Source organism: Acidimicrobiales bacterium, from assembly GCA_035294085.1.
GTDB lineage: Bacteria > Actinomycetota > Acidimicrobiia > Acidimicrobiales > Bog-793 > DATGLP01.
Window position 1 is genome coordinate 1 of the sequence record DATGLP010000014.1, and the last position, 115343, is coordinate 115343.

Annotated in this window: 109 protein-coding genes, 1 tRNA gene, 1 pseudogene and 1 riboswitch; of the genes and pseudogenes, 39 read left to right on the plus strand and 72 right to left on the minus strand. The window is 75.0% G+C overall.

All coding sequences use genetic code 11. From position 1 onward, the window contains the following. Positions 1-600, plus strand: a 600-nt coding sequence (locus VKV23_04905; protein ID HLI15377.1) for an LLM class flavin-dependent oxidoreductase, incomplete at its 5' end; no start/stop codon positions are given. Positions 601-637: 37 nt separating this feature from the next. On the opposite strand, the gene VKV23_04910 is transcribed toward VKV23_04905, so the two are convergent. After that, positions 638-1327 carry a glycoside hydrolase family 16 protein gene (locus VKV23_04910; protein HLI15378.1) on the minus strand — a complete coding sequence of 230 codons (690 nt, stop codon included), beginning with the start codon at positions 1325-1327 and terminating at the stop codon, positions 638-640. Positions 1328-1711: 384 nt separating this feature from the next. Here VKV23_04910 and VKV23_04915 point away from each other — a divergent pair, with 384 nt between their 5' ends. Continuing rightward, positions 1712-2305 carry an NUDIX domain-containing protein gene (locus VKV23_04915; protein HLI15379.1) on the plus strand — a complete coding sequence of 198 codons (594 nt, stop codon included), beginning with the start codon at positions 1712-1714 and terminating at the stop codon, positions 2303-2305. An 18-nt stretch (positions 2306-2323) separates the two neighbouring features. Here the strand turns inward: VKV23_04915 and VKV23_04920 are convergent, their stop codons facing one another. Continuing rightward, positions 2324-2923, minus strand: coding sequence for a maleylpyruvate isomerase family mycothiol-dependent enzyme (locus tag VKV23_04920; GenBank protein HLI15380.1), 600 nt, complete (start codon positions 2921-2923; stop codon positions 2324-2326). A gap of 114 nt (positions 2924-3037) precedes the next feature. Here VKV23_04920 and VKV23_04925 point away from each other — a divergent pair, with 114 nt between their 5' ends. From VKV23_04925 to VKV23_04940, 4 genes are all read left to right on the plus strand, one after another. Then, on the plus strand, positions 3038-4228 hold the full coding sequence (locus VKV23_04925; GenBank protein ID HLI15381.1) for a L,D-transpeptidase family protein: 1191 nt from the start codon (positions 3038-3040) through the stop codon (positions 4226-4228). A 132-nt stretch (positions 4229-4360) separates the two neighbouring features. Beyond that, entirely contained in the window at positions 4361-4807 is a 447-nt protein-coding gene (locus tag VKV23_04930) for an SRPBCC domain-containing protein (protein HLI15382.1), read from the plus strand. 3 nt (positions 4808-4810) lie between these two features. Further along, the gene (locus VKV23_04935) at positions 4811-5281 is read left to right on the plus strand and encodes an SRPBCC domain-containing protein (protein ID HLI15383.1); all 471 of its coding nucleotides are present in this window, start codon (positions 4811-4813) and stop codon (positions 5279-5281) included. A gap of 1 nt (position 5282) precedes the next feature. Next, positions 5283-5621 (plus strand): metalloregulator ArsR/SmtB family transcription factor, encoded by a 339-nt coding sequence (locus tag VKV23_04940; GenBank protein HLI15384.1) that lies wholly within the window; start codon positions 5283-5285, stop codon positions 5619-5621. An 83-nt stretch (positions 5622-5704) separates the two neighbouring features. On the opposite strand, the gene VKV23_04945 is transcribed toward VKV23_04940, so the two are convergent. After that, entirely contained in the window at positions 5705-7906 is a 2202-nt protein-coding gene (locus tag VKV23_04945; protein ID HLI15385.1) for an LUD domain-containing protein, read from the minus strand. Continuing rightward, a complete protein-coding gene (locus VKV23_04950) occupies positions 7903-8646 on the minus strand; it encodes a (Fe-S)-binding protein (protein HLI15386.1) in 744 nt (247 codons plus the stop codon). Before VKV23_04950 ends, VKV23_04945 begins: the two co-directional genes overlap by 4 nt. A gap of 268 nt (positions 8647-8914) precedes the next feature. After that, a riboswitch (glycine riboswitch) is annotated at positions 8915-8999 on the plus strand. 197 nt (positions 9000-9196) lie between these two features. On the opposite strand from VKV23_04950, the gene gcvP reads away from it, so the two are divergent. Together gcvP and gcvT are read left to right on the plus strand one after the other, a co-directional pair. Continuing rightward, on the plus strand, positions 9197-12007 hold the full coding sequence (gcvP, locus tag VKV23_04955) for an aminomethyl-transferring glycine dehydrogenase (protein ID HLI15387.1): 2811 nt from the start codon (positions 9197-9199) through the stop codon (positions 12005-12007). A 4-nt stretch (positions 12008-12011) separates the two neighbouring features. Then, complete coding sequence (gene gcvT, locus VKV23_04960) at positions 12012-13100, plus strand: glycine cleavage system aminomethyltransferase GcvT (GenBank protein ID HLI15388.1); 1089 nt, start codon at positions 12012-12014, stop codon at positions 13098-13100. 206 nt (positions 13101-13306) lie between these two features. Here gcvT and VKV23_04965 read toward each other — a convergent pair whose 3' ends face one another. Together VKV23_04965 and VKV23_04970 are read right to left on the minus strand one after the other, a co-directional pair. Then, positions 13307-14701, minus strand: a complete 1395-nt coding sequence (locus VKV23_04965) for a trypsin-like peptidase domain-containing protein (GenBank protein ID HLI15389.1) — start codon at positions 14699-14701, stop codon at positions 13307-13309. Positions 14702-14900: 199 nt separating this feature from the next. Further along, positions 14901-17135, minus strand: a complete 2235-nt coding sequence (locus VKV23_04970; protein HLI15390.1) for a kelch repeat-containing protein — start codon at positions 17133-17135, stop codon at positions 14901-14903. 195 nt (positions 17136-17330) lie between these two features. Here VKV23_04970 and VKV23_04975 point away from each other — a divergent pair, with 195 nt between their 5' ends. Further along, complete coding sequence (locus tag VKV23_04975) at positions 17331-18056, plus strand: Type 1 glutamine amidotransferase-like domain-containing protein (protein ID HLI15391.1); 726 nt, start codon at positions 17331-17333, stop codon at positions 18054-18056. Between the two features lie 527 nt (positions 18057-18583). Here VKV23_04975 and VKV23_04980 read toward each other — a convergent pair. Then, positions 18584-19546 (minus strand): acyl-CoA desaturase, encoded by a 963-nt coding sequence (locus VKV23_04980; protein HLI15392.1) that lies wholly within the window; start codon positions 19544-19546, stop codon positions 18584-18586. Between the two features lie 47 nt (positions 19547-19593). On the opposite strand from VKV23_04980, the gene VKV23_04985 reads away from it, so the two are divergent. Beyond that, complete coding sequence (locus VKV23_04985) at positions 19594-20064, plus strand: GNAT family N-acetyltransferase (GenBank protein HLI15393.1); 471 nt, start codon at positions 19594-19596, stop codon at positions 20062-20064. Positions 20065-20067: 3 nt separating this feature from the next. On the opposite strand, the gene VKV23_04990 is transcribed toward VKV23_04985, so the two are convergent. From VKV23_04990 to VKV23_05010, 5 genes are read right to left on the minus strand one after another with little or no spacing between them, the layout of a single operon-like run. Further along, positions 20068-20343 (minus strand): hypothetical protein, encoded by a 276-nt coding sequence (locus VKV23_04990; GenBank protein ID HLI15394.1) that lies wholly within the window; start codon positions 20341-20343, stop codon positions 20068-20070. A gap of 15 nt (positions 20344-20358) precedes the next feature. Then, positions 20359-20868, minus strand: a complete 510-nt coding sequence (locus tag VKV23_04995; protein ID HLI15395.1) for a hypothetical protein — start codon at positions 20866-20868, stop codon at positions 20359-20361. Positions 20869-20899: 31 nt separating this feature from the next. Next, positions 20900-22588, minus strand: a complete 1689-nt coding sequence (gene cimA / locus VKV23_05000; GenBank protein ID HLI15396.1) for a citramalate synthase — start codon at positions 22586-22588, stop codon at positions 20900-20902. A 7-nt stretch (positions 22589-22595) separates the two neighbouring features. Beyond that, positions 22596-23522 (minus strand): branched-chain amino acid transaminase, encoded by a 927-nt coding sequence (locus VKV23_05005; GenBank protein HLI15397.1) that lies wholly within the window; start codon positions 23520-23522, stop codon positions 22596-22598. After that, on the minus strand, positions 23522-24544 hold the full coding sequence (locus VKV23_05010; protein HLI15398.1) for a 3-isopropylmalate dehydrogenase: 1023 nt from the start codon (positions 24542-24544) through the stop codon (positions 23522-23524). The genes VKV23_05005 and VKV23_05010 overlap by 1 nt, the downstream gene beginning before the upstream one ends. Positions 24545-24761: 217 nt before the next feature. Between VKV23_05010 and VKV23_05015 the strand changes: the two genes are divergently transcribed. The 4 genes from VKV23_05015 to leuD are packed head-to-tail and all read left to right on the plus strand — an operon-like array spanning position 24762 to position 27830. After that, on the plus strand, positions 24762-25259 hold the full coding sequence (locus VKV23_05015; GenBank protein ID HLI15399.1) for a DUF1707 domain-containing protein: 498 nt from the start codon (positions 24762-24764) through the stop codon (positions 25257-25259). A gap of 42 nt (positions 25260-25301) precedes the next feature. Then, on the plus strand, positions 25302-25766 hold the full coding sequence (greA, locus tag VKV23_05020; protein ID HLI15400.1) for a transcription elongation factor GreA: 465 nt from the start codon (positions 25302-25304) through the stop codon (positions 25764-25766). A 30-nt stretch (positions 25767-25796) separates the two neighbouring features. Continuing rightward, positions 25797-27209 carry a 3-isopropylmalate dehydratase large subunit gene (gene leuC, locus VKV23_05025; protein HLI15401.1) on the plus strand — a complete coding sequence of 471 codons (1413 nt, stop codon included), beginning with the start codon at positions 25797-25799 and terminating at the stop codon, positions 27207-27209. A gap of 21 nt (positions 27210-27230) precedes the next feature. Beyond that, positions 27231-27830 carry a 3-isopropylmalate dehydratase small subunit gene (leuD, locus tag VKV23_05030; protein ID HLI15402.1) on the plus strand — a complete coding sequence of 200 codons (600 nt, stop codon included), beginning with the start codon at positions 27231-27233 and terminating at the stop codon, positions 27828-27830. A 13-nt stretch (positions 27831-27843) separates the two neighbouring features. Here leuD and leuA read toward each other — a convergent pair whose 3' ends face one another. Next, on the minus strand, positions 27844-29544 hold the full coding sequence (gene leuA / locus VKV23_05035; GenBank protein HLI15403.1) for a 2-isopropylmalate synthase: 1701 nt from the start codon (positions 29542-29544) through the stop codon (positions 27844-27846). Between the two features lie 233 nt (positions 29545-29777). On the opposite strand from leuA, the gene VKV23_05040 reads away from it, so the two are divergent. Continuing rightward, a complete protein-coding gene (locus VKV23_05040) occupies positions 29778-30035 on the plus strand; it encodes a hypothetical protein (protein HLI15404.1) in 258 nt (85 codons plus the stop codon). On the opposite strand, the gene serA is transcribed toward VKV23_05040, so the two are convergent. Then, on the minus strand, positions 30032-31594 hold the full coding sequence (gene serA, locus VKV23_05045; GenBank protein ID HLI15405.1) for a phosphoglycerate dehydrogenase: 1563 nt from the start codon (positions 31592-31594) through the stop codon (positions 30032-30034). The two genes, VKV23_05040 and serA, sit on opposite strands and share 4 nt — an antisense overlap. A 27-nt stretch (positions 31595-31621) precedes the next feature. Beyond that, positions 31622-32866, minus strand: a complete 1245-nt coding sequence (locus VKV23_05050) for a pyridoxal phosphate-dependent aminotransferase (GenBank protein HLI15406.1) — start codon at positions 32864-32866, stop codon at positions 31622-31624. Between the two features lie 64 nt (positions 32867-32930). On the opposite strand from VKV23_05050, the gene serC reads away from it, so the two are divergent. From serC to VKV23_05085, 7 genes are all read left to right on the plus strand, one after another. Beyond that, positions 32931-34058, plus strand: a complete 1128-nt coding sequence (gene serC, locus VKV23_05055; GenBank protein ID HLI15407.1) for a phosphoserine transaminase — start codon at positions 32931-32933, stop codon at positions 34056-34058. Positions 34059-34149: 91 nt separating this feature from the next. Beyond that, complete coding sequence (locus tag VKV23_05060; protein HLI15408.1) at positions 34150-34530, plus strand: BlaI/MecI/CopY family transcriptional regulator; 381 nt, start codon at positions 34150-34152, stop codon at positions 34528-34530. Then, the gene (locus tag VKV23_05065; protein ID HLI15409.1) at positions 34527-35588 is read left to right on the plus strand and encodes a M48 family metalloprotease; all 1062 of its coding nucleotides are present in this window, start codon (positions 34527-34529) and stop codon (positions 35586-35588) included. Before VKV23_05060 ends, VKV23_05065 begins: the two co-directional genes overlap by 4 nt. Before the next feature lie 84 nt (positions 35589-35672). Further along, positions 35673-35969 carry a hypothetical protein gene (locus tag VKV23_05070; GenBank protein ID HLI15410.1) on the plus strand — a complete coding sequence of 99 codons (297 nt, stop codon included), beginning with the start codon at positions 35673-35675 and terminating at the stop codon, positions 35967-35969. Beyond that, on the plus strand, positions 35966-36658 hold the full coding sequence (locus VKV23_05075) for a hypothetical protein (GenBank protein HLI15411.1): 693 nt from the start codon (positions 35966-35968) through the stop codon (positions 36656-36658). Before VKV23_05070 ends, VKV23_05075 begins: the two co-directional genes overlap by 4 nt. A gap of 100 nt (positions 36659-36758) precedes the next feature. After that, entirely contained in the window at positions 36759-37394 is a 636-nt protein-coding gene (locus tag VKV23_05080) for a redoxin domain-containing protein (GenBank protein HLI15412.1), read from the plus strand. Between the two features lie 424 nt (positions 37395-37818). Continuing rightward, positions 37819-38037: a hypothetical protein gene (locus tag VKV23_05085; GenBank protein ID HLI15413.1), complete on the plus strand. Its 219-nt coding sequence runs from the start codon at positions 37819-37821 to the stop codon at positions 38035-38037. 43 nt (positions 38038-38080) lie between these two features. On the opposite strand, the gene VKV23_05090 is transcribed toward VKV23_05085, so the two are convergent. The 14 genes and pseudogenes from VKV23_05090 to VKV23_05155 all read right to left on the minus strand — a co-directional run bounded on the left by VKV23_05090 (position 38081) and on the right by VKV23_05155 (position 52387). After that, complete coding sequence (locus VKV23_05090; GenBank protein HLI15414.1) at positions 38081-38452, minus strand: metalloregulator ArsR/SmtB family transcription factor; 372 nt, start codon at positions 38450-38452, stop codon at positions 38081-38083. Further along, positions 38449-39834: a mercury(II) reductase gene (merA, locus tag VKV23_05095; GenBank protein ID HLI15415.1), complete on the minus strand. Its 1386-nt coding sequence runs from the start codon at positions 39832-39834 to the stop codon at positions 38449-38451. The genes VKV23_05090 and merA overlap by 4 nt, the downstream gene beginning before the upstream one ends. Positions 39835-40264: 430 nt before the next feature. Further along, positions 40265-41095 carry a heavy metal-binding domain-containing protein gene (locus VKV23_05100; protein ID HLI15416.1) on the minus strand — a complete coding sequence of 277 codons (831 nt, stop codon included), beginning with the start codon at positions 41093-41095 and terminating at the stop codon, positions 40265-40267. Further along, a complete protein-coding gene (locus VKV23_05105; GenBank protein ID HLI15417.1) occupies positions 41092-41934 on the minus strand; it encodes a hypothetical protein in 843 nt (280 codons plus the stop codon). Before VKV23_05105 ends, VKV23_05100 begins: the two co-directional genes overlap by 4 nt. After that, the gene (locus tag VKV23_05110; GenBank protein ID HLI15418.1) at positions 41931-42740 is read right to left on the minus strand and encodes a heavy metal-binding domain-containing protein; all 810 of its coding nucleotides are present in this window, start codon (positions 42738-42740) and stop codon (positions 41931-41933) included. Before VKV23_05110 ends, VKV23_05105 begins: the two co-directional genes overlap by 4 nt. Continuing rightward, positions 42740-43138, minus strand: a complete 399-nt coding sequence (locus VKV23_05115; GenBank protein ID HLI15419.1) for a hypothetical protein — start codon at positions 43136-43138, stop codon at positions 42740-42742. The genes VKV23_05110 and VKV23_05115 overlap by 1 nt, the downstream gene beginning before the upstream one ends. A gap of 40 nt (positions 43139-43178) precedes the next feature. Beyond that, positions 43179-44204 carry a ketol-acid reductoisomerase gene (gene ilvC / locus VKV23_05120; GenBank protein ID HLI15420.1) on the minus strand — a complete coding sequence of 342 codons (1026 nt, stop codon included), beginning with the start codon at positions 44202-44204 and terminating at the stop codon, positions 43179-43181. Between the two features lie 33 nt (positions 44205-44237). After that, complete coding sequence (gene ilvN / locus VKV23_05125; GenBank protein ID HLI15421.1) at positions 44238-44765, minus strand: acetolactate synthase small subunit; 528 nt, start codon at positions 44763-44765, stop codon at positions 44238-44240. Between the two features lie 23 nt (positions 44766-44788). Beyond that, positions 44789-46498: pseudogene (locus tag VKV23_05130) on the minus strand (acetolactate synthase large subunit). A gap of 191 nt (positions 46499-46689) precedes the next feature. Beyond that, complete coding sequence (gene ilvD, locus VKV23_05135) at positions 46690-48390, minus strand: dihydroxy-acid dehydratase (GenBank protein ID HLI15422.1); 1701 nt, start codon at positions 48388-48390, stop codon at positions 46690-46692. 10 nt (positions 48391-48400) lie between these two features. Next, the gene (gatB, locus tag VKV23_05140) at positions 48401-49858 is read right to left on the minus strand and encodes an Asp-tRNA(Asn)/Glu-tRNA(Gln) amidotransferase subunit GatB (GenBank protein HLI15423.1); all 1458 of its coding nucleotides are present in this window, start codon (positions 49856-49858) and stop codon (positions 48401-48403) included. Beyond that, positions 49855-51318, minus strand: coding sequence for an Asp-tRNA(Asn)/Glu-tRNA(Gln) amidotransferase subunit GatA (gene gatA / locus VKV23_05145; GenBank protein HLI15424.1), 1464 nt, complete (start codon positions 51316-51318; stop codon positions 49855-49857). The genes gatB and gatA overlap by 4 nt, the downstream gene beginning before the upstream one ends. Continuing rightward, complete coding sequence (gene gatC / locus VKV23_05150; GenBank protein ID HLI15425.1) at positions 51315-51635, minus strand: Asp-tRNA(Asn)/Glu-tRNA(Gln) amidotransferase subunit GatC; 321 nt, start codon at positions 51633-51635, stop codon at positions 51315-51317. The genes gatA and gatC overlap by 4 nt, the downstream gene beginning before the upstream one ends. Further along, positions 51632-52387 carry an alpha/beta fold hydrolase gene (locus tag VKV23_05155; GenBank protein ID HLI15426.1) on the minus strand — a complete coding sequence of 252 codons (756 nt, stop codon included), beginning with the start codon at positions 52385-52387 and terminating at the stop codon, positions 51632-51634. The genes gatC and VKV23_05155 overlap by 4 nt, the downstream gene beginning before the upstream one ends. Positions 52388-52444: 57 nt before the next feature. Here VKV23_05155 and VKV23_05160 point away from each other — a divergent pair, with 57 nt between their 5' ends. Next, complete coding sequence (locus tag VKV23_05160; protein ID HLI15427.1) at positions 52445-52852, plus strand: SCP2 sterol-binding domain-containing protein; 408 nt, start codon at positions 52445-52447, stop codon at positions 52850-52852. A 16-nt stretch (positions 52853-52868) separates the two neighbouring features. On the opposite strand, the gene VKV23_05165 is transcribed toward VKV23_05160, so the two are convergent. The 7 genes from VKV23_05165 to VKV23_05195 form a co-directional block, all read right to left on the minus strand. Then, positions 52869-53744 (minus strand): SDR family oxidoreductase, encoded by an 876-nt coding sequence (locus tag VKV23_05165; GenBank protein ID HLI15428.1) that lies wholly within the window; start codon positions 53742-53744, stop codon positions 52869-52871. 459 nt (positions 53745-54203) lie between these two features. Then, positions 54204-56063, minus strand: coding sequence for a PASTA domain-containing protein (locus VKV23_05170; GenBank protein ID HLI15429.1), 1860 nt, complete (start codon positions 56061-56063; stop codon positions 54204-54206). Between the two features lie 58 nt (positions 56064-56121). Continuing rightward, a complete protein-coding gene (gene ligA / locus VKV23_05175) occupies positions 56122-58266 on the minus strand; it encodes an NAD-dependent DNA ligase LigA (GenBank protein ID HLI15430.1) in 2145 nt (714 codons plus the stop codon). Further along, the gene (gene mnmA, locus VKV23_05180; GenBank protein ID HLI15431.1) at positions 58263-59294 is read right to left on the minus strand and encodes a tRNA 2-thiouridine(34) synthase MnmA; all 1032 of its coding nucleotides are present in this window, start codon (positions 59292-59294) and stop codon (positions 58263-58265) included. The genes ligA and mnmA overlap by 4 nt, the downstream gene beginning before the upstream one ends. Before the next feature lie 4 nt (positions 59295-59298). Further along, complete coding sequence (locus tag VKV23_05185) at positions 59299-60456, minus strand: aminotransferase class V-fold PLP-dependent enzyme (GenBank protein ID HLI15432.1); 1158 nt, start codon at positions 60454-60456, stop codon at positions 59299-59301. Positions 60457-60460: 4 nt separating this feature from the next. Beyond that, a complete protein-coding gene (locus VKV23_05190; GenBank protein HLI15433.1) occupies positions 60461-61639 on the minus strand; it encodes a hypothetical protein in 1179 nt (392 codons plus the stop codon). Positions 61640-61682: 43 nt separating this feature from the next. After that, positions 61683-62147, minus strand: a complete 465-nt coding sequence (locus VKV23_05195; GenBank protein ID HLI15434.1) for a DUF2269 family protein — start codon at positions 62145-62147, stop codon at positions 61683-61685. A 62-nt stretch (positions 62148-62209) separates the two neighbouring features. On the opposite strand from VKV23_05195, the gene VKV23_05200 reads away from it, so the two are divergent. Continuing rightward, complete coding sequence (locus VKV23_05200) at positions 62210-63235, plus strand: DUF4921 family protein (protein ID HLI15435.1); 1026 nt, start codon at positions 62210-62212, stop codon at positions 63233-63235. On the opposite strand, the gene VKV23_05205 is transcribed toward VKV23_05200, so the two are convergent. From VKV23_05205 to murA, 3 genes are all read right to left on the minus strand, one after another. Then, on the minus strand, positions 63208-64533 hold the full coding sequence (locus tag VKV23_05205; GenBank protein ID HLI15436.1) for a hypothetical protein: 1326 nt from the start codon (positions 64531-64533) through the stop codon (positions 63208-63210). The two genes, VKV23_05200 and VKV23_05205, sit on opposite strands and share 28 nt — an antisense overlap. After that, positions 64533-66245: a maltose alpha-D-glucosyltransferase gene (gene treS, locus VKV23_05210; protein ID HLI15437.1), complete on the minus strand. Its 1713-nt coding sequence runs from the start codon at positions 66243-66245 to the stop codon at positions 64533-64535. The genes VKV23_05205 and treS overlap by 1 nt, the downstream gene beginning before the upstream one ends. Positions 66246-66308: 63 nt before the next feature. Next, positions 66309-67568 (minus strand): UDP-N-acetylglucosamine 1-carboxyvinyltransferase, encoded by a 1260-nt coding sequence (gene murA, locus VKV23_05215; GenBank protein ID HLI15438.1) that lies wholly within the window; start codon positions 67566-67568, stop codon positions 66309-66311. An 82-nt stretch (positions 67569-67650) separates the two neighbouring features. On the opposite strand from murA, the gene glpX reads away from it, so the two are divergent. Continuing rightward, entirely contained in the window at positions 67651-68649 is a 999-nt protein-coding gene (gene glpX, locus VKV23_05220) for a class II fructose-bisphosphatase (GenBank protein HLI15439.1), read from the plus strand. A gap of 53 nt (positions 68650-68702) precedes the next feature. Here glpX and VKV23_05225 read toward each other — a convergent pair whose 3' ends face one another. Both VKV23_05225 and VKV23_05230 read right to left on the minus strand, forming a co-directional pair. Next, on the minus strand, positions 68703-69065 hold the full coding sequence (locus VKV23_05225) for a nucleotidyltransferase domain-containing protein (GenBank protein ID HLI15440.1): 363 nt from the start codon (positions 69063-69065) through the stop codon (positions 68703-68705). A gap of 565 nt (positions 69066-69630) precedes the next feature. Further along, positions 69631-70293, minus strand: a complete 663-nt coding sequence (locus tag VKV23_05230; protein HLI15441.1) for a TetR family transcriptional regulator — start codon at positions 70291-70293, stop codon at positions 69631-69633. A 120-nt stretch (positions 70294-70413) separates the two neighbouring features. On the opposite strand from VKV23_05230, the gene VKV23_05235 reads away from it, so the two are divergent. Further along, the gene (locus VKV23_05235) at positions 70414-70935 is read left to right on the plus strand and encodes a cupin domain-containing protein (GenBank protein ID HLI15442.1); all 522 of its coding nucleotides are present in this window, start codon (positions 70414-70416) and stop codon (positions 70933-70935) included. Between the two features lie 27 nt (positions 70936-70962). Here the strand turns inward: VKV23_05235 and VKV23_05240 are convergent, their stop codons facing one another. Genes VKV23_05240 through rpiB form a run of 15 tightly spaced genes read right to left on the minus strand, consistent with a single transcriptional unit; the run spans position 70963 to position 83132 of the window. Next, complete coding sequence (locus VKV23_05240) at positions 70963-71943, minus strand: 2'-5' RNA ligase family protein (GenBank protein HLI15443.1); 981 nt, start codon at positions 71941-71943, stop codon at positions 70963-70965. 2 nt (positions 71944-71945) lie between these two features. Next, positions 71946-72428 (minus strand): ATP synthase F1 subunit epsilon, encoded by a 483-nt coding sequence (atpC, locus tag VKV23_05245; protein ID HLI15444.1) that lies wholly within the window; start codon positions 72426-72428, stop codon positions 71946-71948. Between the two features lie 3 nt (positions 72429-72431). Next, entirely contained in the window at positions 72432-73877 is a 1446-nt protein-coding gene (gene atpD, locus VKV23_05250; protein ID HLI15445.1) for a F0F1 ATP synthase subunit beta, read from the minus strand. Between the two features lie 5 nt (positions 73878-73882). After that, positions 73883-74809: an ATP synthase F1 subunit gamma gene (gene atpG / locus VKV23_05255; GenBank protein ID HLI15446.1), complete on the minus strand. Its 927-nt coding sequence runs from the start codon at positions 74807-74809 to the stop codon at positions 73883-73885. Further along, entirely contained in the window at positions 74810-76351 is a 1542-nt protein-coding gene (atpA, locus tag VKV23_05260) for a F0F1 ATP synthase subunit alpha (protein HLI15447.1), read from the minus strand. It abuts the gene before it with no gap. A 33-nt stretch (positions 76352-76384) separates the two neighbouring features. After that, a complete protein-coding gene (gene atpH / locus VKV23_05265) occupies positions 76385-77284 on the minus strand; it encodes an ATP synthase F1 subunit delta (GenBank protein ID HLI15448.1) in 900 nt (299 codons plus the stop codon). Then, positions 77281-77781 carry a F0F1 ATP synthase subunit B gene (gene atpF, locus VKV23_05270; protein ID HLI15449.1) on the minus strand — a complete coding sequence of 167 codons (501 nt, stop codon included), beginning with the start codon at positions 77779-77781 and terminating at the stop codon, positions 77281-77283. The genes atpH and atpF overlap by 4 nt, the downstream gene beginning before the upstream one ends. Positions 77782-77783: 2 nt before the next feature. Continuing rightward, positions 77784-78293, minus strand: a complete 510-nt coding sequence (locus VKV23_05275; GenBank protein HLI15450.1) for a hypothetical protein — start codon at positions 78291-78293, stop codon at positions 77784-77786. 7 nt (positions 78294-78300) lie between these two features. Beyond that, entirely contained in the window at positions 78301-78564 is a 264-nt protein-coding gene (locus VKV23_05280; GenBank protein HLI15451.1) for a F0F1 ATP synthase subunit C, read from the minus strand. A 47-nt stretch (positions 78565-78611) separates the two neighbouring features. Continuing rightward, entirely contained in the window at positions 78612-79343 is a 732-nt protein-coding gene (atpB, locus tag VKV23_05285) for a F0F1 ATP synthase subunit A (protein ID HLI15452.1), read from the minus strand. After that, positions 79340-79765, minus strand: coding sequence for a hypothetical protein (locus VKV23_05290; GenBank protein HLI15453.1), 426 nt, complete (start codon positions 79763-79765; stop codon positions 79340-79342). The genes atpB and VKV23_05290 overlap by 4 nt, the downstream gene beginning before the upstream one ends. A gap of 49 nt (positions 79766-79814) precedes the next feature. Beyond that, positions 79815-80018 carry a hypothetical protein gene (locus tag VKV23_05295; protein ID HLI15454.1) on the minus strand — a complete coding sequence of 68 codons (204 nt, stop codon included), beginning with the start codon at positions 80016-80018 and terminating at the stop codon, positions 79815-79817. 8 nt (positions 80019-80026) lie between these two features. Then, positions 80027-81454 (minus strand): MraY family glycosyltransferase, encoded by a 1428-nt coding sequence (locus VKV23_05300; GenBank protein HLI15455.1) that lies wholly within the window; start codon positions 81452-81454, stop codon positions 80027-80029. Then, positions 81403-82692, minus strand: a complete 1290-nt coding sequence (gene glyA / locus VKV23_05305) for a serine hydroxymethyltransferase (protein HLI15456.1) — start codon at positions 82690-82692, stop codon at positions 81403-81405. Before glyA ends, VKV23_05300 begins: the two co-directional genes overlap by 52 nt. Beyond that, positions 82689-83132 (minus strand): ribose 5-phosphate isomerase B, encoded by a 444-nt coding sequence (gene rpiB, locus VKV23_05310; GenBank protein HLI15457.1) that lies wholly within the window; start codon positions 83130-83132, stop codon positions 82689-82691. The genes glyA and rpiB overlap by 4 nt, the downstream gene beginning before the upstream one ends. Positions 83133-83350: 218 nt before the next feature. Here rpiB and VKV23_05315 point away from each other — a divergent pair, with 218 nt between their 5' ends. After that, positions 83351-84265, plus strand: a complete 915-nt coding sequence (locus VKV23_05315) for an ABC transporter ATP-binding protein (protein ID HLI15458.1) — start codon at positions 83351-83353, stop codon at positions 84263-84265. Continuing rightward, complete coding sequence (locus VKV23_05320) at positions 84262-85044, plus strand: ABC transporter permease (protein HLI15459.1); 783 nt, start codon at positions 84262-84264, stop codon at positions 85042-85044. Before VKV23_05315 ends, VKV23_05320 begins: the two co-directional genes overlap by 4 nt. Before the next feature lie 105 nt (positions 85045-85149). Here VKV23_05320 and VKV23_05325 read toward each other — a convergent pair whose 3' ends face one another. Further along, complete coding sequence (locus VKV23_05325) at positions 85150-85713, minus strand: sigma-70 family RNA polymerase sigma factor (protein HLI15460.1); 564 nt, start codon at positions 85711-85713, stop codon at positions 85150-85152. Between the two features lie 107 nt (positions 85714-85820). On the opposite strand from VKV23_05325, the gene VKV23_05330 reads away from it, so the two are divergent. The 4 genes from VKV23_05330 (at position 85821) to VKV23_05345 (ending at position 89881) form a co-directional block, all read left to right on the plus strand. Beyond that, positions 85821-86600, plus strand: a complete 780-nt coding sequence (locus VKV23_05330; protein HLI15461.1) for a zf-HC2 domain-containing protein — start codon at positions 85821-85823, stop codon at positions 86598-86600. Then, on the plus strand, positions 86597-87526 hold the full coding sequence (locus VKV23_05335) for a cytochrome c biogenesis protein CcdA (GenBank protein HLI15462.1): 930 nt from the start codon (positions 86597-86599) through the stop codon (positions 87524-87526). The genes VKV23_05330 and VKV23_05335 overlap by 4 nt, the downstream gene beginning before the upstream one ends. Next, positions 87504-88751 carry a redoxin domain-containing protein gene (locus tag VKV23_05340; GenBank protein HLI15463.1) on the plus strand — a complete coding sequence of 416 codons (1248 nt, stop codon included), beginning with the start codon at positions 87504-87506 and terminating at the stop codon, positions 88749-88751. The genes VKV23_05335 and VKV23_05340 overlap by 23 nt, the downstream gene beginning before the upstream one ends. 125 nt (positions 88752-88876) lie before the next feature. Beyond that, positions 88877-89881, plus strand: a complete 1005-nt coding sequence (locus VKV23_05345) for a cytochrome c oxidase assembly protein (protein HLI15464.1) — start codon at positions 88877-88879, stop codon at positions 89879-89881. A 103-nt stretch (positions 89882-89984) separates the two neighbouring features. On the opposite strand, the gene VKV23_05350 is transcribed toward VKV23_05345, so the two are convergent. The 9 genes from VKV23_05350 to VKV23_05390 form a co-directional block, all read right to left on the minus strand. Further along, positions 89985-90581, minus strand: coding sequence for an L-threonylcarbamoyladenylate synthase (locus VKV23_05350; GenBank protein ID HLI15465.1), 597 nt, complete (start codon positions 90579-90581; stop codon positions 89985-89987). Then, positions 90578-91417: a peptide chain release factor N(5)-glutamine methyltransferase gene (gene prmC, locus VKV23_05355; GenBank protein HLI15466.1), complete on the minus strand. Its 840-nt coding sequence runs from the start codon at positions 91415-91417 to the stop codon at positions 90578-90580. The genes VKV23_05350 and prmC overlap by 4 nt, the downstream gene beginning before the upstream one ends. Further along, positions 91414-92493, minus strand: coding sequence for a peptide chain release factor 1 (prfA, locus tag VKV23_05360; GenBank protein ID HLI15467.1), 1080 nt, complete (start codon positions 92491-92493; stop codon positions 91414-91416). The genes prmC and prfA overlap by 4 nt, the downstream gene beginning before the upstream one ends. 43 nt (positions 92494-92536) lie before the next feature. After that, on the minus strand, positions 92537-92752 hold the full coding sequence (gene rpmE, locus VKV23_05365) for a 50S ribosomal protein L31 (protein ID HLI15468.1): 216 nt from the start codon (positions 92750-92752) through the stop codon (positions 92537-92539). Between the two features lie 38 nt (positions 92753-92790). Further along, on the minus strand, positions 92791-94500 hold the full coding sequence (rho, locus tag VKV23_05370; protein HLI15469.1) for a transcription termination factor Rho: 1710 nt from the start codon (positions 94498-94500) through the stop codon (positions 92791-92793). Positions 94501-94837: 337 nt separating this feature from the next. Further along, on the minus strand, positions 94838-95911 hold the full coding sequence (gene thrC / locus VKV23_05375) for a threonine synthase (protein HLI15470.1): 1074 nt from the start codon (positions 95909-95911) through the stop codon (positions 94838-94840). Further along, positions 95908-97236, minus strand: coding sequence for a homoserine dehydrogenase (locus VKV23_05380; protein HLI15471.1), 1329 nt, complete (start codon positions 97234-97236; stop codon positions 95908-95910). Before VKV23_05380 ends, thrC begins: the two co-directional genes overlap by 4 nt. A 23-nt stretch (positions 97237-97259) precedes the next feature. Next, positions 97260-98582 carry a diaminopimelate decarboxylase gene (gene lysA / locus VKV23_05385; protein ID HLI15472.1) on the minus strand — a complete coding sequence of 441 codons (1323 nt, stop codon included), beginning with the start codon at positions 98580-98582 and terminating at the stop codon, positions 97260-97262. A 1-nt stretch (position 98583) separates the two neighbouring features. Next, complete coding sequence (locus tag VKV23_05390; GenBank protein HLI15473.1) at positions 98584-100197, minus strand: arginine--tRNA ligase; 1614 nt, start codon at positions 100195-100197, stop codon at positions 98584-98586. A gap of 65 nt (positions 100198-100262) precedes the next feature. On the opposite strand from VKV23_05390, the gene VKV23_05395 reads away from it, so the two are divergent. Further along, positions 100263-100334: transfer RNA gene (locus VKV23_05395), tRNA-Arg, on the plus strand. Between the two features lie 299 nt (positions 100335-100633). On the opposite strand, the gene katG is transcribed toward VKV23_05395, so the two are convergent. The 3 genes from katG to VKV23_05410 form a co-directional block, all read right to left on the minus strand. Beyond that, positions 100634-102835, minus strand: coding sequence for a catalase/peroxidase HPI (gene katG, locus VKV23_05400; GenBank protein ID HLI15474.1), 2202 nt, complete (start codon positions 102833-102835; stop codon positions 100634-100636). A gap of 373 nt (positions 102836-103208) precedes the next feature. Continuing rightward, positions 103209-104555, minus strand: a complete 1347-nt coding sequence (locus VKV23_05405) for a hypothetical protein (protein HLI15475.1) — start codon at positions 104553-104555, stop codon at positions 103209-103211. Further along, on the minus strand, positions 104536-105714 hold the full coding sequence (locus VKV23_05410) for a hypothetical protein (protein ID HLI15476.1): 1179 nt from the start codon (positions 105712-105714) through the stop codon (positions 104536-104538). Before VKV23_05410 ends, VKV23_05405 begins: the two co-directional genes overlap by 20 nt. A 581-nt stretch (positions 105715-106295) precedes the next feature. Between VKV23_05410 and kdpF the strand changes: the two genes are divergently transcribed. From kdpF to VKV23_05440, 6 genes are read left to right on the plus strand one after another with little or no spacing between them, the layout of a single operon-like run. After that, positions 106296-106385 carry a K(+)-transporting ATPase subunit F gene (gene kdpF / locus VKV23_05415; protein ID HLI15477.1) on the plus strand — a complete coding sequence of 30 codons (90 nt, stop codon included), beginning with the start codon at positions 106296-106298 and terminating at the stop codon, positions 106383-106385. Beyond that, complete coding sequence (gene kdpA, locus VKV23_05420) at positions 106385-108076, plus strand: potassium-transporting ATPase subunit KdpA (protein ID HLI15478.1); 1692 nt, start codon at positions 106385-106387, stop codon at positions 108074-108076. The genes kdpF and kdpA overlap by 1 nt, the downstream gene beginning before the upstream one ends. Continuing rightward, on the plus strand, positions 108076-110124 hold the full coding sequence (gene kdpB / locus VKV23_05425) for a potassium-transporting ATPase subunit KdpB (protein ID HLI15479.1): 2049 nt from the start codon (positions 108076-108078) through the stop codon (positions 110122-110124). The genes kdpA and kdpB overlap by 1 nt, the downstream gene beginning before the upstream one ends. After that, a complete protein-coding gene (locus VKV23_05430; GenBank protein HLI15480.1) occupies positions 110124-110678 on the plus strand; it encodes a potassium-transporting ATPase subunit C in 555 nt (184 codons plus the stop codon). The genes kdpB and VKV23_05430 overlap by 1 nt, the downstream gene beginning before the upstream one ends. After that, complete coding sequence (locus VKV23_05435) at positions 110675-111007, plus strand: OB-fold nucleic acid binding domain-containing protein (protein ID HLI15481.1); 333 nt, start codon at positions 110675-110677, stop codon at positions 111005-111007. The genes VKV23_05430 and VKV23_05435 overlap by 4 nt, the downstream gene beginning before the upstream one ends. Positions 111008-111017: 10 nt before the next feature. Continuing rightward, positions 111018-112265, plus strand: coding sequence for a universal stress protein (locus tag VKV23_05440; protein ID HLI15482.1), 1248 nt, complete (start codon positions 111018-111020; stop codon positions 112263-112265). Here VKV23_05440 and VKV23_05445 read toward each other — a convergent pair. The 3 genes from VKV23_05445 to VKV23_05455 form a co-directional block, all read right to left on the minus strand. Next, positions 112244-112915: a response regulator transcription factor gene (locus tag VKV23_05445; GenBank protein ID HLI15483.1), complete on the minus strand. Its 672-nt coding sequence runs from the start codon at positions 112913-112915 to the stop codon at positions 112244-112246. The genes VKV23_05440 and VKV23_05445 overlap by 22 nt on opposite strands. Further along, entirely contained in the window at positions 112915-114378 is a 1464-nt protein-coding gene (locus VKV23_05450; protein ID HLI15484.1) for an ATP-binding protein, read from the minus strand. The genes VKV23_05445 and VKV23_05450 overlap by 1 nt, the downstream gene beginning before the upstream one ends. Positions 114379-114441: 63 nt before the next feature. Beyond that, positions 114442-115251, minus strand: a complete 810-nt coding sequence (locus VKV23_05455; protein ID HLI15485.1) for an ATP-binding cassette domain-containing protein — start codon at positions 115249-115251, stop codon at positions 114442-114444. Positions 115252-115343: the final 92 nt, after the last annotated feature.

Consider the following 115343-nt stretch of genomic DNA (forward strand, 5'->3'; position numbering starts at 1 on the left):
GTCCTCGTCGCGGCGCGCGGCCCGAGGATGCTCGAGCTCGCCGGCGAGCTCGCCGACATCGTCCACATCGCCGCCCCCTTCCTCGGCGAGCGCTACATCGACGGCTGCATCGAGCGCATCGCGACCGGCGCCGCTCGCGCCCGACGCCGGCTCGACGACCTCGAGATCGACCTCAGCCTCTCGGCCGCCGTGCTCGAGGACGGCGAGGAGGCCCGCCGGCTCGCCAAGGTCGTCACCGCCTACGGCATCATCTGGATGGCCGGCGTCGAGCGCTACGCCCGCCAGCGGCCGAGCTGGACCGTGCCCGACGAGCTCGCCGTGCCCGGCGAGCTCGTCGAGCGCCTCGCGACGAGCTGGGACATGTGGAGCGGCGACCCGCTGCCCGACGAGTGCGCGGCGCTGATGGACGACGCCGTCCTCGCCCTCTTCGGGGTGGCCGGCACCCCCGCAGAGTGCGCGCCGAGGCTGCGGGCGCTGCTCGCGCGCCACCCCGAGGTCACCGGGCTGCGCCTGAAGCTGCCGCCGCTGAGCGGGCCGACGAGCGCCCCCGGCTACGGCGCGCTCGTCGAGGGCGTCGCCGCCGCACTGGCGGACGCCTGAGGCCGACCCGCCGGCGTCGACGGGCGCGCCGGGGCACTCAGCCGGCGCAGGCCGGCATGGCGCACTCGACGCTGCCGACGCCCGGGTGCTGGAAGACCTCGATCGAGCGCACCTCGAACGACGCCGGGTAGCTCGGGCTCGAAGGCACGGTCCCGGCCTGCACGGCCAGGTCGGCGAGGAGGTACATCGTGACGGGGAGGCTGGCGCGCACCTGGAAGGTCCTGCGCCCGTCGACGAACCAGGTGACCGAGTGCGGTTCCCAGTCGACGGCGAAGCGGTGGAAGCGCGTCCCGAGCGAGGCGACCCGCACCACCTGCTGGTCGATGCGGTCGTCGGCGCCGAGATGCAGCGTCTGGATGATCGACCCCGGAGCGGAGCCGTAGAACTCCATGATGTCGATCTCGGGAGGCCACGTGCCATCGGCGGGCAGCATCCACAGCGCCGGCCAGGCGCCCGGGACGACGGGCACCTTCGCCGTGACGACGACGAGCCCGTAGCGGAAGTCGAAGCCGCGCCGAGACTGGACCATGCCCGAGGTGAACGGCCGGCCGTGGACCCGCTGCGCCCGGGCGGTCAGCGCGAGCGCCGAGGAGCGCACCGTGACGTTCGCCGCCTGGTACCACTCGACCTCGCCGCTCGTCGCGATCGTGCACGACCACGGGTAGCAGGTCCGCCAGCCGGCGCCGAGCTGGCGGCCGCTCGCGAAGCGCACGTCGAGGACGCGCACCCACGGCCCTCGAGGCAGTCCGGCGGGGACCGTCACCGGCGGCGGCCGCGAGCTGGTCGAGCGCGCCGCGCCGCAGGCCCCGAGGGCGAGCGCGCCGAGCGCGAGCAGGCTCGCCGCCGCGGCACGGCCGGGCGGCGAGCGGCGGCGCGCCGTGCCGGCGCGGCGCGCGGGCTTCCTCCCTGACCCCGTTGCCGCTCCCTCCCGGGATCGAGCCGCGCCGTCTGCACGCGCTCCCGCTCGATGCTAGAGCTCGAAGCTCGGGAGCACGCAGTGCTCACCGCCAGGTGGCTCGGAGACCAGCCTCCCACCGGAGGCCGTTCCGCTCCCATCAGGAGCCCAGCGCGTGGGCGAGGCGTCGGGGAGCGGCTGGCGCGAGGATGGGCGGTGGCCGCAGACGCCCTCCTCGTGGTCCTGGCGAGCGTGCGCCCCAGCGGGCCGGGCGAGGCCCGCGCCCTCGCCCGACTCGAAGCCCTGGCGCGAGGCGGCGACCCGTGGGCCCGCTCTCGCCCACTGCACGCGACCGCCTCGGCCCTCGTCGTCGACGAGCGAGGTGGGCGCGTCCTCCTCCGCTACCACGAGCGCCTCGGCCAGCTCGCGCAGGTGGGCGGGCACGCCGAGGCAGGCGAGGACGACCCCTACGCCGTCGCGAGGCGGGAGGCACTCGAGGAGACGGGCCTCGCGGACCTCGTCGCCTGGCCGGAGCCGGGCGCGCCCCGGCCGGTCCAGGTCCAGGTGGTGCCTGCGAGGGCGCACGCCGACGAGCGAGCGCACGAGCACGCGGACGTGCGCTACCTGCTCGCCACGGCTCTCCCCGACACGAGCCGCCCCGAGCGTCCCGGCGCGGCGCTCGTGTGGCTCCCGTTCGACCGGGCGGCCGCCGCGGTCTCGGACCCGGGGCTGCGCCGGCTGGTGCGCCTCGCTGCACGCCTCGCCGCCTCGCGCCGCGAGGCGCGAGCGGAGCGGCCGGCCCGCGCCTGAACGCTCGGCGGCGGCCGGTCAGGCGAGAACGACGACCGGCGCGGCGGACCTCCCCGTCAGGGCCCTGCACAGCTCGACGCCGCGCCCCTGCGCGCACGCGGCGTCGACCAGGAGGTGGAGCACCTCCCCGAGCGCGCCCGAGGGCGGGGTGGCGCGCGAGCCGATGGCCGCAGCGAGATCGAGGCCGTGGACGACGAGCTCGACCGTGCGCGTCGGGAGGTAGTCGTCGAGGCGCATGCCACCCGCGCGCGTCCCGACGAGCGCGTCGTCGTCGGCGCCCGCGACCGCGCTCGCGGCCGCCGCGGCGACCGCCCGGAGCTGCGCCACGGGGTCGTCGCCGAGCGCGACGGCCGCCTCGCGGCCGCGAGCCGCGATCGCCGCCCGGTCGGCACCGGAGGCGGCCACCAGGTAGCCCGCAGCGGTGAGCTCGGCGCGCTCGGCGGGCTGCCCGAGGTACTCGGTCACCGTCGACAGCGCCCTGCTCGCGTGGCCGAGCAGGTCCCGAACGCTCCACTCCCCGAGGGCGGGCAGCGACCACTGGTCGCTCGCCACCTCGGCGGCCACCTCGAGGAGGTAGGCCGAGGCTTCGACGAACCGCTCCCGGGAACCAGCTGTCACGATCGGTCCTCCCACGAGCCGCCCGAGCGCCGGGCGGGGCCGCAACGGCGGGCCCGAGGGCGCGGCCTCGGTCGGGACTGGCGTTCTTAGACTGCATCTTGCTGAGGAGGTCGCGTGGCACGCCAGTGGGTGAGGAGCGCCGCCCGGCTCGGGCTCGCGGCAGCGCTCGGCGCGGTGGTCGCCGGGGTCGCCGTCTACGCGGCGACCGACGTCCATGCCGGCCCGCCGCCAGGGCTCAGGCGCCGGCCGAGCGCCACGGCGCGGGACGGGGAGACGAGCTCGACGACCTCGGGCTCGACGGCGGCCAGCCCGCCGCTTCGCGTCCTTGGTGTCGCACCACCCGACGGCGCGACGGGCGTCGCCGGCAGCACTCCCATCGAGATCGACCTGTCGGCGGCACCGGCGCGGGACAGCGCGCTGCCGACCATCTCGCCGCACGTGCCCGGCCGCTGGGACGTGAGCGGGACGACGCTCCGCTTCGTGCCGAGCGAGCCGTTCCTCCCGCTCACCGACGTCACGGTCACGGTCCCCGCCGGACCGCAGGGCCTGACCGGCGCCGACGGGGCCAGCCTCGCCGAGGCGGTCGTGACGCACTTCACCGTGCGCAACGGCTCGGTGCTGCGGCTCCAGGAGCTCCTCTCCCTGCTCGACTACTCGCCGCTCGCCTTCACGTCGGCAGCACCCGAGCCCGCCGCGTCCGACGAGCCAGCCCAGCGAGCGGCCCTCTTCGACCCGCCGCGCGGCCGCTTCGCGTGGCGCAACGCCGGCTGGCCGGTCCAGCTCCTGCGGCTGTGGCGCCCCGGGGCGGACAACGTGATGACCCGCGGGCTCGTCATGTCGTTCCAGGCCGACCACGGGCTCACGCCCAACGGCCAGCTGACGGAGGCGCTGTGGGCGAGCCTGCTCGGCGCCCTCGCCTCCGGTGACGTGAACACCGGGGGCTACAACTACGCCCTCGCGAACCAGCAGCCCCCCGAGACGCTCACCATCTGGCACGACGGCACCATCGTGCTGCGCAGCGCTGCCAACACGGGCATCCCCCAGTCCCCGACCGCGGACGGGACCTTCCCCGTCTACTCCCGGCTGCGCAGCCAGGTCATGACCGGGACCAACCCCGACGGCTCGCACTACGCCGATCCGGTGCAGTACGTCGCGTACTTCAACGGCGGCGACGCCGTGCACTACCTCCCGCGAGCCGAGTACGGAATCCCCCAGAGCCTCGGGTGCATCGAGCTCCCGCTCCAGGCCGCTGCCCAGGCCTGGCCCTACCTCGCGTACGGCACGCTCGTCACGGTCATCAACTGAGCGCGGCGCCGGCGCCCGCAGGGAGGCGAGCGGATCGAAGAAGTGCAACCATAGGTTGCGCGTTACCTCCCCGAACCGCTACCATCGGTTGCAGGTACGCCGCCCGGACGGTCGGCGGGAGAGGGGGACGCCATGCACGCCATCCGCCACCACGTGGGGGTGAACGCCCCGATCGGCGAGGTCTACGCGGCGTTCGCCAGCCGTGCCGGCCTGGCCGGCTGGTGGACGCGAGACGTCCGGGGCGAGGAGCACCCGGGCGGACGGCTCGCCTTCGGCTTCGGGGGCCCCGAGCCCGCCGCCGTCATGGAGGTCGCCGAGCTCGACCCGCCGTCGCTCGTGCGCTGGCGCTGCGTCGAGGGGCCAGACGAGTGGCGGGGCACCTCGCTCAGCTTCGAGCTGACGAACGACGGTGCCGAGACGGCGGTGCTGTTCACCCACGACGGCTGGCGCGACGCGGGGGTGTTCCTGCACCACTGCAGCACGAAGTGGGCGTACTTCCTCCTCGGCCTCAAGTCGGGCTTCGAGGGGGGCGCGGCGACCCCCTGGCCGGACGACGCGCCCGTGAGCCGCTGGGGCTGAGCGGTGGCCGCCGACTCGGGCGCGCTCGCGATCGAGCACGAGGTGGTGATCGAGGCGCCGATCGAGGTGGTGTGGCGCCTGGTCACCCGAGCCGACGGGCTCGAGCGGTGGCTGGCCGACAGAGTCGAGCTCGACGCCCGGCCCCAAGGGCGCGGCCGGTTCGTGTTCCTCGGCGACGACGAGGTCGCGAGGGTCGTCCCGGTCGTCGTGGAGGCAGTCGAGGCGCCGCGGCGCTTCGCCTTCCGGTGGAGCCGCCCCGAGGACGGCGAACCCCAACCGGGCAGCTCGCTCTCCGTCGAGCTCACCCTCGTCGCCGAGGGCCCGGAGCGGACGCGCGTGCGCGTCGTCGAGCACGGCCTCGAGTCGCTCGGCTGGTCGAGGGCGGACAAGGACCGCTACGTCGACGAGCACCGCAGCGGCTGGTCACGCCTGCTCGACCGCCTCGCCGGGCTGGCGCGCCGGCCCGGGGCGTGACGTGGCGCCGGACGACGACCTCTGGGCGGCCGTCGCCGACCCGTCGCGCCGGCGCGTCCTCGACCTCCTCGTGCGCGACGGCGAGGCGACGGCCAGTTCGCTCGCGGCCCGGCTGCCGCTCTCGCGCCAGGCGGTGAGCAAGCACCTCGGCGTCCTCGAGGCCGCCGGACTCCTCGAGCGCCGCCGCCACGGTCGCGAGGTCCGCTACCGCGTCGTCCCCGCGCAGCTCGACGCCGCGACGCGCGCGCTCGCCGAGCTCGCGACCGACTGGAGCGAGCGGCTCGCCGCCTTGAAGCGGCTCGCGGAAGCCCAGGGCGCCGCGGACGCGAACGCCTCGTGAGCCGCGACGGCGCCCCTCCCCCGGACGCCGCGCCCGAGCAGCCGCCTCCGCCAGCACCGCGCGCGCCGAGCGCCGGCGCGCGCCTACGACGACGCGCGGGAGCCCTCGCCGCCGACGGCCCCCGGCCGCGGCGCCTCCACGACGACGACGTCGAGCAGGCGCGGGCCGTGCACCCCCTCGACCCGTGCGAGCTCGATGTCGCTCGTCGCCGACGGACCGCTGATCCAGGTCTGGTGCGCGCCCGGCGAGCACCGGGCGATGGCGTCGGGCACCGAGGCGACGACGCTCGACGCCGCCACGACCACGACGTGCTGGTCGGGCAGCAGGCTGAGCGCACGCCGGCCCTGGGCGGGTCCGCCGTCGAGGACGATCGTCCCCGTCTCCGCGATCGCGACGGCGCAACCGGTGAGCGCCGCGTCGACGCTCGCCAGCGCCTTGGCCTCGAGCGGCGGCTCGTCGACCTCGATCGCGACGCCGCGACCCTCGAGACCGGCGAGCCAGCCGGCCGGTGCGTCGGGCGGCACGACGACGCTCGTCGAGGAACGGCGCGAGATCGCGGCGGCGATCGCCCCGGGCAGGCCGGCCTCGTCGGTGCGCACGACGGTGGCGCCGTAGTCCTCGAGCCGGGCGACGAAGAGGTCCACGGTGCCCGGCGCGACCCCCTGCCCGGCGCGCCGGTAGCGGCGTTCGGGCGCCTCGGGCGCGAAGGGCGTCGTCGCGAGGGCCTCGCGCACCGAGGCGAGCACCGCCGCGCGCCCCGCCAGCGCTCGCGACGCCGCCGCGTGGACGGCGGGGCGCTGGCGGCGGCGCGCGCGCCGGGGCGCGCCGACCGGGTGGGGACCGACGTCGTCCGGACGCGTCGCGCGCCAGGAGGCGCGGAAGGGCTGCGGCGCGACGAGCGGCGCGTCGCGGGCATCGGTCCAGGCACGCAGCGGCCCCGGGAGCCGGCGCAGGAGGCCGGCGCGCCGGAGCATCCGGCTGGCGCGCCCGGCGAGCGCCTCGGCAGCCTCGAGACGGCGCGCGTCCTCGAGGACGAAGCCGAGGGCTCGCATCGCGCCCGCCTCGAGCGCCGAACGAGCGCCCGACTCGACGACCTCGGCGCGCAGGCGGACGAGGAGGCGGGGGATGTCGATCCGCACCGGGCAGACCTCGAGGCACGCACCGCACAGCGTCGAGGCGAAGGGGAGCGAGGCGGCGACCCGGTCGGTGGCGACGTGCTCGAGCTGGGGCGTGAGCACGGCGCCGATGGGACCAGGGTAGACCGAGCCGTAGGCGTGGCCGCCGACCCGCTCGTACACGGGGCAGACGTTCAGGCAGGCCGCGCAGCGGATGCAGCGCAGGACCTGCCGGCCGAGGCGGTCGGCGAGCGCGCGCGAGCGCCCGTTGTCGAGGAGGACGAGGTGGAACGCCCGGGGACCGTCGCCCGGGACGACCCCTCGCCAGACCGAGGTGTAGGGGTTCATGCGCTCGCCGGTGGCCGACCGGGCGAGCAGCTGGAGGAAGACCTCGAGGTCCGAGAAACGGGGGACGACCTTGTCGATGCCCACCACCGAGATGAGCGTCTCCGGCAGGGTGAGGCACATCCGCCCGTTGCCCTCGGACTCGACGACGACGAGCGAGCCCGACTCGGCGACGGCGAAGTTCGCTCCCGAGATCGCCACCCTCGCCGTCAGGAAGCGCTCCCGCAGGTGCGCCCGGGCGGCCGCCGCGAGCTCTGCCGGGCGGTCGGACAGGTCGGGGGGCGCGGGCACGCCGTGCCGGCCCATCTCGGCGAGGAAGGTGGCGCGGATCTCGGCACGGTTGCGGTGGATGGCGGGCACCACGATGTGGCTCGGGAGGTCGCCCGCGAGCTGCACGATGAGCTCGGCCAGGTCGGTCTCGTGGACCTCGATGCCTGCCGCCTCGAGCGCCGCGTTCGTGCCGATCTCGGCCGTCGTCATCGACTTCACCTTGACGACGCTGCGCTCGCCGGTCGCCTCGACGAGGGAGACGATCGCCCGGTTCGCCTCGTCGGCGTCTCGAGCGAAGGTGACGGTCCCGCCGGCGGCGACGACCTGCGCCTCGAGCTGCTCCAGGAGCTCGGGCAGGCGCGCCTGCGCCTCGTCCTTGATCGCCGCGGCGGCGTCGCGCAGCGCCTCGAAGTCCTCGAGCTCGCCCACCGCGGCGTCGCGGCGGGCGCGGATCGTCGCGGTGGCCCGCCCGAGGTTGCGCCGCAGCTGCGCGTCTCGCAGCGCCCGACGGGCGCCGTCGGGGAAGGCGGGCGCTGCCTCGAAGGAGGCGCTCACCGGCCGGCCCTCGTGCCGTCGCTGGCGAGGATCTCGGCGAGGTGCATCGTGCGCACCCCCGTCGCGAGCCGGGAGGCGACCCCGCCCAGGTGCATGAGGCAGGAGTTGTCCGCTGCGCAGACGACCTCGGCGCGCGTCTCGAGGATGCGGGCGAGCTTGTCCGCGCCCATCGCGACCGAGGTGTCGGGGTTCTTCACGGCGAAGGTGCCCCCGAAGCCGCAGCACTGGTCGCCCTCGGCGAGGTCGACGAGCTCGAGGCCGCGCACCGCCCGCAGCAGGCGCAGCGGCCGGTCGCCGAGGCGCAGCACCCGCAGGGAGTGGCAGGTGGCGTGGTAGGTGACGCGATGGGGGAAGCTGGCGCCGACGTCGACGACCCCGAGCACGTCGACGAGGAGCTCGCTCAGCTCGTGAACCCGGGGCGCGAGCGCCCGCGCGTCGCTCGCCAGGCGCGTGTCGCCCGCGTCCTCGGCGAGGTCGGCGTAGGCGTCGACGACGGTGCCGGCGCAGGAGGCCGAGGGAGCGACGACGGCGTCGAAGGGGGCGAAGGTCGCGACGAAGCGGCGGGCGAGGGCGAGCGCCTCGCGCCGGTAGCCGGAGTTGAGGTGCATCTGCCCGCAGCAGGTCTGGTCGAGCGGGAACACGACGCGCTGGCCGAGGCGCTCGAGGAGGCGCACGACGGCTCGGCCCGTCTCGGGGAACAGGGCGTCGTTGAGGCAGGTCACGAAGAGGGCGATCTCCACGTCGCGCCGGCCCGCCGCTCAGCAGGGACGCGCCACGGCGCGCTCGGCCCGAGCACCCTCGCGGCGCCACTCCCCGGCGCTCGCCGGCGCGCCCGCACGGGAGGCTTCCATCGCAGCGCTCCTTCGCGTCACCTCGACCGCCTCGCCGGCGGCGCCCGGACCGAGGTCCGAGGCCGGCGTCGGCGCGCCGAGCCTACCCCTCGCGCCCGGGCCGCCGACGGCGCGCCGGCGCTATGCTCGGCTCGCCTTGACAAGCGAGACCGCCGATCGAGCCCGGGCGGGAGAGTCCTCCAGCAGGCACCGAAGGAGCAATCCTCCCCGAATCTCTCAGGTCCCCCGACCGTCCGGGCGAGGCGACTCTGGAAAGCGGGCGCCGGGCGCCCCACCGAAGGTGCAAGCCGCGAGGCTCGCGGCGAAGCTCTCAGGTCCGATGACAGAGCGGGGAGAGACCACGTGAGGAGCCGGACGCGTCCGGCCTTGGAACGAGGAGTCTCCCCTGCCGCCTTCCACGACGAGTCACCGGTCCCCGCTGCCTTTCTCGCGCCGCCACATCGGCCCCTCGCCGGCCGAGCAGTCGAAGATGCTCGCCGCGCTCGGCTTCGGCTCGCTCGACGAGCTCGCCGCGGCCGCCGTCCCCCCGGCGATCCGTAGCGCGCGCCCGCTCGAGCTGCCGGCGCCCCTCGGCGAGCGCGAGGCCCTCGAGCGGCTGCGCGACCTCGCGACGCGCAACACCGTGCGCCGTTCGATGATCGGCCTCGGCTACCACGACACGGTGACGCCCGAGGTCATCCGCCGGGACGTCCTGGAGGGTCCGGGGTGGTTCAGCGCGTACACCCCCTACCAGCCCGAGATCAGCCAGGGGCGCCTCGAGGCGCTCCTCAACTTCCAGACGACGGTGGCCGACCTGAGCGGGCTGCCGGTCTCGAACGCGTCGCTGCTCGACGAGGCGAGCGCGGCAGCCGAGGCGATGCTCCTCATCCGCCGCGCGACGCGAGGCGCGTCGCGCCGCTTCCTCGTGGACGCCGACGCGCTGCCCCAGACGATCGCCGTCCTCGAGACGCGCGCCGCGCCGCTCGGGATCGAGCTCGAGGTCGTCGAGCCCTCGGCCCCCCTGCCAGCCGGAGAGTTCTTCGGACTCCTCCTGCAGTACCCCGGAGCGTCGGGGGCGCTGCGCGACCTCGCGCCGGTCGTGGCCGCCGCGCACGAGCGGGGTGCCCTCGTCGCCGTCGCGGCGGACCTGCTGGCGCTCACGCTGTGCCGCCCGCCCGGCGAGCTCGGTGCCGACGTGGCCCTCGGCAGCGCCCAGCGCTTCGGCGTCCCGATGGGCTACGGCGGACCGCACGCCGCCTACCTCGCGGTGCGCACCGGCCTCGAGCGCCAGCTGCCCGGGCGGCTCGTCGGCGTGAGCGTCGACGCCGCCGGCCGGCCCGCCCTGCGCCTCGCGCTGCAGGCCCGGGAGCAGCACATCCGGCGCGAGCGGGCGACGTCCAACATCTGCACCGCCCAGGTCCTGCTCGCCGTCGTCGCCGGCATGTACGCCGTCTACCACGGCCCCGAGGGCCTCGAGGCGATCGCGGCGCGTGTCCACGGGCTCGCCCGGCGCCTCGCCGAGGGGCTGCGCGCTGGCGGGATCCGCGTCGTCCACGAGGCGTTCTTCGACACCGTGCTGGCCGCCGTCCCCGGACGCGCTCGCGAGGTGGTGGCGCGCGCCCGCGAGCGGGGGATCCTGCTGCGCCTCGTCGACGACGACCACGTCGCCGTCGCCTGCGACGAGACGACGAGCGAGGCCGACCTCAAGGCGGTGTGGGAGGCCTTCGGCGTCCCGCCGGCGCCCGCGACGGACGGCGAGGGGGTGGACGCGATCCCCGCGACCCTCCGGCGCACGAGCGCGTTCCTCACCCACCCCGTCTTCCACGCCTACCGCTCCGAGACCGAGCTCCTGCGCTACCTCCGCCGCCTCGCCGATCGCGACTACGCCCTCGACCGGGGCATGATCCCGCTCGGCTCGTGCACGATGAAGCTGAACGCGGCCGCCGAGCTGGCGCCCGTGTCCTGGCGCGAGTTCGCCGACCTCCACCCGCTGTGCCCCCCCGAGGACGCAGCCGGCTACCGGCTGCTCGGCGCGCAGCTCGAGGCGGCCCTCGCCGAGATCACCGGCTACGACGCCGTCTCACTCCAGCCGAACGCCGGCAGCCAGGGAGAGCTCGCCGGCCTGCTCGCGATCCGTGCCTACCTCCGCTCGCGCGGCGAGGAGCGCCGCGACGTCTGCCTCGTCCCCGAGAGCGCCCACGGGACGAACGCGGCGAGCGCCGTGCTGGCGGGGATGCGCGTCGTCGCCGTCGCCTGCTCGGCCAACGGCGACGTCGACGTCGACGACCTCGAGGGCAAGGTCGCCGCCCACGCCGGCGAGCTCGCCGCGGTGATGCTCACCTACCCCTCGACGCACGGCGTCTTCGAGGAGGGGGTCTCCCGCATCTGCGAGCTCGTCCACGAGGCGGGCGGTCAGGTCTACATCGACGGCGCCAACCTGAACGCGCTCATCGGCCTCGTCCGGCCGGGCGAGATCGGCGGCGACGTGTCGCACCTCAACCTGCACAAGACCTTCTGCATCCCCCACGGCGGGGGTGGGCCCGGCGTCGGGCCGGTCGCGGCGCGCCGCCACCTCGCGCCCTTCCTGCCCACGCACCCGGCACATCCCGACCCCGGACGGCGCGAAGGGGTCGGGCCGGTCGCGGCCGCCCCCTACGGCTCGGCCGGGATCCTGCCGATCGCGTGGACGTACCTCGCCATGATGGGTGCCGACGGCCTCGCCGAGGCGACGAAGGTGGCCCTCCTCGCCGCCAACTACGTCGCGCGCCGCCTCGCCCCCTACTTCCCCGTCCTGTACACCGGGCGCGGCGGGCTCGTCGCCCACGAGTGCATCCTCGACCTGCGCCCGGCGACGAGGGCGAGCGGCGTGACCGCCGAGGACGTCGCCAAGCGCCTCATCGACTACGGCTTCCACGCCCCGACGCTCTCGTTCCCCGTCGCCGGCACCCTCATGGTCGAGCCGACCGAGAGCGAGAGCCTCGCCGAGCTCGACCGCTTCTGCGAGGCGATGATCGCCATCCGCGCCGAGATCGACCGCGTCGCGGCCGGCGAGTGGCCGAGGGAGGACAACCCCCTGCGCAACGCCCCCCACCCCGTCGAGGCGCTCGCCGCCAGCGACTGGACGCACCCCTACTCGCGCGAGGAGGCCGTCTTCCCCCTGCCGTCGCTCCGCACGAGGTCGTACTTCCCGCCCACCCGCCGCATCGACGCCGCCTACGGCGACCGCCACCTCGTGTGCGCCTGCCCGCCGGTCGCCGACCTCGCCGGCTAGGGCGATGGAGCGATCGAGCCCGCTCGAGGCCCTCCACGCCGAGCTCGGGGCGACCTTCACGCAGTTCGCGGGCTGGCGGATGCCGCTGCGCTACGGCAGCGAGACGGCCGAGCACCTCGCGGTGCGCGAGCGCGCCGGGCTGTTCGACCTCAGCCACATGGGCGAGCTGGCGGTGAGCGGCCCGGCGGCCGGCGCAGCGCTCGACCGGGCGCTCGTCTCGCGCCTGTCGGACCTGCGCGTCGGTCGGGCGCGCTACACGATGGCCTGCGACGAGCGCGGCGGGGTGATCGACGACCTCGTCGCGTACCGCACGGGCGAGGAGGCCTACCTCCTCGTCGTGAACGCCGCCAACACCTCGGCGGCGCTCGACGCCGTCGCCGCCCAGGTCCGCGGCCTCGACGCGCAGGTCGCCGACGTCTCCGGGCGCTTCGCGCTCGTCGCCATCCAGGGGCCGAGCGCGAGCGAGCTCCTCGCTCCGCGCTGCGATGCGGACCTCGGCGCCCTCCCCTCCTACGCCGCCACACAGGCGCTCGTCGCCGGGCACCCCGGCCTCGTGGCGCGCACCGGCTACACCGGCGAGGACGGCTTCGAGCTCTTCGTCGCGCCCGAGGACGCCCGGGCCGTCTTCGAGGCGCTGCTCGAGGCGGGCGCCCTGCCTGCCGGGCTCGCCGCCCGGGACACGCTGCGGCTCGAGGCGGGCATGCCGCTGTACGGCCACGAGCTCGACCGCGACCACACGCCCTTCGAGGCCGGTCTCGGCCGCGTCGTGCGCCTCGACAAGCCGGGGGACTTCGCCGGTCGTGCCGCCCTCGAGGTGGCCGCCGCCCGTCCGCCCGCCCGCCGGCTCGCCGGCCTCGCCTCCCTCGGCCGACGCGTCCTGCGCCAGGGCTGCCCGGTGGTCGAGCTCGCGCAGGGGCGGTCGGTCGGCACCGTGACGAGCGGCGCCTACTCGCCCACGCTGCGCCGGCCCATCGCGATGGCCTACGTCGAGGCGGATGCCCTCGACGCGGGTCTCCAGCTCGGGGTCGCGCTGCGCTCGGGCGTCGAGGCGGTCGAGGTCGTCCCCCTCCCCTTCTACCGCCGAGCACGCTAGGGCCCGACGCGCGAGCGGGGCGGTCCGGCGGCCGCTCCCCTCGCGACCGGCCGGTCGGGCGTCGCGAACCCGCCTGCTCGTCCCACGGCCGCGAGCCGCCGGCGTCGAGGTGGCGAGGAGGCGGCTCGCTCGTCGCCGACCTCGCCGCCGCCGACCTCACCGACCGCCCGGTCCGCCCCCTCGGCGGACCGAGCGGTCGGCACGCCTCAGCGCGGGATCCCCGCGAGGACGACCGACACCGTGTGGCTCGTGCCGCCGGTGTCGACGTAGCTCACCTGGATCGTCTGGCCCGGCCGGTGCGCCTCGACCTGGCGGACGAGTGCGTTCCAGGTGGGCGTCTGGTGGCCGTCGATGGCCGTGATGACGTCCCCCTCGCTCAGGCCGGCGCGCTCGGCGGGACCGCCTTGGATCACCGGGCCGATGGTGACCCCCGAGACGCTCGGCTGGGTCCCCGTGCCGGTCCCGCCGAAGCCGAAGCCGAAGCCGAAGCCGAAGCCGCCGTAGCTCGGCTGCTCGGTGATGCCGAGGAAGGGGGACTCCCCGATGATCACGCCGTTGCCGGCCTGCCCGCGCTCGATCTGGTGGACGTCGGCGGCGGCCTGGTTGATCGGGATCGCGAAGCCGATCGAGGCGCCGGTCCCGTCCGCCGACGCGGCCGCGGTGTCCATCCCGATGACCTGGCCGCGCAGGTTGACGAGGGGACCACCGGAGTCACCCGGCGAGATCGGCGCCGAGGTCTGGATCAGGTTGTGCAGCGTCTCGGGGTTGCCGCCCCCGGCGTCGCTCGCGCTGATCGTCCGACCGACGGCGGAGACGATCCCGCTCACGACCGACGGCGAGCCGCCGAGCCCGAGGGCGTTGCCGATGGCGACCACGGGGTCGCCGACCGCGACGGTCGAGGAGTCCCCGAGCGACACGGTCGGCAGGCCCGAGGCCCCCTCGAGCTGCAGGAGGGCGATGTCGTGCACCGGGTCCACGCCGAGGACGCGCGCCGCGTAGGTGCGCGACCCGCCGACGCTCACCCGGATGCTCGTCGCGTCCTCGACGACGTGGTTGTTCGTCAGCACCTCGCCGCTCGGCGTGAGGATCATCCCGGTCCCCTCGGCCGGCGACGGCGGCGAGCCGACCTCGGTCGCGATCGTCGTCGAGATGTCGACCACGGCCGGCTTGACGAGGGCGGCCACCCGGGCGACCGAGCCGGGCGCGCTGAGCGGCGCCGTCGGCGTCGACGGGAGCGACGACCTCGCCGGCGCGAGCGAGGCCGAGCCGCCGAAGGCGGCGCCGAGGCCGGCGCCGAGGCCGCCGGCCACGAGGGTGGCGGCGGCGACGGCCGCGGCGACGAGGGCCCGCCTGCGGCGCGGCGGCACCGGCGGTGCGCCGGACGCGGGCGACCATGCGCCGGGGGGAGGCGGCGGCTGGTCGCCCGCGAACAGCGCGGCGCCCTCGGGCAGGAAGCCGTAGGGGGGGGCGGCCTCCTGCCCGGTCGGCGCGGCCTGGACCTCCGTCGTCGGCTCGTCGAGCGGCGCCGCCTCGGCCGCGGTGGCCGGAGCCTCGGCCGGCTCGCTCGCCTCGGGGGGCACCTCGTCGTGGCTCTCGTTCATCGCACGTCCTCCGTCGTCGGGACCGCACGCCCGTCGTGTCGCCGTGCGGTCCTCCTCCTCCGCACCAGCATTCCGGGGCGATCTCCGACCGAGCTTTGGCTTCGCTGAGAACTTCCTGTGGGAAGTGCGCAGCCGCCGCTGCTCGCCACGGTAGCGGTGCCGGCCGGCGAACCCGCCGTCCGCCGGCCGGCAGCTGCCGCTAGGGCGTCGACGACAGCCCGACGACGGGCGCCGGGAGGGCAACGTGCACGGGAGACCCGAAGAAGCGGGCGTCGCCGAAGTTGAAGACGTTGCCCCGCGAGCTCACGAGCCAGTAGCCGAGGCCGTCGACGGTCGGCTCGAAGCCGACGACCGGGGCGGGCAGGCGGACCCTCGCCTTCGAGCCGTAGAAGGCGGCGTCGCCGAAGTTGAAGACGTTGCCGCGCGAGCTCACGAGCCAGTAGCCGCGGCCGTCGGGCGTCGAGCCCATCGCGACGATCGGGCGCACCCGCGGGTTCACCGACACGGTGCTCGTCGCCGCAAGGGCGCTCCCGAAGGCGTAGACGGTCCCGGAGCGGGTCACGAGCCAGTAGCCCTTGCCGTCCGGCGTCGGGGCGAAGGCGGCGACGGGCTCGCTGAGGTGGTCGTGGACCGCGGAGCCGTAGAAGGCGGCGTCGCCGAAGTTCCAGACGTTGCCGCCCGCGCTCACCAGCCAGTAGCCCTTGGCGTCAGGGGTCGGGGCGAAGGCCACGACCGGGTGCGGCAGGCGGCGCAGGCCCGCGACCGAGCCGTAGAAGGCGGCGTCGCCGAAGTTGAAGACGTTGCCGCGCGAGCTCACGAGCCAGTAGCCGTGGCCGTCAGGGGTCGTCGCCACCGCCACGATCGGACGGATCCCGACGTTGACCGTGAGGTTCGAGGTCGCCGAGGCGTCCCCGTAGGCGAAGACCGTCCCCGATCTCGTGGCGATCAGGTAGCCGTTCGCCGGCGAGAAGACGACGTCGATCACGAGCCGGGCGCTCGCGGCGGGACCCACGCCGTTCGAGGCGAACACGGTGATCGGGTACGAGCCGACCGTCCCGCTCGCCGGCGCACCGCTGATCGTGGCGCCGCCCGCGCCCGTGGCGCTGAAGCGCAGCCCTGCCGGGAGCAGCCCGACCTCCGAGAGCACCGGCGTGGGCTGCCCGGTCGCCGAGAGCGAGACCGTCGAGGACACGCCGACGAGGAAGGTGGCGCTCGGCTTCACCGCGAGCTGCGGCGCGACGCCGCCGTCGTAGAGCTCCGCGCTCGCCGTCGGCCCGCCGCTCGAGGCACCGCCGGCGACGAGGACGAAGCCGTCGGCGAACGCCGCGATCCCCGCGCCGGACCGCGCGGTCGCCATCGAGCCGGTCGGCGAGAAGGTGCCGGTCGACGGGTCGTAGAGCTCGGCGGTCGCGAGCGGGGTGCCGAGGGTCGTCTCGCCGCCGGCGACGAGGACGTCGCCGTCGGGCAAGAGCGCGGCCGAGGCCGAGGCGCGCGCCGTGCCGAGCGAGCCGGTCGCCGAGAAGCTCCCCGTCGAGGGGTCGTAGAGCTCCGCAGAGGCGAGCGCGGCGCCGAGGGCGCTCGCCCCGCCGGCGACGAGGACGTCGCCGTCGGGCAGCGGGCTCGCCACCGCGTCGGTCCTCGCGGTCGCCATCGAGCCGGTCGGCGAGAACGTGCCGGTCGACGGGTCGTAGAGCTCGGCGGTCGCGAGCGCGCCGGTCGTAGCGCCCGATCCGCCGGCGACGAGGACGTCGCCGTTCCCGAGCACCGTGGCGGTCGCCGAGGCCCGCGCGCTCGCCATCGAGCCGGTCGGGCTGAAGGTGTTCGTCGCCGGGTCGTACAGCTCGGTTGACGCCGTCGGCGCGCCGGCGAGCGTCGTGTCGCCGCCGGCGACGAGGACGTCGCCGTTCGGCAGGAGCGTGGCCGTCGCGTCGTAGCGAGGCGTGGCGAGCGAGCCCGCCGGCGAGAACGTGCCGGTCGAGGGATCGTAGAGCTCGGCCGTCCCCGTCACGCTCTGCGTCGTGCCGCTCGTCGTGATGCCGCCGCAGATGAGGACCTTCCCACTCGGCAGGAGGGTGGCCGTCGCGTCGTAGCGGGGCGTCGCGAGCGAGCCCGTCGGCGAGAACGTGCCGGTCGTCTCGCTGTAGACCTCGGCGGCGGCGAGCGCCTGGCCGGAGGCGCTCTCGCCGCCCGCCACGAGCACCGACCCGTTGTCGAGGAGCGTCGTCGTCGCGCCGGTCAGCGCCGTCGGCAGCGACCCCGTCGTCGAGAAGGTCCCGAGCGTGGCCGCCGCGGCTGGCGCCTCGGCGAGCAGCCCGGCCGATCCCGCGAGGAGCCCCACGAGCGAGCACGCGGCGAGGGCGCGCGCCCACGGGGGGCGCCGGCGCGGGCCGAGCCCGCGCGGCTCCGGCGAACGTCGTCCACTTCGCTCAGGCATGCGCACCACCACCTCGTCGCTATCACACTTCGCTAACGGACGGCACGGCATCTCCTAACAATTTGCAAGGCCGTGCCATTAGCACCCTACGGGGCGGCTGCCGGCGATGCAACGCGCCCCGGGTGCCCGCACCGCCCGCCCAGGCGCCGCCGAGCGCCCCGCCTGCCCGGCGGGTGTGCCGGTAGGGTGGCGGCCGTGGCGGGGCCGATCGCGCTCGTCGGCAGCGGCGAGTTCCTCGAGGCGATGCGCGCCGTCGACGAGCAGCTGCTCGCCGGCCGGCGCCGCGTCGTCGCCGTCCTCGCGACGGCGGCAGCCGAGGAGGGGCCGGCGCGCGTCGCCTACTGGTTCGACCTCGCTCGCGCCCACTACGCCGAGCTCGAGGCCGAGGTGCTCGCGCTCCCCGTGCTCGAGCGGGCCGACGCCGAGCGCGCCGATCTCGCGTCGCTCCTGCACGGTGCCGGCCTCGTCTACCTCTCCGGCGGCAACCCCGGCTACCTCGCCGCGACGCTGCGCTCGAGCGCGTGCTGGGAGGCGATCTGCGCTGCCCACCGCGCTGGGGCGGCGCTCGCCGGCTGCTCGGCCGGGGCCATGGCGCTCGGTGCCGTCGCGCCCGACGTGCGCCGGGCCAGCCGCGTCGAGCCCGGGCTCGGGCTGCTCCCGACGCTCGCGGTCGTGCCCCACTTCGACCACCCGTCCGGCTTCGCCGAGCGCCTCCTCGGGCGCGTCCGGGCGGCGAGCGGGCCCGAGGTGCACGTCGTCGGCATCGAGGAGGAGACCGCCCTCGTCGGCGGCCCGCACCGCTTCGCCGTCGCCGGGCGCGGCGCGGCGTGGGTGATCGGGCCCGGCGCTGCTCGCCGCCGCTACGGACGAGGCGAGCTCCTCGAGATCGGCGGCCGCCTCGAGGAGGGTGCGCTGGCCTGAGCGCCGCGACCGGGGAGCGGCCCGCCGGCGTCGAGCCGCGCGCCTCGCGCGACCTGGGCCGGGACCACGGCCCGGTCGTGGAGCGCCCCACGAACCCCGATCCCGCCCCGCCCCCGACCCTGGCGCACGCCCGCACACGGCGGGATCGCCGGCGAGGCCGAACCCGAGGCCCTCGCGAGGAGCCGCTCGCAGGACGGGCCGAGATCCCCCCGAGCGACGGCCTGCGGGCTGCGACGACGACCGCGCGCCGCGCGGCGGGATCGTCGAGCGTCGGTCCGTGCCGCGCGGTGGCGTCGACGCGCCACGACGCAGTGCCGCTGCGACGCCGCAACCGCCGCCTCCCCGGGACCGTCAGGCCCCGGGGAGGCGAGCCAGCGACCCGCCTGTCGCCACCCAGCCGGGGCACCGGGGGAAGGCGCCGGCTCCCTCGACTCGCCGCGACCCGGCCGTCGCGCTCGCCCGGCCGGGCCGCGCCCGGCGAGCACGGGCCGGCGCCGTGCGGCCGGTCCCCCTCCCTCGGCGCCGGCTCAGGCGCGTGCGACCCGGGCGCGCTGCGCGGCGGTCGGGAGGGAGACGGCCGAGGCGAGGCGCAGGCGGGCGAGGAGCGCGATGACGAGGTAGGAGACATCGAGCTGGTACGGCTCGAGGCCGTGGCGCGCCGAGCGGGGGAACGCGTGGTGGTTGTTGTGCCACCCCTCGCCGAAGGTGAGGAGGGCGACGAGGAGGTTGTTGCGGCTGCGGTCGCCGACGTCGTAGGCACGCCGGCCGAAGGTGTGGCACACGGAGTTCACGGCGAAGGTGGCGTGCTCGAAGGCGAAGATGCGCACGAGCCCCGCCCACACGAGCGCCTCGACGCCCCGGGCGACGCTCCCGGTGGCCGCGAGGCCGATGAGGAAGGGGGCGCCGACCGAGAGCGCCACCCACAGGAGGTAGCAGCGGTCGACGACGCGAAGGGCGCGGTCCTCGAACAGGTCGCGCCCGTACTCGAGCCCGCGCTCCATCCCCTTCGTCGAGAAGAGCCAGCCGACGTGGGCGTGCGCCAGCCCGCGCACCGCCGCGAGCACCCCCTCGCCCTGCGGCCGCGGCGAGTGGGGGTCGCCCGGCTCGTCGGAGCGGGCGTGGTGCTTGCGGTGGTCCGTCGCCCACTGCGTGAGCGGCCCCTGCAGCGTCATCGCGCCGAGCACGGCGAGCGCGACGCGCACCGGCTGGACCGCCCGGAACGAGCGGTGGGTGAACAGGCGGTGGTAGCCGACGGTGATGCCGAGGCCCGTGGCCACGTAGAACGCGAGGAAGAGGGCGAGGTCGAGCGGGCGGAAGGCGACGCCCCAGGCGAGCCCGGCGGCCGACACGACGCCGAGCGGCGGGACCACGACGGCGACGAGGGTGACGGCCTGGCTCACCCGGGACGTGCGCGAACGCACCGTGGCGATCGGGGCCGCGAGCGCCGCTGCCGCCTCGCCGGGCCGGGTCTCGGCGGCGCACTCGATCACGGGGCCATCCTCGCACGCCTCGCAGGGACCCGGCCTATCCTGCGCCCGTGCGCCTGGAGATCGAGCCGGTCGCCCCCGCGACGGTGCGCGCGCTGCGCCGGGACCTGCTGTACCCGGACGCGCCGGGCGACGGGATCGACTACCCGGGGGACGGCGCGCCCGGGAGCGTCGCGCTCGCCGCCTTCGAGGGGGAGGCCCGCCGCCTCGTGGGCACGGCCACCGTCCTCGTCGAGGCGCCACCCCGCCCCCTCGGCGGCCGCGTCTCGCCGGCGTGGCGGCTGCGCGGGGTCGCGACCGTCCCCGACCGACGCAACGAGGGCATCGGCACCCGCCTCGTGGTCGCGGCGCTCGAGCACGTCGCGGCCGCGGGCGGCGGCCTCGTGTGGTGCAACGCGCGCCTCGCCGCGCGCGCCGTCTACGAGCGCCTCGGCTTCAGCGCCGACGGGGAGGCGTTCGAGCTGCCCGGGGTCGGCCCGCACCTCGTCATGTGGCGGTCGGTCGCGCCGCTCGGCGGCTGAGCCTCAGGTCGAGGCGCCGGGGCCCTCGGGGGTGAGCGGCTCGTACTCCGCCTCGTACTGGCGGAGCTGCTCGACCAGGTCGCCCGCCCGGCGCTCGTCGCCCGGGGCGGCCCGCCCGACCCGGCTGGCGTAGGCGATCCGCCCGAGCTCGTTCAGCAGCCCCTCGGCGCGCCGGCGCGCGGCGAGGGCGTCGAGCTTGGCCTGGCCCGCCTTGCCGGCCTCCTGCGCCTTCTCGGCGAGCTGGGTCGCCTGCGCCTTCACCTTGTCCATCAAGCCCATGCGGCACCTCCCGTGCTAGGCCCCGAGGAGCTCGCGCCACGCAGCAAGCTTCGCGCGTGCCGTCTCGGGGGTGAGCGCCAGGCTCTCCTCGGGCACGCTCGCGGCGAGCTCGCGGCGTCGCCCGTAGTCGTGGGCGACGCCGGCGAAGGCCGCCCGCCGGTGCTCGACGAGGTCGCTCGGCGCGTCCGAGAGGAAGCCGAAGAGCTCCGCGGCGAGCTCGAGGTCGGCGAGGACCGGCGCTCTCCCGGCGCGCGCCGCGCGCCGCATCGCGATGGCGACGATCCCGGCGACCACGTCCTCCCGGTGCTCGCCCGGCTCGAGCACGAGGCGGTCCTCGAGCCGCCGGGCGAGGCGAAGCGCGTAGCCCTGGTCGGGGCCGGGGACGCCGCCGCCCCGGCGCCAGGGGGGCCTGGCCGGGAGCACCTCGGCCGGCCGGTGGAAGGTCCACGGCCGCGGCGGCGCGAGCCGGGTCGTCGGGCGGACCTCGTCCTCGACGAGGATCGGGGCGAACTTCGGCTGGGTCATCGGCGGCCTCGTGTGCTCGGCGCGCCCGAGGCTAGCCGACCGCCTCGCCGACGCGCCGCCCGCGCTCGCTCGCCCGCAGCAGGCCGAAGACGAAGGCGTCGACGAGCGCCTGGAAGGACGACTCGATGACGTTCTCGGACACGCCGATGGTCGACCAGGTCCCCTCCGCGTCCGCCGTGTCGATGAGGACGCGCGTCGTCGCGGCGGTCCCCTTGCCGGTGTCGAGGACGCGCACCCGGTAGTCGGTGAGGTGCAGCGCCCCGAGCGCGGGGAAGTGCGCCCCGAGCGCCTGGCGCAGCGCCGCGTCGAGGGCGTTCACCGGGCCGTTGCCCTCGGCCGTGGCGACGACGCGCTCGTCGCCGACGTGGACCTTGACGGTCGCCTCGGTCGTGAGCTCGCCCGGGCTCGACCACGGGTGGACGAGGCGCTCGCCGCCTGGCTCCTCGTCGGGCGCCGCCCGCCAGTCCGAGATCACCCGGAACGACTCGATCGTGAAGAAGCGCCCGGGCGGCTCCCCGCCCGCCGCCGCGCGCATCAGCAGCTCGAGGGAGCCGTCGGCGACCTCGAAGTGGTAGCCGGCGTGCTCGAGCCGCTTCAAGGTGTCGAGGACGCGCGCGAGCGCGTCGTCGCCGAGGCGGATCCCGAGCTCGGCGGCCTTGAGGGCGAGCGTCGAGCGACCGGCGAGCTCGCTCACCACCACGCGCCGGCCGTTGCCGACGATCGCCGGGTCGACGTGCTCGTAGGCGTCCGAGCGGCGCACGATGGCGCTCGTGTGCAGCCCGGCCTTGTGGGCGAAGGCCGCCGTGCCGACGTAGGGGCGCTGGGGGTCGAGCGGGAGGTTGACCACCTCGGCGACGTGACGAGCGACGGGCGTGACGAGCTCGAGGCGCTCGCGCGGGATCGTCTCGACGCCCATCTTCACGGTGAGGTTCGGGATGGTGGCGCACAGGTCCGCGTTGCCGGCGCGCTCGCCGTAGCCGTTGATGCAGCCCTGCACCTGGGTGGCGCCCTGGCGCACCGCGGCGAGGCTGTTCGCCACGGCGCAGCCGGCGTCGTTGTGGAAGTGGACCCCGAGCGTGGCGGACGTCTCCCGGCGCACGGCCGCGACGATGGCCTCGACGTCGTGCGGGAGCGTGCCGCCGTTCGTGTCGCACAGCACGAGCGCCTCGGCGCCCGCGGACTCGGCGGCGGCGAGCACCCGCAGCGCGAAGTCGCGGTCGCGGCGGAAGCCGTCGAAGAAGTGCTCCGCGTCGAGGAAGACCCGCAGCCCGCTCGCCACGAGGAAGGCGACCGAGTCGGCCACCATCGCTACGCCCTCCTCGAGGCTCGTGCGCAGCGCCTCGCGCACGTGCAGGTCGGAGGACTTCGCCACGATGCAGACCACCTCGGTGCCGGCCGCCACGAGCTGGCGCAGCGTGGCGTCCTCGCCGGCGCGCACCCCGGCGCGGCGCGTCGAGCCGAAGGCGACGAGGGTCGCCCGCTCGAGGCGCAGCTCGCTCGGCACGCGCCGGAAGAACTCCTCGTCCTTCGGGTTCGCGCCCGGCCAGCCGCCCTCGATGTAGGCGACGCCGAGGTGGTCGAGCTGGCGGGCGACGCGCAGCTTGTCCTCGACGCTGAGCGACATGCCCTCCTGCTGGGAGCCGTCGCGAAGCGTCGTGTCGTAGACGTCGACCGACGCCGGCAGCGTCGGCAGGTCGAAGGCGGCGTGACCGCCCGGCACCGCAGCCCTAGCCGACACGCTCGAGCCAGTCCTTGTACTCGTCGACCTCGCCGCGCACCGTCGCGAAGAAGCGCTCCTGCAGGAGGCGCGTCAGCGGCCCGGGCGCCCCCGCGCCAAGGCGCCGGTCGTCGACCGAGGCGATCGGGCACAGCTCGGCTGCCGTCCCGGTGAGGAACGCCTCGTCCGCGAGGTACAGGTCGGCGCGCCGCAGCAGCGCCTCGCGCACCTCGATGCCGAGGTCGCGGGCGATCGTCGTCACCGTCGCCGCGGTGATGCCCTCGAGGGCGGCGACCGCCGCGGCCGGCGGGGTGAGGAGGACGCCGTCTCGCACGAGGAAGAGGTTCTCGCCGGTCCCCTCGGCGAGGTAGCCGTCGGTGGTGAGCAGCACCGCCTCGTCGTAGCCGGCGCGCAGCGCCTCGACCTTCGCCAGGGAGGAGTTGATGTACATCCCCGTCGCCTTCGCCGCCGTCGGCAGGGCGCGCGGGTCGTGGCGAGCCCACGAGCTCACCTTGAGGCGGATGCCGTGGGCGATCCCCTCCTCGCCGAGGTAGGCGCCCCACGGCCACACCGCGACGGCGGCGTGCACCTCGCACGGCAGGGGGTTGAGCCCCATCTCGCCGTAGCCGAGGTAGACGATCGGGCGGATGTAGCAGCTCGCGAGGCCGCTGGCGAGAACCGTCTCGCGCACCGCCGCGCACAGCTCCTCCTCGCTGAAGGGGAGCTCGATGGCGAGCAGGTGCGCGGAGCGCGCGAGGCGGGCGACGTGGTCGCGAAGTCGGAAGATCGCGGGGCCGGCGGCCGTCTCGTAGGCGCGGATCCCCTCGAACACCGCCGTGCCGTAGTGGAGGCTGTGGGTGAGCACGTGCACCTTCGCCTCCTCCCAGGCGACGAGCTCGCCGTCCATCCAGATCTTCGGGGTCGGGGTGATCGGCATCACAACCTCCCTGCGACGGCGTCGCCGATCTCGCTCGTCGTCCTCGCCGGCGCGGCGGCGAGGGAGCCCTGGGTCTCGAGCACGGCGCGCTCGATGCGCCGGGCCGCCTCCGCCTCGCCGAGGTGCTCGAGCATCATCGCGGCCGAGCGGATGGCGGCGAGGGGGTTCGCGAGGTTCTTCCCGGCGATGTCGTGGGCCGCGCCGTGCACCGGCTCGAAGATCGACGGCCCGGTACGCGCCGGGTTGAGGTTCGCCGACGCGGCGAGGCCGATGCCCCCCGTGACCGCCGCGGCGAGGTCCGTGAGGATGTCCCCGAAGAGGTTGTCGGTGACGACGACGTCGTAGCGGCTCGCGTCCTCCACGAGGTAGATGCAGGCCGCGTCGACGTGCTGGTAGGAGGTGCGGACGGACGGGTGCTCCCGGCCCACGTCCTCGAAGGTCCGCTGCCACAGGTCGCCCGCGAAGGTGAGGACGTTCGTCTTGTGCACGAGCGTGAGCGAGGTCCGCGGCCGGCGGGCGGCGAGCTCGTAGGCGAAGCGGACGCAGCGCTCGACGCCGAAGCGCGTGTTCACCGAGCCCTGGGTGGCCACCTCCTCCGGCGTCCCCCGGCGCAGCTGCCCGCCCTCGCCGACGTAGGGGCCCTCGGTGTTCTCCCGCACCACGACGAAGTCGGCCTCCGGCGCGAGCGAGCCCGGCACGCCGTTGAACGGGCGGAGGTTGACGTAGCAGTCGAGGGCGAAGCGCAGCGCGAGGAGCAGGCCGCGCTCGAGCACCCCGGAGGGCACCGCGCTCGAGCCGATCGGCGGCCCGATGGCGCCGAGCAGGATGGCGTCCGCGCCCCGCAGCTCCTCGAGCACCGACGCCGGCAGCACGTCGCCGGTGCGCACGTAGCGGTCGGCACCGAGGTCGTACTCGGTGGTGTCGAGCTTCACCCCGGCGGCGGCGACGACCTTCAGCGCCTCGGCGAGGACCTCGGGACCGATCCCGTCCCCGCCGATCACCGCCACCTTGTAGCTCGCCACCTCGCACCTTCCTCTCGTCGCCCGTCCGCCGCCCGCGCACGGCGGCGGCCGGAGCGGCTCCCTCGGGAAACAAAAAGACCGCCCACTTCGTGGACGGCCGACGACGCGCACCCGACGGGGCGCGTCTTCAGGGAATGGCTACGGTCGCTGCGGCGGGCATCTGCCCGTAAGTCTTGCCAGCAGCGCCGCCCCCGTCAACTCTGGCCGCGAGGCGACCTTGTCCGCCGGGCGCAGCGGCACCATGATGGGCACGGTGCCCGGCTCCACCAAGCGACGCGACCTGCGAGCCTCCGACGCCGACCGGGACGCGGCCGTCGACGAGCTGCGCCGGCACGCGAGCGTCGGCCGCCTCACGATCGACGAGCTCGACGAGCGCATCGGACGCGCGCTGCGGTCGAAGACCCTCGGCGAGCTCGAGGACCTGCTCGCCGACCTGCCCGTCGAGCCACCCGAGCCGGTCGTCCCGAGGCCCCAGCCCCTCTGGACGCGGCCCGCCGTGCGCGCCGCGGCGCTGCGCCTCGGGGCCCTCGACCTCTTCTGCGTCCTGGCCTGGGCGCTGAGCGGGCACCCCGTCCAGTTCTGGCCGGCGTGGGTCATCCTCTTCAGCGTCTGGCGTCTCGGGCGCACGAGCCGGAACGAGGCGCGCCGCGAGGAGGCCGAGCGACGCCGGGCGCTCGCCACCGCCCCGCCGCGGCGGCGCATCGGCCCACCCTAGGGCCGTCCCGCGGGCGCGCCCCCAGCCGCTACCCTCAGACAGGTGAGCGAGATCCACCTGAGCGCCGAGACCTACGCCCGCCTCGCCGCCGAGCTCGAGGAGCTGACGACGCGCGGGCGCGTCGAGATCGCCCGCCAGATCGAGGCGGCGCGGGCGCTCGGCGACCTGTCGGAGAACGGCGACTACCACGCCGCCAAGGACGCCCAGGGCCGGATGGAGGCCCGCATCCGCCAGCTCCAGGCGACGCTCGAGCGCGCCGTCATCGTCGAGCCCGGCGCGAGCGGCGGCGAGGTCGTGGCCGGCGCCGTCGTCTCGCTGCGCTACGAGGGCGAGGAGGAGCCCGAGCGCTACCTCGTCGGCTCCATCGAGGAGCGCCGCGACGACGTCGCGGTCATCTCCACCGGCTCGCCCCTCGGACAGGCCCTCCTCGGCCGGCGCGCCGGGGAGTCGGTCGAGTTCCAGGCGCCGACCGGCACGCAGCGGGTCGAGATCGTGTCGGTCGACTGAGCCGGCGCGGGGACGAGGACGGAGGCCGAGGTGGCGACGGGTCGCACGCTGGCGGACAAGGTCTGGGACGCGCACGTCGTGCGTGCCGGCGAGGGACCCGCGGAGCCGGACCTGCTCTACATCGACCTCCACCTCGTGCACGAGGTGACCTCGCCGCAGGCCTTCGAGGGGCTGCGCCTGGCCGGCCGCCGCGTCAGGCGGCCCGAGCTCACCGTGGCGACCGCCGACCACAACGTGCCCACCACCGAGCTCGACGAGCCGGTCGCCGATCCGGTGTCGCGTCGCCAGCTCGAGGCGCTCCGGGCCAACTGCGACGAGTTCGGCGTCACGCTCTTCCCGAGAGGGCACGCCAACCAGGGGATCGTGCACGTCATCGGTCCCGAGCTCGGGCTCACGCTCCCGGGAACGACGATCGTGTGCGGCGACAGCCACACCTCGACGCACGGCGCCTTCGGCGCCCTCGCCTTCGGCATCGGGACCTCCGAGGTCGAGCACGTGCTCGCCACCCAGACGCTGCCCCAGCTGCGGCCGAGGACGATGGCGGTCGAGGTGGTCGGCGAGCTGCCCGCGCAGGTCACGGCGAAGGACCTGGCGCTCGCCGTCGTGGGGCGCCTCGGCACCGGCGGCGGCATCGGGCACGTCATCGAGTACCGCGGACCCGCGGTCGCGGCGCTCTCGATGGAGGGGCGGATGACGCTGTGCAACATGTCCATCGAGGGCGGCGCGCGCGCCGGCATGGTCGCCCCCGACGACACCACCTTCGCCTACCTCGAGGGACGTCCGTACGCGCCGCGGGGCGCGGAGCTCGAGCGCGCCGTCGAGGCCTGGCGGGCGCTGCGCACCGACGAGGACGCGCGCTTCGACACGCTCGTGCGCGTCGAGGTCGGCGGGCTGCGTCCGCAGGTCACCTGGGGGACGAACCCGGCGCAGGTGGTGGCGATCGACGGGGCCGTGCCGAGCCCCGACGACTTCGAGGAGCCGGCGGAGCGGGAGAGCGCCGAGCGCGCTCTGCGCTACATGGGCCTCGAGCCCGGCACGCGGATCGCCGAGATCCCCGTCGACACGGTGTTCATCGGGTCGTGCACGAACTCGCGCCTCGAGGACCTCCGCCTCGCGGCGAGCGTGCTCGAGGGCCGCAGGGTCCACGAGCGGGTCCGCGCCCTCGTGGTGCCCGGGTCGCGGCGGGTGCGCGAGCAGGCCGAGGCCGAGGGGCTCGACCGGGTCTTCCGCGCCGCGGGGCTCGAGTGGCGCCAGCCCGGCTGCTCGATGTGCCTCGGCATGAACCCCGACCGGCTCTCGCCCGGCGAGCGCTGCGCGTCGACCTCGAACCGCAACTTCGAGGGCCGCCAGGGGCGGGGCGGGCGGACCCACCTCGTCTCCCCGGCGGTCGCCGCGGCGACGGCGGTGGCGGGGCACTTCGCCACACCCGACGAGCTCGACTGAGGGCGCGAGGAGGCCTCGACGATGGAGCCCGTGCGCATCGTGAGCGGGAGGGCGGCACCCCTCGACCGCGCCGACGTCGACACCGACCAGATCATCCCGAGCGAGTGGCTGAAGCGGATCGAGCGGACCGGCTTCGGCGCCGGGCTGTTCGCGCAGTGGCGCGACGAGCCGGGCTTCGTCCTCAACCGCCCCGAGTACCAGGGCGCGAGGATCCTCGTCGCGGGGCCGAACTTCGGCACCGGCTCGTCGCGCGAGCACGCCGTGTGGGCCCTCGTCGACTACGGCTTCCGGGCGGTCGTCAGCCCGCGCATCGCGGACATCCTGCGGAACAACGCCACCCGCTCGGGGCTCGTGCCCGCCGAGGTGAGCGCCGAGGCGGGACGGGCGATCCTCGACGCCGTCGAGCGGGACCCCAGCCTCGAGGTGACCGTCGACGTGGACCGGCGCGTCGTCGAGATCGCCGCCCTCGGCTTCTCGGCGCCCTTCCGCCTCGACGACGTGGCGCGCCGGCGCCTGCTCGAGGGGCTCGACGACATCGGCGCCACCCTCGAGCACGGCGGGGAGATCGACGCCTACGAGGCGCGCCGGGAACGCTGGCGCCTCCCGAGCCTGGCGAGCTGAGCGACCCGAGCGCTCAGCGCCGCGGGCCTGCCGCGGCCAGGCGTCGACGAGCGTTGACGGCGGAGACGACCGCCTGCACGCTCGCCGTGGAGATGCTCGCGTCGATGCCGACGCCCCAGCGCGTCCGGCCCGCGCCGTCGACCGTCTCGACGTAGGCGACCGCCTGGGCGGACGCCCCGGCGGCGATGGCGTGCTCGTGGTAGTCGACGACGTCGAGGTCGATGCCGAGGGCGTCTCGCAGCCCCTGCACGAAGGCGGAGATCGGCCCGTTGCCCTCGCCGGTCAAGGTGACGAGCTCGCCCGAGACCGAGAGCTCGGCCGTCACCTTGTCGCGATCGCCGCTCGAGCTCGCCTCGAGCGACACGAGCCGGACGTCCCCGGGCTCGAGGTACTCGGCCGAGAACACCTCCCACATCTCCGCCGGGGTGATCTCGGTGCCGGTGTCCTCGGTGACGTGCTGGATCGCCTGGGAGAACTCGATCTGCAGACGACGGGGCAGCACCATGTGGTGCTCGGTCTCCATGATGTAGGCGACGCCGCCCTTGCCCGACTGGGAGTTGACCCGGATCACCGCCTCGTAGCTGCGCCCGACGTGGTGCGGGTCGATCGGCAGGTAGGGGACCTCCCAGTACTCGTAGTCCTCCCCGATCGCGGCCATGCCCTTCTTGATGGCGTCCTGGTGCGAGCCGGAGAAGGCCGTGTAGACGAGGTCGCCGACGTAGGGGTGGCGGTGGTGGACCGGCAGGCGGTTGCAGTACTCGACGACGCGCCGGAGCGCGTCGATGTCGCTCAGGTCGAGGCGGGGGTCGACCCCCTGCGAGAAGCAGTTGAGGGCGAGGGTGACGAGGTCGACGTTGCCCGTGCGCTCGCCGTTGCCGAACAGGCATCCCTCGACCCGCTCGGCCCCGGCGAGGAGGGCGAGCTCGGCGGCGGCCACCGCGCACCCCCGGTCGTTGTGCGGGTGCACGCTGAGCACGAGCGAGTCGCGCCGGGCGATGTTGCGGTCGAAGTACTCGATGAGGTCCGCGTAGACGTTCGGCGTGGACATCTCGACGGTCGCCGGCAGGTTCACGATGATCGGCCGCTCCGGGGTCGGCTCGATGACGTCCATCACCGCCGAGCAGACCTCGAGCGCATAGTCGATCTCCGTACCGGTGAAGGACTCCGGGCTGTACTCGTAGCGCAGGTCGGTGCCGGGCAGCCTCGACTCGAGGGCGCGGCACAGCCGCGCCGCGTTCGTCGCGATCGCCGTGATGCCGGCGCGATCGAGCCCGAAGACGACGCGCCGCTGGAGGGTCGAGGTGGAGTTGTAGAAGTGGACGATGGCTCGGCGTGCCCCGCGCAGCGCCTCGTAGGTGCGCTCGATGAGCTCCGGGCGGCACTGCACGAGGACCTGGATCGTCACGTCGTCGGGGACGAGGTCCTCCTCGATGAGCTGGCGCACGAAGTCGTAGTCGGGCTGGGAGGCCGACGGGAAGCCGACCTCGATCTCCTTGAAGCCCGTCCGCACGAGCGCGTCGAAGAGCTTGCGCTTGCGCACCGGGTCCATCGGGTCGATGAGCGCCTGGTTCCCGTCGCGAAGGTCGACGGCGCACCACGTCGGCGCCGCGGTGATGGCGCGCGAGGGCCACCGCCGGTCCGGCAGGTCGATCGCCGGGTACGGGCGGTAGCGGTCGAAGGGCATCGGCTTCGGCTGCACGTTCGGGGGTGGCATGTCGGGTCCTTCGCTCAGGTTCACTCGGGGAACAAAAAACCTCCTGGCCATCTGGCGCAGGAGGCGTCGGCGAGCGCGGGCGAGCGCTCGCCGCTAGGTAAGGAGGAGCTCGCTCGAGATCGTTGCCAGTGCTCGCACGAAGCCAAGTCTCGCGGAGGCGCCGCGGCCCGTCAAGGCGACCAGGTGCCGATCCTCGCTAGTCTCGGCGCCAGCCGAGGGGAGGAGGCGACGCGATGGCAGGCACACGGCGCACGGCGTGGCGCGTCGGCGTCGCCGCCGGGCTCGGCGCGGGGCTCGTCCTCGCCGGCGTGCGCCTCGCGGGCGGCGTCGCCCGCCGGCGCCGGCACCGGCGCGAGCGCGCCTTCGCCCGGGCGGCCCGAGACCTGTGGCCCGCACTCCCCGGGCGTGCCGCCTCCCCGCTGCGCGTCGCCGCCGAGCGGGTCGACGCCGGGGCGCGAGGCGACCAGGCCGGGGAGGTGCAGGAGACCTAGGCCCCGAAGACCTGGTAGACGGCGTGGATCCCGGCCGCCGAGCGGAGCCTCGAGAGGGTGGCCGCCTCGAGCGGCCGCTCCACCGCGAGGACCATGAGCGCCGTGCCCGTCCCGAGCGTCTGGCCGACGGCCATGTCCGAGATGCTCACGCCGGCGTCGCCGATCGCCGTGCCGACCACGCCGATCATCCCCGGCCGGTCGTCGTTGCGGACGACGAGCATGTACGGCGCCGGCCGCACGTCGACGGGGTGGTCCTCGACGAGGATGATCCGCTCGTCGCTGCCGACGAGCGATCCCGCGACCGAGTGCTCCCGCGAGCGCACCGTGATCGCGCTCACCCGGTCGGCGGAGGCGGCCGTCTGCACCTCCCGCACGGTGAGGCCGCGCTCGTCCGCCAGCCGGGGGGCGTTCACGTAGGACACCGGCTCGTCGCTGCCCGCCGCGAAGACGCCCTTCAGCGCCGCGAGCGTGAGGATCTTCACGTCCTCCCCTGCGAGCGCCCCCCGGTACTCGACCTCGAGCTCGTCGGGGAGCCCCTCGCACAGGCAGGCGAGGAAGCGCCCGAGGCGCTCGGCGAGGCCGAGGAAGGGGCGGACGGCCTCGGAGGCGCCGGACGCCGCGACGTTGACCGCGTAGGGGGCGAAGTCGCCGGCGAGCGCCAGCAGCACCTGCTCGGCGATCTGCTCGCCCGCCCGGTCCTGCGCCTCCCCGGTGCTCGCGCCGAGGTGGGGCGTGACGACCACCTGGTCGAGCGCGAAGAGGGGCGACGAGGTGGTCGGCTCGGTGGCGAAGACGTCGATCGCCGCCCCGGCGACCTGCCCGGCGGCGACGGCCTCGGCGAGCGCCTCCTCGTCGACGATGCCGCCGCGCGCCGCGTTCACGATGCGCACGCCGCGTCGGCAGCGGCCGAGCAGCTCCGCCCCGAACAGGCCCTTCGTCTCGGGAGTCTTCGGCAGGTGGATGGTGATGAAGTCGGCCCGCGCGACGAGCTCGTCGAGCGAGCACAGCTCCACGCCCATGCGCTTGGCACGCTCGGGCGCCACGTAGGGGTCGTAGGCGAGGAGGTGCATCCCGAACGCCGAGGCCCGCTGCGCGACGAGGGCGCCGATGCGGCCGAGCCCCACGATGCCGAGCGTCTTGCCGTGCAGCTCGACGCCCTCCCAGCGCGAGCGCTCCCAGCGGCCGGCCTTGAGCGCGGCGTGCGCCTGGGGGATGTTGCGCGCCTGGGCGAGGAGCAGGGCGAGGGCGTGCTCGGCAGCCGAGACGACGTTCGACTCCGGGGCGTTCACGACCAGCACGCCCCGCCTCGTCGCCGCCTCGACGTCGACGTTGTCGAGGCCCACGCCGGCGCGACCGACGACGACGAGGTCGCGCCCGGCCTCGAGGACCCGGTCGGTGACCTTCGTCGCCGAACGCACGACGAGCGCCGCCGCCCCGGGGAGCGCCGCGAGCAGCTCCTCCTCGGAGAGCCCGAGCCGCACGTCGACCTCGTGGCCCGCCGCGGCCATCGCCTCGAGCCCGCTCGCCGCCAGCTCCTCGGTCACGAGGATCCGAGCCACGCCCGCCTCCCTGCCGTCCCGGCCCGCCTAGCGCGCCTCGGCGAGCAGCTCGCCGAGGCGCCCGATGCCCTGCTCGAGCGCGTCGTCCCCGAGCGCGTAGGAGAAGCGCGCGTAGCCGGGGGCGCCGAAGGCCTCGCCGGGCACGAAGGCGACGCGCGCCTCCTCGAGGACGACCTGCGCGAGCTCGAGGCTCGTGGTGGGACGCCTGCCCCGGAGCTGCTTGCCGAGGACCCCGGCGAGCGAGGGGAAGGCGTAGAAGGCGCCCTCGGGCTCGACGCAGGTGATCCCGGGGATCGCGCGCAGGAGCTCGTGGATGCGTCGGCGGCGTCGGTCGAAGGCGGCCCGCATCTCGACGACGGCATCGAGACCGCCGCGCAGCGCCGCGATGGCGGCGCGCTGCGCGACGTTGTTGACGTTCGACGTCTCGTGCGACTGGAGGTTCGCCGCCGCCTCGACGACGTCGGTCGGCCCGATCATCCAGCCGACCCGCCAGCCGGTCATCGCGTAGGTCTTCGCGACGCCGTTCACGACGACGCAGCGCTCGGCGAGCTCGGGGACGACGACCGGCAGCGAGTGCTGCTCGCGCCCGCCGTAGACGAGGTGCTCGTAGATCTCGTCGGTGAGCACCCACCAGCCCCGCTCGAGGGCGAGCGCGCCGATCTCGGCGATCGCCTCGCGCGAGTAGACCGCGCCGGTGGGGTTCGAGGGCGAGACGAACACGAGCAGCTTCGTGCGCTCGCTGGCGTGGGCCTCGAGCTGCGCGGGGCTCACCTTGAAGCCAGTCGAGTCGTCGGTCGGGACGAAGACCGGCACGCCGCCGGCGAGCGCGATCGCCTCCGGGTAGGTCGTCCAGTAGGGCGTGGGGAGGAGGACCTCGTCGCCGGGGTCGAGCAGGGTGGCGAAGGCGTTCGCGACGGCGTGCTTGCCGCCGTTCGTCACGAGCACCTGGGCGGGCGAGACCTCGAGGCCAGAGTCGCGCAGCGTCTTGTCGGCGATCGCCTCGCGCAGCGCGGCGAGCCCGGCGGTGGGGCTGTAGTGGTGGTTCGCCGCGTCCCGGCAGGCCGCGACGGCGGCCTCGACGATCGCCGCCGGCGTGGGGAAGTCCGGCTCGCCCGCGCCGAAGCCGACGACGTCGATCCCGGCGGCCTGCATCGCCTTCGCCGCGGCGTCGATGGCGAGCGTCGCGGAGGGGGCGACGGCACCGACCCTCCTCGAGACTCGCCGGCCGAGGACGGGCGCGGGCTGCGGGGCGATGTGAGACGCGGCGGCCATACCTGCCATGCTGGCACACGCGCGCGCTCGGCTCGCAGCGCGCGAGCGACGGACGAGTGAGGCGATGACGACGATCGAGATCCCACGGCAGCTCCTCCCGGCGGACGGACGCTTCGGCTGCGGCCCGTCCAAGGTGCGCCCCGAGGCGGTCGACGCGCTGGCGCGCGTCGCGCCCAGCTTCCTCGGCACCTCGCACCGCCAGGCACCGGTGCGCGACGTCGTCGGCCGCATCCGCAGCGGGCTCGCCGAGCTCTTCTCGCTGCCGGACGGCTACGAGGTCGTCCTCGGCAACGGCGGCTCGACCGCCTTCTGGGACGTCGCCACCTTCTGCCTGATCGAGCGCAGGAGCCAGCACTGCTCGTTCGGGGAGTTCTCCGCGAAGTTCGCCGCCGCGGCGCAGGCGGCCCCGCACCTCGAGGCGCCCGACGTCCTCGTCGCGCCGGCCGGGACCCACCCGGTCCCCGTCGCCGATCCCGCCGTCGACGCCTACGCCCTCACCCACAACGAGACCTCGACGGGCGTGCAGATGCCGGTGCGCCGGCCGCTCGACCCGAGCGGCGCGCCAGCCGCCGGTCTCGTGCTCGTCGACGCCACCTCGGGCGCCGGCGGCCTGCGTGTCGACGTGCGGGAGGCCGACGCCTACTACTTCGCCCCGCAGAAGTGCTTCGCCTCCGACGGGGGGCTGTGGATCGCGCTCTTGTCCCCAGCGGCGATCGAGCGCTGCGAGGCGCTGCGGGCGGCGAAGCGCTTCGTGCCCGCCTTCCTCGACCTCGCCATCGCGATCGAGAACTCGCGGGCGAACCAGACCTACAACACGCCGGCGCTCGCGACCCTCTTCCTCCTGGCGGCGCAGATCGACTGGATGAACGAGCACGGCGGCCTCGAGTGGGCGGCGAGCCGCTCGGACCGCTCCGCGGAGGTCCTCTACGGCTGGGCGGAGCGCTCCGAGTACGCCCGGCCCTTCGTCGACAAGCCCGACGAGCGCAGCCACGTCGTCGGCACGGTCGACTTCGTCGACGCCGTCGACGCCGCGGCCGTGGCGAAGGCGCTGCGGGCGAACGGCGTCGTCGACACCGAGCCCTACCGCAAGCTCGGGCGCAACCAGCTGCGCGTCGGCCTGTTCCCGGCGGTGGACCCCGCGGACGTCGAGGCGCTCACCGCCTGCATCGACTACGTCGTCGAGCGCCTCTGAGCGAGTCCCCTCGCCGGGCGCGCGCCCAGCGGCGCGGCCGACCGTCGTCGCCGCGCACTACCGTGGCCACGACGGCCTCGTAGGAGGAGACGTGGCGAGGCGGCTGGTCGCGGGGCAACGGGTCGGTGAGCTCGAGAGCGACGTCCTCGAGCTCCTGTGGTCGGCCCGCTCCTGGCTGAGCGGCCGCGAGGTGTGGGAGCGCCTCGGGGGGGAGCCGCGGGCGTACACGACGGTGCTCACGGTGCTGGGCCGCCTCGTCGACAAGGGGCTCGTCGAGCGCTCGACGCACGACGGCGCACACCGCTTCCGCGCCGCCGGCGACGTCGACGAGCTGACGGCCCAGGCGATCCGGTCGCTGCTCGCGGCGACGGAGAATCCCCGCGCCGTGCTCGCCCACTTCGTCGACGGCCTCGACGACCCGCAGCTGCTCGCGGACCTCGCCGACGCGCTGCGCCGGGTCCGGCCGCGGTGATCTCGCCTGCGCTGGCGCTCGGCGCCGGCCTCTTCGGCTTGCTGGTCGCGGCCGGGGCGCTCGCCCGTCGCGCCAGGGGAGCTTCGCCGCTCGCCGCCGCCGGCGCCCACCTCGTGAGCCTCCTCGGCTGGGGGATCCTGCCGGTGCTGTGGCTCGCCTGCCTCGGCGCGACGCTCGGCTCGCACCTCGCGCGCCTGCCGGCCCGAGGCGGTGGCTGCCTGGCCGGCCTCGACCACCTCGAGTGGCAGCTGCTCGACCTCGTGCCGGCCACCCTGGTGCTCGGCGTGCTCGTCTGGCGCTCCGTCGCCGCCGCCGGCGCGACCCGCCGGATCGAGCTGCGCCGAGGGGTGCGGGCGTCGTCGGTGCGGCGTCCGACGCGAGCGGGCGCGGTGTGGATCGTCCCGGTGTCGCGGCCCGTGGCGTTCGCTGCGGGGATCCTGCGCCCGAGGGCGGTCGTGTCCGCTGGGCTCCTCGCGTCGCTCGACGCCGCGCAGCGGCAGGCGGTCCTGACGCACGAGGCGGCCCACGTGCGCCTCGGCCACCCCCGCCTGCTCCTCCTCGGCGGCGCCGTCGCCGCCGCCTACGGCCGGTTCGGGCCCGTGCGCTCCGCCTGGCAGGGGCTGCGCCAGGCCTTCGAGGCGGCCGCCGACGACGAGGCCGCCGCGGCCGCGGGGACCGGCGTCCTCGTCTCCGCGATCCGGCGCCTCGCGCGCAGCGCGGGGGCCGGCACCGGGCGCGACGGCGGCGCCGAGGAGGTGCACTACCGCGTCGCCCGGCTCCGCACCGCCCGTCCCGTCGCGCTCGCACCGAGCCTCCTCGTCGGCGCCTTCGCGGTGCTCGTCGGCCTCGCGCTGGCGCTCGACGCCTGCCTCCTCACGGGGGTACCCGCCACCTCCCTGCGTGTCGGCGCCTGCTTCGCCGTGCTCGCGGCGGTCGGCCTCCGACCGGCGTGGCGGGGGGCCGCCGTCGGCCGTCGGACGAGTCGCCAGCGGTGCCTCCCCCGCTGCAACGAACCGAGCCCCCCGCCGGCACCGGCGGACGCCTCGGCGTCCGATTGACTCGCTACTACGAATACGTAGTAAGCTGGCGCCGACGGCGCGAGGCGGCAGGAGGCCGCCGAGCACCTGAGCGGAGGCGGGGTGGTGACGGGATCGACCGCTCGTGCGCCGAGCACCGACGCTGCCGAGGGCCGGCTGGACGCCGGAGGCGATCGCACGGCGCGCGAGCGCGGCGGCCTCGGAGCGGGGCTCGTCGTCCTCGCCCTCCCCGTGCTGTGCTGTGCCGGGCCGGTGCTCGTCGCCGCGCTGGCCGCAGCGAGCGCCGCGGTGCTCGGCCTCGTCGCAGGCCTGGTCGGCGTGGCGCTCGCCGCGCTCGCCGCCGCCCTGGTGCTCCGGCGGCGACGTCGGGAGGGCTGCACCCGGCCCCTCCACCGGGCATGACGCCGAGCGAGCCGCCCGCTCGTCGGGTCACCGCCCGGGTGCGCCAGGGCACGAGAGCGCTCGGCGACGTCCTCGGCACTCGCTGGCGCATCGCCGGCTTCGCGCTCGTGTCAGGGAGCGTCGCGTTCTGCTACACGCTGCTCCTGCCCTTCGACGACACCCAGCGGATCGGCTTCGCCAACTGGGACTACCTCAGCGCCTCCCTGCTCGCCTGGTCGCTCGCCCTCGGCCTCGCGATGGGCCTCGTCGTGAGCGTGCAGGCCTACGCGCTGCGCAGGGTCGTCGCCGCGCGCACCGCGGCCGGGGCGACGGGCCCCCTGGCGTTCGTGGCCAGCCTCCTGCCGAGCTTCCTCTGCTGCACCCCGGTCGTCCCGTCGTTCCTCGCCTTCGTCGGCGTCTCTGGCGCAGGGCTGTACGCGACGACCGGGACGCTCCAGCACTTCTTCGCCGTGCACCAGCACGAGTTCCTCGCCGCGAGCCTGGCGCTCGTGCTCGTGGCGAGCGCGTGGGGACTCGACAAGCTGGGCCGGGCCGCCTGCGCCGCCGGCGGCTGCGAGCCCGGGACCCGGCCGGAGGAGCGGGCCGGTCGCACGCGCTGGATCGCTCGAAGCTCGCCGACCCCGTCACGGCTCGCCGGCGAGGGGCCGGGACGCCGGCGAGCGCCGTCGCCCGCGGGGGCGAAGCGATGAGCCGCAGGCGTTGCAGGCGATGGACCGGCGGTCACCAGGGGTGCGACGCCAGCCTGACGACCAGCGACCTGGGAGTGGTGGACGAGGGAGTGGTGGACGAGTGAGCGAGGCCGTCGCGAAACGGCGCCCGCCGCGGCGGCGCACGCCGGCGCGCCGGCGACGCCGGGCAGCGCTCACGGCGGGCGTCGCCGTCGCTGCGCTCGCCGGCGTGCTGGTCGGGCTGCACGAGACGACGAGCGCTCCCGCGTCGCCCGGCGCGGCGAGGCGGGCCGTCGCGTCGAGGGTGCTCGCGCCGGGGACGGTGGCGCCGCCGGCGACCTTCACCACGCTCGCGGGACGCACCGAGTCCCTCGCCGCGCTGCGAGGCGAGCCGGTCCTGCTCTGGCTCGTCACGACCTGGTGCCCCTCGTGCCAGGCGGGCACACGGGAGCTGGCGCGGCACCTCGAGGCGCTGCGCGCCGACGGCGTCCGGGTCGTCGAGCTCGAGAACTACGGCGACCTCGGCGCCTCCGGACCTTCGATGGCCACCTTCAGCGCCGACCTCGCCGGCAGGGCCGTCGACGACCCCGACTGGACCTTCGGACAGGCTTCCTGGGGCCTCACGCGCACGTACAACCCGCAGGCCTTCCTCGACGTCTACTACCTCATCGACGCGAGGGGACGGATCGCGTACGTGAACGGCTCGCCCGCCTCGACCATGCCCGAGCTGCTCGCCGCGGCGAAGGCGCTCCCCTGATGGCGTCCGGTACCCGGCGAGGATCGACGAGGCGCCGGCGGGTCGCGACAGCCGGGGCGTTCGCCGCCCTCGTCGCCGCCGGGCTCGGCGCGTCCCTCGCGGCGGGGACGCGCACCGGGGACCGCACGGGCGCGACCGTGCTCGCCGCCCCAGCTGCACCCCTCGCCCCGAACGGCACCTACACGACGCCGTCGGGAGCGACCGCCACCATCGCGTCGCTGCGGGGCACGCCGACGATGGTCTGGTTCGTGGCCGGCGGCTGCGCGAGCTGCGCAGCGAGCATCCCGGCCGTCGCCACGCACCTCGCCGCCCTGCGGCGCGACGGACTGCGCGTGCTCCCCTCGGGCTCGCCGGCGCCTTCGCGCCGGGGCGCACCGGCGCGACCGAGCTGCTCCGCTTCGCGCAGGCCGCAGCGAGCACGCGCGTGCGCCGCCCCGGCTGGTCGTGGGGGATGGCGTCGCGCTCGCTCAGCCTCGCCTACGACCCCGACCGGGTCCCCGACGTGTACGTCCTCATCGACCGGAACGGCCGCCTCCGCTACCGCGGCAGCGTCCCCGTCTCGACCATGCCCGAGCTCCTCGCCGCGGCGGCCCGGCTCGGCCGGGACGCCCGTACCGGCGACCCGGGCGCGACGACGCCGTGACCCCGCTCGGACCGCGCCGCCGGGGCGCCTCGCCCGGGGCCGATCAGGCCGGCGCGTCCACCCTCGTGCACGCCGCGACCCCGGCGGCGTGGTCGGCGACGATCGAGGCGCCGAGCGCGACGAGCTCGACGACGCGTGGATCGCGGGTTCGGTAGTAGGCGAAGCGCCCGGCACGGCGCACCTCGAGGAGCCCGCAGGAGACGAGGCAGGCGAGGTGCGCCGAGACGCGGCCCTGGGAGAGGCCGGCGTGGTGGACGCACTCGGTGCCCGTGCGCTCGGCCTCGGCGCAGAACGCGAGCAGCGCGAGGCGCGTCGGGTCGCCGAGGGCGCGGTAGAAGCGGGCGAGCAGGTCCCGCCCGGCGGGGTCCTCGGGAACCGGCGGCGTGGGGCTCGCGTCGAGCGTCGCGGTGCTCATGCGGCGCAGCAGGAGAGCCTCGCGACGTCGGTCGCGAAGGACTGGGCGGCGAGCTTGAGGCCCTCGCCCATCGTCAGGTACGGCGCCCAGGTCGAGGCCAGCTGCTCGACCGTCATGCCCGCCTCGAGGGCGTAGGTGGCCGCGAGGATGACGTCGCCGGCTCCCTCGGCGGCCAGGTGCACGCCGACCACCCGCCCCGTCGCGGCGTCGGCCACGATCTTCACCACCCCGCGAGTATCGCGGCTCACGATCGCCCGCGGCACGTACGACAGCGGCAGCACCCGGCAGCTGCACGCGAGACCGGCCTTCGCCGCCTGGGCGTCGGTGAGGCCGACCGAGGCGAGGTTCGGGGCGGTGAAGGTCACCCGGGGCAGGTGCGTCCAGTCCAGGCGGCGCCTCGCGCCGCCGAACGCGTTCTCGACGGCCGTCGTGCCCTGCGCGGCGGCGACGTAGACGAACTGCGGCGCACCGGTCACGTCGCCCGCCGCCCAGATCCGCGGGTTCCCGCTGCGCAGGAAGTCGTCGACGACGACGGCGCCCGACGGGGCCGTCTCGACGCCGACCGCAGCGAGGTCGAGCCCCGCGGTCACCGGACGGCGCCCGGTCGCCACGAGGAGCTGGTCGGCGCGCGCCTCCCGACCGTCCGCCGTGCGGACGCGCACGCCGCCGGCGTCCCGGGCCACCTCGGCGAGACGGGCCGAGGTCCAGACCTCGACCCCCTCGTCGGCGAGCACCTCGGCGATGACCGCCGAGAGCTCGGGCTCCTCGCCGGGGGCCACGCGGTCGAGCGCCTCGACGATGGTGACCCGGCACCCGAGGCGCGAGAAGAGCTGGCCGAGCTCGAGCCCCACGTAGTTGCCGCCGACGACGACGAGCGAGGCAGGCAGCTCGCGCAGCGCGAGGGCGCTCGTCGACGTGAGGTACCCGGCCTCGGCGAGGCCGGGTACCGGCGGCACCGAGGGCGACGCGCCCGTCGCGACGAGGTAGTGCGCCGCCTCGATGCGCTCGCCGGCGACCTCGAGGGCGGGCCCGGCCACGAAGCGGGCGTCGCCGTGGACGATCCGCCAGCCGTAGTCGGCGGCGAGGTCCTCGTACCGCTCGGCGCGCAGCGCCTCGACGAGCTCGTCCTTGCCGGCCACGAGCGCCGCCAGGTCGACCGGTCCTGCGCTCGTCGCGAGCCCGGGGAAGCGGCCGTCGAGGGCCGCACGGCGGGCCGCAGCGGCGGCGAGGAGGGCCTTGGACGGGATGCACCCGACGTTGACGCACGTCCCGCCCGTCGTCGCACGCTCCACCATCACGACCGACAGCCCCCGGCGTCGGGCCGCGATCGCCGCGGCGAAGCCCGCGCCCCCCGAGCCGACGATGGCGAGGTCGTAGAGCATGGAAGTCTCCTTACACCCGGATATCCGGATGTATCGTACCGCACCTCGCACGCGCCTGCCACGCCGCCGGCGTCGCGTCGATCGGCGGGCCCGCCGCGACCGCCGAGGCCCCGCCCTCCCGCACCACGGATCGGCGCCGCTCGCGGGCGGCGCGCCGCGCGGCCCGAGAGCCGTCGGCGAGGAGGGCGAGCGCGAGCGCCCCCCGGACCGGGAGGGTCGGGACAGCGCCGTCGCCTCGCGGGCCGGATCGACGCCCGAGCGCGGCGAGGCGGGCGAGGGCCGCCCCGTCCCGGCGGCGCACGCCGCGACGCTCGGCGAGGACCCACGAACGCCCGGGCGCACCTCAGGCGCGTGCCCGCCGCGACGGCTCACGGCTCCCCGAGCCGACGGGGGCGCCGCCAGCTCGGTGCCGGCCCGGGTCGCAGCCTCCTCAGCGCGCCGTGCGCAGCGAGCGCGCCTCGAAGGCGCGTGCCGGGTCGTCGAGCGGGAGGACGAGCTCGGGCTCGAGGCGGCGGGGCCGCTCGGCCGCGAGGCGCAGCGCGGTGCCGTAGCAGACGAAGGCGAGGACGTGACGGGCGTGCCCCAGGGGGGCGTCCAGGATGGACACGTCGACGACGCCCGTGGCGCCGGCGCCGAGCGCCGAGCGCTGCAGGCGCTCCATCGCCCGCTCGCGCGCGTCCTGGAGGGCGCGCGTCAGGTTGTCGAGCTCGACGTTCTGGCCCGCCTGGGCGACGAGCTGACGGAGGGACCGCAGTGGCGCGGCGACGAGGCTCGCCCCGGACACGAGGTCGACGGGCTCGAAGCCCGCCCGGGCGAGGAGCACGTAGTCCTGGACCGAGAGGTCGGTCACGAAGGGGCGCACGCCGCCTGGCCGCCTGGCACCGAGCGGGCGGACGGCCGTCCCGCACAGCGAGACCTGGACCGCGAGCCGCCCGATGCCGAGCTCGACGTCGACGCCGACCACGCCGGCACCCCCTGCCGCTGCGCACTCGGCGCGCAGTCGCTCGGCGCTCGCCCGGAAGGCGCCCGTCACCGCCTCGGTGGCAGCGGCGAGCTCGACGGGCTCGCGCTGGCCCACCACGGCGCCGAAGCTGCCGAAGGGGATGGACTGGATCGACACGCCGCTCACGAGGTCGGCGGGCTCGAACCCGGCGCCGTGGAGGAGGAGGGACTCGTCGACCGACAGGTCGGACGTCGCGGCGCGCCCGGCCGGCGGCGGCGCGCCGAGCGCCGCGAGCGCGGCGCGCAGGTCCTCGCTCACCGGTCCACGAGCCGCACGACCGGACGCGGCGGCGGGAGCGGCTCGACGTCCTTGAAGCGCCGGACCCGGTTCCCGCGCAGCTCCGCCTCGACCTGGGGACCGCCGGCGGCCTCGACCTCGCGCACGACGAGGCGTGCCGCGTGCAGCACGTCGCCCCCGAGCTGGTCGCGCACGCGCTCGCGCGCGAGCGCACGAGCCTGGGTGTGCGCCCGGACGAGCTGGTCGATCTCGCCGACCGGCGCCGCGCCGTAGGTCACGGTGCCGACGCCGCGCAGCTGGTACTCGGTGACGCACGAGGCGAGCACCCCCACCGAGGCGAAGCCGACGGCGATCGCGACCGGCGCGAAGCCCGCCTCGACGAGCTTGCGCAGCTTCTGGCCGGCGAGGAAGGTCGTGAAGGGCGCGCCCGGCGCCGCAGACCCCTCGAGGGCGACCGCGGTGCCCGAGAGCGAGAACTCGACGGCGGGCGGCGCCGCGAGGCGCTCCACGCGTGCCGAGACGCCGATCACCCCGTGCGCCTCGTAGCGGCGGGCCTCGTCGAGGAGGCGATCGTAGGCGGCGCGAAGGCCGCCGAACCAGGCCTCTTCGAGCCAGGTCTGCTCGTAGTTGTAGCCGTAGAGGCGGTGGTCGGCCGAGACGAAGCCGTGCGGGCAGGGGAACTGCTCGTAGTAGCCGCGGGCGCCGGGCGCACCGGCGCCGAGGAAGCCCCAGGAGACGACCGAGCAGCCCTGGACGAAGGCGAGCGGCTGCAGCCCCATCGCTCTCGTCGCGGCGAAGTCGTTCGTCGACAGCGCCGAGGACCACGCCCCGGTGCGCGCCGTGCGGCTGGGCTCGGTCACAGGTCGAGGGAGATGACCGACTGCGGCGTCGGCGGGGGCGGGGCGCCCGGCGCGGCGGCCACCGCCGTCCCGAGCGCGAGGAACTCGATCGTGTGGCTCCCCCACGTGTGGGACTTCTCCACGAGCTTCACCTCGACGACGCCCGAGGCCTCGAGCCGGTTCGCCTCGTCCTGCATGCGCGTCATGGCGAGCTCGCGCGCGTCGTAGAGCGCCTGGGTGTAGTTCGGAAGCTCCACGTTGCGACCGAGCTGGGACAGCGACTGGGACAGCCCGCGGTGCGCGATGTGGTAGACGCAGGTGCCCATCACGAGGCCGAGCGGCACGTGCCCGACGCGCAGCAGGGTCCAGAAGGCCTGGCCCGACAGGTCGGAGGTGAAGGGCTTGCCGGCCACGTTCCGGTAGGAGCGGCCGTCCTCGGCGCGGATCGCCGTGCCCATCGCGATGAACTCGGCCGCGTCCGAGCCGAACTCGTAGTAGTTGACGTCGAGGCGCACGCCGACGACGCCGTCGGCGCCGAGGGCGTCGGCCTCCTCCTCCATGCGGTTCATCGCCAGCTCGCGCGCCTCGTACATCGCCGAGGTGAGCTTCGTCAGCTCCTGGCTCCGCCCCCAGCGCCGCGCCTGCAGCCCGATGTGGTAGATCGACGAGCCCATCACGAAGCCGAGGGGGTGGAAGCCGGCTTCCTTCACGAGGAGGAACTCGTTCACCGACAGGTCCGAGGTGAACAGGCCCCGCTCGAGCTCGGCGAGGCGGCGACCGGCGTCGGCCGGGAGGTCCGCCGGCAGGCGGCCCGGCTCGGCGGCCATCAGCCCGCCCCGATGACGATCGCCTCGAGCGCCTGGCGCGTCGTCGCCGAGTGCGCGGCCTCGGCCGCGAGATCGTCGAGGAGGCGGCGCAGCCAGGCGGCGGCGTCGGTGCGCTCGGTCCGGATGCGCACGCCGCCGGAGATGCGCCCGACGGTGAAGCGCGGCGCGCCGCCCCCGAGCTCGGCGACGAGCTCGTCGTCGCCGACGCGCACGGCGACGCGCCGGATGGCGTCCCCCCGCCGCAGCAGGCCCCCGCCCCGCTCGACGCGCAGCCGCTCGCCGAGCGCCCCGGCGAGCCGCTCGACGAGGAGGCGCACCATGAGCTCGGTGTCCCGGCCGTCGGCCGCGAGCGAGGCGACCGCGAGGTCGAGGTCGAGGGCGTCGCCGGCCTCGGACATCGCGCCGATGCTACAGCGCCGGCTCGCCGGGACCGCCGCGCTAGCCCCCGGAGACCTCCTCGAGGCGCTGGCGGCCCCTCGTGATGAAGGGCATCATCGCCCGCAGCTCGGCGCCGACCTTCTCGATGGGGTGCTCGCGCCCGCGTGCGCGCAGCTCGGCGAAGCGGGGGCGCCCGGCCTCGTTCTCGGCGATCCACTCCCGGGCGAAGCGGCCGTCTCGGATCTCGGCGAGGATCGCCCGCATCTCCTCGCGCACCGCCGGCGAGATGACGCGCGGACCGCGCGTCAGGTCCCCGTACTCCGCGGTGTCCGAGATGGAGAAGCGCATCCCGGAGATGCCCTGCTCGTACATGAGGTCGACGATGAGCTTCAGCTCGTGCAGGCACTCGAAGTACGCCGACTCCGGCTGGTAGCCGGCGTCGACGAGCGTCTCGAAGGCCGCGGTGACGAGGGCGGTCAGCCCGCCGCAGAGCACGACCTGCTCGCCGAACAGGTCAGTCTCGGTCTCCTCGGTGAAGGTCGTCTCGAGCACCCCGGCGCGCGTCGCCCCGAGGGCGTCGGCGTACGAGAGGGCGAGCGCCATCGCCTTGCCCGAGGCGTCCTGCTCGACGGCGATGAGGGCCGGCACCCCGCCGCCCTCGACGTAGGTGCGGCGCACGAGGTGGCCCGGTCCCTTCGGCGCGACCATCGCCACGTCGACGCCGGCAGGGGGAGAGATCGTCCGGTAGCGGATGTTGAAGCCGTGCGCGAAGAACAGGGCGTCGCCGTCGCGCAGGTGCGGCGCGATCTCGGCCTCGTAGACGGCGGCCTGCTCGGTGTCGGGGAGGAGCACCATGACGAGGTCCGCCTCCGCGCAGGCGTCGGCCACCGACGCCGTGGCGAGGCCCTGCGCCTCCGCCTTGGCGCGAGACGCCGAGCCCGGGCGCAGCCCGACGCGCACGTCGACGCCCGAGTCGCGCAGGTTGAGGGCGTGCGCGTGCCCCTGCGAGCCGTAGCCGATGATCGCCACCTTGCGCTCGGCGACGAGGGCGCGATCGGCGTCCTTCGCGTAGTACAGCCTGGCCATGGTCCCGCTCCCTCGCTCGTGCCCGCTGCGGCGCTACCCGCCGGGTCTGCCCCGGCCCGGACCGCCAAGTGTAGGGAGGCCGACGCGCCCGGTGCGCTGGACCTCGACGATCCCGTGCGGCGCGAGGGCCGCGGCGAAGGCGTCGAGCGCCTCGGGGGCGCCGGCGAGCAGCACCGTGAGCGCGTCCTCGCTCTCGTCGACGACGGTCGCGCCGGCGGCGGCGACGGCCTCCTCGAGCGCCCGGCGGCCCTCGGGGCTCCGGCGCACGGTGGCGAGCAAGAGCTCGGCGACGTGGGCGCGCTCGGGGTCGAGCTCGGTGATCTCGACGACGTTCACGAGCTTCGCGATCTGGTCGAGGATCTGCTGGAGCGGCGCCGACTCCACGTCGACGACGACGGCGATGCGCGAGAAGCGCTCGTCGTCGGTCGGCGCGACGGCGAGGGAGTAGATGTTGTAGCCGCGCCGGGAGAACAGGCTGGCGACGCGCGCCAGCACCCCCGCCTTGTTCTCGACGCGCAGCGTCACGAGGTGGTGGCGCGCGGCGGCCGCGGGCGCGCTCACCGAGGCGCCACCTGGCTCGGGTGGACGACGATGTCGTCGTTGGCGGCCCCCGCCGGCACCATCGGGAAGACCTGCTCCATCGAGTCGGTGCGGAAGTCGATCACGACGGGGCGGTCGTCGATCTCGTTCGCCTTCTCGATGGCGGGGGTGACCTCCTCGGGCGTGCTCACCCGGAGGCCGATGCAGCCCATCGCCTCGGCCCAGCGCACGTAGTCGGGCAGGTCGGGCGAGAGGTAGACCTCCGAGTAGCGCTCCTCGTAGAACATGTGCTGCCACTGGCGGACCATCCCGAGGTAGGCGTTGTTGAGGATCGCCACCTTCACCGGGATGCGCTCGGCCGAGGCGGTGACGAGCTCCTGGGCGGTCATCTGGAAGCAGCCGTCGCCGTCGATCGCCCAGACCATGCGGTCCGGCCGGCCCACCTTCGCGCCGATCGCCGCGGGGACGGCGTAGCCCATCGTGCCGAGGCCGCCCGAGTTGATCCACGTCCTCGGGTGGTCGAAGCGCCAGAACTGCGAGGCCCACATCTGGTGCTGGCCGACGCCGGCGACGAGGATCGTGTCGTCGGGCGTCGCCTCGCGCAGGCGCTCGACGACGAGCTGCGGCTTGAGCGGTCCCTCGGCGTCGCGCTCGTAGACGAGGGGGAAGCGCCGGCGCCACTCGTCGAGCTGCGCCCACCACGGCGCGAGGCGCTCGGGGGAGAGCGATGCCGGGTCCGCCTGGCGGCGGGCCTCGAGGCGCGCCGTCAGCGCCTCGATCGCGACGCGGCAGTCCGCGGCGATCGCGACGTCCGGCCGTCGCACCTTGCCGAGCTCGGCGCGGTCCACGTCGACGTGGATCACCTTGGCTCCGGGGGCGAACGCCGCGACCTTGCCGGTGACCCGGTCGTCGAAGCGGGCGCCGAAGGCGACGAGCAGGTCGGCGCGCTGGAGCGCCGTCACCGCCGTGTAGCTGCCGTGCATCCCCGGCATCCCGAGACAGCGGCGGTCCGAGTCCGGGAAGGCGCCGCGCGCCATGAGCGTCGTCACGACCGGCATGCCGGTGCACTCGACGAAGCGGGCGAGCGCCTCGCTGGCGCCGGCCTTCACCACGCCGCCGCCCACGTAGCACACCGGGCGGCGCGAGGCGGCGACGAGCTCGGCCGCGGCCTCGAGGACCTGCGGGTCGGGTGCGCCCGGCAGCACGTAGCCGGGCAGGTCCACCTCGTCGTCCCAGTACCAGCGCATCGTGGCGTTCGCCACGTCCTTCGGGAGGTCGATGACGACCGGACCGGGCCGCCCGGTCGTCGCCACGTGGAAGGCCTCGGCGACCGTGCGCGGGATGTCGGCGGCGTCGGTGACGAGCCAGTTGTGCTTCGTCACCCCCGCGGTGATCCCCGTCGTGTCGACCTCCTGGAAGGCGTCCGTGCCGATGGCCGTCGTCGCCACCTGGCCGGTGACGACGACGAGGGGGACCGAGTCCATGTAGGCGTTGGCGAGGGGGGTCATGATGTTCGTCGCCCCGGGCCCGCTCGTCACCATCGCGACGCCCGGCCGGCCGGTCGCCTGGGCGTAGCCCTCCGCGGCGTGGCCCGCCCCCTGCTCGTGGCGAACGAGGATGTGTCGGATCGACGAGTCGATGATCGGGTCGTAGACGGGGAGGATGGCCCCGCCGGGCAGGCCGAAGACGACCTCGACCCCCTCGGTCTCGAGGCTCTTGATGAGCGCCTGGGCGCCGGTGAGCTCCATCTTCCCCTTCCCTCTCGCTGCCGGGGCACCCGCTGCGAGGCGGCGCGCCCGGGAAACAAAACGACCTCCCTTCCGGGAGGCCGCGAGCGCACGGACGGCGAGAGCCGACGTGCGCTAGGTGATGACTACGAGGCTGGTCGCCAGGGCCACGGCGCCGATCTTGCCAGACGGCGCCCGACCAGGCAAGGCGCGCGCCCTCACGCCTCGGTGATCGCCCCCCGATCCGCCCCCGTCGCGAGGCGGGCGAACTTCGCGAGCACGCCCGTCGTGTAGCGCGGGGCGGGCGCCTTCCAGCTGCTGCGGCGCTCCTCGAGCTCGCGCTCGGTGACGTCGAGGTGGATCGTGCCCGCGTCGGCGTCGATGACGATGCGGTCGCCGTCGCGCACGAGGGCGATCGGGCCGCCGACGGCCGCCTCGGGCGCGACGTGCCCGACGCACAGGCCCCGCGTCCCACCCGAGAAGCGGCCGTCGGTGACGAGCGCGCAGTCGGCGCCCCGGCCCGCCCCGGTGAGCGCGCCGGTGACCGCGAGCATCTCGCGCATGCCTGGGCCGCCCTTCGGTCCCTCGTAGCGGATGACGAGGACCGTGCCCGGCTCGATCGAACCGGCGAGGATCGCCTCCATCGCCGCGTCCTCGCCGTCGAAGACCCGTGCCCGGCCGTCGAAGGTCGTGAGGTCCGTGCCGGCGATCTTCACGACCGCGCCGTCCGGGGCGAGCGAGCCGCGCAGCACGACGATCCCGCCGCGGACGTGGATCGGTCGGGCGAGGGGGCGGACGACGTCGCCGTCGGGGTCCGGCGGGCGCAGGAGGGCGAGGTTCTCGGCGAGCGTCCTTCCCGTCACGGTGAGGCAGTCGCCGTCGAGGAGCCCTGCCTCGAGGAGCACCCGCATCACGACCGGGACGCCGCCGATGCGGTCGAGGTCCACCATGTGGTAGCGGCCGTGCGGCTTCATGTCGGCGAGGTGGGGGACGCGGCGCGAGATGCGGTCGAAGTCGTCGATGCGGAGCTCGACGCGCGCCTCGTTGGCGATGGCGAGCAGGTGCAAGACGGCGTTCGTCGAGCCGCCGAGCGCCATCGTGACCGCGATGGCGTTCTCGAAGGCGGCCTTCGTCATGATCTGGCGGGGCCGCAGGTCGCGCTCGAGCAGCTCGACCACGGCGCGTCCCGAGTCGAACGCGACGTCGTCGCGGCGCCGGTCGACGGCGGGCGGCGACGCGCCGGCCGGGAGCGACATCCCGAGCGCCTCGGCCACCGCGGCCATCGTGTTGGCCGTGAACATGCCGGCGCACGCGCCCTCCGTCGGACAGGCGTTGCGCTCGATCTCCGCCAGGCCCGCGTCGTCGAGCTCGCCCGCGGCGTGCTCGCCGAGCGCCTCGAAGACGCTCACGATGTCGATCGCCCGGCCGCGCAGGTGCCCGGGCAGGATCGAGCCGGCGTAGACGAAGACCATCGGCAGGTCGAGGCGCGCCGCCGCCATGAGCATGGCGGGGAGCGACTTGTCGCACCCGGCGAGACCGACGAAGCCGTCGAAGCGCTCGGCGTGCATCACCGTCTCGACCGAGTCGGCGATCACCTCCCGGCTGACGAGGGAGGCGCGCATCCCCTCGTGCCCCATCGAGATCCCGTCGGAGACGGTGATCGAGACGAACTCGAGCGGGAAGCCGCCGGCACGGCGCACGCCCGCCTTCGCCGCCTTGGCGAGCCGGGCGAGCGGCAGGTTGCACGGCGTCACCTCGTTCCACGTCGAGGCGATGCCGATCTGGGGCTTGTCGAAGTCCTCGTCGGTCATGCCGACCGCGCGCAGCATGGCGCGGGCCGCGGCGCGCCGTGGGAACTCGGTGACGTCCTGGCTCCGGATCTTGCGGCGTGCGCCGTGACCGGCCGCGGCGTCGGGCATGCGCCCGAGCCTAGGCCGTCGCAGGCGACCGGCGCCGGGCGAGCGCCGCGGCGACCGCCCGGCCGTTCGCCCTGCCCCTCGTCGCCCGCATCACCTGGCCGAGGAGGAACTGGGCCACCTTCTCGTCGCCGGCGACGTAGCGCGCCCAGGCGTCGGGGTTCGCCGCGAGGACCTCGTCGAGCGCCGCCTCGAGGTCGCCGGGTGCGAGCGCCTCGAAGCCGAGCCGCCGCGCGACCTCCTCGGGCTCGCCCCCGTTCGACAGCAGCTCGGCGAGGACCGCCTTGGACTGGGTGGCCGACAGCGCCCCGGAGGACTCCAGTCGGACGAGCGCGGCGAACGACGACGCCGCGAGTCGGCGGGCCTCGGCGGGGTGCTGCGCCGCCTCGTTGGCGGCCCGGGCGAGGGCGAGGCGAGGCTCCGCGCCGAGCTCGGCGGCGGCGACGACGAGGTCGTCGAGGCCGAGGGCGACGACCGTGGCGATCTGGTCGGCGAGCGCGTCGCCGTCCCCGCAGCGCGTCGCGAGCCGGCGGCGGCGGTCGGCGGGGAGGAGGCCGACCGAGGCGCGCGCCGCGGCGACGGCCTCCTCGGACGGCACGAGGGGCACGAGGTCGGGCTCGGGGAAGTAGCGGTAGTCGTAGGCCTCCTCCTTCGAGCGCATGGCGCGCGTCGTGCCGGTCGCGTCGTCGAAGTGGCGCGTCTCCTGGACGACCGGGGCGCCGGCGTCGAGCAGCGCCGCCTGGCGCGCCGCCTCGTGCTCGATCGCGCGAGCGAGGCTGCGCAGCGAGTTGAGGTTCTTCACCTCGCAGCGCGTCCCGAGCGCGACGGCGCCCGCCGGCCGCAGCGAGACGTTGGCGTCGACGCGCAGCGACCCCTCCTCCATGCGCCCGTCGGAGGTGCCCGTCGCGACGAGGATGGCGCGCAGCTCCTCCACGTAGCGGCGGGCCTCCTCGGCGCTCGACAGCTCGGGGGCCGAGACGATCTCGACGAGGGGGACGCCGGCGCGGTTGTAGTCGACGAGCGAGTACTCCGCCCCCTGGATCCGGCCCCCGCCGCCCACGTGGGTCGTCTTGCCGGTGTCCTCCTCGAGGTGCGCCCGGACGATCCCGACCCGCTTGCCGCTCGGCAGCTCGAGGTAGCCGTTCACGTTGATCGGCGCGTCGTACTGGCTGATCTGGTAGTCCTTCGGCATGTCCGGGTAGAAGTAGTTCTTCCGGTGGAAGAGCGAGGGCCGGATCTCGCAGTGGAGGGCCGCGCCGATGCGCATCGCGTACTCGACGGCGCGCGCGTTCAGCACCGGCAGCGAGCCCGGCAGGCCGAGGCAGACCGGGCACACGTTCGTGTTCGGCTCCCCGCCGAACGCGTTCGGGCACCCGCAGAACAGCTTCGTCGCGGTGGAGAGCTCGGCGTGGACCTCGAGGCCGACGACGACCTCGTAGCGGCCACGCAGCGCGCGGGCCGCCGCGGTCACCGGTCCGCCCCCACCGCTCGGCCTCGGGCGGGCGCTCGCCCCGCGGGATCGGCGGCGGCCTCGAGGACCCGGCCGACGCGCAGCATCGTCGCCTCGCCGAGGGCCGGGGCGAGGACCTGGACGCCGACGGGCAGCCCGCCCTCCCCGCGGGCGAACGGCACGCTCAGGGCCGGGTGCCCGGCGAGGTTCGTGGGGATCGTGTACAGGTCCGACAGGTACATCTCGAGCGGGTCGTCGACCTTCGCCCCGAGCGGGAAGGCGACCGACGGGGTCGTCGGCGCCAGGAGGACGTCCACCCGCTCGTAGGCGCGGGCGAAGGCCCGGACGACGAGCGTGCGGACGCGCTGCGCCATCACGTAGTAGGCGTCGTAGTAGCCCGCGGAGAGGACGTAGGTGCCGAGCATGATCCGCCGCTTGACCTCGGGACCGAAGCCCGCGGCGCGCGTCCGGGCGTTCATCGACTCGACGTCGTCGGCGTCGACGCGCAGGCCGTAGCGCACGCCGTCGTAGCGCGCGAGGTTCGAGGACGCCTCGGCCGGGGCGATGAGGTAGTAGGCGGACAGCCCGTGCAGGAGCTCGGGCAGCTCGAGCGGCTCGACCCGGGCGCCGGCCGCTGCGAGCGCCTCGGCCGCCTCGGCGACCGCCGCCGCGCAGCTCGGGCTCGCGTCCCGGAGGAAGTCGTCGATCACCCCGACGCGCAGGCCCTCGACGCCGTCGTCGAGGAAGCGGCGCAGCGCCGGCGCCTCGCCGGGCAGCGACGTCGAGTCCGCCGGGTCGTGGCCAGCGATCGCCTCGAGGACCGCCGCCGCGTCGGCGACCGTCGCGGCGAGCGGGCCCACCTGGTCGAGGGAGCTCGCGAAGGCGACGAGCCCGTAGCGGGAGACGAGGCCGTAGGTCGGCTTCAGGCCGACGACGCCGCAGAGCGCGGCCGGCTGGCGGATCGAGCCCCCCGTGTCCGAGCCGAGGGCGACCGGCACGAACCCGGCCGCGACCGCGGCCGCGCTCCCCCCCGAGGAGCCGCCGGGGACCCGGCTCGCGTCGAGCGGGTTGCGCGTCGGGCCGAAGGCGGAGTTCTCCGTCGAGGAGCCCATGGCGAACTCGTCGAGGTTCGTCTTGCCGACCGGCACCGCCCCCGCCGCGACGAGCCGGCGCACGACCGTCGCGTCGTACGGCGGGCGCCAGCCCTCCAAGATGCGCGACGCGCAGGTCGTCGGGACGCCCTTCGTGCACAGGTTGTCCTTCAAGGCGACCGGGACCCCGGCGAGCGCGCCGGGGTCCTCGCCGGCAGCGACGCGCCGGTCCACCTCGTCGGCGGCGGCGAGCGCCTGCGCGGCCGTCACCTCGAGGAAGGCGTGGAGCGCGCCGTCGCCCGCCTCGATCGCCGCGAGCGCCTCCTCGGCGACCGACCGCGCGCTGCGCTCGCCGGCGCGCACCGCGGCCGCGATCTCGAGCGCCGTCACGGCTCCTCCGCGAGGATGCGCCCGACCCGGAAGCACCCGGCCTCGACCGCCGGCGCGCCCGCGAGCGCCTCGTCGCGCGCGAGCCCCGGGCGCACCTCGTCCGGACGCACGACGTTGGCGAGCTCGAAGGCGTGCGCGGCGGGCGGCACCCCGGCCAGGTCGAGGCGACGGAGCGCCTCGACGTGGCCGAGCACGGCCGACAGCTGGGCGGCGAAGCGACGGCGCTCCTCCTCGGTGAGCTCGAGGCGGGCGAGGCGCGCGACGTAGGCGACGGCGTCCTCGCCGAGCGGCCCGGGGCCGGAAGGCTCGGACGTCACGTCGCCGCGAGCTTCTGGACGAAGCCGACCGAACGCGCCTCGACCTCCGCCGCGTCGTGGTCGACGGTGGCGAGGTGGTAGCTGCGCTCGAGGACGACGCGCTCGACGGGGCCACCGAGGCGCTCGACGAGGTAGTCGCCTGACTCGGTCGGCACGACGTGGTCGACCCGGCTCGACAGGAGCAGGACCGGACAGGAGATCTCCCCGTAGCGCCGCTCGAGCGCGGCGGTGGCGCGAAACAGCGAGAGCAGGGCCGAGACCGGCGTCGCGTCGTAGCCGACCGGGACCGGGCCGGGGCGCGCGACGTCGCCGCCGATCGAGGGGATGCGGCGCGCCCCGCCCGCGAGCCCCGCCTCGAGCGTCGCGACGAGCTCGGGCACGGGCGCCTTGGCGAAGGGGTTGACGAGGACGAGGCCGGCGAGGTCCGCGTGCGCGAGGGCGAGCGCGAGGGCGAGGGTCCCCCCCATCGACAGCCCGGCCACGGCGACGAGGTCGCAGCGAGCCGCGAGGCCGGCGTAGGCGGCGTCGGCGGCGGCCAGCCAGTCGTCGAAGGTCGTCTCCTCGAGGTCCTCGGGGCTCGTCCCGTGCCCGGGCAGCAGGGGCGCCTCGACGCTGAAGCCGGCGTCGGCGAAGCACTCCGCGAGGGAGCGCACCGAGGCCGGCGTACCGGTCAGGCCGTGCAGGACGAGGACCCCGCACGGGCCGTTCGAGGCCGCGAAGGGCTCGGCACCCGGGAGCAGGTCGGCCGGCACGGTCCGTATGCTACCGAGGCCGGCGGGTGGGTCCCCCGGCGGTCCTGGAGGCACGGCATGGCGAAGCACCCCTTCCTCAGCCCGGGCTGGATCGCCGCGGCACGCGAGGTGCACGAGGAGTACCTGCGGCGCGCCAGCCCGCCCACCGACGCCGTGCGGATGAACCTCGTCGTCGTGGAGGTGCCCTTCGAGGAGGACCAGCTCCACGCCCACCTCGACACCTCGGGGGGGATCGTCGAGATCGACCTCGGGCACCTCGAGGACGCCGACGTGCAGGTGAGCCTCGACTACGCGACGGCGAAGGCCATCCTCGTCGACGGCGACGCGCAGATCGCGCTGCAGGCGTTCCTCGCCGGCAAGATCCGCGTCGAGGGCGACCTCACGAAGCTCCTCGCCTTCCAGGCGGCCCCGCCCTCGCCGACCCAGGCCGCCGTCGCCGCAGCGCTCCAGGCGATCACGACCTGAGGCGCCGGCAGCGGCGCTACCCGACGATGGCGGGCAGCTCCCGCGCCAGCTCGTCGATCTCCCAGCGCCCCTCCTTCTCGATCGACGCGCCGAGGTGCCACGGCTCGTAGAGGTGGATCCTGCCGCCCTCGACGTAGAAGACGCGACCCGTCACCGTGCACGCCGACGAGGCGAGGTAGGCGACGAGCGGGGAGACGTTCGCCGGGTCGAACGGGTCGAAGGCCCCGGGGACCGGCGCGGAGAGGAGCTCGGCGAGGCCCGGCACCGTCGCGGTCATGCGCGTGCGCACGAGCGGGGCGATGGCGTTCACCCGGACGCCGTAGCGGGCGAGCTCCTGCGCCGCGATGATCGTCAGCGCGGCGATCCCCGCCTTCGCGGCGCCGTAGTTGGCCTGGCCCGGGTTCCCCTTGAGGCCCGAGGTCGACGACGAGTTGACGATCGCGGCCTCGACCCGCCGACCGGCCTTGGCCTCGGCGCGCCAGTGGGCGGCGGCGAAGCGGGTGAGCGCGAAGTGCCCCTTCAGGTGGACCGCGATGACGGCGTCCCACTCCTGCTCGCTCATGTTGACGAGCATCCGGTCGCGCAGGATCCCGGCGTTGTTGACGACGACGTCGAGGCGCCCGAAGGCCTCGAGCGCGAGGTTGACGAGCCGCTCGCCCGTCTCGAAGCGGGAGACGTCCGCGCTGTCCGCCACGGCCTCGCCGCCGAGGGCGCGCACCTCGTCGGCGACCGCCGCCGCCGCGGCGGCGTCCCGGCCGGTCCCGTCGGGCGAGGTGCCGGCGTCGTTCAGGACGAGGCGCGCTCCCTCCCGGGCGAAGAGCAGGGCGTGGGCACGCCCGAGGCCGCGCCCTGCGCCGGTGATGATCGCCACCCGCCCCTCGAGGGCACCCACGCTCGCCTCCCTCCCTCGACGGGCGCGCCCGCCGCCGGCCACGACGTTCGCGAACGCCGCCTCGGGCGGTCAAGGCCCGCCGCTCCCGGGACGGCCCCTGGGCGCGTCGGCGCAGCACCGGGAGGCCCCGCCCGCCGCCGCCTACCGCCGGGACCTCGACGGACGCGCCGGGCACGTGCCGGCTCGCGCCGGGCCCGCGACGAGGCGGGGGCCGACCTCGGCCGTCGCGGCCGTCGGGCGGCGGCGAGCCTCGCCGGGTGCCGTCGCGCTCGGCCGCGAGGGCCGCAGCGCGTCCACGCTGGCGCTCCGGCGGACGCCCGCGGCCATCGGGGCGCAGCGGCTCGTCGCTCGGAGTCCTCCGACGGCCCCGTCTGGCGTCGCGGCGACCTCCTCGGGGTCCGGACCGCCGTCGCGTCGCCGGGCGCCCGCCCCGCCCCCGGCGGCCCCTCGCCAGACAGGTCAGGCCGCGTAGAGGGTGACGGACGAGCCCGGCGCCACGAGCGCGCCCGGGGCCGGGTCGGTGGTGGTCGCCTTCGTGGCGAAGGGCGGTCCCACCTGCTCGGTGACGTCGAGGCCTGCGGCGCGCAGGGCCGCGACGGCGGCGGCGATCGTGTCGCCGGCGACGTCGGGGACCCGCACGAGCCGGGGGCCGCGCGACACGACCACGACGACCTCGCTGCCCACCGGGACGCCTGCGGTCCCCGGCGCCGGTGTCGTCGCGACGACGTCGCCGCGCGCCACGCTCGAGGAGTAGGCGAGGCGCTCGATCGGCTCGAGCCGCTCGCGCCGCAGCGTCGCGCTCACGACCTGCCAGGAGGACCCCGCCAACCCGACCGGGACGGTGCGCGGGTGCGGACCGAGGGACACGACGAGCACGACGCTGCTGCCGTAGGGGGCGCGGCCACCCGCGGGGCGCGTCGCCACGACGGTGCCCGCCGGGATCGTCTCGGAGTAGCGGTGCACGATCGAGGCGCGCAGGTGCGCTCCCTCGAGGCGCGCCGTCGCGCGCGAGGCGGGCTCGCCTGCCAGCGCGGGGACCTCGACGGGCGCGTGCCCGAGGGAGACCACGATCGCGACCGTGGCGCCGCGCCGCACGTGGCGGCCGGCAGCGGGCGACTGCACGAGCACGTCCCCGGCCGGCACCCGCGCCGAGTAGCGCCGTCCCGAGACGTCCAGGTGCAGCCCGGCGGCGAGGGCGAGGCGGCGGGCGCTGGCGAGCGAGGCGCCGAGGAGCGGCGGGACGCGCTCGCCGTAGAGGACGAAGCGGTAGTAGGCGCCGGCGCCGGCGCCGGCGGCGAGGAGGACGAGGACGAGCGCCACCGCGAGCGGCAGCCGACGCCGGCGGGCGGGAGCGGCCTCGAAGACCTCCTCCACCTCGGCCTGCCCGTCGAACAGGACCGGCGCGCCGGCGGGCGAGCCGGCGGCGGACGCGATCGGCTCGGGCCTCGTCGGGGCGCGCGGCCGTCGCGGCGCGAGCGGCAGCGGCGCGGGAGGCGGCAGGCTCGCGCGCAGGATCTCGAGGTGCGCGGCGAGCTCCTCGGCGTCGAGGCGGCCGAGGGGGTCGGCGATCGCCGCCTGGGCGAGGATCGGCGCGAGCGGGCCGAGCTCGGCGGCTGGCGGCAGCGCGGCTCCGACCCGGGCCATCAGCGTCGCGACGGTCGTGTCGCCCGAGAAGGGCACCCGGCCGGTCACCGCCTCGTACAGGGTGAGCGCGAGGGAGTAGACGTCCGAGCGGCCGTCCAGGGGGCGCCCCTCGGCCTGCTCGGGCGAGGCGTAGCGGGCGGTGCCGAGCACGGCGCCGAAGGGCTCGGTCGAGGCGGCCTCCGACAGCGCTCGCGCCAGGCCGAAGTCCGCGATGCGCACCCGCCCCTCCTCGTCGAACAGGAGGTTCGCCGGCTTCACGTCGCGATGCACGAGGCCGCGGCGGTGCGCGTAGGCGAGGCCGGCGGCGGCCTGGCGCCCGATCGCGGCCGCCTGCGCGGGGCTGAGGCGGGCGCCGGCGTCGAGGAGGTCGCGCAGGCTGCCGCCGCCGAGGTACTCGAGGACGAGGAACGGCCCGTCGGGCTCCTCCCCCCAGTCGTAGACGCCGAGCACGCTCGGGTGGCTGAGCGCGGCCGCGGCCTGCGCCTCGGCCCGGAAGCGGCGGAGGAAGGCCCCGTCGGCCGCCAGCCACGGGTGCAGCACCTTCACCGCGACGCGCCGGGACAGGCGCGCGTCGAAGGCGAGGTAGACGTGGCCGGACGAGCCGGTGCCGATGCCGGCGTCGAGCCGGTAGCGGCCGGCGAGCACGCGGCCCAGCTGGTCGGTCATGGTCGCCATACAGCCGGGCGCGATCCTAGTGTTGCACGAGCGCGCATCGTTGCTCACGATGCGGCCGTTACTGGCGTGGCAGCTCGCCCGTCTCGAGCAGCGCCTCGAAGCCCGCCTCGTCGACGAGCGGCACGCCCGCCGCCTCGGCCTTGGCGAGCTTCGCGGCGCCCGGCTCGCGCCCGACGACGAGGGCGTAGGTCTTCGCCGAGACCGACGAGGCCGCCCTGCCGCCGCGCGCGGCGATCGCCGCCTCTGCCTCCTCGCGGGTGTAGCGCTCGAGGGTGCCGGTGACCACGACGGAGCGGCCCTCGAGCGTCCTCGCGAGCGGCGCCGGGCCGCTCGCCGCGCGCGAGGTGAGGTCCACCCCGGCGGCGCGCAGCTTGTCGAGCAGGCGCTTCGTGCGATCCGCGGCGAAGAAGGCGACGATGCTCTCGGCGATCTTCGGGCCGACGCCCTCGAGCGCGGCGAGCTCCTCCACGCTCGCGACCGCGAGCGCGTCGAGGTCGGGGAAGGTCGCGCCGAGGAGGGCGGCGACCGACGGACCGACGTGCTCGATCGACAGCCCGACGAGGAGCCGCACGAGGCCCCGGCCGCGGGCCGCGTCGATGGCCGTGACGAGGTTGGCGGCGGAGAGCTCGCCGAAGCCCTCGAGCGGGGCCAGGTCGGCGACCCGGAGCGAGAAGAGGTCGGCGACGTCGGCGACGAGGCCGACGGTGACGAGCTGCTCGACGCGCCGCTCGCCGAGGCCCTCGATGTCCATGGCGGCGCGCGACGCGAAGTGCACGATCCGCTGCACCCGCTGGGCCGGGCAGTCCGGGTTGAGGCAGTAGTGCGCGGCCTCGGCCGGCAGGCGGACGAGCGGGCCGCCGCAGCTCGGGCAGCGCTGCGGGAAGGCCCAGGGGACCGAGCCGGGCGGCCGGCGGGCGAGGACGGGGGCGACGACCTCGGGGATGACGTCCCCCGCCTTGCGCACGATGACCGTGTCGCCGGGGCGCACGTCCTTGAGCCGCACCTGGTCCTCGTTGTGGAGGGTGGCGAGGCTGACCGTGGAGCCGCCGACGACCACCGGCTCGAGGCGGGCGAAGGGCGTCGCGCGCCCGGTGCGCCCGATCGAGACGAGGATGTCGAGGAGGGTCGTCGTGCGCTCCTCGGGCGGGAACTTGTAGGCGACGGCCCAGCGCGGCGCGTGCGCCGTCGAGCCGAGCGCTGCCTGGAGCGCGAGGTCGTCCACCTTGACGACGGCGCCGTCGATCTCGTAGGCGAGGTCGTGGCGGTGCGCCTCGAGGTCGGCGCAGTAGCGGTAGACGGCGTCGAGGTCCGCCACGCGCGCGATCCGCTCGTTCACGGGCAGGCCGGCCCGCTCGAGCAGCCTCAGGCTCGCCGAGTGCGTCGCGGGAGGGCGCGCGCTGCCTCCTCGGTCCCACTCGATGGCGGCGACCTGGTAGGCGAAGAAGGCGAGGGGACGGGAGGCGGTGATGCGGGGGTCCTTCTGGCGCAGCGAGCCCGCCGCGCAGTTGCGCGGGTTGGCGAAGAGGCGCTCGCCCGCCTCCGCCTGGCGCCGGTTCAGCTCCTCGAAGGCCGCGACCGGCAGGTAGACCTCGCCCCGCACCTCGAGGAGCGCCGGCGGGTGCGCGAGGGCGAGCTCGTGAGGCACCGAGGCGATCGTCGCCACGTTCGCCGTGACGTCCTCGCCGGTCGTCCCGTCGCCGCGCGTCGCGGCCTGGACGAAGCGGCCGTGCTCGTAGCGCAGCGACAGCGCGAGGCCGTCGATCTTCGGCTCGCACACGTAGGCCACCTTCGCCGGGTCCTGCCCGAGGCCACCCACGAGGCGCTCGACGCGCTGGCCCCAGGCGCGCAGCTCCTCGAGCGAGAAGACGTTGTCGAGGCTCATCATCGGCCGCTCGTGGCGCACCGGCGCGAAGAGCTCGAGGCGGGGGGCGCCGAGCGGTGCGGGCGGCGCGGCAGCGAGCTCCGGGTGGGCGGCCTCGAGGGCGCGCAGCTCGAGCACGAGGGCGTCGTACTCGGCGTCCGCGATCTCCGGCGCGTCCTCGACGTAGTAGCGCTCGGCGTGGTAGGCGATGAGGGAGCGCAGCTCGGCCGCGCGCGCGGCGGGGTCCGCCGCCGACGAGGCGCGGCTCGCGGCGAGCTGCGCGACGAGCGGCTCGCCGCCGGGCGAGGGCGGCGGCCCGGCCGCAGGGCGCGCCGGCGTCACGTCGCGATCCCCGAGCCCACGACCCGGTCCCCGACGTAGCAGGCGACGAGCTGGCCGGGCGCCACCCGGCGCGCCGGCACGTCGAGCTCGACCCCCCCGGCGCGCAGCCTCGCGGGAAGCGGCTCGCCGTGCGCGCTCGTCTGGACGAGCACGGCGGACCCCTCGGCGAGCGGTGCGCCGGTCCAGGTGCGCTCGCGCAGGGCGATCTCCCTCGTGAGCAGGCGCTCGAGGCCGCCGAGGCGCGCCTCGCGGCGCGCGGGGTCGAGCGCCACGACGTAGCGGCGGGCGGGCCCGCCGGCGCCGAGGTGGCGCCGCTGGCCGACGGTCACGAGCTCGAGCGCCGCGACCTCGCCGAGCGGCTCGCCCGTCTCGTCGTCGACGAGGCGCCCGGGGCCGAGGCGGGCGCGCGACGCGAGGAAGGCGCGCCGAGCCCGCGTCCCGGGCGCGACGAAGCAGACGTCCTGGCTGTCGGGCTTCGCGGCGGTGTGCAGGCCGAGCCTCGCGGCGGCGGCGCGCACCTCCGCCTTCGTCAGCGCGCCGATCGGCAGCACGAGCCGCTCGAGCTGGGCCTGCGTGAGCATCGCGAGCACGTAGGACTGGTCCTTGGCGGCGTCCACCCCCCGCCGCAGGACGCGGCCACCGTCGCCGGGCTCGACACGCGCGTGGTGGCCGGTCGCGAGCGCGTCGAAGCCGAGGCGCTCGGCGCGCCGGAGGAGGAGGCCGAACTTCAGGTGGCGGTTGCACGCCGCGCACGGGTTCGGGGTCTCGAGGCGCTCGTGCGCCGCCACGTAGGGATCGACGACGGCCGCCTCGAACTCGGCGACGTAGTTGAAGACGTGGTGGTCGATGCCGAGGCGGTCGGCGACCCGGCGCGCGTCCGCCACGTCGGCGAGCGAGCAGCACCCGGAGTCGGACTCCCCGCCCCACAGCTTCAAGGTGGCGCCGACGACCTCGTGGCCGTCCTCGAGCAGGCGGGCGGCGGCCACCGAGGAGTCGACCCCTCCCGACATGGCGACGAGCACGCGCACCGGATCAGTCTCCCAGGCCCCCGGCGCGCAGCTGCGCGACGGCACGGGGAATGGCCTCGAGGGCGTGGTCGATCTCCTCGGGCCGACTGGCGGCGCCGAGGCTGAGGCGCAGTGCGCCGCGTGCCTGGCTCGGCGCGAGGCCGATGGCCGCGAGCACGTGGCTCTCCTCGTGCGCCCCGCTCGCGCACGACGAGCCGATCGAGGCGGCGACGCCCCGGGCGTCGAGGGCGAGGAGGAGCTCCTCGCCCTCGACCCCCTCGACGAGGAGCGGGCAGGCGCCCGGTACCCGCAGGCTCCTCGGGACGCTCGGACGCAGGCCGGCGACGGCGGCCACGAGGCCGTCCTCGAGGCGGTCACGCAGCGCACGGACGCGCGCCGCCGTCTCGGCTCGACTGGCGGCGGTCGCCTCCGCCGCGGCGGCCATGGCGACGGCGCCGGCGACGTTCTGCGTCCCGGCGCGCAGGGCCGATTCCTGGCCGCCGCCGAGGAGCAGCGGGCGCAGGGCCGCTCGCGCGCGTCGCGACGCGATGAGGGCCCCGATCCCCTTCGGCCCGCCGAACTTGTGCGCCGACAGGCTCACGAGGTCGCACCCTCCCAGCACGGCGGGCAGGTCGAGCCAGGCGAACGCCTGGACGGCGTCGGTGTGCACGAGGGCCTCCGGAGCGAGCTCGCGCACGAGCGCGACGACCTCGGCGACCGGCTGGATGGTGCCGAGCTCGTTGTTCACCGCCATCACCGACACGAGGCGCACCCCCGGGTGCAAGGACTCGGCGAGCGCGTCGAGGTCGACGACGCCGTCGGGACGGGCCGGCACGGTGCGCGCGTCGCGCCGGCTCGCGGGGCGCAGCACGGCTCGGTGCTCGATCGCGCTCACGACGAGCGCCGCGCCGCTCGCCTCGACGCCGGCGACGGCGAGGTTGTCCGCCTCGCTGCCCCCGGAGGTGAAGACGACGTCCTCCGGCTCGCGCCCGACCAGGCGCGCGACGCGCTGGCGCGCCTCGTCGAGGGACCGGCGCGCCGCGCGCGCGAGGCGGTGCGCCCCGGAGGGGTTGGCGAAGGTCTCGCGCTCGGCGCGCACGAGCGCCTCGAGGGCGGCCGGGGCGATCGGCGTCGTCGCCGCGTGGTCGAGGTAGGCGGTCCGTGCGGCGGCCGGGCCGCGCACCCCCTCAGCCGGCGTAGCAGGCCGCTGCACTCTGGACGAGGTCGGGCAGCGCCGGCGCGCGCGGACCCGTCGTCAGGCGCGCGAGCCGGGGGGCGGGATCGACGCCGCGGGCGAAGCCGCTGAGCGACCGGGCGCGAAGCGAGAGCTCGAAGAAGCGCGTCGTGGCCCGTGCGACGACGGCGAAGGCGGCGCGATCGGCGCCGTCGTACGGACCGAGGTGCGGGGCGCGCTCGAGCGCGAGGAACCACTTGTCGGCGATCGGCACGGCGTCGTAGAGCGCGACGGAGTCCTGCGGCGGGTTGCAGGCGTCGGTGGCGCTCTGCACGACGAGGAGGGCGGGCGCGTCCGGCGGCGCCCCGTAGGCGCTCGGGCCGATCTCGATCTCGGCGCCCGACAGCACCGCGACCGACCGGAAGCGCAGGCCCGGCGCCAGAAAGCGCCGGTCGAAGGCGAGGGCGCCGACCGTCTCCCCGCCGTCGGACTGGCCGGCGAGGCCGACGTCGTCCGGCTCGACGAGGCCCCGCAGGACCCGGCAGGCGGGGTTGGCACCTCGCGCCGCGGCGGCGACCTGGCGCGTGACGAAGGCGACGTCGGCGGGCTGGTTCGCCACGTCCTCCTCCGCGCCGTCCCCCTCGGCGAGCACCGCTGCCCGGTTCGTGTCGGGGAAGATCGGGGCCACGACGACGAAGCCGTGGACCGTCCACGTGTCCAGCAGGGGCGCGTAGGTGTCGGGCGTGACCGCGAAGCCGTGGGCGAAGACGATGACCGGGTAGGGACCGTGGCGGTAGGCGGGGTGCGCGGCGCGCGTCTCGACGCCGGGGGCGCCGTTCGTCGTCGGGTAGCGGACCTCGGTCTCGAGGACCCTCCCCGGGCTCACCTGCCCAGTCGCGTAGTCGGTCGTCGGGCGCGTCGGGTCGACGAAGCGGCAGCGAGCCAGTCCGACGTGGAAGACGACGCGTCCCGGGGTGGTCGGGACGAGCCGGCGGGCGCCGACCGGGGCGGGCACGTCGGCCCGGCTGGCGTGCACGGCGACGAGGGCGCCGAGCACGACGAGGGCGCCGGCAGCGCCGGCGACGAAACGGCGCAGGCCGTAGCGGGGCGGTCGGGACGCGCCCGGCGGGCGGCGGCGCGGCGCGCTGGCGCGCGCCGGTGGGCGGCGCGCTGGGCGCCGTGGCGGCGGCACGGTCCGCCAGGCTACCGAGGACGCGCCGCCGAGGGCACGAGCCTCACGCCGGCTGGGCGACCATGACGACGAGCGCGGCGAGGAAGCACAGCGTCGTCCCGGCGGCGCCGAGGACGACGCGGCGCGCCGGCGCGCCGAGCGGCCCCGGCGGGCCGGCGCGGCGAGCGGCGAGGCCCGCCTGCAGCTCGCGCTCTGCCGGCCAGACGACCGCCGACGCGATCGCCACGGCGGCGAGCCACAGGCCGAGGCCGATCCACGGGAAGGCGCGGCGGGCGTCGGCCGGGTCGAGACCCAAGAGCGCGCCCCCGAAGACGGGCACGAGGAGGACGGCCCGGCTGGCGAGGTTGCGCCCCGGCGAGAAGTACCGGCGCGCGGCGTCGAGGGCGGCGAGGTCGCGGGCGCGCGCGACGGCGAGCGCGAAGGCGCCGCTCGCGCCGAGCGCGCCGAAGCCGACGAGCCCGGCGAGGACGTGGCACGCGAGGAGGGTCGCGAAGCCCGGTCCGGTCACGGCGTGCCGCGTGGTCGCCGCCGCACACGGCTAGCGTTGTAGCTAGTGAGTAGGTGGCGTTGATGGAGAAGGGGAGCGGGAACCAGCTCCGCCTCGACCCCCTCTCGGGGCGGTGGGTGGCCGTGTCCACGAGGCGCTCGGAGCGAGCTGCCGCCTTCCTCCCGCGCCAGCCGACGCCGGTCGACGTCGTGACGAGCTGCCCGTTCTGCCCGGGAAACGAGGACGCCACGCCGCCGGCGCTCGAGACCTACGGCAACGAGGGCGAGTGGCTCGTGCGCGTCGTTCCGAACCGCTACCCGGCCTTCGAGGGCAACGAGCCCTTCGTCGTCGTCCACCGCGGGCCGGTGTTCACCCAGGCGCCCGCCAGCGGGATCCACGAGGTGCTCGTCTTCTCCCCCGACCACCACCGCCAGTGGGCCTCCTTCGACGACCACCAGAGCGACCTCGTCATGGCCGCGATCCGGGACCGCATCGAGGAGCACGAGTCGACGCCGGGCCTGCGCTACAGCCAGCTCTTCGTGAACTTCGGCCGAGAGGCGGGGGCCTCCCTCGAGCACCCGCACGGCCAGCTGCTCGGGATCCCCTTCGTCCCGCGCGAGCTCGTCGACGAGCAGGGCGGCTTCGCCCGCTTCGCGGGCGGCTGTCTGCTGTGCACCGCGGCGGAGGCCGAGGAGCGCGCCGGCTACCGCCTGATCGAGGCGGGCGAGCACGCCGTCACCTTCGCCCCGTTCTGGAGCGGGACGCCCTACGAGATGCTCATCGTGCCGCGCGCGCACGAGGCGCACCTGCACCGGGCGAGCCCGCTCGACCTGTTCGGCGTCGGCATCGCGGTGCGCAACGCCCTCGCGGCGCTCGAGGCGCACTGCGGCGACCTCGCCTACAACGCCGTCTTCCACGCCGCCCCCTACCGGGCCTCGTCGCCGTTCCACTGGCACGTGCACATCCTGCCGAAGCTGACGACGCGCGCGGGCTTCGAGCTCGGCACCGGGGTCTACATCAACGTCGTCTCGCCCGAGCACGCCGCCGAGGACCTGCGGCGCGCGCTCGGCGAGCTCGCCCGTCAGCCCTCGGCAGGGCTCGCCTCGTAGCGACGGTCGCGCACGAGGGCGAACGCCTCGAGCAGGAGACCTGCCGCGGCCGGGTGCCCCGGCAGGAGGCGGTCGATGCCGGGAGCGGCGCGGTAGCCCTCGAGGAAGGCCTCCTGGTTGCGCCGCGCCCAGGCGCCGGCGAGCGCCTCGGCGAGCTCGGCCTCGTCGCTCGGCCGCAGCTGCGCGGCCTCCCGGGCGACCTGGCGCAGCGAGAAGCACATGTCGGCGACGTCCTCGAGCGGCGAGCCCGTGCGCGCCGGGAGCGAGGTGTGCGGCCGGCGCGACGCGTAGAGCGGGTCGTCGGAGAAGCCGGCGACGACCCACCCCGGCTCGGCGCGCATCACGCGGCGCAGGTGGTAGTCGCCGTGCAGTCGGATGGCGCGCCCCGTCGTCCCCGGCTCGAGCGCCGCGATCGCCCCGACGAGCGAGCGGGCGCGCTCGAGGCGCTCGAGCCCCTCGCCGCACCCCGCCGCCACGATGGCCGCCAGGGCCTCCGGCGTCGCGACCCGGTCGCCGAAGGCAGCGGCGAGGGCGAGGTGGAGGGAGCCGGTCATCGCCCCGAGGCGGCGCATCTCCGAGGCGAGGTCGCCGCCGGTCGCCGAGGTCGCCTCCTCGAGGTCCTCGGCCGGCGCGCCCGAGGCCTCGCGCACCTCCGCGGCGCGCGCGAGGAGGTCGCGAAGCGACGTCAGGGCGAGCAGGCGTCCCTCGAGGGCGCCCGGGAGGAACTCGCGCACGAGGGCGACGTCGAAGCCCTCGGCGCGCCAGGCCGCGATCGGGGCGAGCATCGCGTTGAAGCCGACGCTGTCCAGGCGCAGCATCGCCTCGACCTCCGGGCGCACGCCCGGCTCGAGCACGCGGTAGCACTTCATGAACAGGCGGTCGTCGAACACGAGCGACGCGTGCGAGACGAGGGTCGAGACGTGGCGGACCCGCTCGGCGTGCTCGGCGCCTTGCGTCGCGAGGTCGAGGAGCTCGAGGGCCAAGGTGTCGTCGGCGAGCGCCTCGTAGACGAGGACGTCCTCGCCGCCGTCGTCCGCCGACCCGATGATCGCCTCCTCGCGCCCGCCGAGCATTCCCGCCACCGCGGCGGGGTTGCGCCAGCCGACGAGGAGCTGGAAGCGCCGCTCGCCGCGCCCGACGAGGAGCCGGGCGAGCCCCGGGCGCCCGTCGCGCAGCACCGAGTACGAGAGCAGGGCCGCTGGCGCCGGCGCGAGGCCGGCGATCGCCAGGCCGAACCAGGGCTGGCGCTCGAGGTAGGCGAGCGCGAGGGGCGCGAGGGACTCGGCGGTCGGTGCCATCAGCGCTCCTCCAGCTCGAACCAGTAGAAGCCGTAGGGACCGAGGGTGATCTGGTAGCCGTCGGTGGCGGGGGGGAACGCCGAACGGCCGATCAGCTCGATCGGCCGGAGCCCCTCGAAGCGTCCCAGGCTGAGCTCGGTGGCCTGCGCGAACCGGGAGAGGTTGGCCACGCACAGGATCGTCTCCCGCCCGCCGGGCTCCCCGCGCTCGCCGGAGCGCACGTAGGCGAGCACCGACGGGTTGTCGGCCGGCAGCACCTCGAGGCTGCCCGTGGCGAGCACGAGGTGGTGCCGGCGGATCGCGAGCATCCGGCGCAGCCAGTGGAGGAACGACGAGGTGTCCCGCAGCGCCGACTCGACGTTCAGCGCCTGGTAGCCGTACACGGGGTCCATGAGCGGCGGCAGGTGGAGCTGCGCGAAGTCGGCCCGGGAGAAGCCGCCGTTGCGGTCCGGCGTCCACTGCATCGGCGTGCGCACCGCGTCGCGATCGCCGAGGTAGATGTTGTCGCCCATCAGGATCTCGTCGCCGTAGTACAGGACGGGCGCCCCCGGCAGCGACAGCAGGAACGCGTAGAGCAGCTCGGCGACGCGCCGGTCGTTGTCGATGAGCGGCGCGAGCCGGCGCCGGATGCCGAGGTTCTTGCGCATCCGCGGGTCCGCCGCGTACTCCTGGTACATGTAGTCGCGCTCGTCGTCGGCGACCATCTCGAGCGTCAGCTCGTCGTGGTTGCGCAGGAAGATCCCCCACTGGCAGTTCGGCGGGATGGCGGGGGTCTGGGCGAGGATCTCGGTGATCGGGAACCGCTGCTCGCGGCGCACCGCCATGAACATGCGCGGCATGAGGGGGAAGTGGAAGCACATGTGGCACTCGTCGCCGTCCCCGAAGTAGTCGACGACGTCGGCGGGCCACTGGTTCACCTCGGCGAGCAGCACCCGCCCGGGGAAGTCGCGGTCCATCTCGCGCCGCAGCCGGCGGAGGAAGGCGTGCGTCTCGGGCAGGTTCTCGCACCTCGTCCCGTCCCGCTCGTAGAGGTAGGCGACCGCGTCGAGGCGGAAGCCGTCGAGGCCGACCTCGAGCCAGAAGCGGAGCACCGAGACGATGGCGTCGCGCACCTCGGGGTTGTCGAAGTTGAGGTCCGGCTGGTGGTGGAAGAAGCGGTGCCAGTAGTACTGACCCCGGACTGGGTCGTAGGTCCAGTTCGACGGCTCGGTGTCGCAGAAGATCACCCGCACGTCCGACCAGCGCTGGTCGTCGTCGGACCACACGTACCAGTCCGCCTTCGGGTTGTCCCGCGACGAGCGCGACTCCTGGAACCACGGGTGCTGGTCGCTCGTGTGGTTGATGACGAGGTCGGCGATGACCCGGATGCCGCGCGCGTGCGCCTCGTCGACGAGGCGCTTCACGTCCTCGACGGTGCCGAGCTCGGGCGCCACCGAGAAGTAGTCGGCCACGTCGTAGCCGCCGTCGCGAAGCGGCGAGGGGTAGAACGGGAGGAGCCAGATGCAGTCGATCCCGAGCCACGCGAGGTAGTCGAGCTTCTCGATGACGCCCTCGAGGTCCCCGACGCCGTCGCCGTCGGAGTCGTAGAAGCCCCGGACCCCGAGCTCGTAGAAGACCGCCCGCCGGTACCAGTGGGGGTCGTCGTCGAGCGGGCGTGCGCGCTCGGCGACGCCGAGGCTCACGAGGGACGGGTCGCGAGCGGGTGCAGCCATCGAGCGAGAGGCTAACGGCGCGGCGGACTCACGCCCCGGCCCTCGCCGGGGCGGCTGGCCACGTCACGCCGACCGGACGCGCTCGACGTCCGCCCCGATGGCGACGAGCTTCTCGACGAAGCGCTCGTAGCCACGGTCGATGTGCTCGACGCCGGTGACCGAGGTCTCGCCCTCGGCGACGAGCCCGGCGAGCACGAGCGCCGCGGCGGCGCGGATGTCGGGCGCGCGCACCGGCGCCCCGGACAGGCGGGGCACCCCCCGCACGACGGCGTGGTGGCCCTCGGTGCGGATGTCAGCGCCCATCCGGCGCAGCTCGTCGACGTAGCGGAAGCGGCCGGCGAAGAGGTTCTCGCTCACGATCGCCACCCCCGAGGCGACGCTCAGCATCGTCACGATGAAGGGCTTGTAGTCCGTCGCCACCCCCGGGTACGGCAGGGTCGACACGTCGACGGACCGGAGCGAGCCGCTCGAGCGCACGAGCAGGCCCGAGGCGGTGACCTCGATCTCCATGCCCATCGCCGTCAGCTTCTCGAGCAGCATGTCCATGTGGTCGTGGCGCGCGCCGCGCAGGTGGACCTCGCCGCCGGCGAGCCCGACGGCGGCGCAGAACGTCGCCGCCTCCACCCGGTCGGCGACCGTCACGTGCGTCGCCGGGTGCAGCTCGTCGACCCCCTCGACCTCGATGCGCGACGTCCCCGCCCCCCGGATCCGGGCACCCATCGCGACGAGCAGCTCGGCGAGGTCCTGCACCTCGGGCTCGCGCGCCGCGTTCTCGATGAGCGTCGACCCCTTGGCCAGGGTCGCCGCCATGAGCACGTTGTCGGTCGTGGTGTGGCTCGGGTACTCGAGCACGACCCGCGTGCCGACGAGGCGGTCGCAACGTCCCTCGACGTAGCCGTGCTCGGTCGTGAAGCGCGCGCCGAGGTCCGAGAGCGCCTTCAGGTGCATGTCGATCGGCCGCTGCCCGAAGTCGTCGCCGCCGGGGAGCGAGACGCGCGCGAAGCCCTGGCGAGCGAGCAGCGGGCCGAGCACGACGACCGACGCGCGCATCTTCTCGACGAGCTCGTAGGGGGCGACGGGCGTGAGCGCCTCCGGGCAGGTGACCTCGAGCGCCCCGTCGGCGCCGCGCGCCACCCGCGCCCCGGTCGCGGCGAGCACCTCGCCCATGATCGCCACGTCGGTGATGCGCGGCACGTTGTGCAGCCGCGTCGTCCCCGGGGCGAGGAGGCACGCGGCCATGAGCTTGAGCGCCGAGTTCTTCGCGCCCTGGATGACGACCTCGCCGGCGAGGTCGCGGCTCGGCCTCGCGATGATGCGCTCCATCGCCGGCAGCGTAGTGTGGCGCGCGCCCGCGTCCGCGGGCCCACGTTGCGCCGGTACCGCCTGCCCTCTAAGGTCGATCGCCGTGGCGAACGAGCGGCAGGCGCCCGACCGGAACCTGGCCCTCGAGATCGTCCGGGTGACCGAGGCGGCGGCCGTCGCCGCCAGCCGCTGGATGGGTCGCGGCGACAAGGAGGGGGCCGACGCCGCCGCGGTCGACGCGATGCGCTTCGTCCTGCACACCGTGTCGATGGACGGCATCGTCGTCATCGGCGAGGGGGAGAAGGACGAGGCCCCGATGCTCTACAACGGCGAGCGCATCGGCGACGGGTCGCCGCCCGAGGTCGACATCGCCGTCGACCCGATCGACGGTACACGCCTCACCGCCCTCGGACGCGGCGGCGCGCTCTCGGTGATCGCCCTCGCCGAGCGCGGCACGATGTTCAATCCCGGCCCCGCCGTCTACATGGAGAAGCTCGCCGTCGGCCCGGAGGCGGCCGGGCGCGTGTCCATCGAGGCCACGCCGGCCGAGAACCTGCGAGAGATCGCGAAGGCGAAGGGGACCTCGGTCGGCGATCTCACCGCCATCGTGCTCGACCGGCCGCGCCACGCCGAGCTCATCGAGGAGATCCGGCGTGCCGGCGCCCGCATCCGGCTCATCACCGACGGGGACGTCGCCGGGGCGATCGCGACCGCGTGGCCGGACTCGGGCGCCGATGTCCTCTTCGGCATCGGCGGGACCCCCGAGGGGGTGATCGCCGCGGCCGCCCTGCGGGGGATGGGCGGCGAGATCCAGGGCCGGCTGTGGCCCCGCAGCGAGGAGGAGCGCGCCGCGATCGAGGCCGCCGGCTACGAGATCGACAAGGTCCTCGGCATCGACGACCTCGTTCGCAGCGACAACTGCTTCTTCGCCGCGACGGGCATCACCGACGGCGAGCTGCTGCGCGGCGTGCGCTACACGAGGGCCGGGGCGACGACGGACTCCCTCGTCGTGCGCTCGATGTCGGGGACCGTCCGGCTCGTCGTCGCGCGGCACCGCATCGAGAAGATGCGCCAGTTCCGCCTCATCGACGTGGCGAACTGAGGCGTTCGGCCCCGAGCCGTGCCGGCGGCGTCGGGGCGCGCGCCGGCTCGACGTCAGCCGTGGAGGGCGACCCCGACCTGCAGCGCGAACCGCACGATGCCGGGCGTGCGCGCGCGGTCCTCGATCTCGGCGACGTCGGTGACGACGACGTCGACGGGCACCGGCAGGTCCGTGAGGGAGCGGAGCATGGCGATCACCGCATCGTGGTGACGACCCTCGAGGCGATCGAGGACGACGAGCACGTCGATGTCGGAGTCCGGCCCGTCGTCGCCCCGGGCGACCGAGCCGAACAGCACCACCTTGCGCGGCGCGAAGCGCTCGACGAGCCGGTCCACGACGTCGGGTACCCACTCCGACAGCGCCCGCCCCCCGTAGGTGGCCTTGCCAGCCCGTACCTGCCGGTCAGGGGCCGCCATCGCGACCTCCACGCGTCGCCACCCAGGCGCCGGCGCGCCGGCTCGCCGGGACGGCGAGGTGCCCGATCACCGGGGCGCGCCCGGCGGCACGATCGCAGCCCTCGGGCAGCCCGGCGTCTCCGAACGGCTGGGCGCGCCGGCTCGCCCGAGGCGCGCCGGCTCGCACGCGGCCCGTACCCGGCGCGCGCGGCACCTTCGGCCATGCGCTCGGCCGAATCGCCGTCCGCCTCGCGAGGGCGCCGAGGGCGTCGCACGGCGCAGCGGCGCCTGCGACGACGCCTCCGCTCCTGACGCAGCGCCACCTCGCGACATCGGCACATCGTCGCAGGTTCTCGCCGGCCAGGCCAGACGGGTGCCGCGGGGCAGCGGCTGGTCGGTCCGGCCGGGGCCCGAGCCGCTTCGAGGCGCGGCACGGGAGGGGGGCCGCCGCTCGCCGGCCGCCTGCGATCTCGCGCCAGGCGCGAGGTGGGCTCGTCCGGCCGGCCCCGCCGGGCTCGACGCGCCTCGACGACTGCCCCGGACCGACGCCCGGCCCGTCGGCCCGGACGCAGGGGCCGCGGGCGGCTCACGTCGCCGATCCGCCTCGGCGGCGCCCCCCTGCCGCCCCGGGTCGATCGCCGCGTGCGACCCGGCGCGCCGGTCGCCGACGCCCGCGCGCGGCGCGCCCCGCATCGGCCCGTGAGGCGGCGAGCGCGAGCTCGGTCAGGAGCCCCGCTGCCTCGCGCTCGCCGAGCCCGTGGTCGCGGCACAGCGAGCGCCAGGTCCCGAAGGACACGGCGTGGCCGACCACGGCTCGCACGCGAGCCGGCGCGGCGGGGAAGGCGGCGGCGAGCACCGACGCGTAGCCGTGTTCCGCACGGCGCAGCTGGTCGCGAACGGTCGCCGGCACGTGCTCGAGCTCGCCGTAGATGCGCGTCAGCATCGCCTCCCCGTCCCGGTAGTAGCGGTAGAGGTCCTCGAGGCCCGCCGTCAGGCGCTCCTCGGGATCGTCGATCCGTGCCCAGGCCTCGGGGTCGGGCAGCCGCTGGCGCGCCAGCCAGTGCGCGGAGCACGCCGCATAGAGCGCCTCCTCGTCGGGGAAGTGGCGGTAGACGGTGAGGCGCGTCACGCGCGCGGCCTCGGCGATGGCCGCGATCGTCGTGGCGCGCGGTCCGAGCGTCTCGTGCATGCGCACGGTCGCCTCGACGATGCGCCGGCGCGTCGCCTCGACTTGCGCCGCCCGGCGCACCATGCGGTACGCGCGTCGCTTGGGTGAACGTTGCTGTTCAGCCAACCCTTGACGCCCCCTCGAGGATGAGGCCATCATTTCGATGAACGCAAGCGTATCTTCAAGAGGAAGGAGCCCCCGATGGCCGAGCGCGCGGCGCCCGTGACGGTCGTCCGGCCGGGCGAGGGAGCCGAGGGGTCCCTGGGGTCGATCGGCGTGGTGTTCAAGCTGTTCGGCAAGGACACCGGGGGGCAGCTCTCGATCGTCGAGCACCCCTTCCCCGTCGGGGCGATCGTCCCCCCGCACCTGCACACCCGCGAGGACGAGTTCTCGATCGTGACCGAGGGCGAGATCGGCTTCCGCTCCGGCGACGACGAGGTCGTCCTCGGCCCGGGCGGCTACGTCACCAAGCCGCGCAACGAGCTGCACACGATGTGGAACGCGGGCCAGGTCCCGGCCCGGATGATCGAGGTGATCCAGCCCGCCGGCTTCGAGGGCTTCTTCTGGGAGCTCGCCGAGCACCTCGCGGCCGGGGCGCCCGACCCGCAGACGGTGGGGCGCCTCGCCGAGCGCTACGGCCTCGTCTTCCGGCAGGCGCCGTGGCTCGCCGACGTCGTCGCCCGCTACCACCTGCCCGAGCGCGATCCCTTCGGCCCGGCGTGAGGCGACCGGCCCCGGCGCGCCGGGTCCTCACGCGCGCAGGCGCCGCTCCATGACGGCGAAGTCCTCGCCGTCGCGCCAGGCCGGCAGGCGTGCCGTCGCCTCGTAGCCGCGCCGAGCGCACGCCTCGGCGCCACGTCCGGACGCCGCGACCAGGAGGCGCACCCGCGCGCAGCCGCGGGCCAGCGCGAGGCGCTCGACCTCGCCGAGCAGCTGGCCGCCGACGCCGAGGCCGCGCTCGACGCGCGCGACCACGAGGTCGTCGAGCTCGACGACGTCGCGGTGCACCGCGCCGGTCGCGAGCCCGACGAGACGCTCGTTCTGCCAGGCCGTGATGGCGAAGGGTTCGGCACCGGGTCCGCAGCCTCCCTCGCCCGGCGCGCCGCGCTCCTCGGCGGCCCAGGCGAGCGCCCGTTCGTCGAGGCGGCCGCTCAGGCGGAAGGACAGCTCGCGACCGCCGCGCCCGACCACGACGGGGGCGCCGAAGGCGACGTCGGCGATCACCCGCCACGGCCGCAGCGGCGCGTCCTCGTCCTGCTCGAGCAGGCTGATGCGCTCGACGAGGACGTCGGCTCGGTAGCCGGCGAGAGCGCGCAGCGCGGCCGCGAGGCGCTCGGGAGGACAGCGCGCCAGCGTGACGTGGGGCACGAACGGCCGCACGGGCCGACCCGGCGGGGGCGCGAGCGGCCCGGCGGCGAGGGCACCCTGCAGCGCGGCGAGCCGGCCCGCCGCGTCCTCGACCGCGAGGTAGACGACGCGGCTGCCCCGAGCGAAGGTCGCCGGCGGGCCGAGGCGGAGCTCGATCGGCGCGGCGCCGGCCGCGCTGCGCCGGAGATGGGCGAGCACGGCGTCGAACTCGTCCTCGCGGACGTTGCGCGGGGGCACGAGGGTCACGTGGGCCGCGAGCCGGTCGAGCTCTCCGCTCGACAGGGCGCGGCGCAGCCCGTCCACCTCGGCGGCGACGCGCCCCTCGAGGACGAACGCCACGAGGAGCCGCCGGCGCGCCGCCACCGCTACGAGCCGGGCGCCGCCCCCGCCGCCTCGAGGCGCACCCGGGCTCGGCGCCGCGCCGCCTCGGCGGAGTCCGGGGCGAGCAGCCCGAGCATCGCGCCGACGAGCCGCTCGGCGCCCGGGACCGCCTCCGGCCCGGCCTCGACCACCTCGGCGCGCGCCTCGGCTGCCTCGAGGGCGCGCCGGGCGCGCGCGACGTCGATCTCGCCCGCCAGCTCGGCGACGCCGGCGAGGATCTGGACCTTCTCGGCGTCGACGTGGACGAAGCCGCCGTGCACGGCGGCGCGCACCTCGGTCCCCTCGCCCGCCGCCGCCCCGGGGCCGGCGATGCGCACGACCGAGATGTCCACGGCGCCGACGAAGTCCTCGTGGCGAGCGAGGAACGCGATCTCGCCCTCGTCGGTGCGCATCGACACCTCCTCGGCCTCGCCCTCGTACAGGACGCGCTCGGGCGTCACGAGCTCCACGCGGAACGTGGCGGCCATCTGCTAGGCCCCGGCGAGCTGCTTCGCCTTCGCGAGGACGTCGTCGACGCCGCCGACGTTCAGGAAGGCCTGCTCCGGAACGTCGTCGAGGTCGCCGCCGACGAGCGCCTCGAAGCTGCGCACCGTCTCGTCGATCGGCACGTAGACGCCGGGCTGGCCGGTGAAGACCTCGGCGACGAAGAAGGGCTGGGAGAGGAAGCGCTGGATCTTCCGGGCCCGGGCCACCGTGAGGCGGTCCTCCTCGGAGAGCTCGTCGAGACCGAGGATGGCGATGATGTCCTGGAGCTCGTTGTAGCGCTGGAGGATCCGCTTGACGGCCTGCGCGCAGTTGTAGTGGCGCTCGCCCACCACCTCCGGCGCCAAGATGTTGCTCGTCGAGGCGAGCGGGTCGACGGCCGGGTAGATGCCGAGGGCGGCGATCTGGCGGGACAGCTCGGTCGTGGCGTCGAGGTGGGTGAAGGTGGTGAACGGCGCCGGGTCCGTGTAGTCGTCCGCCGGGACGTACACGGCCTGCAGCGACGTGATCGAGCGTCCCCGCGTCGAGGTGATCCGCTCCTGGAGCTGGCCCATCTCGTCCGCGAGCGTCGGCTGGTAGCCGACGGCGGAGGGCATCCGCCCGAGCAGCGTGGAGACCTCGGAGCCCGCCTGGACGAAGCGGAAGATGTTGTCGATGAACAGGAGCACGTCCTGGCCCTTCACGTCGCGGAAGTACTCGGCCATCGTGAGGGCCGAGAGCGCGACGCGCAGCCGCACGCCGGGAGGCTCGTCCATCTGCCCGTAGACGAGGGCGGTCTTCTCGATGACGCCGGACTCCTGCATCTCGAGCCACAGGTCCGTGCCCTCGCGTGTCCGCTCGCCGACGCCGGCGAAGACCGACACGCCGCCGTGCTGCTGCGCGACGCGCCGGATCATCTCCTGGATGAGCACGGTCTTGCCCACGCCGGCACCGCCGAACAGGCCGATCTTGCCCCCCTGCACGTACGGCTCGAGCAGGTCGATGACCTTGATCCCGGTCTCGAACAGGAGCCGCCGCGGCTCGAGCTCCTCGAAGGGGGGCGGCTCGCGGTGGATCTCCCAGCGGTCGTCGGGCTGGCCGATGTCCTCGGTGTCGAGCGGCTCGCCGATGACGTTGAAGACGTGGCCGAGGACGGCGTCGCCGACGGGGACGGTGATCCCCCGCCCGGTGTTGCGCACGACCGCGCCGCGCCGCAGGCCGTCGGTCGGCTTGAGGCAGATGCAGCGCACACGGCCCTCGCCGATCTGCTGCGCGACCTCGGCCGTGATCACGACCTCGCGCCCTTCGACCTCGAGCGGCACCTCGAGGGCGACGTTGATGCCGGGTAGCGCGTGCGGCGGGAACTCGACGTCGATGACGGGACCGGCGATCGCGACGACCCTGCCGTCCTCGAGCGCCGTCTCGCTCGCGGGGCGCGTCTCGGTGATGCTCATGCGGCCTACTCCTCGCTGTAGGGGATAGCGACTGCCCGCTCGGCGCCAGCGGCGCGCCGGAGCGCCTCCGCGCCGCCGACGATCTCCATGATCTCGGTGGTGATCGCCTCCTGCCGGACGCGGTTCATGACGCGGCGGAGGTTGACGATGAACTCCTCGGCGTTCTCGGTGGCCGCCGCCATGGCACGCTGGCGCGCGGTGTGCTCGGAGGCGGACGCCTCGAGCAGTGCCTGGAAGACCTCGGCCTCGGCGTACTGGGGGACGAGGAGCTCGAGCAGGTCGGCGGGGCCGGGCTCGAAGTCGTAGAAGCCGGCGGGCGGGCCGTCCCGGTGGAGCACGCCCTCGGGCGGGACGAGGGGGAGGAGCTGGCGGACCTCGACGCGCTGGAGGCCGGCCGAGACGAAGCGCGTCGAGACGAGCTCGACGAGGTCGACCTCGCCGGCGAGGAAGGGGGGCACGACCTCGTGCGCCACGCGACGCGCGTCGGCGAAGGTCGGCCGGTCGGTCACGTGGGTGAGGGCGCAGTCGATCCGCCGCCCCCGGAAGCGGAAGTAGGACTGGGCCCGGCGTCCGACCGTGACGAGGCGGTAGGACCGGCCCTGCGCCTCCCCCTCGGCGAGGAGGCGCTCGGTGCGCCGCAGCACCGTCGAGTTGTAGGCGCCGCACAGGCCCCGGTCGCTCGCGATGGCGACGACCGCGACGCGCCCGGGCGCCTCGGGAGATCCGAGGAGGCGCGACCCGCCGGGGCTGTCGGCTGCGGTCACCGCGAGGACGCGCCCGATCCCCTCGACGTAGGGGCGGGAGCCGGCGATGCGACCCTGGGCGCGCACCATCTGGGAGGCGGCGATCAGCTCGAAGGCGCGTGTGATCTTCTTCGTCGCCTCGACGCTGCGGATCCGCCGCCGCAGCACGCGCTCCTGGCCGCCCGCCATCTACCCCGCCTCGCTCGTGCCGGCGGGCGCGCCGGCGGAGAACGCCGCCTTCGCCTCCTCGATCGCGTCGACGAGCTTGCCCTCGTCGGGCAGCGCCCCGGTCGACCGTACGTGCTCGAGCAGCTCGGGGTGCGAGGCGCGCAGGTGCGCCCTGAGCGCCTGCTCGAAGCGCTGGACGTCCTCGACCGCGAGGTCGTCGACGAGGCCGCGCACCCCCGCGAAGATGACGAGGACCTGCTCCTCGACCGGCATCGGCTGGTTGATCCCCTGCTTCAAGAGCTCGGTCAGCCGGTAGCCGCGGTCGAGCTGCGCCTGGGACGCCTTGTCGAGCTCGGAGCCGAACGTCGCGAAGGCTTCGAGGTCGCGGAACTGCGCGAGGTCGATCTTCAGCGAGCCGACGACCGACTTCATCGCCTTGATCTGCGCGGCGCCGCCGACGCGCGAGACGGAGATGCCGATGTTCATCGCCGGGCGGACGCCCGCGTTGAACAGGTCGGCCTCGAGGAAGATCTGGCCGTCGGTGATCGAGATCACGTTCGTCGGGATGTAGGCCGAGATGTCACCGGCCTTCGTCTCGATGATCGGCAGCGCCGTGAGCGAGCCGCCGCCCATCGCGTCCGAGAGCTTGGCTGCTCGCTCGAGCAGACGCGAGTGCAGGTAGAAGACGTCCCCGGGGTACGCCTCGCGCCCGGGCGGGCGGCGCAGCAGGAGCGAGAGCTGGCGGTACGCCTCGGCCTGCTTGGAGAGGTCGTCGTAGACGATGAGCGCGTGCTCGCCGCTCTCCATCCAGTGCTGGCCCATCGCGCACCCGGCGTAGGGGGCGAGGTACTTGAAGGGCGCCGACTCCGAGGCGGGCGCCGCGACGACGACCGTGTAGTCGAGCGCCCCGAACTCCTCGAGGGTGGACACGATCTGGGCGATCGTCGAGCCCTTCTGCCCCACGGCCACGTAGATGCACTTCACGCCCGTGCCCCGCTGGTTGATGATCGTGTCGAGGGCGATCGTCGTCTTGCCGGTCTTGCGGTCGCCGATGATGAGCTCCCGCTGCCCGCGCCCGATCGGGGTGATCGCGTCGATCACCTTGATCCCGGTCTGCAGCGGCTCGCACACGGGCTGGCGCTTGACGATGCCGGGCGCCTGGATCTCGAGGCGCCGCAGCTGGGTCTCGCCGAGCGGGCCCCGGCCGTCGACCGGCTGGCCGAGCGGGTTGACGACGCGCCCGAGGAGGGCGTCGCCGACCGGCACCGACAGGATGCGGCCGGTGGCGCGCACGAGCTGCCCCTCGTCGAGGCCCTCCACCGGGCCGAGCACGACGGCGCCGATCTCGTCCTCGTCGAGGTTGAGGGCGAGCCCGAGCTCGCCGTTCTCGAACTCGAGGAGCTCGTTCACCGAGGCGTTCGGCAGGCCGCTGATGCGCGCGATCCCGTCGCCCACCTCGGCGATGCGCCCGACCTGCTCGGCGGCGAGCTCGGTGCGCAGCTCGGAGAGGTGGCGTGCGAGCGCCCGGGCGATGTCGTCGGGGTTGATCGTGAGCTCAGCCATGGTGGTCCTTTCGGGTCCTCGAGCCTTCGTCGTTCAGGCACCCGGCGCGAGCAGGTCGCGCAGGTGCTCGAAGCGCTGCCGCAGCGTGCCGTCGATGACGAGGTCGCCGACGCGCACCAGCATGCCGCCGACGAGCGAGGGATCGACCACGACGCGCAGCTCCACCTCGCGCCCGACGAGGCGCGCCAGGGCCGCGGCGAGCCGGTCTGCCTCGGCTCGCTCGAGCTCGACCGCGGCGCGCACCTCCGCGAGGCGCCGGCCGCGCTCGAGGGCGGCGAGCTCGACGAGCCACTCGATCGTGCCGACGAGGTCGCGCACCCTCCCGGCGCGCAGCACGTAGGAGACGAGGCGCACCGTGGCCGGGCGGGCGCGCCCCGAGAGCAGGTCGGCCACGACCGCGGCGCGCGCCGCGTACGGCGCGTTCGCGTCGACGAGGGCGCGGCGCAGCTCCGGGTAGTCGTCGACGAGGCGGGCGACGCGGAACAGCTCGTCCTCGACCTCCTCGACCTCGCCGACGGCCGCCAGCTCCTCGAGGACGCGCTCGGCGTACCCGCCGATGCGCCGGCGCGTGAGCGCCCGGGAGGCGGCCGGCTCGGGCTGGGCGGGCGCGCCCGAGCGGAGCCGGTCGAGCGCCGCCGAGCCGAGCTCGACGAGCTCGGCGACGACGCGGGTGAACTCGCGGGCGTTCTCGGCACGCACGGCGAAGGCGACGAGCGACGCGCTCGGGGCGGCGCCCCCCTCGAGCAGGTCGCCGACGATGGCGGCGCGGGTCGCGGCCTCGATCCCCGGGTCGCACAGCACCTGGCGCAGCTGCGACGAGCGGGTGAGCGCGCGCGCGAGCTCGACGAGCTCGGCGACGACCTCCTCGAGACGCCCGGCCGCCGCCGCGCTCTCGAAGGCGGCGGCCGCGTAGCCGCGCACCCGCTCGTTCACGCCGACACCTCCGCCTCGGCTGCCGCGATCGCCTCGTCGATGAGCCGGTGCTGCAGGGCGGCGTCGAGCTCGGCGGCCACGACCCGGCGCGTCGCCTCGAGGACGAGCAGACCCACCTCGGTGGCGACCTCCTGCTCGGCTCGCGCACGCTCGCGCGCCACCTCCACCTCGGCCCGCTCGACGAGGCGGGCGCGCTCGGCCTCCGCCCGGCGTCGCCCCTCGGCGACGAGCTGCTCGGCGGCGCGCCGCGCCTGGGCCACGACGGCCTCGGCGTCGGCCTCGGCCGCCTCGAGCGCGGCGCGCCGGTCCGCCACGAGCGCGGCGGCGGCCGCCCGGGCCTGCTCGCCCGCGTCGAGCTGGGCGGCGATCGCCTCGGCGCGCCTCTCCAGCGCCGTCCGCAGGAAGGGGACGACGTAGCGGACGATGAAGGCGATGACGAAGACGAGCGCGACGAGCTCGAGGACGTAGGACTCGCCGAAGTTCGCCGCCGCCAGCACGCTCAGACTCCGCTGCCCGCGCGTGCGCGCGACGCGACCTCGTCGATGACGTCACGATGGCGCGCCACGTCGACGCTCACCCCCACGACCGCCTGCGCCGCCTCGGCGACGAGCACGTCGAGGCGCCCGGCGAGCTCGTCGCGCGCCGCGCGCCGGGCCTGCTCGATGAGCGGGGCCGCCGCCGCGACGATCCGGTCGTGCTCGGCCGTCCCCTCGGCGCGCGCCTCGGCGACCAGGCGCTCGACCGTGCGCGCTGCCTCCTCGAGCACGGCGCGCCCGGCCGCGCGCGCCGCCTCGAGGCGGTCGAGGCGGGCCTGCTCGAGGCGCGCCGCCTCCGCGCTCCCCTCGTCGCCGGCCTCGAGCCCGGCGCGGATCCGGCGCTCCCGCTCCTCGCGCGCCGCGGCGAGCGGCGGGAGGACCACCTTCGCCATCGCGCCCAGCACGACGAGGAAGATGACGAGCTCGGCGATGAAGGTGCCGTTCGGCAGCAGGAAGATCGAGCCGAGCGCCATCTCCCCCCTACTTCTTGTAGAGGACGAAGACGAACAGCGCCATGAAGACGAGGTTGATGAAGTACATCGCCTCGACGAGGCCGACGACGATGAACATGATCGTGAACAGCCGGCCCTGCGCCTCCGGCTGGCGGGCGACGCCGGCGATCGTCTGGGAGCCGGCGAGGCCGTCGCCGATGGCGGCGCCGACGGCACCGCCGCCGAGCGCCAGCCCACCGCCGACCATCGCGCCGGCGAGCTGGATCGCTTGCTGCGTGGTGTCTGCTGGCATGTCCTTCTCCTGTGTTCGGGGAACGCGAGCGGCTCGGCGGCCAGGGTCTAGTGGCCGGTCCCGGCGACCGCCGACTCGAAGTAGAGGATCGTGAGGAGGGCGAAGATGAAGGCCTGGATCGGCCCGACGAAGAGCCCGTCGAACAGCTTCCACACCGTGTCGAGGAGGGGGATCGGCACGATGAGCTTCACCGGCAGCAGCTCGGCGATGAGCACGAGCATGAGGCCCCCGGCGAAGATGTTGCCGAAGAGACGCAGCGTGAGCGTGATCGGCTTGACGGCCTCCTCGATCACGTTGAAGAGCACGAAGCCCTTGAAGGGGCGGAAGTAGTGGGCGAGGTAGGAGCGGATGCCCTGCCGCCGGATCCAGGTGGCGTGCACGGCGATGATCACGAAGGCGGCCATCGCGAGCGGGAAGTTGATGTCGCCCGTCGGTGCCGGCAGGTACTGCGGGGTGTGGCCCGTGGGGAGCAGCTCGAGCCAGTTCGCGAGCAGGATGAAGATGAACAGCGTCACCGCGAGTGGCACGATCGGGCGGCCGGCGTCGCCCATCGCCGCGCGCACCTGGTCCTCGACGCTGCCGACGATCGACTCGAAGGCGAGCTGCGCCTTCCCCGGCACCCCCGAGGTCGCCCGGTGGCGCACGTAGAGGCCGAAGCCGAGGAGGAGCACCCCGGCGACGAGCGTCGACACGATGGTGTCGACGTCGAAGGTCATGCCGAAGGCGCGCCGGGTGATGTGGTCGCCGACGGGGATCGTCACGGCGAGCGCTCCGCTCACGCCGCCAGCCCCCTCGTCCCGTGCTGGAGCAGCGATCGCACGAGGTTCGCGAGCAGCGCGACGTAGAACAGGGCGATGCCGATGGCGCTACCGAGACCGAGCGGCACGGACAGAGCGCTCAGGCCGATCACGAGCGCCGTCGTGGCGGCGAGACGGTAGAGCGTGCGGGCCGCGAGTGCCCGCTTGGGCCGGGCGGGCGCGCGCTCGCCGACGCGACGGAGCGAGACGAGGACCAGGCGGACGTTCCCGAGGCCGAGGCCGAGGCCGAGGACCGCGCCCAGGCCGACGAGGGCGTGCCCGAGGAGCGCGCCGAGCACGAGCGCGACGACGCCGAGGGCGAGGGACCAGACGATGGCGCGCCGGAGCACGCGCGCGACCTCGGGCACGGGAAGTTGCTCGAGCAGGGCAGCGAGTCGGTCCATCGTGTCGTGGCTCGTGCGGCTCCCGGCGGGGCCGGTCGCTGCGCTTGTCCTAGAGGTACCTCTTGATCCGCCGGTACGTCACCGCGAGTGCGGCGCCGCATCCTAGTCCGAGGCCGATGAAGGTCGCGCCGGCGCCGGTCCTCGCGGAGGTGTCGACCCAGTACCCGATGCCGACGCCGGCACCGATGCACAGGGCGGACACGACCCCGATCCCGGCCAGCTCGAGCAGGCTCGGGCCCCGCCGCTCCCCCATGTGGCGGCCTATCCTCGCATCGGGTCGTCCGGGCGGGCAAAACGGCTGCCGAGCCCCTGGTCAGCGCCCCGACCTCGCCACAGGGTGCGGCGCCGGGCGTGCCGCCGTGCCCGCCGTCGGGCTCGCCGCGGCGAGGCGAGGTCGCGCTCGCCCGCTACCGCGACGCCCGCCGCCGTGCTCATGACGACGCTCAGCGGCTTCGCCGCCGGCCCGGCTCCTGCCGCCGCCGGCGCGCTCGGCGGGGCGTCCTCGGCGAGGGCGGTGCGCGAGCCGGGCCGGAAGAGCGTGTAGAGGGCGACGCCGAGGACCGCCGCGCCGACCGGGACGTAGGCGTTGGCGCGCGAGTCGAACGTCGGGAGGAGCGCGACGGCCGAGAGCACGGCCGTCCAGGCCCACAGCACGAGGACCGAGCGCCGGTGGCCGTGGCCGAGGAGGAGGAGGCGGTGGTGGAGGTGGCCGAGGTCGCGCTGCGCGAGCGAGGCACGCCGCACCGTGCGGCGCACGATGGCGAAGGCCGTGTCGAGGATCGGCACCCCGAGGATGAAGAAGGGGATGAACAGGGGGGCGAAGCGGAAGAACGTGAGGCCGGCGACGTCCTTCGCCGCGGTGGGCGAGCCGACGCGCCCGCCGATCTCCATCGTCGCCGCCGCGGTGAGCAGCCCGAGGAAGAGGGCGCCCCCGTCCCCCATGAAGACCCGGGCCGGGTGGAAGTTGTGGGGGAGGAAGCCGACGCACACGCCACAGGCGATGACGGCGATGACCGGCCCGAGGTTGTCGGACGTGAGGTCGCCGAGGTGCTCGAGCTGCAACCCGTAGACGCAGAGGGCGCCGCTCGCGATGCCGACGATCCCCGCGGCGAGGCCGTCGAGGCCGTCGATCAGGTTGACGGCGTTCGCCATCCCCACCACCCACACCGCGGTGACGAGCGGGAGCGCCGAGGGGGCGAGGACGATCGGCCCCGCGACGAAGGGGATCTTGAAGTAGTACATCGTCACGCCGAGCGAGACGAGCACCATCGCGGCGAGGACCTGCCCGGCGACCTTGGCCGGGGCGGAGATGTCCCGCACGTCGTCGACGAGGCCCACGGCGTAGATGACGAGGCCCCCGAGCACGACGCCGACCGGCTCGGACGAGCCGCGGAAGATCGGCGCGAGCGGAGCGAGGCGCGAGGCCGCGGCCATCGCGACGACAGCGCCCACGAGCATCGCCGCCCCGCCGACCGTCGGCGTCGGCGCCATGTGGACACGCGCCTCCCCGGGCTGGGCGAGGGCGCCGAAGCGCAGCGCGATGCGACGCACCGGGAAGGTGAGGAGGAACGTGGCCGCCGCGGCGATCGCGAAGACGGCGACGTAGGAGGCGTAGAAGGCCACCTCCGCCCGCCCGCTCAGGCGCTCGTAGGGGCGCCGATCGACGGGTAGGGATCGAACGCGGCGCACAGGGAGCGGACCTCCTCGCGCACCGCGGCGAGCTCCGCCGGCTCGTCGTGCCGCCGCAGCACCCGGGCGATCAGTCGACCGACCTCGGCGAACGCGTCCTCGTCCATCCCGGCGGTCGTCTCGGCCGGTGACCCGAGGCGCAGTCCGCTCGTGATGAACGGCGAGCGCGGGTCGTTCGGAATCTGGTTCCGGTTGCAGGTGATGCCGGCGCGGTCGAGCGCCTCCTGGGCGACCTTGCCGGTGAGATCGGGGTCGAAGGCGCGCAGGTCGACGATCACCTGGTGGTTGTCCGTGCCCCCGGCGACGAGCCGGAACCCCTCGCGAGCGAGGCTCGAGGCGAGCGCGGCGGCGTTGCGCACGACCTGGGCCGCGTAGTCCTTGAACGCCGGACGGGCGGCCTCGCCGAACGCGACCGCCTTCGCGGCGATGACGTGCTCGAGCGGCCCTCCCTGCAGGCCCGGGAACACGGCCTGGTCGATCCGGCGGGCGAGGTCCGCGCCGCAGAGGATCGCGCCCCCCCGCGGCCCGCGCAGGGTCTTGTGCGTCGTGAGGGTGACGACGTCGGCGACGCCCACCGGGTTCGGGTGCGCGCAGCCGGCGATGAGGCCGGCGGGATGGGCGGCGTCGAACATGAAGAGCGCCCCGACCTCGTCGGCGATCTCCCGGAACGGCTGCGGGTCGATCGTCCTCGTGTACGCCGTCGTGCCCGCGACGATGAGGCGCGGCCGCTCGCGCCGGGCGAGGTCGCGCACCTGGTCGAGGTCGATCCGCTCGCCCGAGCCGTCGTCGGCCGCGGGGGTCACGCCGTAGGCGACGAAGCGGTAGGTCTTGCCGGTGATGCTCACCGGGGAGCCGTGGGTGAGGTGGCCGCCCTGGTCGAGGCGCATGGCGAGGATCGTCTCCCCGGGCTCGACGAGGGCGAGGTAGACGGCGAGGTTCGCCGAGGCGCCCGAGTGGGGCTGCACGTTGGCGTGCTCTGCCCCGAAGAGCGCCTTCGCCCGCTCTCTGGCGAGGTCCTCGACCTCGTCCGCGAAGACGTTGCCGCCGTAGTAGCGCCGTCCGGGGTACCCCTCGGCGTACTTGTTCGTGAGCACCGACGCCGTCGCCTCGAGGACGGCGGGCGAGGTGAAGTTCTCCGAGGCGATGAGCTGGATCGTCGAGCGCTGACGGTCGAGCTCCTCGGCGAGGATGCGGGCCACCTCCGGGTCGCTCGCCGCGAGGCTCCTCGCCGCGCTCATCGCCCCGCCTCGAGCGCTCGCAGCTTCTCGACGCGCGCCACGTGGCGGCCGCCGGCGAAGCCGGTGGCGAGGAAGGCGTCGACGGCGTCGAGCGCGACGACCGGGCCGAGCAGGCGCGCCCCGAAGCAGACGACGTTGGCGTCGTTGTGCTCGCGCGCGAGGCGCGCCGAGCTCACGTCGTGGCAGACGGCGGCACGCACGCCGGGGACCTTGTTCGCGGCGATCGCGATCCCGATCCCCGTGCCGCAGCAGCACACGCCGAGCTCGACGGCGCCGGCGGCGACCGCCCGACCGACCGCCGCGCCGTAGTCGGGGTAGTCCACCGGCTCGAGGTCGTGCGTCCCGAGGTCGCTCACCTCGTGCCCGAGCTCGGCGAGGTGCTTGGCGAGGACGTCCTTGAGCGGGAGCCCCGCGTGGTCCGAGCCGACCGCGATCCGCATGCGCGCCCTCACCCCCGCCGGCCCGCGAGGAAGGCCGCGACCGCGTCCTCGGCGCAGCGGGCAGGCGCGCCGCTGGCGCCGAGGCGCGACCGGCCGGGGCTGCCCCGGACCGCCGCGACCGCACGACGCGTTGCCCGGGAGCGAGGAGGCGCCACGGCCGGCAGTCTACCGAGCCGGCGAGCGGGCGAGCCCGGCGGACGGCGGTAGCCTCGCCGCCGATGGACGCCGTGGTCGTCGAGGGCCTCGCCAAGCGCTACGGCAGCCTCCAGGCCGTGCGCGGCGTCTCGTTCCGGGTGCGCCGCGGCGAGGTGTTCGCGCTGCTCGGGCCGAACGGCGCGGGCAAGACGACGACGGTCGAGATCCTCGAGGGCTTCCGCGAACGCGACGGTGGCCGGGTCGAGGTCCTCGGGCAGGACCCCCGGTCCCGGGAGCGTGCCTTCCGGGCACGCCTCGGCATCGTGCTCCAGGAGCTCGCCGTCGAGCCGATGCTCACGGTGCGCGAGGCCGTGGCGCGCAACGCCGGCTACTACCCCAACCCGCGACCGGTCGACGAGGTGATCGAGCTCGTCGGCCTGCGCGACAAGGCGGGCACGAGGGTGAAGCTGCTCTCGGGCGGCCAGCAGCGCCGCCTCGACGTCGCCCTCGGGATCGTCGGGCGTCCCGAGCTCCTCTTCCTCGACGAGCCGACGACCGGGTTCGACCCCTCGGCCCGGCGCGACGCCTGGGAGCTCGTGCGCTCGCTCAGCGACGGCGGGACGACGATCATCCTCACGACGCACTACATGGACGAGGCGGAGGCGCTCGCCGATCGAGTCGCCGTCATCGCGAGCGGCGCGATCGTCGCCGAGGGCCCCCCGGCGTCGCTCGGCGGGCGCGACGTCGGCGAGGCACGCATCCGCTTCCGCCTCCCGCCGGGTTCCCCGGCGCCCGAGCTGCGCGGCGTCGCGGTGCGCGTCGAGGACGGCCTCGTCGAGGTGGCGACCGACGAGGAGGTCGCCGTCCTCCACGAGCTCACCGGGTGGTCCCTCGAGCACCACGTCGAGCTGGTGGGCCTCACCGTCGAGCGCCTCACGCTCGAGGACGTCTACCTCCGCCTCACCGCCACGGCGCCCGAGGTGGAGGCGAGCCGATGAGGCTCGCCGGCGTGCGGCGGGACCTGCGCCTCGTGGCCCGCCAGGTCTACTACGAGCAGCTCGCGTTCTGGCGCAACCCCTTCGGCGCGATCTTCACCATCGGCTTCTCCGTCATCTTCCTCCTCCTCCTCGCCTCCAGCGCGAGCGCGCGCCTCCGGCAGATCGGCGACATCCGCGCCGTCCAGTACTACGTCCCGGGCTTCGCCGCCTACGGCGTGATGTCCGCCTGCTTCAACACCCTCGCCGTCAACCTCGTCGGGCGGCGCGAGACGGGTCTGCTGAAGCGGCTGCGGCTCAGCCCCCTGCCGACCTGGGCGCTACTGGCGGGGATCTTCTGCAACCTCATCCTCATCTCGGCGCTGCAGGTCGCGCTCCTGCTCATGATCGGCCACTTCGCCTACGGGGCGCTGCTGCCGCGCAACGTCGGCGCGTTCGTCCTCGCGCTCGCCGCGGGCGTCGTGTGCTTCAGCGCGCTCGGCGTCGCCGTCTCCTCGCTGCTCCCGAACCAGGAGGCTGCGGGCCCGATCATCGGGATCGTCTACTTCGTCCTCCTCTTCCTCTCCGGCCTGTGGTTCTACCTGCCCCCTCGCTCGGGACTCGCGAGGGTGGCGGACTACTTCCCCGTCCGCCACTTCCTCCTCGCGGTGCAGGCGCCCTTCGAGTTCCAGGCGAAGGTCTCGCCCTGGTCGTTCGGCGACCTCGCGGCGCTCCTCGTCTGGGGGGCGGCTGCGACCGCCGTCGCGCTGCGCCGCTTCCGCTGGGAGCCGCGGCACCACTAGCTACCTACCTCGCTACCTCGCCACCGGCGGCGTCGCGCCGCGCGAGCGCGCTCGGCGACCTGCGGCGCCCGCCGCCGTGCACTCGCGCGCCCCGCGGCTCGGGCGCTAGCTCGACCAGCCCTCGCGCCGCGCCCGGCGCGGGACGCGCGCACGCCCGTCGAGGAGCTCGAGCAGCTCGACGCGGGCCCGGGCCACCCGGGAGCGGATCGTCCCGAGCGGGCACCCGCAGACCTCTGCCGCCTCGTCGTAGGAGAGGCCGAGCACCTGGGTGAGGACGAAGGCGGCGCGGCGCTCGGGCTCGAGGCGCCGGACGAGGTCCGCGAGGGCGGCGTGCTCGGCGGCGTCGGCGGCGACGAGCTCGTCACGGGGCGTACCCGCGGCGAGGGTACCCGCCTCGCGACGACGCCTGGTCCGGGACCGCAGGTCGTCCATGCACGCGTGCCTCGCGATGGCGAGGAGCCAGGTCCGCGCCGAGGCGTCGGCCCTGAACCGAGGCAGCGCCCGGACGGCGCGGACGAAGACCTCCTGGACCAGGTCCTCTGTCGCCTGGCGGTCACCGAGGGAGGCACAGAACCGCCACACCTGCTCGTAGGCGAGCTCGACGAACTCCTCGAGCGCCTGGTCGTCACCGGCCCGGGCACGCAGCGCGGCACGGGTGAGCTCGTCCACGCGCGCCAAGGCTACGCAGCGACCTTCGCGCGCCGCGAGCAGCCGGGAGGTACGGGGTCGAGCATCGACTCGGGAACCATCCGCGGCGCTCGGGCGACTACCACCGTGTGGACTGCGCAACCGCCCGGGAGGAGCTCTCGTCGCGCCTCGACGGCGAGTCGGGCGGCGCCGCTCGCGAGGAGCTCGACGCCCACCTCGTCGCCTGCCGCGCCTGTCGAGCGTGGCGAGAGCGCGCCCACGAGCTCGCCCGGAGCACGAGGCTCCAGCCAGGCCCGGCGCCACGGCCGCCCGAGGCGCTCCTCCAGGCCGTGCGCGACGCACGCGCCGGGGCGCTGCCGCGTCGGGGCGCGATGGGCGCCGCCCGCGCCGCGCTCGTGGGGGTGGCCGCAGCCCAGCTCACGCTCACCGTGCCGGCTCTCGTCCTCGGCCGCGACCGCGCTGCGCCGGTGCACGTCACCCACGAGGTCGGCTCCTTCGATGCAGCCGTCGCCGTCGGGTTCCTCGTCGCAGCCTGGCGACCGGGACGGGCGATCGGGATGCGCACCCTGATCGGCGCGGCCGCCGCCCTGCTCGTCGTCACGGCGCTCGTCGACCTCGCACTCGGCCGTACTGGCCTGCTGGACGAGGCGCCGCACCTGCTCGTCGTGGCGGGATGGCTGCTCGTGCGCCGTCTCGCGGCGCTCGCCCCCCCGTCGTGGGACCGCCCGCGCTCGCTCCGCTCGGCGCTCGCGGTCGCGACGACCGCCGCAGTGCGTCGGCCGACGGGAGCTCGCCGGGTCGCACCGGCCGAGGCGCAGCGGCCCGGAGCGGCGCGCGGGGCGTCGACGGGTGCCCTGGCGCGGCGAGCGGCGAGCACTCGACCGGCTCGCGAGGCGGCCTCCCGGTGACGCTCACGCTCGCCGGCGCGACCTCGGGGCCCCTCGCCTACGCCTTCGGCCTGGGCCTCGCCGGCGCGTGCAGTCCCTGCGGGTTCCCGCTGCTCCCCGGCTACCTGGCGGTCTTCGCAGGTGCCGACGCCGAGACGGGCGCGCTCGGACGGACCGCTCGAAGTCTCGTCGCCGGCGCCTCGGTGACGGCCGGCTTCGTCCTCGTGTTCGGGCTCCTCGGTCTGCTCGTCGAGACCGGCGTGCGCCTCGTGGTGGGCTGGGTCCCCTGGGTGATGACCGTCGTCGCCGCAGCCATGACGGTGCTCGGCGTGCTCGTCGCGCTCGGCCGGCAGGTGCACCTGCGCGTGCCGAGGGTCCGCCTCGCAGGCTCGCGCCGCGTGCTCGCGATGGTGACCTTCGGCGTCGCGTACGCGCTGGGTTCGCTCAGCTGCGCCCTGCCCGTCTTCCTCGCCGGCGTGGCGGGGGCCTTCCTCCGTCTGGGCCTGCTGACCGGGACGCTCACCTTCGTCGCCTACGCCCTGGGGATGGGGCTGCTGCTCGTCGCGCTCAGCCTCGTCGTCGCCCACGCCGGCGTGCTCGCCGTGCGCCGCGTCCGGATGCTCGCGCGCCTCGTGCCCAGGGCGTCCGGCGTGGTGCTGAGCGTCGCCGGCCTGTACCTGCTCTGGTACTGGGTGAGCGACCTCGCCGCGCCGAGCCTCACGCCGGCACCGCTGCGCGTGGTGGAGGGCGCCCAGTCCGCGCTCAGCGGCTGGCTCGCCAGCTCCTCGGTGACGGTCGGCGCGGCGCTCGGCGCGGTGGTCGTCACGGCACTCCTGCTCGCCGCGATCGCGCTCGGGCGCGGCGGCGGCCGGCGGCCGGTCCGAGGCGGCGCGCCGGCGACGATCGCGCGAGGAGAGGAGCTCGGTGGCGCACGACGTGGACGATGAGGGCGTGACCGTGCCCCCGCCCGGGGGCGGCGAGCCCACCGCGAGCGGTCCCGCGGCGCGCCGCCGCGGGTCGCTCCTCGCCGGCCTCGGCGCGGTCGTGCTCGGCGCGGTCCTCGCCGTCGTCCTGCTCAACGGGACCGGCACCGGCCCGAGCGGCTCCGACGTCGCCCCCGGCATCGACACGCCGGCCGCCGATCTCCTCCAGCTCGACTACCTCGGTCCAGCGAACGAGTACACGCCGGCGAACTTCACCCTCACGGACCAGTTCGGGCAGGCCGTCTCCCTCTCGCACCTGCGTGGCAAGGTGGTCCTGCTCTCGTTCAACGACGACCGGTGCACCGACCTGTGCACCCTGCTCGCGCAGGACGTCGTCGCCGCCGACCGCGACCTCGGGCCGGCGGCGAGGCGCGTCGTCTTCCTCTCGGTCAACGTGAACCCCTTCTACCCCCAGGTGCGCTACGTGAGGCAGTGGGCGCAGGACCACGGACTCGGGCACGTGGCCAACTGGATCTCCACCACCGGCCCGGTGAACGTGCTCGGCGCGATCCGCAGGCGCTACGGCGTCTACCTCAGCGTCGACGCCCGGACGCGCACGGTGGTCCACGGCACCGAGCTCTTCTACATCGACCCCGCCGGCCGGGTCGTCGCCGTCGGCGAGTACGGCACGAACGCTGCGAGCACCGCGCTCTACGCCCATGCCATGGCCCAGATGGCCGTCGATCTCCTGCCCGCCGCCGAACGGACCGCCGTCGGCGGGCCGCCGGTGCCCGCTCCGACGGCCACGAACGCGAGCGTCGGCGCCCCTGGCCCGTCGTTCTCCCTGCCCATCCTCGGCCGATCGCGCGAGCACCTGTCGTCGACGGACCTTCGGGGTAGGTACGCCGTCCTCAGCTTCTGGGCCAGCACGTGCACGGCCTGCCGACAGGAGATGCCCGACGTCGAGCGGGCCTACCGGGACCTCGGGCGAGACGTCGCCCTCGTCGGGGTCGACGTCGCCGACCGCCCGGACGCGGCGGCCGCAATCGCGAGGCGTCTCGGCGCCACCTACCCGCTCGTGTCCGACGCAGCCGGAACCCTCGCCGGCGCCTACCGGATCTCCGGCCTGCCCTTCACGGTGATCCTCGGGCCACGCGGCACCGTCCTCGTCCGCCATCCGGGCGACCTCACGACCGAGCAGCTCGAGTACGTCGTGAGGAGCGAGGACCAGGCGCTCGGTGGGAGCTGAACGGTGCACCGGGGCGTCGACGCCGCTCGGCAGGCGCGCCGTGCGCCGCGCCGGCCCGACTGCGGGGACCCATGTCCGTAGCTGCAGGTCACTGGCTCGCCGCCACCGGTGCGCCTCGCGCTGCGGTGCGCCTGCACGTCCTGCTGACCGGCATCCAGACCGGGCCGCTCGACCTGGTCGCTGACGCGCTCGAGCTCCTGCTGCTCGCGCTCTACGCGCTGGGACGACATCGCCTCGTCCGGCGGGGGAGGACCTGGCCCGCCTGGAACACCGCCGCCTTCGCCGCGGGCGTGGCCCTGCTGTGGATCGCCGTCGGCTCCGGCCTCGCCGCCTACGACGAGAGCAGCGCGACCCTGCACGTCGTCCAGCACGTGCTCCTGATGATGGTGGTCCCGCCGCTCCTGGCGCTGGGCAAGCCGGTCACCCTGGCGACGCAGGCGGCGTCGCGACGGAACCAGCTCCGCATCCTGCAGGTGGTGCACAGCCGGGCCGCGGCGACCCTCACCTTCCCCGTCGTCGTCTGGTTCCTCTACTACGGGACGATGTACGTCTACTTCATGACGGGTGCCTACCCGTACTCGATCGCCCACCCCCTGTTCCACGACGCGACCCACCTGTGGTGCCTCCTCGTCGGCTACCTCTTCTGGCATCCGCTGGTCGGCCTCGACCCCGCTCGCTGGCGCTGGTCGTACCCGGTCCGGATCGGCTCGCTCTTCCTCGGCATGCCCTTCGAGGCCTTCCTCGGGATCGGGATCTCCGAGATGCCGCATCCGATCGCGCCCGTCAACTCGCTGGCGGACACCCACAGCGCCGGCGACACGTTCTGGATCCTGTCCATGACGGCGACCGGCTTGTGCCTGGGCGTCGTGGTCCTCCAGTGGTTCGGGCAGCTGGCACGCGAGACCGCCCGCGAGGATCGTCGAGCCGAGATCGCCGCCGAGCGGAACCGGGCTCGGGCCGAGGAGCTGGGCGTGCACCTGCCGCCCGGCATGACCCTGCCCTGGTGGCGCCTGGACGAGCTCGAGGCGCGCCAGGCACGACGCGCCGGGAGCGACGTCCCCGGAGCGTCCACGCGCGCCGGGAGGGGCGAGCCGGCTGACCCTGGCGGTGCGCGCTCGGCCGAGCGGTAGGCGGGCGGCGAGCATCCTCGCCTCGCGCCCGGTGAGGACCGGTCCGGCCACCTGCGCCCGGTTCCCGCTGCTCGTCGGCCAGCGCCTGGCACCGGCGCCGCGCTCACGCCGAGGCGAGCACCGCCTCGATCGCGTCGAGCGGGATCGGCCCGCGGCGTAGCTCGACCGGTCGGCCCTCCACGATCGAGACGACGCTCGAGGGCTCGCCGGCGCGCTGCCCGCCGTCGAGCAGCGCGATGGCCCCGAAGGCGGCGCGCACCTCGGCCGGGCTCGTGCACGGCGGTTCGCCGTGGCGGTTCGCGCTCGTCACCGCGAGCGGTCCGACCAGCTCGCACAGCCGGCGCACCCCCGGATCGTCCGGGCAGCGCAGCCCGACGGTGGCCGCGTCGCCCCCGACGGCCAGCTCGACGCCACGGGAACGCCGCACGACGACGGTGAGCGCGCCGGGCCAGAACGCGCGCGCGAGCGCCTCGAGCGGGCGGTGCGGCGGCGCGGCGAGCGACAGCGCCTGGTCGAGGCCGGCGACGAGGACGGGGAGGGCGAGCGCGTCGGGCCTGCCCTTCAGCTCGAAGACGCGTGCCGTCGCCGCCGGGGAGTCCGGGCGGGCCGCGAGCCCGTAGACGGTGTCGGTCGGAACGGCGACGACCTCGCCGGCGCGCAGCGCCTCGGCGAGCTCGTCGAGGCGCGGGTCCTCGCTCACCAACGGGCCACGAGGACGCGCCTGCGCCCGGCGAGGTCACGCTGGACCGCCGCCTCACGGGCGCCGGCGCGCGCCGCGAGCGCCAGGACCTCGTCTGCCTGGTGCGGAGCGAGCTCGAGCACGAGCGAGCCACCCGGCGAGAGGTGGTCCGGGGCGCCCGAGACGACGACCTCGATCGCCTCCAGGCCCGTCGGCCCCGCCACGAGTGCCTCCTTCGGCTCGTGGTCGCGCACGACCGGGTCGAGGCGTTCCCACTCCGCCACGGCGAGGTAGGGGGGGTTCGAGACGATGCAGTCGAACGCGGCCGGGGACGCGGCCCCGAGGGCCTCGTAGAAGTCGCCTTCGACGAGCTCGACGCGGGCCGCCACGGCGGACGGCAGGCGCTCGAGGTTCGCCCGCGCCAGCTCGAGCGCGGCGCGCGAGGCCTCGACGGCCACGACCGCGGCCCCGCCCTCGAGCGCGAGCGCGAGCGCGATGGCGCCCGAGCCCGTGCCGAGGTCGGCGGCACGTGCCGGCGCCGGGTGCCGCGCGAGCTCAGCGAGCGCGTGCTCCACGACGACCTCGGTCTCGGGTCGGGGGATGAGGGCACGGCAGTCGACGAGGAGGTCGAGGGAGCGGAAGCCCCAGTGGCCGAGCACGTACTGGAGGGGCTCGCCTGCGAGCCGCCGCCTCGTCGCCGCCTCGAGCGCGGCGAGCGCCCCCGGGCTCGGCGCCTCGTCGAGGCGCGGCGCGAGCCGCGCGAGGTCGCTCCCGGCGACCTCCTCGAGGAGCAGGCGCGCCTCGTGGCGGGCGCCGAGGACCCCCGCGGTGGTCCCGAGCAGCTCCCGCCAGGTCACGGCGAGCCGTCGGCCTGCGCGAGCTGGCGGCGGCGCTCGTCCTCGAGCAGGGCGTCGACGAGCTCGTCGAGCTCCCCGTCGAGGATGCGATCGAGCTTGTAGAGGGTGAGGCCGATCCGGTGGTCGGTGACCCGGTTCTCCTTGAAGTTGTAGGTGCGGATCTTGTCCGCCCGACCACCGGCGCCGACCTGGGCGCGCCGCGCGCTCGAGAGCTCCTGGGCCCTGCGGTCCTGCTCGAGCTTCAACAGGCGCGCTCGCAGGACCTGGAGGGCCTTCGCCCGGTTCTGGATCTGGCTCTTCTCGTCCTGCATCGCCACGACGAGCCCGGTCGGCAGGTGCGTGATGCGCACCGCCGAGTCCGTCGTGTTCACGGACTGGCCACCGGGGCCGGTCGAGCGGTAGACGTCGATCCTCAGGTCGGCAGGGTCGATCTCGACCTCCACCTCGTCGGCCTCGGGCAGCACGGTGACCGCGGCAGAGGAGGTGTGCACCCGGCCCTGCGACTCGGTCACCGGGACCCGCTGGACGCGGTGGGTGCCGCCCTCGTGCTTGAGGCGCTGCCAGGCCGTGTCGCCCTTCACGACGAACGTCGCCTCGTCGATGCCGCCGAGGTCCGAGGCCTGCACCTCGAGGGGCTCGACCCGCCAGGCGTTGCGCTCCGCGTAGCGCAGGTACATCTCGTAGAGGTCCTTGGCGAACAGGTTCGCCTCCTCGCCGCCCTCCGCCCCGCGAACGGTGACGATCACGTTGCGCCCGTCGTTGGGGTCCCGCGGGAGCAGGAGCTGCCGGAGCTCGGCCTCGCAGGCCGAGAGGCGCGCCTCCGCCTCGGCGAGCTCGGCGCGCACGAGGTCGCGGCTGTCGGGCGGGGCCTCCTCGAGCAGCTCCCTCGCCGCGTCGCGATCCGCGCGCGCCGCCGCGAGCGCCTCGAGGGCGCGCTCGATCGGCTCGAGCTCCTTGTGCCGGCGCGAGAGGGCGAGGAAGGCCCGCCGGTCCCGCGCGACCGCGGGGTCGGCGAGGCGCGCCACGACGTGCGCGTACTCGCGGCGCAGCTCCTCGAAGCGCTCGAGATCTCCCACCGCCGCAGGTTACCGGCTCGAGGGCGCCGACCTGCGAGCGCGCTCAGCGGCGCCTGGCGGCTCGCCGGCCGTAGCGGCGTTCGAAGCGCTCCACCCGTCCGCCGGTGTCGACGAGCTTCTGCTTGCCCGTGTAGAAGGGGTGGCACTCGTTGCACAGCTCGACGTGCAGCTCGGCCTTGGTCGAGCGCGTCGTGAAGGTGTTGCCGCACGAGCAGCGCACCTGCGCGACGACGTAGCTCGGGTGGATGTCGCTCTTCATCGAGGTCGCATCGTAGCGGCGCCGGGCAGCGCTGCCGGTCAGTTGCCGGTGAACGGCGCCCTGGCGATCTCGGCCAGGAACTCGTCGTTCGACGCCGTCGTCCGGATCTTGTCGATCAGCAGCTCGAGGCCTGCGGCGGCGTTGCCCTCGCTGCTCAGCGCGTTCAGCACGCGGCGCAGCTTCCAGACCTGCTGCAGCTGCGAGCGCTCGAAGAGCAGCTCCTCGTGGCGCGTCGAGCTCCCGTTCACGTCGATCGCCGGGTACAGGCGCCGCTCGGCGAGGCGACGGTCGAGGCGCAGCTCCATGTTGCCGGTCCCCTTGAACTCCTCGAAGATGACCTCGTCCATCTTCGAGCCCGTCTCCACCAGCGCGGTGGCGAGGATGGTGAGCGAGCCGCCCTCCTCGATGTTGCGCGCCGCACCGAAGAAGCGCTTCGGCGGGTAGAGCGCTCCCGAGTCGACGCCACCCGACATGATGCGGCCGGTGGCAGGCTGCGCGAGGTTGTACGCCCGAGCCAGGCGGGTGATGCCGTCGAGGATGATGACGACGTCGCGCCCGAGTTCGACGAGGCGCTTGGCCCGCTCGATCGTCAGCTCCGCGACCGCGGTGTGCTCGTCGGCCGGGCGGTCGAAGGTCGACGCGATGACCTCGCCGCGCACCGAGCGACGCATGTCGGTGACCTCCTCGGGCCGCTCGTCCACGAGGAGGACGATGAGGTGGACGTCGGGGTTGTTCGACTCGATCGAGTGCGCGATCTGCTTCATGATCGTCGTCTTGCCAGCCTTCGGCGGCGAGACGATCATCCCGCGCTGGCCCTTGCCGATCGGGGAGATGAGGTCGACGATGCGCGCCGTCAGGTTCGACGGGTCCCCGGGGAGCTCGAGACGGAGACGCTCGTCGGGGAAGAGGGGCGTCAGGTCCTCGAAGCGTCGCCGCTGGCGGGCGTCGTCGGGCGAGAGGCCGCAGACCGAGTCGATCCTGATGAGCGCCGGGTACTTCTCGCTCGGCCCGGCCGGGCGGCACGCCCCCTCGATGGCGTCCCCGCGCCGCAGCGCGAAGCGGCGCGCCTGGCTCACCGAGACGTAGACGTCCTTCGAGCTCGGGAGGTAGCCGCTCGTGCGCAGGAAGCCGTAGCCCTCCTCGCGCAGGTCGAGCAGCCCCTTGACCGGCACGAGCTCGCCCTGCCAGGCCACCTCGGGCCCCGGCGCGCCCTCGCCGCGCTCGCGCTCGCGCCGCCGACGGCGGCTCCGGCGGTTGCCGATCTCGCCCTGCGGGCTCGGTACGACGACGGGATGACGGGCGAAGCCCGCGTGCCCGTTGCGCGGTGCCCGTCCGTCGTCGGCGCGCACCGTCTCCGCCGGCGCCTCCGCCGTCGCCTCGCCCGCCGGGCCCGCGTCGACGGTGGGCTGCTGGGGCGGCGCCGCGGGCGCGCTGGCCGCGCCCGCCTCGGGTCCGGCGAGCGCGACGCCGGTCTCGCCGTCGCCCTGTCGGCGGGTCCGTCGGGCCTCGCCCGCACCCTCGGAGGCGCGATCGACGCCGGACTCGGGCGGGGTCGAGCCGTTGCCGTCTGCCTCAGCGTGCGCAACCTGCGGAGTGGGTGCCACGCCCGTCGCCGTGAGGATGAGGTCGATGATGTCCGACTTCTTCGAGCGCGCGGACGGCTTGAGCGACATCGCTGCGGCGATGGCGTGGAGCTCGTCGCGCTCTTTTCGTTCGAGGATCGAGCGCTCCAGCTGCTCTCCTGCCATGGCTCTCCACTCCTGCTCGCTGAGACACCTCTCGCCGGTCGTCGCCGCACCGTGCGACTCGCCCTGCGCATCCGCCGTGGCGGGCGGTGAGCGAGGTCTGCGAAGGTGGACGCTGCGTCTTGGACCCTCGGGGGACGATCTGCGAGGTGACGCGGGGTGCGACCACGACGGTTCCCCATCCGGCGAGTGAGCGCACGAACGCGACATCACGCCGCGCGGGTGGTTGTGCGACGAGTGTACCGCCTGGCGCGCCACTCGGCAACGCGCGCGGGTCGGCAACGCGCGCGGGGCGGCGGACCCGCGTGCCGGCCGCACGGTGCGCGGCGCGCCCCGGGCCCTACAGGCCGAGTGCGGCCGCGACGGCGTCGAAGGTGGCGTCGACCGCGTCGGGCACGCGCACCTGGCTGATGGCGAGGTCGGGGTCCTTGAGGCCGTGCCCGGTGAGGACGCAGACCACCCGGGACGACGGTGGGACGCCGACGCTCAGCAGGCCCGCGACCGACGCCGCCGAGGCCGCCTCGCAGAAGACGGACTCCTCGGCGGCGAGGAAGCGGTAGGCGGCGAGGATCTCCTCGTCGCTCACGGCGGCGATCGCCCCGCCGGACTCGGCGACCGCCGCCGTGGCGCCGTACCAGGAGGCCGGGTTGCCGATGCGGATCGCCGTGGCGACCGTCTCCGGGTGCTCGATCGGGTGCCCCGCGACGATCGGGGCAGCGCCGGCCGCCTGGAAGCCGAGGAGGCGGGGCAGCTTCGTCGAGCGTCCGGCCGCCTTGTACTCGAGGTAGCCCTTCCAGTAGGCGGTGATGTTCCCGGCGTTGCCGACCGGGATGCAGTGCACGTCAGGCGCGTCCCCGAGCGCGTCGACGATCTCGAACGCGCCCGTCTTCTGCCCCTCGATCCGGTGGGGGTTGACCGAGTTGACGACCTCCACCGGCGCACGCTCGGGCAGGGCGCGCACGATCTCGAGCGCGGCGTCGAAGTTGCCGCGCACCTGCAGGACGCGAGCGCCGTGGACGAGCGCCTGGGCCAGCTTGCCGAGCGCGATGTGGCCCTCGGGGATGAGGACCGCGCACGACAGGCCGGCGCGCGCCGCGTACGCCGCGGCGGAGGCCGAGGTGTTCCCCGTCGAGGCGCAGACGACGGCACGCGCACCCTTCTCGAGCGCCTTGGAGATCGCGACCGTCATGCCCCGGTCCTTGAACGAGCCGGTCGGGTTGGCCCCCTCGACCTTGAGGTACACCTGCGCGCCGACGCGCTCGGACAGGCGCGGCGCGGGCAGCAGCGGCGTGTTGCCCTCGTGCAAGGTGACGATCGGCGTCGCCTCGCCGACCGGGAGGTACTCGGCGTAGGCGGCGATGACCCCTGCCCAGGGACGACTGCCCAGCGCGCCAGTCGGAGGCCTCGGGCTCATCCCGACCGCTCCGGACCGATGACCCGGACCAGCCCGCCGATGCGCTCGACGGCGTCGAGCTTCGCCAGGTCGCCGAGCGTGGCCTGGACGTCGGCCTCGCGCGCCGTGTGGGTGATGAAGACGAGACGCGCCTCGTCGCCGAGCCCGACCTGCTCCATCGAACGGATCGAGACGGCGTGGTCCCCGAAGACGCGCGCCACGTCCGCGAGCACGCCGGGCCGGTCCGCCACGTCGAGGGCGAGGTAGTACTGGGCCCGCAGCTCGTCGATCGGGCGGATCTCGAGCCGCCGGCGTCGCACGCGCCGCGGCCGGCGGCCCGCAGCGAGCGATCCCGCCGCGTCGAGCAGGTCGCCGAGGACCGCGCTCGCGGTCGGCCGCCCGCCGGCGCCCCGCCCGTAGAGCATGAGCTCGCCGGCCGCCTCGCCCTCGATGAACACCGCGTTGAACGCCCCCCGCACCTTCGAGAGCGGGTGGTCCGACGGCAGCATCGCCGGGTGGACCCGCACGGCGATGCCGGCTCCCTCGCCCTCCCCCTCGAGCTCGGCGATCGCGAGGAGCTTCACCTCGTAGCCGAGCCGGTGCGCGAACTCGATGTCGGCGACGGCGATCGACTCGATGCCCTCCCGGTAGACGTCGCCGGCGACGACGTCGGCCCCGAAGGCGATGCCGGCGAGGATGGCCACCTTCGCCGAGGCGTCGAAGCCCTCGACGTCGGCTGCCGGGTCCTGCTCGGCGTAGCCGAGCCGCTGGGCCTCCGCGAGGGCCTCGGCGTAGTCGATGCCGTCCTCGCTCATGCGCGAGAGGATGTAGTTCGTCGTGCCGTTCACGATCCCCATGACCCGGCGGACGCGCTCGCCGGCGAGGGAGACCTCGAGCGCCCTGAGCAGCGGGATGGCGCCGCCGACGGACGCCTCGTACAAGAGCGCGACGCCGGCTTCGTCCGCGGCGGCCTGCAGCTCCGCGCCGACGTTGGCGAGGAGCTCCTTGTTCGCGGTGACGACCGGCTTGCCGGCCCGCAGCGCGGCGAGGATGCACGAGCGCGCCGGCTCGATGCCCCCGATCAGCTCCACGACGACGTCGACTCGAGGATCGGTGGCGACCGCTCGCGCGTCGTGGGTGAGCAGGCCCTCGGGGACGGCCGCGGCGCGGGCCTTGGCGAGGTTGCGCACCGCGACGCCGGCGAGCTCGAGGCGGACCCCGCAGCGCTCGGCGATCGCCGCCGCCTCGTGCTGCAGCAGCTCGACGAGCGCCGAGCCGACGTTCCCGCAGCCGAGGACGCCGACGCGCACCGCTCTCGTGGGCCCGGGTGGCGCCTGGTTGCTCACCGGCCCACGGTAGTCAACGGCAGTCAACTCGGGCACTCCAGCCGAAGCAGGTCCTCGACCTGCTCGCGCCGCACGACGACGCGCGCTCGGCCGCCGGCGACGAAGAGGACCGGCGGCCGCCCGAGCCGGTTGTAGTTCGAGGCCATGGCGAAGCCGTAGGCGCCGGTGACGGGCGTGGCGAGGATGTCCCCGACCGCGACGTCGGCGGGCAGCCGGGCGTCGGCGACGAGGACGTCTCCCGACTCGCAGTGCTTGCCCACCACGCGCGCCGCGAACGGCCGGCTGGCGTCGGCGGCGCGTGGGAGGAAGGCCTCGTAGCCGCTCCCGTAGAGGACGGGGCGGGGGTTGTCGCTCATGCCGCCGTCGACGGCGACGTACGTGCGCACCCCGGGGATCGTCTTCATCGTGCCCACCCGGTAGCAGGTGAGGCCGGCCGTCGCGACGATGGAGCGGCCCGGCTCGGCGGTGAGGCGCACGCCCTCGATCCCCGCCGCCGCGACCGCAGCGCGAAGGCGCGCCGCCCACTCGGCGATCGAGGGGGCGCGCTCGCCGTTGAGGTAGGCGACCCCGAGGCCGCCGCCGACGCACAGCTCGCCGAGCCCGTGCGCGCGCACGAGCGGGGCGAGCAGCGCGACGGCGCGCTCGAAGGCATCGAGTCGGAAGATCTGGCTGCCGATGTGGGCGTGCACCCCAACCACGCGTGCCGCGCCGATCCCGCGCAGCTCCCGCAGCGCCTCGTCGGCGGCACCGGAGGCGAGGGAGAAGCCGAACTTCGAGTCCTCCTGCCCGGTCATGACGAACTCGTGGGTGTGCGCCTCGATCCCGGGCGTCACGCGCACGAGGACCGGCTGGGAGCCGGCCGGCCGGTCCCCGAGGAGGCGTCGCAGGCGCGCGATCTCGTCGAAGGAGTCGACGACGACGCGGCCGACGCCTGCCGCGAGCGCGGCCGCGAGCTCGTCCTCGCTCTTGTTGTTCCCGTGCAGCACGAGGCGCTCGCCGGGCGCGCCCGCCGCCAGCGCGACGGCGAGCTCGCCGCCGGTCGACACGTCGAGCGAGAGCCCCTCCTCGAGGGCGAGGCGGGCCATGGCGGTGCACAGGAACGCCTTCGTCGCGTACGCCACGCCGGCGCCGAAGGCGCCGAGCGCCTCCCTGCAGCGCGCCCGCAGGTGCGCCTCGTCGTAGACGAACAGCGGCGTCCCGTGCTCCTCGGCGAGCTCGACGAGGTCGACGCCGCCGACGCGCAGCCGCCCCCCCGGCGCCACCTCCGCCGTGTCGGGCAGGAGGTGGCGGGCGAGCGGCGCCTCGCTCGGCGCGCCCGCGAGGGGGCCGGGCGCCTCCCCGCCCACCTCACATCACCTCGGGCGCGGACACCCCGAGCAGGTCGAGGGCGATGGCGAGCCCGATGCGCGTCCCCTCGACGAGCCACAGCCGCGCCGCGGCGAGCGGGGGCGCGATGCCGTCGCCGACGACGCGGCAGTCGTGGTAGAAGCCGTGGAACTCGCCGGCGAGGCGGCGCACCCAGTTCGTCACCTTGTACGGCGCCCGCTCGAGCGCCGCCTCGGCGACCGTCGCCGGCAGCAGCTCGAGCGTCCGCAGCAGGGCGAGCTCCCGTTCGTGGACGAGCTGGGAGAGGTCGGTGGCCTCGAGCGGCGGCCGCGACGCGCCGCGCTCGGCGGCGAAGCGCGCGATCGAAGCGATCCGGGCGTGCGCGTACTGCACGTAGTAGACGGGGTTCTCCATCGACTGGCGCTTGACGAGGTCGACGTCGAGCGTCGTCGCCTGGTCGATCGAGCTCGTGAGCGCCATGAGCCGGGTCGCATCCGGCCCGAGGTCGTCGACGAGGTCGTCGAGGCGGACGTAGACCCCGGAGCGCTTCGACATCCGCTCGCCGCCGACGAGCGAGACGAGCTGGCCGAGGTGCACCTCGAGTCGGCTCGGGTCGATGCCGAGCGCCGCCACCCCCGCCTTGAGGCTCGCCACCTGGCCGTGGTGGTCCGCCCCGAAGACGTCGATCACGCGGTCGAATCCCCGCACGAGGAACTTGTCGCGGTGGTAGGCGAGATCGCCGGCGAGGTAGGTGAGCTCGCCGTCCGACTTGACGAGGACGCGGTCGCGCGCGTCGCCGAGGCGCGACGAGGCGAGCCAGGTGGCGCCGTCGCGCTCGTAGACGAGGCCGCGGCTGCGCATCAGCTCGATCGTCTCCGCGACCTTGCCGCTCTCCTCGATCGACGCCTGGGAGTACCACGAGTCGTAGTGGATCCCGAGACGCGCGAGGGTCGACCGGATGTTCTCGAGGATGTGCTCGGCGGCGAAGCGCCCCGCCACGGTGACGTCCTCGGGACCGTCGTAGCGGCGAGCGAGCTGCGCGACGTACTCGCCCTGGTACCCCTGCTCGGGGACCGCCTCCCCGCGGCGCCGCGCGAGGAGGCTCTCGCCGAGCAGTCTGATCTGGTTGCCCGTATCGTTCACGTAGTACTCGCGCTCGACGCGCCAGTTGCACCGGCCGAGCAGGCGCGCCAGCGCGTCCCCGTAGGCGCCGAGCCAGCCGTTGCCCACGTGGAGCGGACCGGTCGGGTTCGCCGACACGAACTCGACCTGGACCCGCTCGCCCTGGCCGAGGTCCGGGCACGCGTAGCCCGTCTCGCCGGCGACGAGGAGCTCGCGCAGCGCCTCGTACAGCCACGAGGGGTCCAGGCGGAAGTTGACGAATCCGGGACCCGCGACCTCGACGCTGGCGACGTGCGGCAGGGTCGCCTCGGCGAGACGGCGGGCGAGCTCCTCCGCGAGCGCCCGCGGCGCGCGGCGCGCGGCGCGCGCCGCGGCGAGCGCTGCGTTCGTCGCGAAGTCGCCGTGCTCGGCGCGCGCCGGCCGCTCGAGGCGGACGGCACCGCCGGGAACCTCGATCCCCATCTCCGCGAGCGTGGCGCGCACCGCCTGGGCGAGCGCGTCGGTGATCGACATGGCGCAGTGAGGATGACCGACGGACGGCTACCATGCAACCGAGCCGACGGCGCTCGAGCGCTCCTGCCCTCGTAGCTCAGGGGATAGAGCACCGGCCTCCGGAGCCGGGTGCGCAGGTTCGAATCCTGCCGAGGGCGCCGACCGCTAGACCAGCGACGTCGCCGGGGACTCCCTCCCACGGCGCGCAATCCGAGAGCGGCGGTCGCGCAGCGGGTGCGACGGCTCGAGGAGATCGTCGCCTTCACTCGGCTCGCCTGCCGCCGTCACCGTTCTCGGTCGGTCGGGATGGCGGAACCGGCGGCGACAGCCCACCTGTCCGTCCAGGCGCCAGCCGTCACGCTCCAGCGCACCGATGACGTCTCGCACCTTCACGAGTTCAAGGTACGGGATCGACGGAGCCCCCGGCTCCTCGGGTGGGATGGGAGCAGCAGGAGGCCTAGCGCCAGGCGACCTCGAAGCGATCGGCCATCATGACCTTGTCCCAGGCGACGACGAAGTCGGCCGCGAACTTCTCCCGGGCGTCGCTTGCGGCGTAGACCTCGGCGATCGCCCGGAGCTGGGAGTTGGCCCCGAAGACCAGGTCGACCGCCGAGGCGGTCCAGCGCAGCCGCCCGCTCGCCCGGTCCCGACCTTCGTAGGTGTGCTCCTCGGCAGCCGACGGCGACCAGACCGTGCCCATGTCCAGCAGGTTGACGAAGAAGTCCGTGGTGAGGAGCCCGCGCCGGTCGGTCAGCACCCCGATCGCGCGGTCGGCGAAGGTCGCCCCGAGGACCCGCAGTCCGCCCACCAGGACGGTCATCTCGGGAGCACTCAGCCCCAGGAGGGAGGCCCGCTCGACCAGCAGGTGCTCGGGAGGCAGCTGCTCGCCAGGCCGCAGGTAGTTGCGGAACCCGTCAGCCCGGGGCTCGAGGACAGCGAAGGACTGGACGTCGGTCTGCGCCTCGCTGGCGTCCGTCCGGCCGGGCACGAAGGGCACGCTGACGCGCACCCCGGCTCGGCGGGCGGCCTCCTCGATGCCGGCGCAGCCGCCGAGGACGATGAGGTCGGCGAGGGAGATCCTCCTGCCGCCTCGCTGCGCCTCGTCGAATCGGGCCTTGATGCGCTCGAGGACCCCGAGGACGGCGGCCAGCTCGACGGGGTCGTTCACCGGCCAGTCCCGCTGGGGGGCCAGCCGAATGCGCGCGCCGTTCGCCCCGCCTCGCTTGTCGGTCCGGCGGAAGGTCGAGGCCGAGGCCCAGGCGGTGCGGACGAGCTGGGCGACGGTGAGGCCCGAGTCGAGCAGGCTGCGCTTCAGCTCGGCCACGTCGCGCTCGTCGACGAGCTCGTGGTCGACGGCCGGCACCGGGTCCTGCCAGATCTGAGGCTCCTCGGGTACCAGTGGACCGAGGTAGCGGGAGCGAGGGCCCATGTCCCGGTGCGTCAGCTTGAACCAGGCCCGGGCGAAGGCCTGCTCGAGCGCCTCGGGGTGCTGGCGGAAGCGCTCGGCGATGCGCCGGTAGCGGGGATCGACCTTCAGGGCGATGTCGGTGGTCAGCATCATCGGCGGGGTCCGCCTGGAGGGATCGTGGGCGTCGGGCACCTGCTCCCGGGCGGCGGGGTCGGTGGGCACCCACTGCGTGGCTCCGGCGGGGCTGGTGGTGGGTTCCCAGTCGTAGCCGAAGAGGTTGTCCAGGTAGCCGGTATCCCAGCGGGTGGGGTTGGCCGTCCAGGGACCCTCGATGCCGCTCGTGTAGGTGTAGGGTCCGCTGCCGGTTCTGTAGGTGTTCTTCCACCCGAGGCCCTGCTGCTCCAGGGGCGCCCCCTCGGGCTCCGCTCCCACGTAGCGGGCCGGGTCGACCGCCCCGTGGCACTTCCCGAAGGTGTGGCCGCCCGCGATCAGTGCCACGGTCTCCTCGTCGTCCATGGCCATCCGAGCGAAGGTTTCCCGGATGTCCTGGGCAGCCGCCAGCGGGTCGGGGTTGCCGCCGGGGCCCTCGGGGTTGACGTAGATCAGGCCCATCTGCACCGACCCGAAGGGACCGGCGATCTCCCCGGGCTGCCCGGTGCGCTCGTCGCCCAACCAGGTCCGCTCGGGCCCCCAGTTGACGTCCTCCTCGGTCTCGAAGACGTCCACCCGACCCCCGCCGAAGCCCAGGGTCCGAACGCCCATCGCCTCCAGGGCGCAGGTGCCGGCGAAGACGATCAGGTCGCCCCAGGAGAGGTGGCGCCCCCACTTCTGCTTCACGGGCCAGAGCAGTCGGCGAGCCTTGTCCAGATTGGCGTTGTCCGGCCAGCTGTTCACCGGGGCCAGGCGTTGGGCACCGGTGCCGGCCCCGCCTCGACCGTCGGCCACCCGGTAGGTACCGGCCGCGTGCCAGGCCATCCGGACGAACAGCGGACCGTAGTGCCCCCAGTCCGCGGGCCACCACGACTGGGAGGTGGTCATCACCGCCTCGAGGTCTCGCCGCAGCTCGGCCAGGTCCACGCTCGAGAAGGCGGCCTTGTAGTCGAAGCCCTCGCCGAGGGGATTGGCCCGGGGCGAGTGCTGGTGGAGGATCCGCAGGTTCAGCTGATTGGGCCACCAATCCAGGTTCGAGCCGTCGCCGACGCCGGTGTGCAGGAAGGGGCAGCGGGCTTCGTCGGACGCTGCTTCGGACATGGGACACCTCCAGGGGGGCACGGACGGGAGAGCGGGCGCCGGGTGATCGACCGTCGCCAGGGCTGAATGCCGGTCTGCCGGGTCGTTCAACCCCTCCTGAGACTAGACTAATTCTAAACTCAGAGTCAACCAAAAAATGGGGCCGGGGTGCGTTGCTCGTCGGCGATGCCTCGCTCGGCGAGCGCTGGCGATCGGTTCGCGGGGACCCGACCCGAGGACGCGCGCGCCGCGAGGCCGCGCGCTCGACCCTCGAGGGGTCGTGCTCGGATGCCACAAGCGAGGTGCGCTCGCGCGCCGCTTCGACGCCGTGGTCGAAGCGGGTGACGTGCGAGCGGTCCTCCCCGACGCAGCTGGCCAGCCTGAGGCGCAACCTTCAGTCGCCCCACAGGCGCCGACGGGGCCCCGCGGCACGCGCGCGCAGGTAGGCGAGCACCGTCCGCTCGCCGTCTGCCGTGAGCGCCACCGTGTGCGGCGTGAGCTCGCGGGCGGTTCCTCGCTCCCAGGTCGCCTCCTCCTCGTCGAGGAGGTCGAAGAGCTGCCACCAGCGAACGGGGCGGTAGATCGCCGAGAGGACGTGGTCAGCGGTGATCGGTCCGACCGGGGTCGACCACCCCTGCGCCTCGAGGATCGGGTGCAGGTCGGCGACGAGCTGGCGCACCTCGACGCGCCCGGCCAGCAGGCGCAGGCCCACGAGCTCGGTGACCATCGCGGTGAACTCCGAGCCGTCCTCGGTCGTGCGCGCGAGCTGCGCCCAGAGCGCCTCGGGCCGGGCGAGCAGCGTCGCCCCGCGGGCGGTGAGCAGGAGACGCCGACCCCGCCGCCGCACGAGCCGCAGCCGGCTCGCCACCTCCCGGAGGGTGGACAGCGCAGCGACCTCGGCCTCCGAGTGCGGCGGCGTGTGCCAGTCCCACCAGCCGAAGCGCTCCACCGCGGCGAGCACCGTGGCCCGGGCGAGGTAGCCGGCCTGCGTCAGCGCCGTGCCGTCCGGCCCGCTCGCAGCCGCGAGCAGCCAGCGCATCGGCTCGACGGCTCGCGCCGGGTCGGGGGGCAGCTCGACGGGATGGAGGAGGCGGTTCGCCACCGACGACCGCCACGCTCGGTGCGTGCCGTGGCGGGCGCCCTCGATCCACGTCGCGACGCGCTCGGTGGTGACGAGGCTCGCGAGCGTCTGGCCCGGTGGCAGGTCGAGCGGACGTCCGAGCACGGCCTCGCTGATCGCGACCGCCTTCGTCCGCCAGCGTGCAGCACCCGGGACGAGCTCGCCGGCGGCGACCGCGTCGCCGAGCGCGCGCTCGACCGCGTCGTAGGCGCGTGCTTCGTCGATCCCCATGACCGAGCCCCACTCGAGGAGCTCGGTGTCGGGTGGCTCGACGCCCGACCGCGCGTGCGCCTCCTGGAAGGCCGCCATCCCCTCGAAGGGGCCGACCCTCCACGCCTCGAGGACCCGCCTCGTCTCCGCTGACCGGGCGACGTGGGCGAGGTGCGACAGGCGCAGCTCGTGGAGGAGCGCGCCCGTCGATTCGACGAGGTCGTCCCACTCGCGCGCAGGGCAGTCCCGAGGCATCCGCCACCACAGGAAGCGCTGGAGGACGGCCTGGTGGACGAGGCCGACGCCCTCCCCGCAGGTGAGCCCGTCGGCCGCGACCTGCGCCGCGAGCGCGAGGTCCGGACGCCGCGCGACGACCCTCCCGAGCGCGCGCTCAACCGCTTCGTCGCTCATCGCTACCTCCCTGCACGATCCGGAGCACCGTGCCCGGGCGCCGCTCACCGGCCTCGAGGTCGACGCCGGTCAGCACGAGGCAGCGCTGGCGCAGGTGCGCTCGGTGGAAGCCCGGGCGATCGGCCGCCTCGAAGACCTCGACGGCGAGCGCACGCCGGCCGGCACGCAGCGCGCTCAGCGCCATCGCCTCGATCGGCATCCAGTGGTCGCTGCCGAGCCGGGCCGCGGCGGCGACGTAGCGACCGAAGCGCCTGCCGGCAACGGCGAGCCACGCGAGCTGCTGGAGGGCCTCGTCGGCCTGGAAGTCGAGGTACTGCGAGCGACACTGCGAGGCGAGACCGAGCAGGTACCCCTCGACGGCCTCCACCTGGCTGGCAGGCAGGTTCCGCCACGGGAGCGTCTCCTCGGCGTGCCCGAGCCCGTAGTCCTCGAACACGACGAGGTCGCACAGGTCCTCCCAGAACACCTCGGCCGGCACCCCCGAGGCCTCCCAGTCGAGGGAGAGGTAGGTGTGCCAGGCGGCGCGCCGCAGCTCCCCGACGTTGCCGTGGGAGTCGTCGACCCGCTCGGCGAGCTCACAGCCGACCGCGTGGAAGGCGCGGAAGAGCGCGAGCCGCTGCGCGCTCGCGAGGTCGCGTCGGTCGAGGCGCTCGAGCCGCTGCTCGACTCGGCGAACGAGGGCGAAGCTCTGGTACTTGGAGACGTAGCCGCCGCGCCCGAGCACGCCGCGGAACGCCTCGTAGGAGGGGAGCGGGTCGACCGGGAAGGCGCTCCAGCGCCCTCGACGGGCGCGCGCCACGTGGCGCGCCCGAGGTGTCTCGCGCATCGAGGGCGTGAGCGCGCGCTCGTCGATGGCGTCGGCGCTCACCTTGGCGCGTGCCCGCTCGACCAGGCGCGGCTCGGCCAGCACCTCCGGCGTGGCGAGCGTCGCGACGCTGCAGCCGGCGACCGCGAGCCTCGATCGAAGGTCGGCCAGGTGGCTCAGCTTCGCCTCGCTCGCGCGTCGGCCACCGGCACGGTCTCGCAGCTCGGTCGCGAGGCGAGACTCGAGCCCGTCGAGGCTGCCGCCGTGGTCGCAGACGGCGACCGTGGCGAACCACAGGTCCCAGTGGGTCCAGAGCCGCCCCGCGCGTTCGGCCCACGGCTCGGGCCCGAGCACCCTCTGCCGCCGCGGGGTCGGACCGCTCACGGCCGGCGCCCCAGACGCCTGGCCCGCCGGCGCGTCGAGGCCACCGGAGCGCGACGCCCGGCGACGGCGACCGGTGCCGCACACGCCCGCCGGTTGCACGCGCTGCGTCCCCCCGTCGGCGGTCGCCGAGCGAGCGCGACGGGCCACGTGTGGCGTGCCCCCCGCCGTGGCGTGCGCTGGGCTCGACGCGCGCACCGGCCCGAGCGAGCGGACCCGAGGCGCCGTGACCGGTCCCGCGCACACCGTGGCCCGGCGCGCGAGCCGGCTCGCTCGAGGCGCCCGTCGGCCACGTCTCGCACCCGGTAGACGGCGACGACCACCGCCGCCACCCTACTGAGCGCGCGCGTGGCGTGCAGCGACCCTGACAGCCCGAGGCCCGAGGCGTTCGCGCGCGCTCGCGTTCACACGGTATTGACGGATCGTGTCCCCCGGTTGACGACGCGTTCACCTTCGAGACGGCATCGTCGGGGCATGGGTGACCTGCTCTCGGTGATCGGCACCGTGGCCTTCGTGCTCTCGATGCTCGCCGCAATCCGGGCCTTGGAGCGCGTGTGAGCATCGTCGAGGCGACCCTCCTCGCCCTCGCGGTGGGGCTGCTCGCCTACCTCGTCGTCGCGCTCGTGCGGCCCGAGTGGTTCTGATGGGGCTGTTCGCCTCCCTCGCCGTCCTCGTGGCCGCGCTCGCGCTCTCCTGGCGCCTTCTCGGCTCCTACCTGGCGGCGGTCTACGACGGCCGCCTCCGCTTCCTCGGCTTCCTCGAGCGTCCGCTGTACCGCATCCTCGGGGTCGACCCGGAAGCCGAGCAGTCCTGGCAGCGCTACGCCGGTGCGCTCGTCGTCTTCTCCGGCGTGTCGATCCTGCTCACCTACCTGGTCGAGCGCATCCAGTCGAGCCTGCCGCTCAACCCGGAGCACCTCGCCTCCGTCCCCCCCGCGCTCGCGTGGAACACGGCCGTCTCCTTCGTGACGAACACGAACTGGCAGAACTACGCGGGCGAGTCGACGATGTCGTACCTCACGCAGATGGCGGCGCTCGGGGTCCAGCAGTTCGCGAGCGCCTCGGTCGGCATCGCGGTGGCGGTCGCCCTCGCCCGGGGATTCGCTCGTCGCGGCGCTCCGACGATCGGCAACTTCTGGGTCGACCTCGTGCGAGGCGTCTGCTACGTGCTCGTCCCCGTCGCCTTCCTCGCCGGCATCGTGTACGTCGAGCAGGGAGCGGTGCAGACGCTCGCCGGCCCCGCGACGGTGCACGACGCGCTGACCGGGGCGACCCAGGTCATCGCGCGTGGGCCGGTCGGCTTCCTGGAGGCCATCAAGAACCTCGGGACCAACGGTGGCGGCTTCTTCAACGCGAATGGCGCGCACCCGTTCGAGAACCCGACCGCGCTCACGAACCTGCTGTCCGTCTTCCTCATGCTGTGCATCCCGGTCTCGCTCACCTACACGTTCGGGAAGATGGTCGGGAGCACCAGGCAGGGGGTCGCCCTCCTCATGGCGATGGCGGTGATCTTCGCGGCCTGGCTGGGTTTCACGACCTACGCCGAGACTCGTCCCAATCCCGCGGTCGCCGCCGCGCACGCCGTCGCCCAGCCGCAAGGCAACGTCGAGGGCAAGGAGGTCCGCTTCGGGGTCCTCTCCTCCGCCCTCTACGACGTCACCGCCACCCAGACCTCCACCGGCAGCGTCGATGGCTCGAACGACTCCTACACCCCGATGGGAGGCTTCGGGCTCCTCTCGGGCATGATGCTGGGCGAGGTCTCCCCCGGTGGCGTCGGCAGCGGGCTCTACACGATCCTGCTCTTCGCCGTCGTGACCGTGTTCATCGGCGGGCTGATGGTCGGCCGGACGCCCGAGTACCTCCGCAAGAAGATCCAGGCGAGGGAGGTCAAGCTCGCCGCCATCGCCGTGCTCGTCATGCCGCTCACCGTCATCGTCGCCACCGCGATCGCGGTGTCGGTGCACGCGGGGCGCATCGCCCCGTCGAACGCGGGCCCGCACGGCTTCAGCGAGATCCTCTACGCCTTCACGTCGCAAGCCAACAACAACGGCTCCGCGTTCGCCGGGCTGCGCTCGGACACGCCCTTCTACGACGTGGCGGGTGCCATCTCGATGCTGCTCGGCCGCTTCGGGGTCATCGTCCCGGTGCTCGCCCTCGCGGGTTCCCTCGCCGGGAAGCAGCTCGTACCGACGAGCCGAGGCACGCTTCGCACCGACACCCCGCTGTTCGTCGGGCTCCTGATCGCCGTGATCCTCATCGTCGGCGGGCTCACGTTCTTCCCTGCGGTCTCCCTCGGCCCGATCGTCGAGCAGCTCAGCCACGGGAGACTCTTCTGATGGGCACAGGCGGTCGGAACGTCCACTCGGCGCGCGGCGTCGCCCAGCCCCGATCGCTGCTCGATCCGGAGATCCTCCTCCAGGCGGCTCGCGCTGCGGTGGTGAAGCTGGACCCGCGCGTCCAGGCTCGCAACCCCGTGATGTTCGTCGTCCTCGTCGGCACCTTGGTCTGCCTCGCCGAGACGGTGGCGCACCCAGGGATCTTCACGACGAGCATCACGATCTGGCTCCTGCTCACCATCCTGTTCGCGAACTTCGCCGAGGCGATGGCCGAGGGGCGAGGCAGGGCCCAGGCGGAGTCGCTCCGCCGCCTCCGGACCGACACCGAGGCGCGTCGCCTCAGCGACGGCCGCGAGGAGCGCGTCCCCGCCGCCTCGCTCGGCAGGGGCGACCTCGTCGTGTGCGAGGCGGGTGACGTCATCCCGTCCGACGGCGAGATCGTCGAGGGGATCGCCTCGGTCGACGAGTCCGCCATCACCGGGGAGTCCGCACCGGTGATCCGCGAGTCCGGAGGCGACCGCTCGGCCGTCACCGGCGGTACGAAGGTCCTGTCGGACCGCATCGTCGTTCGCATCACGGCCGAACGCGGGCAGACCTTCCTCGACCGGATGATCGGGCTGGTCGAGGGCGCGAACCGCCAGAAGACGCCGAACGAGGTGGCGCTCACGATCCTGCTCGTCGCGCTCACGATCGTCTTCCTCCCCGTCGTCGTCGCGCTGGACCCCTTCGGCCGGTTCGCCGGGGCGCGCCTCTCGGTCGTCGTCCTCGTCGCCCTCCTCGTCTGCCTCATCCCGACGACGATCGGCGCGCTGCTCTCTGCGATCGGCATCGCCGGCATGGACCGCCTGGTCCAGCGCAACGTCCTCGCCATGAGCGGACGGGCGGTCGAGGCGGCGGGCGACGTCCAGACCCTGCTGCTCGACAAGACCGGCACGATCACGTTCGGCAACCGCATGGCGACGGCGTTCATCGCGGTCGGCGGCCACAGCGAGTCCGAGCTCGCGGCGGCGTCCCAGCTCGCGTCGCTCGCCGACGAGACGCCCGAGGGCCGCTCGATCGTCGTCCTCGCCAAGGAGCGCTTCGCGCTGCGCGAGCGAGACCTCGGGGCGGGCCACACGTTCGTGCCGTTCTCGGCCACGACGCGCATGTCGGGCCTCGACGTCGACGGGCGGCGCATCCGCAAGGGAGCCGCCGACGCCATCCGTGCGTTCGTCGTCGGACAGGGCGGCACGATCCCCGCGGGCCTCGACCAGGTCGTCGAGCGAGTCGCGCGGGCCGGCTCGACGCCGCTCGTCGTCGCCGACGGCGCCGAGGTCCTCGGGGTGATCGAGCTCAAGGACGTCGTGAAGCAGGGGATCCGCGAGCGCTTCGAGCAGCTCCGAGCCGTGGGGATCCGGACGGTCATGATCACCGGCGACAACCCGCTCACCGCCGCCGCGATCGCGGAGGAGGCGGGCGTCGACGACTACCTCGCCCAGGCGACGCCGGAGGCGAAGCTCGAGCTCATCCGGTCCGAGCAGGCCGACGGGAAGCTCGTCGCCATGACGGGCGACGGGACGAACGACGCCCCCGCGCTCGCCCAGGCCGACGTCGGCGTGGCGATGAACACCGGAACGACCGCCGCCAAGGAGGCGGGCAACATGGTCGACCTCGACTCGAACCCGACGAAGCTCATCGACATCGTCGAGGTGGGCAAGCAGCTCCTCATCACCCGAGGCGCCCTCACGACCTTCTCGATCGCGAACGACATCGCGAAGTACTTCGCGATCGTCCCGGCGCTGTTCGCCGCCACCTACCCCCAGCTCGGCGCGCTGAACGTGATGCACCTCCACAGCCCGACGAGCGCCGTGCTCTCCGCCGTCATCTTCAACGCGCTCGTCATCGTCGCCCTCGTCCCGCTCGCGCTGCGCGGCGTGCGGTGGCGACCGGCGGAAGCGCCGGCGATCCTGCGCCGCAACGTCCTCGTCTACGGGCTCGGCGGCGTGATCACGCCGTTCGTGTTCATCAAGCTCATCGACCTGATCCTCACGGCGACGGGGGCCTTCTGATGCTCGTCCACCTTCGGCGGTCCGTCCTCGCCGGTCTCGCCCTCCTCCTCCTCGTCGGTCTCGCCTACCCCCTCGCCGGCACGGGGATCTCCCTCCTCGCCTTCCGCCACCAGGCGGAAGGTTCGCTCACGGCGGACGGGTCGACCCTCATCGGCCAGGCGTGGCCGGGGCCGAGGTGGTTCGAGGGACGGCCGTCGGCGACGCTGTCTGCGGGGCGAGGCCCCGACGGCATCGCCGTGTCGGGCGCCGCCAACCTCGGCCCGCGCTCGCGTGCGCTCGCAGCCACCGTCGCGCGCGAGGCAGCCCGGTGGCGGTCGATCGGGGTCGCGCCGACCGCCGACCTCGTCACCACCTCCGGGAGCGGGCTCGACCCGGACATCAGCCCGGCGGACGCCTTCGCCGAGGCGCCGGCCGTCGCGCGCGCCCGCCACCTGCCCCTCGCCGAGGTGCGCCGGCTCGTCGCCACCCAGGTGCACGGGGCCGAGTTCGGGTTCCTCGGCGAGCCGTACGTCGACGTCCTCGAGCTGAACCTGGCCCTGGCGCGGCTGAGGTGAGCAGCTGGGACTTCACGGCCCCGGGCAGCTGGGGCGGCCGCCCGATCGCCGGGGAGCTCGGCGCGGCCCGCCCGCGCCAGCGCATCCTCGTGACCGGTACGATCCGGGCGCTGCGCACGATCACCCGCAACGCGAACGGCTCGCCCGCCTTGTACTGCCTCTTCGAGGACGAAACGGGCGAAGTCGAGCTCGTCTTCCTCGGCCGCTCGGCCGTCCCCGGGCTGTCGGTGGGCACGCGCCTCACCGTCGAGGGGACCCTCGGGCGGGAGGGCGGGCGCCTCGTGTGCCTCAACCCGCGCTACCGCATCGAGGCGGGCGAGCAGCCGTGAGACGGGCGCCATGAACGGCGACGGGCCCAACGCCACGTCGGCGGCCACCGACGAGGCGGTGAGCGCGGCGGCAGCGCTCGAGGCCGACGCCACCGAGGTCGTCGAGGCGGCCGGTCACTTCCGCGTCTACCTCGGCGCGGCCCCCGGCGTGGGCAAGACCTACGCCATGCTGAACGAAGGGCGCCGGCGCAAGGGCCGCGGGACCGACGTCGTCGTCGGGTTCGTCGAGTGCCACGGCCGGCCGCTCACCGAGGCGCTCGTCGAGGGGTTCGAGGTCGTCCCGAGGAAGGTCGTCGCCTACCGAGGATCTCGCTTCGAGGAGATGGACCTCGACGCAATCCTCGCCCGCCACCCGAAGGTCGCGCTCGTCGACGAGCTCGCCCACACCAACGTCCCGGGGTCGGGACGCCACGAGAAGCGCTGGCAGGACGTGCTCGAGCTCCTCGACGCCGGGATCGACGTCATCACGACCGTCAACATCCAGCACCTCGAGAGCATCGCCGACGCCGTCGAGGAGATGACCGGCACGCCGGTGCGCGAGCGCGTCCCGGACTGGGTGGTCCGCCGGGCGGACCAGATCGAGCTCGTCGACTCCTCGGCCGAGCAGCTGCGCCGGCGGATGCTCCACGGCAACATCTACCCCCCGGAGAAGGTGCCGCAGGCGCTCGCGCACTTCTTCCGCACCGACAACCTCATCGCGCTCCGGGAGCTCGCGCTCCGCTTCCTCGCGGACGAGACCGAGGAGGAGCTCCTCGAGCACCTCCGGCGGCGCCGCGCCGAGGGGACCTGGGAGACGACCGAGCGGATCATGGTCGGCGTCACCGCGGCGCCCGGTACCGACACCTTGCTGCGGCGTGCGGGCCGGATCGCGGCCCGGGTGAAGGGAGAGCTCGACGTGGTCCACGTCGCGACCGGCGACGCGCCCGGTCCGGGGGCGGCCGCGCGACTCGGGGCGCTGCGCGAGCTGGCGGGCGCCCTCGGCGCCCACTGGCACGAGGTCCACGGGACGGACCCGGCACGCGCCCTCATCGGCTTCGCGCGCGAGCGGCACACCACGCAGCTCGTCATCGGGTCGAGCCAGCGGTCGCGCCTTCGCGAGCTCCTCGGCGGCGGCTCGGTTGTGCGCCGGGTCCTTCGCGAGGCGGGCAGCGCCGGCATCGACGTGCACGTCATCGCCCGGCGCGAGCCTCGCGCGCCGCGCGAGGCGACCGACGACGAGCCGACCGCCTCGCCGTCTCACTCGGCGTCGAGCTCGTAGCCGATGCCCGGACGCGTCCTGAGCGCGACCGTGCTCCCGGCGAGCTTGCGCCGCAGGCGGTGGGCGTAGACGCGCAGGTAGTTGGACTCGTCGCCGTAGCCGGGACCCCAGACGTCTCGCAGGATCATCTGCTTCGTGCAGATGCGCCCCGCGTGCCGGGCGAGGTAGGCGAGGAACTCGAACTCGCGCGCGGTGAGGTCGAGCAGGACCCCGTCGAGGCGCGCCTCGTAGCGCGCCGCGTCGAGGGTGAGCGGTCCGACGCGCACCTCGCTCGGGGCGCCCTCTCGCGGCGGGTGGTGGCGCAGCGCGACGCGAAGGCGCGCCTCGAGCTCGGCCATGCCGAACGGCTTCGTCACGAAGTCGTCCGCCCCGCCGTCGAGCGCGGCGACCTTGCGCTCCTCGGCGCCCGCGGCCGAGAGCACGATGATCGGCACGCTCGACCACTGCCGGAGACGACGGCACACCTCGAGGCCATCGAGGTCGTCGAGGCCGAGGTCGAGCACGACGACGTCCGGCGCACGCGAGGCCGCCTCGGCGAGACCCTGCGCGCCCGAGCGCGCGACGGCGACGTCGTAGCCACGCGCGCCGAGCCCGATCCGCAGGATCTGGCACAGCCCGCGGTCGTCGTCGACGACGAGCACCCTCGCCATCACCCCACCTCCGCTGGCATCGGCGCGACCGGCAGCCGGAAGACGAACTCGGCCCCCCCGCCGGGCGGCGAGACGAGGCGCATCGACTGCCCGTGGACCTCGAGGAATGCCTCGGCGATGGCGAGGCCCAGCCCGCTGCGACCGCCGCCGCTCGCCTCGTCGAAGAACCCGAAGAGCCCCTCGCGCGCCCCGGGCGGGACGCCGGGTCCGTCGTCGGCGACGTGCACCTCGACCGCGTCCTCGCAGGCGCACGCGCTCACGACGACGCGGCTCGCCTCCCGGGCGTGGCGATCCGCGTTGTCGAGGAGGTTCACGAAGACCTGGACGACGAGGACGGGGTCGACGTCGACCGGGGGGAGATCGGCCGGCAGGCTGAGGACGAAGCGGTCGGCGGCCGGCGAGGCGAGCGTCGCCAGCGCCTCGGCGACGAGGTCCTCGAGGTCGACCGCCTCGCGCCGGGCCTCCAGCGCGCCGGCACGAAGCCGCGTCATGTCGAGGAGGTTCGTGACGAGGCGGGCGAGGCGGTCCGCCTGGGCCTCGACGAGTGCGAGCAGCTCCTCGGTCTCGCCCGGGGCGAGCACGAGATCGCGGCGACGCAGGTCCGAGACGGCCGCCTTGACGGTCGCGAGGGGGGTGCGCAGGTCGTGCGATACCGCCCCCATGAGCGCGCTCCGCCACCGGTCGACCTGCTCGAGCAGGCTGGCGCGCAGCGCCTGCTCGCGCAGCCGGCCGCGCTCGATGGCGAGCGCGGCCTGGTTGCCGTAGGTGCGCAGCAGTTCCCAGTCGCGCCGGTCGAGGCGCGCGCCGGCGAGCGCGAGGACGCCGACGGGGCGCCGCGACGCGCTGAGCGGCAGGGCGAGGACGCCGGCGGAGGCGCCGACGCTGCGCAGGACGTTCGCCGAGGGCGTGGCAGCCCGCAGCTGCTCGTCGTCGAGCGGCTCGCCGGCCGCCGCGGCGACGCCGATGCCCTCGGGCCCCGGCAGCAAGAGCGCGACGCCGGCCGGTCGGAACACCTGGTGGACCGTGGCGACGATGCGCTCGAGGAGCTCGGGGAGGGGGACCTCGGCGATGAGGACGTCGGAGAGCTCGAACAGCTGGCGCATCGCCGCGAGGTGCCGGCGCGACTCGGCTCGCGCGGCGCGCAGGCGGGCCACCACGCGCGCCACGACGAGCATCACCACCGCCCAGACCGCGAGCGCCACCCAGTCCTCGCCGCTCGTCACGTCGAGCGTGCCGTAGGGGGGGATGAAGGCGACGTCGTAGACGAGGAAGCCCGCCGCGACGGTCAGCGCGCCGGCGACGAACCCACCGGTCGCGACGCCGACGACGACCGGCACGACGAGGGCGAGCGCGACCGTCGCGCTCGAGAAGGTCTGCCGGAGGGGCAGCAGCGCCGCGGCGAACAGCGCGAGGCAGGCGAGCCCCGCCGTCGTGCCGACCTGCCACGCTCGATCGGTGCGCACCGCCTCCTGCCGCCGTGACGTCTCCGGCAGTCTACGCAACCGTCCGCCGTGCCCACCCTCGGCTCACCACGAGGCGGCGGCGTGCGCGACGTAGCGCCCGGCGACCCGCTCGAGGTGGACGGAGAGGCCGAAGCACGCGCTGAGCGGCCCGTCGGCGAGCACCTCCGCCGCGGGCCCAGCCGCGACCGCCCGCCCCTCGCGCAGCAGCAGGGCGTGGCTGACGCGCGTCGGCAGCTCCTCGAGGCTGTGCGCGACGTGCACGATCGTCGGGCGGTCGGGCGCCGCGGCGAGCCCGTCGAGCACCGAGACGAGGGCCTCGCGCCCGGGCAGGTCCACGCCGATCGCCGGCTCGTCGAGGAGCAGGAGGGCATGGCGACCGAGCATCGCCCGCGCGATGAGGATCCGCTGGCGCTCGCCGAGGCTGCACAGACCGAAGAGCTGGTCGGCGACGTGCGCGCAGTGCAGCTCGGCGAGGAGGCTGCGCGCCTCCTCCTCGGCCGCCCGGTCGAACGCTCCCCACCAGGGGGCCAGGAGGCCATCGCGACCGGTGAGCACGATCTCGGTGGCCGTCGCGTTCGGGGGGAGCTGATCGGCGACGTGGTGGCCCACGATCGCGATGCGGCGACGCAGCTCCCGCAGGTCGCTGCGTCCGAGGCGCGCCCCGAGGACGACGACCTCCCCGCTGGTCGGGTGGCGCTGCGCGCCGAGCAGGCCGAGCAGCGTCGTCTTGCCGGCGCCGTTCGGGCCGAGGAGCGCCCAGTACTCGCCGACGCCGATCTCGCAGGAGATCGGCCCGAGGATGGCGCGCCCGCCGGCGACGAGCACGGTCGCGCCGGCAAGGCGCGCCGCGACCTCGCGACGGCTCGGGTCCACTGCCGCATTCGAGCAGGCTCGTCCTCCGGCGCGCAACGTGGCGACGCCGGGCGCGTGGCGCACGCCCGGTGCGGCTCGCCGCGCCGGCGTGG

Coding starts and splice junctions, on each gene's coding strand:
- VKV23_04970 (HLI15390.1), bottom strand. CDS start 17,135: ATGCCTGAGCGAAGTGGACGACGTTCGCCGGAGCCGCGCGGGCTCGGC.
- VKV23_05290 (HLI15453.1), bottom strand. CDS start 79,765: ATGGACCGACTCGCTGCCCTGCTCGAGCAACTTCCCGTGCCCGAGGTC.
- rho (HLI15469.1), bottom strand. CDS start 94,500: ATGGCAGGAGAGCAGCTGGAGCGCTCGATCCTCGAACGAAAAGAGCGC.
- gcvT (HLI15388.1), top strand. CDS start 12,012: ATGGAGCGATCGAGCCCGCTCGAGGCCCTCCACGCCGAGCTCGGGGCG.
- atpG (HLI15446.1), bottom strand. CDS start 74,809: ATGGCGGGCGGCCAGGAGCGCGTGCTGCGGCGGCGGATCCGCAGCGTC.
- VKV23_05200 (HLI15435.1), top strand. CDS start 62,210: ATGGAGAAGGGGAGCGGGAACCAGCTCCGCCTCGACCCCCTCTCGGGG.
- rpiB (HLI15457.1), bottom strand. CDS start 83,132: ATGCGGATCGCGGTCGGCTCGGACCACGCGGGGCTCCCGCTCAAGGAC.
- VKV23_04990 (HLI15394.1), bottom strand. CDS start 20,343: ATGGGCTTGATGGACAAGGTGAAGGCGCAGGCGACCCAGCTCGCCGAG.
- VKV23_05235 (HLI15442.1), top strand. CDS start 70,414: ATGGCCGAGCGCGCGGCGCCCGTGACGGTCGTCCGGCCGGGCGAGGGA.
- ilvC (HLI15420.1), bottom strand. CDS start 44,204: ATGGCCAGGCTGTACTACGCGAAGGACGCCGATCGCGCCCTCGTCGCC.
- atpD (HLI15445.1), bottom strand. CDS start 73,877: ATGAGCATCACCGAGACGCGCCCCGCGAGCGAGACGGCGCTCGAGGAC.
- VKV23_05405 (HLI15475.1), bottom strand. CDS start 104,555: ATGAGCGACGAAGCGGTTGAGCGCGCGCTCGGGAGGGTCGTCGCGCGG.
- VKV23_05205 (HLI15436.1), bottom strand. CDS start 64,533: ATGGCACCGACCGCCGAGTCCCTCGCGCCCCTCGCGCTCGCCTACCTC.
- VKV23_05115 (HLI15419.1), bottom strand. CDS start 43,138: ATGTCCGAGGCCGGCGACGCCCTCGACCTCGACCTCGCGGTCGCCTCG.
- katG (HLI15474.1), bottom strand. CDS start 102,835: ATGTCCGAAGCAGCGTCCGACGAAGCCCGCTGCCCCTTCCTGCACACC.
- merA (HLI15415.1), bottom strand. CDS start 39,834: ATGCTCTACGACCTCGCCATCGTCGGCTCGGGGGGCGCGGGCTTCGCC.
- VKV23_05430 (HLI15480.1), top strand. CDS start 110,124: ATGCTCGTCCACCTTCGGCGGTCCGTCCTCGCCGGTCTCGCCCTCCTC.
- VKV23_04965 (HLI15389.1), bottom strand. CDS start 14,701: ATGAACGAGAGCCACGACGAGGTGCCCCCCGAGGCGAGCGAGCCGGCC.
- VKV23_05160 (HLI15427.1), top strand. CDS start 52,445: ATGGCGAAGCACCCCTTCCTCAGCCCGGGCTGGATCGCCGCGGCACGC.
- VKV23_05445 (HLI15483.1), bottom strand. CDS start 112,915: ATGGCGAGGGTGCTCGTCGTCGACGACGACCGCGGGCTGTGCCAGATC.
- leuD (HLI15402.1), top strand. CDS start 27,231: ATGGAGCCCGTGCGCATCGTGAGCGGGAGGGCGGCACCCCTCGACCGC.
- atpA (HLI15447.1), bottom strand. CDS start 76,351: ATGGCTGAGCTCACGATCAACCCCGACGACATCGCCCGGGCGCTCGCA.
- VKV23_05005 (HLI15397.1), bottom strand. CDS start 23,522: ATGCCGATCACCCCGACCCCGAAGATCTGGATGGACGGCGAGCTCGTC.
- VKV23_05075 (HLI15411.1), top strand. CDS start 35,966: ATGACGCCGAGCGAGCCGCCCGCTCGTCGGGTCACCGCCCGGGTGCGC.
- VKV23_05040 (HLI15404.1), top strand. CDS start 29,778: ATGGCAGGCACACGGCGCACGGCGTGGCGCGTCGGCGTCGCCGCCGGG.
- VKV23_05390 (HLI15473.1), bottom strand. CDS start 100,197: ATGTCGATCACCGACGCGCTCGCCCAGGCGGTGCGCGCCACGCTCGCG.
- VKV23_05315 (HLI15458.1), top strand. CDS start 83,351: ATGGACGCCGTGGTCGTCGAGGGCCTCGCCAAGCGCTACGGCAGCCTC.
- thrC (HLI15470.1), bottom strand. CDS start 95,911: ATGAGCCCGAGGCCTCCGACTGGCGCGCTGGGCAGTCGTCCCTGGGCA.
- VKV23_05440 (HLI15482.1), top strand. CDS start 111,018: ATGAACGGCGACGGGCCCAACGCCACGTCGGCGGCCACCGACGAGGCG.
- VKV23_05280 (HLI15451.1), bottom strand. CDS start 78,564: ATGCCAGCAGACACCACGCAGCAAGCGATCCAGCTCGCCGGCGCGATG.
- glyA (HLI15456.1), bottom strand. CDS start 82,692: ATGAGCGCGGCGAGGAGCCTCGCGGCGAGCGACCCGGAGGTGGCCCGC.
- kdpB (HLI15479.1), top strand. CDS start 108,076: ATGGGCACAGGCGGTCGGAACGTCCACTCGGCGCGCGGCGTCGCCCAG.
- VKV23_04995 (HLI15395.1), bottom strand. CDS start 20,868: ATGACCCAGCCGAAGTTCGCCCCGATCCTCGTCGAGGACGAGGTCCGC.
- treS (HLI15437.1), bottom strand. CDS start 66,245: ATGGCTGCACCCGCTCGCGACCCGTCCCTCGTGAGCCTCGGCGTCGCC.
- VKV23_04930 (HLI15382.1), top strand. CDS start 4,361: ATGCACGCCATCCGCCACCACGTGGGGGTGAACGCCCCGATCGGCGAG.
- leuA (HLI15403.1), bottom strand. CDS start 29,544: ATGCCACCCCCGAACGTGCAGCCGAAGCCGATGCCCTTCGACCGCTAC.
- ilvD (HLI15422.1), bottom strand. CDS start 48,390: ATGCCCGACGCCGCGGCCGGTCACGGCGCACGCCGCAAGATCCGGAGC.
- kdpA (HLI15478.1), top strand. CDS start 106,385: ATGGGGCTGTTCGCCTCCCTCGCCGTCCTCGTGGCCGCGCTCGCGCTC.
- VKV23_05090 (HLI15414.1), bottom strand. CDS start 38,452: ATGAGCACCGCGACGCTCGACGCGAGCCCCACGCCGCCGGTTCCCGAG.
- VKV23_05225 (HLI15440.1), bottom strand. CDS start 69,065: ATGGCGGCCCCTGACCGGCAGGTACGGGCTGGCAAGGCCACCTACGGG.
- murA (HLI15438.1), bottom strand. CDS start 67,568: ATGGAGCGCATCATCGCGAGGCCGAGCCGCGACCTCGCCGGCGAGGTC.
- atpC (HLI15444.1), bottom strand. CDS start 72,428: ATGGCCGCCACGTTCCGCGTGGAGCTCGTGACGCCCGAGCGCGTCCTG.
- VKV23_05275 (HLI15450.1), bottom strand. CDS start 78,293: ATGGCGCTCGGCTCGATCTTCCTGCTGCCGAACGGCACCTTCATCGCC.
- VKV23_05320 (HLI15459.1), top strand. CDS start 84,262: ATGAGGCTCGCCGGCGTGCGGCGGGACCTGCGCCTCGTGGCCCGCCAG.
- serC (HLI15407.1), top strand. CDS start 32,931: ATGACGACGATCGAGATCCCACGGCAGCTCCTCCCGGCGGACGGACGC.
- rpmE (HLI15468.1), bottom strand. CDS start 92,752: ATGAAGAGCGACATCCACCCGAGCTACGTCGTCGCGCAGGTGCGCTGC.
- VKV23_05050 (HLI15406.1), bottom strand. CDS start 32,866: ATGGCCGCCGCGTCTCACATCGCCCCGCAGCCCGCGCCCGTCCTCGGC.
- VKV23_05295 (HLI15454.1), bottom strand. CDS start 80,018: ATGGGGGAGCGGCGGGGCCCGAGCCTGCTCGAGCTGGCCGGGATCGGG.
- VKV23_05110 (HLI15418.1), bottom strand. CDS start 42,740: ATGGCCGCCGAGCCGGGCCGCCTGCCGGCGGACCTCCCGGCCGACGCC.
- VKV23_05170 (HLI15429.1), bottom strand. CDS start 56,063: ATGGCGACCATGACCGACCAGCTGGGCCGCGTGCTCGCCGGCCGCTAC.